Origin of the sequence: Pseudomonas sp. NPDC098740 (assembly GCF_044760065.1) — a bacterium.
Lineage (GTDB): Bacteria > Pseudomonadota > Gammaproteobacteria > Pseudomonadales > Pseudomonadaceae > Aquipseudomonas > Aquipseudomonas rossensis.
This window is the reverse complement of the sequence record NZ_JBIWAM010000002.1, coordinates 173,015-284,791: the sequence shown is the minus strand read 5'-3', so window position 1 is coordinate 284,791 and position 111,777 is coordinate 173,015. Positions and strand designations below refer to the sequence as shown.

Sequence of the window (111,777 nt, the reverse complement as noted above, 5' to 3'; positions counted from 1 at the left end):
CTTAAAAACCCTTTACAAACAAGTCTGGAGTGGAGAGCGACAAAAAATAAACAACACCCCAATCGTTAAAGTCAAACCATATCATGATTTAAAATAAAATTTCCGTGCAAAATATGCTGGAGCAGTGTGCATCTGAAAAACCCTACCCCGGTTCCAGATGAATACTGACTCCGCATATACATAACAATCTGATCCAGCACACTTCCATTCATACATCAACAACCCACCAGAGTCTCGAAGACTAGGCACTTTACGAAAATTAATGTCGTAAACGCTGCATGGAGCAGGTCGCGCAGGAGAACATCCACCTGAACTCGCTCATGTACGAGACGATATTGCATGTCGGATCAGCGCCTGTACCAAGAGGGATCGGCGTTAGCCTGAGACCGCGTAGGGTCGAAAGTAGCCGGGGATATCTTCACCAGCTGACCATACGCCCATCATGCTTGGGTATTAACGATAAAAACCCGGAACCCATAGAGCGAAAGGGTCCCAGGCTTTTTCATTCAGAATCGCAGGGCAGCTATTTGGCACCGGCGTAGATTGGCATACTGCTTGCCCCATTTTTGTCTCATGGCATAGGCCAGTCACCCGCCGCGTTCGGCCAGAAGCAGCCCCACACGGTCCCCTTACAAGCTGGTTATGACCCTTACTGAGATAGTGGCGCAACTACAAGTTTATGTTGCTGAGGATGTGTCCCCTGCACATGAGCCCGTAACTTTGTCACTTAAGGTCCCTACATTACAGTCGTCTTTTGCTTAATCCTCCAGTCGCTTGAACCAGTTGGCCTTGACCTTAGAATTTACCGCCAGCGCATTCGCCCCTGGCTCGGCATCAAAAATAACGGTCAATGCCTGCTGCATGGTCGGAATATCCAGCAGTAGATCACCATGACCACTCGCCCCATGCCCGCCATGACCAGCGCCGTGCACGTCCTTGAGCCCTTCCCACGGCTCTTCAACCAGCACCCATTGCTTATCGGCTTCGAACCACTGCACACCACCTAGTGTTTTCCGTGTGATGGCCCCAGGACGCGCTACCTCCTGAGCTCTGGACCAATCCTCAATACGGTCGTCGACCCAGCCATGGAGCCGCCAGAAGATAGGGTTCACATGAGAGGAGAATGTCTCGCCTAGAAAGTCGTATTCAGGCGATAGCCACTTGGGATCGAAGTCCAATGCCTGGCGCCCCTCGGGTATGGGTAAGCCGTGCCTGTCAGGATCTGGGTTAGGGTCGCGCGGCAAAGAAGCCCAACGCATATGCATCCAGTTATGGATGGTGAACTCGATGCGCGAGCCGAGTTCGGCGAGAGAGATCGACGCTAGATAGCGGGGATCGGTGTAGAGCGCTTCCCACGCGGCGAATTTGCTGTAAAGCGTCGATGTCTTGCGAACCTCCACAAGCCAATTCGTCTGATCAGGATCTCCAGGCACTATCCATGGATCTGCGAACGCGTTACCGTCCACGTTGCCGGAGGTGGAGGCTTTAGTCCCCGCTGCGAATGAAACGGGAAATTTCGGCGAAGGTACCGATGGCCAAGACCGTACCGACGGGTCAAGCCCCCGTACATGATGGACCATCCTTCGATGCATATAGAGAAAGTCCTCTCCCGAACCATTGGTGACTCGACCGACGCCAAGACTCGCCCGTTCTGCACCCAGCGGGCCGGGTTGCCAGCCCAATGCCTGGAGCGCCGCGCGCTTCTTCGCGCTTAAGAAAGCCCATTCGTCTCTAGATGCATGCCATAGAGCGTGATGATACCGATGCTCCGCCGATGCCATCAGGTCAATAACTGGTTTGGCGAGCGGGTGACTCAAGCGAGGCTCCCGGAAGTCCTTCTTGACGGCGTAGAAGGAAAAAACGGCCCCAGCTGGAGCATTATTACCATGCGCCACGGTACGGGTAACCGTGCCTGAAATTACCGCACGTGGACGAGTAGCATCTGCCCACTCAGGTGACAGATACCCGACATAGTCGTATATCCATCCCTCAAATGTGGAGCCGGGCTTGCCCTTGGCCCGCCAACTTACCCGACTGGGGTCGCCTTCCTGGACTCGTCCATCGATGGTGAGGTACGGCTCATTGCCTATTGCCTCCTCAGGGCGCTCGCCAAGAAAACCGTACAGACGACCATCATCTGCGAGCCCAAACGATAATTCAGCCTCCCAAACAGCGAGTTTGCGAAAGTCCCCTACCATGTCCGCAGAATTGAGAAAACTACGATAGATCCAAACACCATTCAGTATCGATACGTCCCTCATATCACCCTCCTTAGCACGGCAAATTTGCCGACTTGTAGATGTTATAGACGATCGACACAGTTGCTGCTGACAACAGGAAATCACCAGCAGCGAAAGCCTAACCCTCTATTCCGAATTGGAATAAACAAAAAAAGTTCTGCCTAGTGGCGAATTAGAGTCGTACTGTCTTCAGCTCTACATCCAAACTGACCAATAAACAGCAAAGATGTGCCTGGGCGAAAACAAACTAAAATCACTCCGCAACGAGATATAGAAAACCTGGTACGACTCATCATCTTGACTAAAGAAACATAAGTTCGATTTTACAAGTAGCACCATCGAGCGCACCCACTTGCTATGCGAGTAATGATTGAGATTCGCTTATTCAAGACTCCACTACGGCGCCAATTCAATCTGTATCCTCGTATCTTTTGGAGACCTGAGCCTCAACTGCCGGTCCAAGGGCTCCTTTGATCGCAGCAGTTTCAGCAGCGGCCTTGTCGAAGTCACCGGCGATGTTTCCGGCCTCAGTAACACTTACTGAGATTTGCAGATTTTTTCCTGAATAATGGGCCGGCATAAGTTCAGAGTCAGGCGGGGATTCCTTGACTAGAGGATTATTTCCGATGAGTGTACCATCGCCCCCTAGCTCCACCTCAGGAAATGAAACCACGCCCGTTGCAAACTGACGAGTTTGAGGCACTGAAGTCGCATCAGGCACTACCCCGAAAACTACAATAGCTACACTAATGCCAATGCTTCCATTTTTTTCCGAGTTGGTAGCTGCGCAGTTTTTTGTACACTTTGTCAACGCAATACTATTTTTTGCCCATGCAAACACTGGCCGTAAATAGATGACTTCGTCATCATCTTTTTCTTTATGAATTTTGACAATCACCAGTGAATCAAGCTCTTTCTTAAAGCTAGGCTCATCAGCAAAACGCCCAATCATCAGACAACGCCCCGGAAGAAAATTATCAGCATTGATTTTTAGCCTAGCGCTGTAGTTGCTGGAAGATTTTTTCTTAATTCTAGCTACGTAATCCGCCAGCCAATCCGCCCCCGCGTCGAACGCAAGTTTGGCAATTACTGGAGCCCATATTTCCACACCAAAAGCCCCTGCCGGCTTAGTAGGTCGATCTGGAGCGTCACGATAAGTACAAAGCTTCTCGGCCGCTGCAAGATATGACGAAGGAACTTTTGTCTTACTAATTTCGTAAGGACTAGACAAGTACTCAATGACACCCTTATCGCCGCTTACAGGCTGGATTTTCTTTGTCGCTGCAATCTTTATAGTTTGGCAGCCAGTTAGTAATACGACTGCAATTAGGGCGCAAGCTATTCGCATCATGTTCTCCTTGCTCAGTGAGCCTTTGATGGCAGACTAGTGTCAGCTTTTCAAACACGCAAATAGCTCATGCTGTCTAACACTAGCTTCGCTCCTCGATCACTCCTACATGATCCAGCGCCGATTGAGGATCAGGCTCCGCCGCTTCCTCAACCGGCCGTAGACTTAGCGGGGCGGCTCCAACAAAGCAACAGCCCTCCTCGGCACATGGAGGACTGAGTCCCTCCTTGCTAATTCCTAAACGTCACCTAGCATCAAGGGGCCACCACTTAGGAGCTAGAAAATGTCGAACGGAATATTTGAAGTCAACTTCAGATCAAACCGCCCCGATCATGGGGGAGGCCTCGTTGTGATCAAAGACGGCTCGGTTAATGGAGGAGATGCTAACTATTTGTATCAAGGTAAAGTCCCACCCACATCAGGGCAATTTTCAGGGCAGTTTCAGGTGTCTATGTGGCGCCCCGGAAATACCAATGTGGCCGGGATTGATAACTACGTCCTTGATGCCACTGGTGAGATCAACTACGAAAGCGGCTCAATCTCGTTAACTGGATCCGTTGTAAATACTCCCAGTGTTCGTATCACCCTCACAGGCAGAAAAATCGCCCCGGCGGTATAGTCACGGGCCTCTCCTGACTTAATACATTGCATTAAGCAGATAGCTTGTTTCTGCGGGTATAAGCTATCTGCCCCTCATCTCGGCGCCGAGACTTCTTTGGCGTAAGCCTGACAGGCCGCCAGTGCGATCAATCCCTGGTCGCCGGCATCGGTGACGCCGATAATTCGTTGAGCATGCGCTGGGTCAAGTTGGGCTCTTGTGGCGCCATGAACCACGCCGCCGGTTGGGGTGGCGGCTGACACTGTGCCGCTACTGGCGCCATCGGTGGCGTTGAGTAGGACTGACAGGCGCAGATCAGCAGTGGCAAGACGGTCACGCAAGCGACCTTGATCACGTTGGACATCGCTCAGGGCTCGGTAATGGGTTTGCTCACTGGCTGAAAGCCGCTGCTCCAAGACCAGACGTTTGGCCTGCTCGGCTTGTTGCTGCGCGGCCGCAGCCAGGGTCAGTTGATTGAGGGTGTCGGTGTGCAGCTTGGCCTGGCCTGCCAGTTGGCTACCGTAGCGCCAGTCCTGCACCTGCCAGGCCAAGGCGGCAGAACCTCCGGCCACGGCGACCAACAGCACACCGATGGCCTGCAGCCGATACGGTGCAGGGATCAAGTCGACGAGACGCATAGCACCGCCCTCGCCCGCTCCCACAATTGCAGCCGATCCGCCAGGCCATTAAGGCCGCCGTTAATCTTGCGGGTGATCGCCTCAAACTCATCCCGATCCGCCAGGGCGTTCAGCTCACGCACCCACCAGAACCACGCGGCCGACTCGGCAGCCCATTGCGGCAGCTCGAGCAGCTCCGGGGTGCGCAGCAATCGTTCGTCACCGAACAAGGCCAGGCTGCAGCGCAGGTAGTTGTTGCGGCCGGTCACCTGGATCAGTCCGCGACCGCGATAGCGCTGGCCATCACCGTCCGCTTCTGGACTGTTGCCCAGCTTCGCAGCCAGACTGCCGGTGTCGTACTTGCTCAGGTACTGGTCGCCGCCCAGTTCGCGGACGTACTGCAGTTGGCCAGACTCGTGCCCGACCTGAGCCAGGAATGCGGCCTGCCGCTTCGGCGTGTTGATTTGCCGGTGGGCCATGGCGGTGTTCAGGGCAGATACAAAGACGCCCGCTTGGCGGCGGGCGTTCGGCATGATGAGTTGCAGCTGCTTCTCGGTTAAGGACATACAAACTCCAGGCATAAAAAAACCGCACTCGGCGGCTATGGATTCGTTTTCGCGTTACTTCAGGGACACGACTTTGACCGGCTTCGCCTCCTTCTTCTTTTTCCTGCCCTTGGCTTTGGCCTTGCCGTTCTTGCCGCCGTTGCATTCGACGGTGGTCGACCAACCGGCTTGGGTGTAGACCTGCTCCACCGAATCAATCAGGTATTCGCCATCGAGCCCGACTTTAAAACCTTGGGCGTTGATCGACCGCTCGGCAAACAGGTCCGTGCGCCCGGGCATTTCAAAGCGAACATCCGCGCTCGAGCGGTTGAACGCCGCCAAGCGCGCCTTGGCCGCCGATTCCGCGGCGGTCTTGTTCGGGTGAATGTGCCGATCGGTATGCACCGCCGGCAGGCCGTCCGGCACGTCGTCATTGTCCAGGGAGACGACCGCGAGCTTTCCGGTCTTCTTGTCCTGGTACTTGGTGGCCACCGCCTTGTGCGCACTGCGATCGCCGAAGCGAAACTGCCAGCGACTGACGTCACTACGGGTCAGCGTGACCGCCCCGAACGCCTTGCCGCTAGCCGTCTGCCCACCTTGACGGGGCATCACCAACAGCTTCCCATCGCCGACCTTGGCGGTACAGTCGTATTGCTTGGCCAGGCGCGTGATGAAATTGAAGTCGGATTCGCTGAGCTGGTCCGCCCGGGCGACCTTCGTCGTGACCGGGCACACCGGCTGCCAGCCATTACGCGTGGCGACATCGCTGACGATCTTGGACAGCGGCACGTTCTCCCAGCTACCGCTGCGGATGGTCTTGCCGCTGCCGCGCATGTCGCTGGCCTTACCCTTGATCACGATCACATCCGGCGGACCGGAAACCGTAACCTCGTCCACCACATAACGCCCCAGGCGCGTCAGGGTCGTCTCGGCATAGCCCAGGTAGATCTCGATGCCGATGCCCTTACGGGGCAGCGTCACCAGCCCGTCGCGGTCATCGATGCGCAGTTCGAACTCGTCCGACTCCATGCCGGGCTTGTCCGTGGTGCTGAGCTGCAACAGCCGATCGTTGATCAGGCTCGTGATATCGGCACCATCCGCCACGATACGAAAGATGGGCGTCATGAATTTTTTCCAAAAAAATACCCGCACAAGGCGGGCAAGAAAGTAAGGAGCTTGAAGAAATGAACGACACGAGTGTAGACCGTCAATTCCATAGCGTTACCTGCTCCGTAGCGGGAGCCAGCAGATCCGGCAGGGTGATGACTACCCCGGCGCGATAGGGTTGAGGCTCGTCAGCCAACCCCTGATTGGCATCCAGCACCGCCTCGACACTGCCGACCAGATGGCCGTAGTAGTTGTGACAGATGGTGTCCAACAGATCCCCGTCAGACGTTCTGCATGTCGTCGCCATAGCGCACAAACTCCAGCGTGAACCCTTGTTTGCGCGGGATGCCACCCTGCATCAGCGCGCTCTGTTCTTCTTCAATGCTCTTGAGGCACCAGTTCCCCAGCACGTCGCCATAACCCGTCACCAGACTCAACGGTTCAAGCCTGGCGCCGATCGCGCGCAACGTGTCGAGCTGCTTCAGGCCGCCCTTGAACCCTGGAAAGATCGCGCCCTTGAGCGTGATCTTCTCGTCGCCCATGCCCACGGCTTGCTGCGCCGGCCGGCGCGACAGACGCTCCTGCGAGGCCCAGCGGAATTCAGTCGAGCGTCGCAGCTCGTCAAAGGCCGCCGTGTCGAGGTTGAAGAAATACGGCGGCGCCTTGGGGTCTTTGGGCTGGATGATCAGCAAGTGCGGGAACGGCTTCACCGCCTCCGGTGCCGGCGTCGAATCCGTGGCAAAGGCCCTGGTGGGCACGATGTTGGCCAGCGCCGGACTGGCCTTGCCGGCGATCTTGTTGATCGCCGTCGCCGCCTTGCCCGCCTGCTCTTTCAGCACTGCCATGCGTTCGTCAATCTGCGACAGCGCACGGGTGGCGGTGTTGTACGTGGCCACCACCTGCCCGACCTTGGCCTGGGCCGCATTCACCCCGCGCATGACGCGCTGAAGCTTGGCGCCGATCGCGGGGCCGACAAAGGGCAGCCCCTCCAGCTCGGACGTCGCGCCGGTGATTTCCCCGATCGCGCCGTTCACCGGCCCCAGCATGCCGTCCAGGCTGCGCCGGCCGGTTTCCCCGGCCGAGGCCAGGTACTTCAGCCCCGACTGTAATTGCCCCAATGCTTCCATGAGCCCTCCTGATTAAACGTGCGGCGCGTCAAAGAGCTGAGCGCTCCCCATTTGCTTGGCCATATCGCGATAGTGCTGATCGAGCAACGGCTTGAGCTGACCGTACAGCTGCGCCGCGTCCTTCACGTCACCGTTGACCACCAGCGAAAACGGCGCCTGAATGTCCACCTTGGATTCGATCTTGGCGGGCTCCGGCTTCACGGCCGGCGCCAGGACCTTGGCCAGCGGCCCTGCCCCGACATCGGCGCTGGCCGGCGGCAACATCATCGAGCGCGCGGCGTCACCAGGCTGCGTTTCGGCAGCGGTGGCAGCACGGGCGGGCACGGCGGCGGCCGGCATCACCGGCGCACCGCCACGGGCCATCACCAGCGCCCCCGCCACTGGCGCGGCGAACGACTTGGCAACGTCGTCCATCACCGGCGGGATGTCCTTGCCGGCATTGCTCATCATCAGCGGTCCGGCGGCCGGCATCCGCTTCAGCTCATCGGGCGTGCCAAACATCGACTTGCCGATCGCACCACCCAACGCGTCACCGCCCTGGCTGCCGAGATACCCCCCAATCAAACCGCCGACAAAGGTGCCAATCACCGGCAACACCGCCGTACCGATCGCCGCACCAGCGGCGGCACCGGTCAGCGTGCCCGCCAACCCACCCGCCGCCGCGCCGTAGCCCTCGGCTTTCTCGTCCCGCGTCTCGGCGTTCTGATAGGTGTCATAGGCCTTGTAACCGGCTTCAGCGACGGCGAGTACCGCCGCCCCTTTGACCACCGCACCGACACCACCCCCGCCACGCACGCCGCCGCCCTTGCCGCCCGCCCGGCCTTTCTTGCCCTTTTTGCCTTCGCCACCGGCATCGAGGTCGCCGCCATCCAGCCCGCCGGCACCACCAGCCGGCATGTTGGTGACGATCACCTTTTGCGGGATGTTGGGATTGCCCATCAGCGAGCCGCGCCCGAGGTTCATCAGGCCCTTGGCAATCTTGAAGCTGCTCATGGCGGTCTGAAGGCCGATCACGGCCGCGACGGCCGCACCGATGCCCGTCACCAGCCGGGGCGACTCATCGGACAGTTTGGCGAGGCCTTGCGTGACGGAGGTCACGCCGTCGACCACCGCGTCAGTCACCGGCCGAAAGGCATCGCCGATGCCACGCATGGCGTCGTCGATACCCTGGACCATTTCCGCCTGTTTCTGCGCGGACGACTGCCGGCGCTCCTCAAGGTTCTTATCCAGAATCCCCGTGGCGCTGGCCGACTCGCTTTTCAACTTCGCATACAGATCCTTGTTCTGCATGAACGCGGTCAAGGCGCCCTTGACCTGCATGTCGGCGAACAGATCGCCAGTACGCAAGGCTTGCTCCAGGGAGGCAATCATGGCCTTGGCTTTTTCCGGATCGGTCTCCTGGCTGATCTTTGCCGTAGCTTGCGCCATGGCGGCGGCCTTCTTCGGATCGGTCGCCGCGATGTATTTTTGCGCCAGTTCAAAGCTGGATTCCAGCGTGGACTTGCCATTCTGCAGGCCGGTGTTCATCGAGCCCTGATAGTCGATCCCGGCCTTTTTGTAGGCCTCGACCGTGTCACCCGAGCCGATCTTTTCCATCCAGTTCTTGAGGTTGTTCGCCGCCTCATCCGAACCGCTGGCGGTCTTCATTTGCACCTGAAGCATCGCGCCCAGTTGCGTGACCGAATCCATCCCGGTGATGCCCAGCTTGCCCATGCCGGCCAGCAGCTCAGGGAACCAGCGCGCCATGTCGGCCGCCTCGAAGCTGCCCGCCTGCCCTTGGTAGGCGATCGCTTCCAGCGCCTTCTGCATCACCGCCGGGTCGGAAATCTTGGCGTTCTGCCCCAGAGCGTTGATCATGCGCGCGGTTTCGCCGCCATCCGAGCCCTGGCCCACGGCGAACTTGGCCGCCGTCGGGGCATATTGCAGGGCCTTGTCCAGCTCCATGCCGGCCCCCACCAGCGCGTTGACCACCTCGGCCACCTGATTGCGCGCCATGCCCGTGTCGCGAGACGTGTCGATCACCGTCTGGGACAGCTTCGCTTCTTCGGGCTTGTTGGCAATGTTCGCCTTGATCGCAATGTCACGAATAATCGCGCCATAGTCCGCGCTGATCTTCGCCGGGAGCGCCAGCGCCGCCGTACCGGCGACCGCTTGGCCGACACTGCTTCTCAGGCGCTGCTTGCCCTCATCGATTTGCTGGTGACCCTTGGCTTTCAGCTCAGCCTTGGCAGCCATCTGCCCCATGGTGTTGTAGGCCTTGGCCAGATTGCGGACTTCAACGCCTTGCTTCTTCAGGCTGCTGAGATTGCTTTCCAGCTGTTTCAGCAGCGCGCCGGCGCCCTTCTCGCCCGCCATGTGTGCCTTGCGCCATTCATCGCGCAACCGCATGGTGTCGCCAATGGTCTTTTCCAGCACCCGGGCTTTTTTGCCCTCGGCCTCCAGGCGCTTGATACGACTGGTGACATCCTTGAACGCGGAACCCACGGTAGAGCTGACCGCCCCGCCAATGACCAGGCCGAGCGCGAGTTTGTTCGCCATGTACTTGCCCTATACGTCGGGTCGATCAAACAGCGGCTCAATCCGTGAGCCACCAAACCATCTCTGAAAAGGGCATGGCCGTAATCTCGGCGGCAGAGAACCCTGTCTCTTTCGCCAAGCGCTGGGCCGCCATTTTGAGGGTGGTCGCGTTAAACGTCGTCTTCTTCGACCAGGCGAAAATAGCCCGCCGATAGGCGCTGATAGTCCTTGTATTTCAGGCTCAACAGTTCCGCCTCGGTGAGCCCCAGCAAGCTGCTGAACAGCGACAACTCCTGTTTTTCATAGTCGCCATTGCCCGCCACCTTTGAGGCGCGCCAATCCATGACGCTGGGCGCACGCATCATCAGCTTGTCGGTCAGGACACCGCTGATCAGGGTTTTGTATTTGAGCGTTACGGTAACACCCTCATCGCTCAGCTTCAGCCAGCTCGGCAGGTCTTGGTCTTGGGTTACTTGAGTCATGTGCTTTTGTCCTTAGAGGCCGAGGGCCGAGCGTTCAGCGGCAGCTTGGTCGACACCGTCGACCACCATCACCATGTTGAGCGGGTCGATCTCGTACATGACCCGGCCGTCGATCTCCAGCTTGTAGTAGACCAGTTTGACCGCGTGCTTGATTTCAGCCTTGTCGGCCGGTTTCCAGTCGCCCATGTCGACCTCTTTGATGCCGCCGCGCATGGTCACAATCACCGGCGTAACCACACCCCGCAGGCCCTTGAAGGCACCGCGGAACACGAGATTGCAAGCGGTCTGATCGGCCAGCCCGAAGTACTTCAGCGCCTCGCGGCGCACGCCGTTGGTGGTAAACGCCGCTTCGAGCTTTTCCAGGCCCATGGCGATTTCGACCGGCGACAACATGCCGCCGCCCTGATAGTCGTCGGTCTTTTGGGTCAGCTTGGGCAGCGACAGGGTCGGCACGTCGCCGGCAAAGCTGACGCCGTCGACGAAGGCATTACAGTTGGAGAGAACTTGAGGAATCATCGAACGGCCCCCTTAGGCTGCTTCAAGAACTTCGGTCGCCCATTGATCGGTGACTTCGAAGAGGAAATTCGGGTTTTCCGCCGGCGGCACGTCGGTGAAACGGACGCGCCAGTAGACTTTGCCCTGCATGATTTGGCTGGCCGTGCTCATTTCGTCGTCCGCGTAGACTTCGAAATTGATCACCGCGCCCCGGTTTTTCTCGTCGCGCATGAACGCCTGAACCCCATCAGTCACGTCCTTGACGTAGGTCTTGGTGATCGAGCGGTCGACCGCCCACTTGTGCCCGGCCTGCACCGCATCCATGAGGATGTCGCAAGTCCGCACGCGGGTGACGAACGCCCATTTCGGATCGCTGGACAGCGTGCGGTTGCCCCACAGACGGAAGCCGCCGTCACGAATGATCGTGGTGATATTCGCGTTGTTCAGCAGGTTGGCCCGGCAGGTGGCGTCGCCGTCCAAGTACTCGATCGGGCGGCTCGTGCCGGTGATGCCGACAAATTCCTTGTTCGATGGCGACGCCCAGTAGCCGTACTCGGCATCGGTCCAGGCAAACAGACCCGCCGTCCACGCCGAGCCCGGTGCATCGACCGTCGCGCTCTCGATCGTGTCCCAGAACTGCACACCCGGATCGACCAGAAACAGGCGCTTGCTACCGAAGTTCAAGGCGTAGGCCATGGCCGCCTCATCGGTGGTATTCGGTCCGTCGATGATGGCGATCGCGCGCAACTTGCCGGCCAGAGCATCCATGGCGGTGGCCACGGCCTGCGTCGCCGAATGCCCCGGGGCAATCAACAGTTTGGGCTGGGCGTTGTGCTTGCTCTTGCCGTCCAGCAGCGCCTGAAGGCCGGTACGCTGACCATCGGCAAGCACGCCACCGATGATGGCGGATGTTTGCAGCGCGGCGTCTTCGAGCTTGGGCACGCCGACAGCGACGATTACCGCCTTGGCCCGCACATAGATCGCAGCCGCCGCCCTGGCGATGGCCGAACCCGCCCCGAACGCCGCGATGGCTTCGCGCTCGGAGGTGATCAGCTTCAGCTCGCCGGCCTTGGCCGTGCCGCCGCCGAGGATGCCTGGGGTGAAGGTGTCGCACAGACCGATGATCGACGACGACGGCAGCGAAATGGTCCGCGCCCCGGTGTCGAGCAGCGTGGTCGTAACGCCGTGAAAGAAACTCATAAGGCAATCTCCAGAAACGAGAAAGCCCCGCATAAGCGAGGCCGTGAGGGATGTTCGTGTTACGCGTAACGGAAAAGAAAACGCCCCGTCAGTGCGGGGCGTTTATTGGAGCTGACCAGCCAGCCAGAGAGGCGTCGTCGGCCGGTGTTCAATCAACGGAAACTCTCCCGCTTCCGGCCAGCTGCGAAGAGCGCGGCGGTACGCCTGAAGATCCGCGTACTGCGCGGGAGTCAATGTAGGCTCAACACTCTCCTCCAATTCGTCGCGATGGCGCGTCACGACACCATCCGTTTCAGAGAGGCACTGATCCCGCCAAACTCGCTCTACAGCCGCCAGTTCTTCATCACTTGGCAGTGGCGGATCCACCAGCACTGGGAAGCCGTCATCACCCCAAGTGATAACCCTGCCTTCCGATTTCCCAGCCAGCAGCTCAGCGTGCGTTTCAACAGAGATTTCAACCACGTCATCCGGCATTAAGGCGTGAATCGACGCATCGTAAAAACCTCGGGTGGACTTTGAAGCGAACATAAGATCCCCCTAATTAATACCCAATAATAAGTGCTTGCACGTTTGCCGTTGAAACAGCACCAGCCAAAGTGGCTCTAACTTTAGTTTCTGTAAGACGGGCTCCAGCATTATCAAGGACATCATCCCATGTAACGGCATAAGTGCCCGAGGTGCCGGCCACTGAGAGTAGAACTTTCAACTTTGCAATAGGGAATGCAATAGGGTGGGTTATTGTTGCGAGCCCATTAGCCGCTGTAGCGATTGTTGCCCATTGAATAATCAGGCCGCCCAACCAGGTCGGGAGAATGATGTAGCCATTGGATCCCTTGAGGATCTGGAAACCCCAGCGCATCTTTTTCGGTGTCACGATAGTGGCGTCATCGGCACCGGCATCGGTCAATGCCTGCGTCGCAATCTTGGCCGTCCCCAGTTTTATTTCCGTGGCTTGCGTCGCCAAAGCCTGAAGCGCCGCTATGTCGATGTTTCCCTGATTGATCGGCGCGTTCCAGGCCTTAATGCACCACATAACTGACAAGTTGCGCGGTCTAGCGGCACCACCGTGAGTGGTGCCTGGACCGACTGCGAGCGGGGAGGACCCGGACTGGGTTGCCGTATATTTAACGGTCGTACCTGCCGGTGAACCAGTAAAAACATCCCAACCGAGCCCAGCCTTGTCAGCCGAGTCATGGATATAGATTACTTCGTCGGCGAGATTGTTATCACCCGGAATATAACTGCCGATTTGTGCACTGCCGATTGCTCGACCAGCATCAACACCGCGTCCATGATCCCAACCACGCAGGAACTCGCCGCGCGATTCTGGCAGGCGGAAGTTGCCGGCACCCTCATCGCCCTTGTTAAAGGCCGTGCCGAGGAACGTCGCCAGATCCGGATAGGCCGTAATGCTTTTGACACTGCCATCCAGCTCCAGAAACCCGGGAGCGACCTTATCCAGTGGAAACGCCACGGTGGCGCCGACCGGCAACGCCGAGGCCTGCGCAATCATCGCCTCGATTTGGGCCTTGGTGTAGCTGTCCGTAATGCCCATCCCGGCCAGCGTGCTCGGGTTATCACCCGATACCACAATCCCACGATCGTTGGTCTTGACCCGGGTCCATTCGCCGGGCGTCTTGTTCTTCGGCAGCACTTCCAGAATGGCCGCGTCGACGTAGGCGCGCGAAGCCAGCACAATCGCCGGATCGATCTTGAGGGTGATGTTGCCGGCGCTGGTGACGATGAAGTTCATCCGCACGATTTGCGTACGGCCCGAGCCCTGCGACAGGATCGGCTTGAAGCTCGGCGCACAGTTGGCCACCGCCACCAGATCCGCGTCCGCGTCGTACAGACCGATTTCGCGAATCCACTTACCGCCCTCATCGGCCGGGATAATCTGCTCGGCGATCAGCACCGCCGGGTTGATCGGATCGATCTTGAGTTGGTTCAGCGGCCGGCGTCGCCATTCGTTGATCAGCGCGGTTTGCGCGGCATTGGGGGTCGGGTCGGTGTTGTTGGCATCGCCCACGCCCATTTCGGTGATCTTCCAGGGAATGCCGAGCGCGTCGGCGTTCGCCTGCTTGGCCATGCCCACGTTCGTGAGGATGGCGAAAAACTGCGAGTTCGCATCAATCATGGTAAACGTCCAGGGTGTCTATGGAGTGTTCGCGCCCCACCACGCCGAAGCGGCCCGTGACCTCGATGTCACGCATCATCGGCGGGTAAACGTCGATTTCGTCGCCTTCGTACAGGGCGACACTGATGTTCAGATTGCCTTGGGTTTCGAGGCTGATTGCCAGCCCGGTCAGGTGCCGGGACACTGGCTTGGCATCGTCGATCAGGCGCTCCAGCTCCTGATACATTTCCTCGGTGATCCCGGTATCCAGCACGCCGACCTTCAGGGCGAAAGTGCCCGGCACGCCCTTGGGCACCGTGTTGAACCACTCGACGATTTCGATCAGGTAGCCCAAGGGCTCGACCACCCGGCGCAACGCGCCGATGGTCCCCTTGTGAGCATGGATGTAGAACGAGGCCTTGATCGCGGCGCGCTTGGTCGCTTCAGGCCAACGGTAATCCCAGCGATCGACTGACCACGCCCATGCCAGATGGGGCAGCAGATGCACCGGGCAGGTATCGGCGTTGTAGAGCGTGCGCAGCGGGACAATCGTGCGCTCGTAAAACGTCGCCTCCAGGGCGCGCTCCAGTTGCGTGCTGTTGCTGGGCAGCAGACTCCTCATGTCGCCCCCGCCATCTTCACGTCATAGTCAAAGCACCAGGCCGCCTGCGCCTTGGTCGGAGCCAGGTCGACCCAGCCGGGCAGCTCAACCCGGGAAACGCCGGCAACGTGCAACTGAGCGTCAATCGCGGACCGCGCCACCTCAACCCCCAGCCGCTTGCGGGGATTGATCCAGGCCGCCAGTCGCTTGATGGCCTCGGCCAAACTGGCATCCCCTTCAGGGCCGGCGCTGCTCATGTGCAAAATGGCATCGATGCGGTAGCGGATAATCTCCGCGCTCTGCACCGTCACCCAGTCGGTCAGCGGCCGCACATCTTCATCATTCAGCGCCGTGTCCACGACAGCCAGCAGCTCAGGGCCGGCCTCGCCTTCCCCTTCCGAACTCAGCACCGTTACCGTAACGCAGCACGGCGCCGGGCTTTCCGCCGTGGCATCCGCCACCAGCCCCGACGCGTTACGCGAATGCAGGATGTAGCTGTTACGCGGGCCGGCCGTGGTCAACCCCTCAAAGGCCAACTGGATGCGCTCGCGAAACGGATCGTCCTTTTCCTTGATCTCCGGTACCGGCGGCACCGCTGTCAGATCCTCGGCCTGAATCACCAGGCGCTTCAGATTGTAATTGGCCCCCAACTGATCGAGGTCACTGCCAATGGCATGGGCCAGTAACAGCGCCTTGGCGCCGTCGTTGACCCGGGCGCGGTTCCCGACCTTGATGTAAGCCCCGACCTCAATCACCTTGGTGACCGGGTCGCTTTCCAGCGTCGCGGTCCAGTTGCTCCCCATGTAGCCGCGAAAGACGTCCAGTCCTTCCTCATAGGTCGCCTCAAAGTCCAAAGGCTCCAGAACATCTGGCGCCGGCAGGGCCGACAGATCCAGCAGGCTCATACGCTGACCTCCACAAGAAAGCTGTCACCGAGGTAGTCGCCGGCAATGCTCAGATTGATTTGCCCGCCTAGCACCGACAGCACGCGCACGCGCTCCAGTTTCAGCCGCGGCTCCCAGCGTTCCAGGGCACGGATGGCTTCCGCTTGCACAGAGCTTTTCCAGCCCTCATTGACGGGCAAGTCCACGTAGGAGCGGACCTTGCTGCCATATTCCGGCCGGTGTCGGCGGCTGCCCAGCGGCGTGCCCAGAACGTCCCCCATGGATTGGCGCAGATGCTCGATGCCGGAAATGGGCTGGCCGGTATGGCGATCCATTCCGATCATCTACATCACTCCTTCAGCGGCTCAAGCTCGGGATGGGCCTTCAGGTACGCGACGGCCTGCTCATCGGAAACCGACACCTCGACACGCCCCTTGGCCACCAATAGCGTGCGATCGCTGTCAGGGATGATCAGGGTGCGCGACGTGTACACCTTGTCGCGAAAGGTCAGCAGCAGATCTGCCGGCGACTGATCGGCGGCCGGCTGTTCGGTGATCTTGGCCATGTTTTCTCCAGGCATAAAAAACCCGCACTGGGCGGGCTGTTTGGAATTGGTAATTAGTGCGTGTGATGGTTATCGCTGGATCCTGCAGCGAGGATCGAGGCGCCACCGGTGATGTCTTGCGTTACGTGTAACGTGCCGTCGATTTCCACTGCCGCGACCAACTTGACCGCGGCCGATGTGACCGTCACCGAATCGGGCGTTAACGCGGCCTCGGTGCCGCCGACCTTCACCGTCACGGCGTTATCCATCACGGTGACCTCGGTGCTGCCGACCTTGATCGTCACCGTTCCGGTGGGTAGCGTGATGGTGTAGGTCTTGGCCTGCCAGTCGTAGATCAGCGAGCCCCCATCATCAAAGCGCCAGACCTCCACATGATCGCGGTTGTCCGGCTGGGGCCCGGCATTGCCGTACAGGCCCGGGATAAAGGTGCCCATGGCCGCCTGCCCACTGGGGTTGAACAACACGCCTTGCTCGCCCAGGCTCGGCGCGCGCCAGTGTCGCGCCTTGCCAGCGGCGAGGCTGTGCCAGCGTACCCAGGCGCTGGTCCATTCGCGATTGGACACCCGGACCATCGCCGCCGCCAGATCCACACCGACCACCACGCAAGGCATCAGCATGGCGGCAATCATGCGGTCGTGCTCAGCAGTGGCGTAGCTCACGACAGATCCTCCGGCGCTACAAAATCCTCTTTGGCATCGTCATTGATGCCAACCATCAGCGTACCCGGCGGTTCGTCCGGCCATGGCCATTCCTCAACACCCAAATAAATCTGGTGGGTCCACTCCACCAACCAGACCACGTAGCCGTCGAGCTCAGGCTTGGTCCAATCCTGTGTGGCCTGCACGAACTCGGCAGGCTCTACCGCCAAGCCCCAGGTTTGCAGGCGCAACAACACGGCCAGTTGCGCCGCCAGGTGCGCGGCCTGCTGGCAGTGCTTCGGGCGGATTGGATCAACGATGATCCGCGCTTCGAACCGGCAAATCAGGCTGGTCTCGCCGGTACCGATATCAACCCCCGGTTCCATTTCTGCCATTTCAATGAACACCACCGGCAATGCGATGCGGTCCTTGACGTTGGGCCACGCCGTGACCGCTTTGATGCCCGACAGATTGCTCGCCAGGTGCTGCTCGATCGTCTGATAAAGCTGGTCCAGGCTAAAAGTCTCGTCAGACATGGGCCGCCCCCTTCAGGTACTTTTGCAGCTCAAAGTTGAGCTCTTGTTGCAGTATCTCCAGCAGACGCGCATCGGCCCGTTTGACCCAGGTGTCGAAGTGCGGACGGGCTTGCTCCAGCGACACCTTGGCTTTGGCCAGCGGAAAGCGATCGCCGTGTTCCGCGACCCAACCCGAACTGGCACCACCGCCTCGCGACACTGTGCTGTCGGGATAGTCGTCCGCGTTGAAGTGCTTGCTCGCGGTGCGGATCCAGATGTCGGGTTTGTTACCATAGACCTTCTTGAGGAAGGCCCCTTGATACCGCCGCCCGGCCACCGACACGCCGCTGCCGGACTGCCGTGCTCGCCCGATCCGGCTGGACTCGATCGCGTTGAGACCGAACCACAACTTGCCGCTCGTGGCTCCACCGGACACCGGGTAACTGCGCAGACGCTGACGCACCGCCGCGACGGCGATGCGCTCTTGCCGGCTGACGGCGCGGGCAATGTGAGTGCGCAACCAACCCAGCGTCTTGTTGATGGCTCGCCGGTGCGCTGCAGCGGCTGCTTTCGGTACCAGCTTGGCGAAGTCCTGAAACGCTTTCAGGTCCGCAGCCGAAGACTGGATGGACAGCATCCCGCCCCCCGCCGACGGCTTGAAGTAGCTGCCGACACTCATGCGCGCATCCTCAGGATCAGGGCGACCAGACCGTCACCGCTGGGCTCCAGCTGCAGCAGGTCGTACTCGCCACCGCCGTCTAACTCAGGCAGTTCGATGGTGACCAGCAAACCTTGCTCCAGTCCGTGCGAGTCGCTGACGCGAATCTCGAAACGAGGTTCGCGCAGGCCGGTGTTGAGCTTGCCGATCTTCGGCTGCAGCCAGGGCGCCGAGAACATACCCAGCACTGGCTCGTTCCGGCCTTCGATCCGCGCGGTGTCGCCCAGGGTCTCGAACACCACCGCGTCGACCTCGGCAATCAGATCGCGAAAGCCCATGGTCAGAGCTCCAGCAGGATCTGCGCCAACGGTCGAGTGCACAGGTGCAGCGGGTTCGATTGAGCCTCGCCGGCCATGCCTTTGTTGAACGGCATCGGCTCGATCTTGCTGTAGTACGGCACGCCTTCGGTGTTGACCGTTTCCATGTAGTCCGCCGGGGCAAACACCGAGATGTACAGGTCCGGCACACCTTCGGGAATCAACAACGCCTTGTCGTCATGGATGAAGGTGACGCCCGCAATCTTGCCGCGATAGCGCTCCCAGACGATGCCGCCAAACTCGAAGCTTTCACGGGCGTCACCGCGCAATGCAGCCGCCTGCTGGCTGTTGAGGAACGTTTCCTTGACCGACTTGTGGACGATCAGCTTGTTCCAGAAGTTCTTGCCACACAGTGCCCGCGAACCGCTGCTGGTGACACTGCCCAGTGCGTCTTCCTGCAGATCCAGCGCTTCCCCGCATTTGACCCGCAGCTCGGTATCGGGGCTGTTGAGGCCCATGGACATTTTCTTGCGCGTCACGCCGAAGGTTTTGTAGATATCCAGCAGCACCGTTGACCCGTCGGCATCCAGGATCTGGCCATTGAGTGCACCCATGCGCTGGAACTCGTGCGTGGCATCGAGCTGTCGACGCGCTTTGGCCAGGCGTTTGTTGACCACGTCCTGCACCGCCTGCAACTCGGAACGCGTACCGAAAGCGCGAATCCCTTGAATCTCATCAGCCTTGATCGCAAAGCGCTGTGGCAGATGCACGGTGTTGAACGGGATCAGGTTGCGTTTGGTGCCGCTGACCACTAAACCAGACGTGCCGCGCTCACCCGCCGGGACCAGGGCCAGGGTGTCGCCGTCCTTTTCAATCTGCACCGTCAGGGTGGTGATGCCCTCTTCCTGAAACAGGCCGAGGCTGCTGATGCGGCCCGGCAGGTATTCCTGTTCGTTGATGGCGGCGGTCAGCGAAGAGACCGAAAACGCGTCATCGTTAAAGATTTCAATGTCAGCCATGAAGCTATCTCCAGAAAGCAAAAAACCCGCACTCGGCGGGTTCGGTAATCAGGGGGGTCGTCTTAGCGGACGATCAGGAAATGGGTGGCCAGCGCCTTTTCAGCGGCAGGATCCAGACCGGTGAGATGGGCTTCGCTGACTTCCGCCAAGCGCACCACGGCACGGCCGCGACGGACCACATCGGACTCGCCGAGCGGGCCGTAGAGAATGGCGATAGCGTTTTCACTGCCGTCTTCGGCGGTCGGGTTATAAGGCGCGAACTCACCGGTCAGGCTGACCAAACCGAGGATTTGCCCCGGCTCCAGTGCGGGCCCTGCTGCGACGTTGATGGCTTCGCGGGAAATGGTGCCGGCGGCCTCGGACAGCAGGAATTCACCTGCGTGCATCGGCTCTCGTTGAATCGTCATCGTCTTGCTCCTGTAGCAGATTGGGGGTTAGCGGTGCGTGCGGCTTGGCGCGCCGACCAGATAGAAGGTTGATCGATTTGCTTGGCCTGTACCTTTGGCGGTAGGTCTGCGTCCAGCGGCAGGCTGTTGTCGATTTCGAAGCCCTTGCCGCTGCCGACGATCTTGTCGAACAGACGCGCCCGAACTGCCGCCGCATCCAGACCGGCAGCGACGTATTCGGCACTGAACTCTGGCAAGCGCGCAGCCACACACAGGTCATTCACCGCTTTGGCCCGTGTCAGGCCGGCCTGGACGATCTCCTCGTTTTCGAGATTGGTCGAACTGAGCAGCGGCGCGACCAGGTTGCTGATGCCCGCCTCCGCGCAACGCTGGGTGATCATCAGCGCCAATTTGGCCGCATCAATCACCGGCGGCGTCGGAGCGGGGTCGACTGGCTCTAACTCCGGATCCGGCTCGGGTGGTTCGTCGAGCTGGGCCAGCAATTCGGCCGGCGCGTGCTGGTAACGCTGCAGCACACCACCTTGGCCGAGGCACGCCTTGACTTTGATCCCGTCCCCGACTTCATCGGCCAGACCCAGCGCCACGGCTTCGTTGGCCGTCAGCCAAGTCTCAGCGGCGACCAGCCGCCGTAATTCGACCTCATCAATCTCCGGCGCCTTCGCCTTGTAGGCCGCAATGATCGCCTCCATGGTTTGGTCGAGGACGTCGGCCACCTTGCGGAAGTCTTCGGCGTCCCCGGCCGCGTAGGTCCAGGGGTTGTGAATCATCAGCATGGCGTTGGCTGCGATCACAACTTTGTGCGCACCGCACACCGCGACGCTGGCGGCACTGGCGGCCAATGCATCGATTCGACCGGTGCAACGCTCGCCCAGACGCGACAGCGCGTTGTGCATGGCCAACCCGTCAAACAGGTCGCCGCCGATGCTGTTGAACGCGGCAATGACCGGCGAGACGCCATCGTCCATGGCGCGCAGATCCTGCACGAACTGATTGGCAGTAATGCCCCAGGCGCCGATCTCGCCGTAGACGAAGACTTCGATGACTCGCTCGGCGGCTTCGCCGCTGGCTTGCAGGGCATACCAGGTTTTGTCCTGTACCTGCACGCGTTTGCCAGCCCGGTTAAAAATGCGCGGTCGCGCTTTCTTGCTCATGGTTGCTCCTTGTCGTCGATGGGGACGAAAGCTTCGAGAGTGGTGTAATTGAGGCCTAGAGCTGTGGCCCGGGCCAGATCGGCGGCGTTTTCCGCATCGACCGTTTCCGCGTCGTAGCCGGTGCGCAGGACCATCTCGCTACGCGAGGCAAAGCCGGCTTGCACTTCCATCCGCCGGGCCTGTACGTCCTGCACCGGCTGGATGTAGGCCCAACCTTGTGGTACCCAACGCGTGCGCAGGTATTCGCGTCGACGCTGCGCGTAGTCGTCCAGCACCAGGGCACCCGACAAGACGGCCATGTCCATCCAAGCAGCCCGCACCGGGCGGCAGAGCTGATGGACGTAAACGCTGAATTGCAGTTGCTCCAGCCGGCGTCGGAACTCGTTGAGCACCACACGTAGCGCCCGATCATTGACCTCGCGCATGTCCCCCGTGAGGATCTCGTAAGGCGTGCCCGTCCCTGCTGCCGCAGCCATCAGCTGCTGTCGCATGAAGTCCGGGTAGTTGTTACCGGCGTCCGGTGGCTTGGAGAACTCGACCTCTTCACCTGGCCCCAGCTCCTGCATGGTGCCGGGCTCCAGCGCCACCATCGGGGTGAAGCCGTCACGATCCAGACTCAACGGCTGGCCGGTGACCGGATCCCGAGGTACCGGGCCAGAATCCTGCGGCGGTCGACTGATGAAGCCGGCAAACAGGTTGGCCACCTCCTGACGGAACAACACGGCATCGTCGTAGTTGTCGAGACTGCGCAGGCGCTTGAGCACCGGCGACAATCGCGGCACGCCGCGCAACTGACCCGGCTCGACCGGCTCGAAGATGTGCAGCACCTGGGCGGCCGGCACGCGCACCAATTGGTTGTGCCCGGCGTTCAGCGACGACGCATCACGCGGATGCGACAGGTACATCCAGTACGCCATGCGCTTGCCGCCCGGGGTGAACTCGATCCCGGCACGGATGATGTTGCCGTCTCGGGTGGTCTCGAACTTGTCGTGCGGAACAAACTCCGGCGCCAGCGCCTGGATCTGCAACGGCACCGCCAGGCCCTCGTCCAGACCGCGCGGCCGCAGGCGAACAAAACATTCGCCGGAGGTCTCGACTGTGCGAGCGATCAGGGCCTGCTGGCCGTAAAAGTCGGTGCGCTCATCGGCGTCCGACTCGTCGACCCAGTCCTCCCAGAGCTCTTGCAGCAACTTGCGCAGGGCTTCATCGTCAGTCTTAGGACGCGGCGTGATACCGGTGCCGATCAGGTTACTGACGCGCTTGTCGATCACGTTGTAGGCATACGGGTCGTTGCGAACCGCCGCCCGCGAGCGCGAACGCAAGTTACGCAGTGCCGGGGTGTTGATGCTGTTGATCCCGTTGTCGGGAGCATCCCAGCCAGTGGATCGGCGGCCCTCTCCGGCGCCTTCGTAACTGGCCTTGATGTTCGACGGCAGCAAGAATCCGTTACGGGTCAGCGTCGGATAGTGGCGGGCCATTAGACTCCTTTGCCTCCGTGGTACAGCCGAACCACACGCGAGCGCGGCCCGGCAGCGCTGATCAGCGACGTGCGGATTTCTTCGCGAGCCTTGAGCAGCTCATCGACCGTGCGGTACTCCACGGTGCGGTCGGTGTAGCGCACGGTTTTCTCACCGCGCGCGATGGCCGCCTCAACCGCGTCGAGGTGCTTCTGGGTAAATGACATATCAGCGTCTCTTCAGGTAACCGCTGCTGGAGCTGCGGCGTTGAGGTGGCGGTGCTGCGGGTCGCGATTGCACGACTGGAGCAGCGGGTTGCGATGCTGGTTGTCGTGCGGCAACGGAGGTTGTTGGCACCGGGTTACTGACGCGTTCGCCTTGCACAGGCTTGATGCCCAATGCTTCGTCGAACAGTCCTGATTGGGCCAAGGCCTGACGCACCCGCTCCCAGTCGTGTTCCTTGTAGCGGTTAAGACCCAGGTAGTGCGCCATGGCCAGGCAGTACACCATCAGGTCGAGCGCTTCGTTACGCTCAGCCTTACCCTTGACCCATTCAATGCGTTTGTGTCCGCGCACATAGCGAGCAACTTTGCGCTCGGCGACGCACTGGTCGAAGAAGTCATCCGGCAGGTCATTAGCAAAGTGCAGCGCGCCCGGACCGGCCTCGAACGGGTAGCGGTTGTAGATCCAGTCCTTGGCCGTGTCGGTACCGACGAACCACAGCTCGGCGCCATTGCGTTCGGTCTGGCCCTTCCAGGTCACGTCGACCATCGACGGCCGCTGAGCAATCACCGGCTTGCCGGGCTTGCTCGCACCCTTGATGGCGAACACGTTGCGCCAGCGACGAACGCGGCAGAACTGGTAAACCTCGTCGGTGTGATGACCACCGGAATCGACGGCCACCGCAAGAATGCCGAGGCCGACACCGCACGGGTGGCGGTATTTAGCCTTGAGCAGTTCATCCAGCGCGGCCCAAGTGCGCTCGTCGGCGGGATCACCCGAAACCACCTGGTAGTCGATGACCCAGCGCTCCATGCCAACGCCCCAGCCCATCGCCATGAACTCCAGGCGGTTGGCCTGAACGTCGACGGCACCGGTGATCATCAGCACGGCCGCCGGCAACGAGCCAAGACCGAAGCCTTCCAGCCGCGCCCGTTGTCTGAGCACATCGGCTTTGGTTTGCTCTTGGGCTGCGTCCCAGACCTTCGCCAGACGAGTGTTGTAGAACACCTGCATCGGCTCCAGATCGCCTTTGGCCTGGGCCTTCTTGGCCTTTTCGAATTGCTTGGCCAGTGACTTCCAGTCCATCCAGCCCAGTGGCGAGTACAGTGCATTGAGGTGGAAGCCCACCGTCTCGCCGTCACCATCGGCATGGGCACGCCACTCGCCGTTAGCGAGCATCTCGCCCTTGTGATATTCCTCGATCAGCACGTCGCAGTCAGGGCCTGCGCACTGGTAATGCACGACGCTGAAATCCTGCGAGTAGTGCAGCCGCTCCCACTCCAGGGTTTGCATGTGCCCACAGGTCGGGCATGGCACGTAGTAGTGACGCTGGTCGCTGCCGTCGAACAGGTCGGAGATCCGCGAGGCGCCCTTGATCGTCGGTGAGCTGGAGAAATAGAACTTCGCGTTGCGGCCGAAGGTGCTGCCCCGGGTTTCCGCCAGCTCGATGGGGTCGCCCTCCTCGCCGATGTCCACTTCCCAGCGGTCGATCTCGTCGCCGTACACGTAGCGCGCCGACAGCTCCGACAGATTGGCTGCCGAGCCGGCGGTGGTGACGTACAACGTCCCGCCCTCGAACTCCTTGGTGTCCATGGTGTTGCGCGAATCCCGCGAGCGGTTGGCCGCCACTCGCTCCCGCAGCACCGGTGTCGCCTTGATCGTTTTGCCAATCCGCGACGACACCCGCTTGGCCAGGCCGAGGCTTGGCAACAGCGCCAGGATATTCGACGGCGCCATGTGCATCAGGCCACCGATCCAGTTCAGGCCGATCTGGGTTTTCATCAGCTGCGACGCGACCATGGTGATCACGCGCTTGCAGGGGTGAGCCGGCGACAGACAACGCATCGGCTCGCGTGCATACGGCGTGCGCGAGGTGCGGTACTGGCCCGGCTCAGCGGCGCCGGTGTCACGCGGAATCCGCATGTACTCATCGGCCCACTGATCAATCCAGACATCCGGGTCGGGCCTTAGCCCACGGAAATACGCCTCGCGGTACACCTCTGCACCGTCAGGAATGTCCGTGGGCATGGGCTTAACTCGTGGTCAGTGCGTGTTCAAGGTCCGCTGAAGACATGCGTTCGGCGTCTTCCAGCGAGCGACGGATCGCCGCCGTGAGATGCTTTTCGATTTCCCAAGGGTCGGTCATGGAGGCCAGTTCGGGCGCCAGCTGCGGCGGCATGCCCAGCAGTTGATCGCGCAGCATGCGGCCGGCGTTGTAGGCGCCGGTCTGCACCGCCGACATCGCGACCAGCGAGCCTTTGGCCTTGTGCAGTTCGATCTCGGCGAGCTGAGCCAGGTTGTGCTCGCGCAGTGCGCGGGCCTTCTGGAAGTCGGGCAGCTGCCCCGCAGGGATGATCGCGGGCGGCGACACAGCCATTGAAGTCGGCTCGACCTGACTGGACAGCTGGCTGTACACATCACGCTGAAGCCGGTCTTGGTGGTGCCGGTCAGCGACGGCGGTCTTGCTGGGGTCAGCGGTATCGCGAATCAACGCTTCGCTGGCCAGCACATCCACCTGTTTGCCATCGGCGGTCAGCACCAGGCGGTCGTTGTTTTTCAACCAGGTGATGTAGCTGGGTGCCCTGCCGATCCGAGCCGCGAAAGCGCTCTTTGACAGGTACATTGGTTCTGTCATAAGCCCTCCTTTTCAACGGCTTTTCAATGGAAACCTTTCAATTTCAATGGATTGAATTTCAGTAAGCTGGCAACCCTGCCACTAACACTTTCCCGCGGGTTTCCGACCCCGTACCCCCCGGATAACCCCAGGGTCCCCGGCGATTTTCGGCGCCCCGGATCGGTGCATCACCCCTGTTCGCCACCGGCGGGCGGTACCTCGCTGACGCCCAGCCGCTTGGCGGCCCAGCGTTCGTAGAGGCCGATGGCAACATCGGCGCCGGCCATCGCGGTCAGGCAACCCAAGGCGCCCGCCGTCCAGATCGTCATGCCCGCCGCGATCATCAGCATCATCGCCGACACGCCGCAGACGATGCAGGCACCCGACCGCAGTGCCAGTCGCCGCAACAACGCCCAGCCTCGCGCCCCATCCTTATCGGCTCGCCACATCTCACCGGACACGCCACCGACCAGAGCCAGGACGATCACTAACCAGATCGGCATCTCTGCCAGCGCTTGTTGCTCGTTTGTCATCGCCTACCCCATAAACGCAAAAACCCGGCGCAATGGCCGGGTTTGGTGGTGTGGTGCCTGCCGCTCTCTGCGGTCGCACCTATCGAAGATGACTACTTTTTACAGGTGGATTCCGGTGGCAGCAACCCCACTTTAATGCCACCCGGTGAATATGTGGGTAACGCAGGGTGAACGCCTAGGCAATGTCGGTGAATACACCACCTCGGCTATCTGTTGTTTTCGCGCGGTCCCATTTGTCCCACCTTTCAGAATCGAAGTGGGACGCTTGAGAGCGCCTAAATTCGGGGCCTCGCCCCACTGTCCTACTTTTCTATCTTCTTTCTCGTGTAAAGGAAGAAATTGAATAACACGCGTGCGCGCCACGGGCGCGTGCTGGTGTCCGCAGCGCTCACATGGGCGGGGCGCTCCAGCAGGCGGGACGGTGGGACAGCCCAACAACGACGCGGCCCGCGCTTGTCCCACTACGTTAAAACGCAGTGGGACAAGGCGGGCCAGTGGGACAACGACAGCCGGAATCGTGCCTGGGGTCACGCAGCCTTCCCCATCAACATGCCAGCGATACACAAGTGCGCCTCATGCAGACGCTGGTAATAGGTCTCACGACTGCAACCGCAATGGGTGTATTTCTGCGACAAGAAGCTGTCGTGATTGCAGTAGTGCTCACGCACGACCACCGACAACTGCGGTGCCAGATGTTTATTCACGATCAACTCGATATCCGCCGATTCATCCAGCAGCACCCGACTGCCGCGAGTCCCGCGAATCAGCTCGCCCTTACACTCCATCAGCATGGCAATCATGTTGCCGCCACCCAGTTCCGACCCACCTTCGCTTTGGCTGTGCAGATCCTCTGCCCAGAGCTTGAGCATCTCGTCGATTCGCTTAATCAAAGCAAGGCTCCTCGAACGCTTCACGCTGCAATGTCGAGGCACGGCCCCAACCTGCCGGCTTCTTGTAGGCCCACGGACGCTGCCCACTCTTCACCAACGCCGGCATGCGGGTACGCCGCCAGCCCAGCCGGTGCATGATCGCCCCCACCCGCATCTGCTCGGGTTTACCCCAGTGCCCGGCGTCAAGCTTCAGCGGACCAGACAGCACCTCGCTGCCGGTGGTGGTTTCACCGATCTGCGACTCCTCTAACCAGGCCAGGATCGGCCCTTCCCACTCATCCACCACAAAGCGCTCGTCCTGTGCCTCAGCGAACATCGGGGCTTCATCCGGAGTCACCCACCAGATATCACCCGCCTCATAACAAAACACCGCCTCAGCCCAGAGCTGGTCGCGGATCTCGCGCAGTTTCTCCAGGTCGACCTTGGTGCAGGCCACCGGCCAATAACGCCGGTTGCCGGTGGCATCCTTGAGGTACTCGTCCTGGTTGGTCGTACCCACGAACACACACTGGCGTGGCACATCGTTTGTTCTGCGGCCGTAGCTTTCGCGGTAGGTGTCGGTGGACGCCGAGAAGAACTGTTTGGCCTTGGTGCTCTCAGCTTTGTTGAAACTGTCCAGCTCGCCCAACTCGACGATCCACTTGCCACGGATCGCCTGAAACCCATCCTTGTCGCCCAGGGCGAAAGGCGTGTCCATAAACCATTCGCCACCGAGGATGCTCATTGCTGTCGATTTACCAGCGCCCTGTGCGCCCTCAAGGATCATCACCGAATCAGCCTTGCAGCCAGGTTTCATCACCCGTCCCACCGCCGACAGCATCCAGCGCTTGCCGACCTTGGCCGAGTAGTCACTGGCCTGCACGCCCATCACATCGGTCAGCCAGCTTTCCAGCCGAGGCACCCGATCCCATTCAAGTTTGTTCAGGTACTCCCGCACTGGATGAAACGCATGGTCATGGGCGACGACGCTCACCGCCTCGATCACCTGGGTCGACTTCACCCGCAGGTTGTATTGCTGCGCGAGCCACTTCATCACCCGCACGTCGTCGATGTCGGCCCAGTCGCCCGTGCCACCGCCATAAGGCGCAGACCGTAGTTTGACGATCTTCGAACTGAAGGCGCTGTAGCTGATCACCCCGGCCCAGCGTTCGTCGTTGCCGAGGATCAGTTCGACGTTCTGCATATGCGCGATCAGTGCGCCGTTTTCAGTACGGGCTAATTGATCCTTCCAACCACCCGCTGCCGGAGGCTTGACTACCGCAAGGACCTGACGCCGGACCGCTTCCAGCCCCTCCGCGACATGCAGGTCATTGAAGTCGGTCCACTTGTCTTCCCGCTCACCAGAGAAGATCGGCGCAACCACCTGACCGCCGACGATCAATGCCGCGTTGTTCGCCTTTTCTTCACCGGGGTTCCAGGGCTCGCCATTAGGGCGCTTGGTCTTCCAGTCATCATCGCGGCAGACGATCAATGGGCAACCCGGAAAGCGCTCGCGCATGGCCTTGCAGACCACCAGCAAGTTGCCCGCATCGAAGGCGATGGCTACGGTCAGCGAGGTCGCCATGTGCAGGCTGGCGCCGGTGGCGTAGCCCTCACACACCAGCACCGGTTCGCCCGGTTCAGGGTGAGGTCCAACCAGGTGAAAGGCGCCCTCCTTCGACATGCCGTAAGGCCAGTAGGATTTATCCCGGCCGGTGTCTTCCTGCTTGGTGGGAAACACCACCTGCAGGCCGACGATCTGGTCCCGCACGTTGCACATAGGCACCAAAAACGCACCCGTGCGCGGCGCGTAGCGAACACCAAAACCGACAATTTGCTTGCGATCCAGATAATCGCTGCGGCCCTTCTCCGGCATACGCTTGAACAGCCCTGCGGCCCGGTTTGCCGCTCGACGTGCCGCGTTGGCCGCGATCTCGGCGGCGCGGCGTTTGGCGTCTTCCTGCCGAGCGCGCATGACCTCACGCTCTTCCGGCGACATCCGCCCCGCCTTGACCTTAATCTTTTGTGTTTCGCCCGAACGCCAGTCACCGAAACTGCCGAAGATCAGCGTTTCGTTTTTCTCGGTCCGATGTTCATGGACAACGTACCAACCGTTTTTTTCCTTCCCCTTGTCCTGCGAAGTCTTGCACCGGGTCAGCTTGCCGAAAATCAGCGGCTGCTCAGGCTCAAGGCCATAGTCTGCGAATTGCCCCAAAACCTCATCGAGCATGAACAGCCTCCCAGATCTCATCGATCTCTTGGCAACTCACGCACTGCGTGCAGCCTGGGACAGCAAGGCGCCGTCCTTCAGGGATAGGACTGTCACAGTTTTCGCAGAAGAGAAAAGAATGCGCCGCCAAAGCAGGCTTGACGGCGTTACGTGCAGCAAGAGCCTGATCAAGACGCTCCTGGACCAGGTCATTAGCAAAGTCGGCGATATCAGCCACGGTCGACACCCCGCGTCGTCTGATTGACATAGGTGGCGCGGTTGAACATCCCCAGCAGCCCCTGAATACCGCGAAACACCTGCAGGCGGATAGCGGCCAGTTCGTGGTCACTGACCACGCCGTCGCCAATGCTCTTGGCCCATGTATCAGCCAAGTCAGCTACTTGCCGAAAGTACTCAGCAATGCCGGTGGTCAAGGTTTCAGGCATGTCGTTGGTGTACGCCTCGGCCAACTCCTGCCAGGTCGTATCCCCCACCAACGCGTGCACCGCGTCTAGAATGCGGCGGTCCTTGGTCAGCTCCAGGATCTCGCCAAACTCCTGAATGTTCACCGTGTGACTTGGGTGCGTTGGGGAAAGCTTGTGCTGCAGCGTGGTGGCGTTTCTGCCGGTGGTGGCGGCAATGGCAGCGGCACCGCCGGGATAGTCCCGAGCAGCATGGTAAAGCGCTAAATCGAGCGGCAGGATTTCCCGCTGCGCCCGTTCTACAGAACTCAGAGCGATTCGGCTCATGGCATTAATCCTTACAGGTTGCCAGTGCCTCGCGACATGCAGTGGTGATACATTTGCCGCGTGGCTTGAAAGGGCCCAAACGCCGGCTAGATCTTCAGTATCGACACCGGCACCGTGCCGAGGCGAACAATCCGTTGTTCACCCCTGGCGCAACAGCTGCCCAATCTGTGGTGGAAAAGGCAGCAACACCAAGGCATCCGTGCCTTGGAAAGCGCGGTAAAGGGAGGTGGTTAGCATGTGGTGTGCCCGCCTATCCTTATCGCGACCCGACAGCGCTGTGGTGGTGCGTGCCGGGAGGAACTGGGCGGCCTTTGGGTCGCCTTTTTTCTGACAATGCTATGCAGCAACCTTCTGTGGCGCGGACGCATTCAGCAACCAGGCAGACTCAAACGGGTTGCCCTTCTGCTTTGCAGCTGTCGCCAAAAGCACTGCGTATTTGGTTTCACCGGTGTAGTCGGTTCGTGGCAGGCTGGACGCCAGGCGCCACTTGTTCAACGCCTGATAACTCCTGTCGCAAACCTTGGCGGCGGCCCCGATGCCGCCTACTGCTTCGAAAGCAAACGCTATGGCGTTCGGAAAATCTGCGGGGTCCAACATGGCAACCTCCATTTATCAACCCAGAGTTGATATTAAACATCAACTGACTATTGCGCAAGCTCCATGGCACTCTCAACCCATGGTTGATAAAAATGCATTACGCGCCGCTTTCAGCTCGCGCCTACACGAAGCCCTCGACAATGCCGGCGTACGCAGCCGGGGTCGTGGCGTGGACATCCATCGTCAGTTGAAGAGTTTGGGGGTTGATAAGACCACTCAGGCCGTCAGCAAATGGCTGAACGGCGAGGCCATAGCCGAAGCAGACAGCATGGTTGCGCTTTGCTCTTGGCTGAAGGTTCGCCGGGAGTGGCTAGAATATGGCGTACTGCCAAAAGAACAGACCGGTGAAAGCAATGTGCGTCAATTGGTTACCAACGATGAAAGCAACGTTAGCGAAGTTACGCAGCGCTTTGGCAAAGTACCACTGATCTCTTGGGTGCAGGCCGGAGCTTGGTGCGAGGCAATCTCGAATACTGAGGCCTATGATGCCGATTCATGGCTGTCCTGCCCCGTGCCGATTAGCCCGAATGGGTACGCGCTTAAAGTCCTTGGGGACTCAATGACTAACCCAGGACCTGGCCGCAGCTACCCAACAGGTTGCATTATCTTCGTAGACCCTGAGGCAGAAACTAAGACAGGTGACCGAGTTATCGCCAGAGTCCCACGAACAAATGAAGCAACGTTCAAGATTTTGGTAGCGGATGCTGGACGTCAGTTTTTAAGGCCGATCAATCCGCAATATCCAATCATTGACATTACGGAAGAAACACATATTTGCGGAAAGGTCGTAGGGTCATTCATCCCAGAATAGTAGCGTAATGCTCACTAACTACTTAGTGCTGACTCGCCTTCCTTCCGTTTTTTTCTCCAATCCACAATATACAGAACCGCATCATCGGCAAGCTTCAGCACCTTATTTCTCAGTAGAATTTTTTGAGTATCCGGAGACTGCTTTGACATCTCATCGAAGGCAATAAAGCATTGCTTTTCTTCACCATCATATATACCCAATATATTTGACACTGCGTCATTTTGGATATTTTTATACAGCACAGAGTCATGTATCAAGAACGGTAAACGGGTCAATTCAAGCAGGGCAATATCAAAAATAATAAGATTCGAATAAGCTGACCCAGTTCCAGTATCCTGCACAATTGAATAGCTGTAGCGACTTGGCGACAAGCTTATAACTGGCGACTTACGATGACTATCGTACACCCTATCTACAATATTCCGAACTTTGATATTAATTGCACTTTCGATCACAGCGAGAATTTGGTTCTTCTTTAAAACAATTTCTTTATTCAAAGCAACAATCTTTGCTGTCAATTCGGCTTCGGACTCAAAATAATAATTTTGTCGCTTCAACTTACTAAGCTCCAGTGAAATATCACATACAGCGTCAACTATGAAGCTTGGCTTATCAACAGAGCTCAATGCCTGCGTTATTTTTAGGTCAGCCTCAGCAATCTCAAGGTCGAGGATTTCAATTTGACTGAGAAGAGAGAGTTCTTTTCGATGAATTTCGTCTTTTAGGATTTTCGCCAATCCAGAATGAAACATTTCGATCTCAGCAAGCTTAGCAGTATTAATGCTAGGCAAAATCCTTTCCAAAGGTTCAAAATTTTTCTTTGTAACCTTTATACTAGCCTCGAGATTACCTCGAACCCTTAAAAGCTGACTTTCCAATTCCATCTTGGTCGATAGAAGACTATTTTTATCAGCCTTAGCCTCCAAAACAGCTTCATTTATAAGTTCATTCAGGCTTATAGCAAAGCGAGAAAGCTCTTCCTTAATGCTTTCAATTTGAGCATTTTTTGATTCAATTTTTAGACCATTTTCTTTATGCTGCGTCTTGTTTATTTTTTGAATAATATTATTATCAAAGGCTTTCTTTATTCCAGACCTTTCATTCTTTTTTTCGGTGACTTCATGAGTTAACTGATCAATCTTGTCGAACTCTCCAAATAACTTAATCAAGTACTCAACGCAGCTGGTAAAGTTTTGGGCCGAAAAAGCATGAAGCGGTCTTAAAGGTTCTAAATTGGTTTTTGGCCAGATCCTTGAGACCAAAGTAACAAGCTCTCTAAAGGACACGCCATAGATACTCTCAGTATATTTCCCCTTTAAAAACTCTCCATAAGTTTCTAGAGACCAGATCTTGACGATCTTTTGTCCATCACCCAACAAACAAACTTCATCAGGATTATTAGTTGTTCGTAAAAACTCATAATCCCGCTCAAAACGAAGTGTAAAATAATAGCCGTGGTGCCCGAGAACTTGTACAACATCCTCGCTGTATTTCAAAAGCGAGCTTCCGCCGAAAACAAAATCCACAACTTTTAGAAGAGTCGTTTTCCCAATAGAATTTGTAGCCTTGTCGTCGCCAAGCACGACGTTAAGACCAGCATGAAAGTAAATATCCTTCTCTCTGAAATTTTCACAACTGATCTTAATTAGCATTTCTTCACCAAGCCAGAGTCAAAATCAACCAAAATCTTATCATTCAAATAGAGTATTTCTATTGCATACATAAACTGATCAATTGAATCAAGATACTTTTTAGCAGAGTCGTACAGCTCGCCAATAAACATACTTTCTTCAAACAGATTGTACACTTTTTCAACTTTACTTAACGCAGACTCATTATAGGTGACAAATTTACTTGGAGATATCATCTGAATACCTCGCAATTTTGAACAAAAAAGGAAGCTAAGATCTCAGGAGCCTCCACCGACTTAGCTTTGGTTTTAGAGTTTATCCACTCAACAATATTCCTAAATATATCTTGCTGACAATCAGAACCCTGAGCTTGCCTATTATAAAACAACCTAATCTGAAGACTAATATTTTCTGCAGAAAGTGGCTTTTCCGCCTCCATCAAAGCTAACTTCTTACGAACAAACATAAAATAATTAGTAACACAATACTGAATTTTATTCTTAGTTAAATTCGTCATAGTATCATTTAGCTTATCTTCTAGCTTTTTAGGCTGCAAACTCAACTCACCTAAAGAGCTCATATCTTCACCAGCATAAAGGGCATCAATGATTTGCGATATATCTTCTTCAATGGCAAACTCACCGATTAAAGCTCGCTGCCTTTCAGCTTCAATAAAGTCTTTTTTCGTTTGCACCATGCGTCGATAATCATCCACCGTTCTTGGCTTATCAAATTTCGTATGACAAGTAACACAGAGTGGAATCAGATTATCTTCATGATCTACATCTTTGCTGAGACGTTCTTCAGACTGAAGTAATAAAAGTTCGGACCCAGTAGGATGCAGTGGATAAATATGAGCCAGCTCATAATTCTTATTCTTCCTGGAAGCTTTGGAATACATCAATTGCACATCACATCTAGGACAAACGCCCCCGACTTGTGTGACCAGCACAATATTCATGTTTTCACCAAAGGATTTCCTATTGGGCTTTGCGTTGGCCATGTGCCAGTCCTTGAGCTTCAATCATCGATTGCATCTATTGGGGAAGCATTCAAGACCGAATAATGGCTAAAAGCAACTATATGGTCCGAATTTTCATTTTTGGTCGAATAAATCCGTGTCGAATGCCGGCTGCGTCGCGCGCAAATTTTGCTCTCACAGATTATCAACCGTTGGTTGTTGACTTTTATAAACCGTAGGTTGATATTTGCTTCACTCTTCCACCACAGAGCGAGGCAACACTATGCACACCACAGCCACCCTGCACGTCCACCCGGCCGCTGCTGACCCTTCCCGCATCTTCGAGATTCGCCGTTTGGCTCGCGAATCCGGCTGCGCATTCATCCCCACAAAACCCAAGCAAAAAGCACGCACCGCCCCTGCTCCGTTCGATCCGAACGGCGGAGGGTTTGCAGCATGAGTAAATTCAAACTCGACAATCGCGCCCTGCAATTGCTCAACGCCCAGGTCAACCTAAGCGGCACCTTCAATCACGTACTCAGGTCAGCCGCCCCCAAGCGCGAAACCCTGGCGTTTCGCCTGAAGGTTGAACGCAATACTTCTGACACGCTCTTCGTCGTTGAGCCAGGCGGCGAGCGTCACACGCTGACCTTGCCGAATGAAAGGAAGATGCACCTCAAGCTGGCTGACTTCATTGAAGAGATCGTTAACGGCCCGCTCGATGCCAACAACACAGCCGACCTGCTGAACATCCCGCATGCCAGCCGCCAATACGCCCGCTTCGATATCGAGCACAAGCAACAGGTGTTCGAGCTTGTGCGCACTGGCGGTGTAGTGAGCCTCGACATGGGTTTTGAACTGCCCATCCACGTCGCCTTGCATCGCACTAAAAATCGCTCTGGTGTCACCACCATTATGAGCATCGGCGAGAAAAGGCCGCGCACCAAATGCTTCACTGTGTACGGCAGCGACATCGAGGTCTACGACAAAGTAGCCGAGTCCATCAACCACCTGGCTGCGGCAGCAACACCCGCCGCGCACGCCGCTTGAGGGGGTTGCCATGGAACGCACACTCGCCCAAGCCGCCACGCACCTGGGGCTCACGCGTCCCAAGTTGATCGATCTCATGCGCAAGAAAAGCCTGCTCAATGATCGAAACCTGCCCGCCTACCCGAACCGCGATCGCGAGTACATGAGGGTCAAGGACAGTCACTGGTTCCACCACCAGCTCGGCATGCAGTACAGCCAGTCAACCCGCGTCAAACAACCCGGCATCCGCTGGCTGGCCGATCAACTGGGGCTGAAACTCCCAGAAATCCCGGTAAACAACCGTGACGTGGCCTAGGGAGTACGCCCGCCAGATCGTCGCCATGCGCACACGCGAGGAGCGCAACGCCGCGCTCCTCGAAGTGCCGGAGCATCTGCGGGAGCTGACCAAACGCCACTGCCTGAACGCCTGGAATCACCCGGTAAGAACACAACGCAAGGAGGCCCAGCAAACTAATGAGTAACGCAAGCCAAACCCCACTGAGGCTAAGACCCGCGCCGGAATCAGCCACCGTCGAACTGCTCTACCGCACCTTCGGCGACGTGCTGATCCCGCTGGAAAAGGTCCGTGAGCAGTACTTCCGCAACCTCAACGAGCAGTCGTTTGTGGCCGAGATCAACAGCGGCAGGATCCAGCTACCCATCACCACGCTGGACACCAGCCGAAAGGCGCCGAAGTACGCGCACATCCGGCACGTCGCCTCACTGATCGATATCCGCGCCTACAAGGCGGATGAAGAGATGTTGCGCCCGCAGGACGAATCCCCCGAGTAACACCAACAACCCGAACGGCTGCCACCACCAGCCAACGACAACACTAGGAGCACACCACATGACCGCAATTCAAATCTGCACATTGATAGGCCTCATCATCGGCGCTGCCCTCCTCTACTGGACCGGCTACCGAGGCGGCCTGAACGATGGCCGCATCGAGGGAAACGACGAAGGCAAGGCCATCCAACCATCCGACAACTCGGAAGCCATCCGCAACCTAGAGCACTCGCTACTTCAAGTCCGTGCTGACCGCCTGCAACTATACGGTCATTACGAGCGAGCACTGGCGGCCTCAAAACTGGGGGAGCAGGAGCGTCAAACCCTACTAGCCATTGCTGAAAAACTCCGGATCGCCGCCGAGACGTTCAGCGCCTTTCGCACCGGCAAAAAACTCGAACGCGATTCACTCGCCCTCCGCGATCAAGCGCTCACCATGGCCGCCCTGCTAGAGCCGTCAGCGCAGGAGGAAGCAGCATGAATCGAATTGCCCCCAAGTTGCGCCTAATTCCACAGGCCGCTGGCGAGCTACAGCAGCAATGCACCAAGGTGACCACTGAGTTGCAAGCACTGGTGCGCTTTCGCAAAGAGTTCGACCGGCAACTGACCGCACTGACCGGCAACGAAGCCCTGCGCAAACTGAACAAAGACACCAAAAACGCCCTGCTGCTGGCGGACTTGGTCAAGGAGGTTGCATGAGCCCAGGTTCCCATCAGCATCGCAACCCGGCTCACGCTACACCAGCGCCTGAGGCACCAACTCGCTATCGAACACCGGAGGAAAGCGGCACCACGACGGAACAGCACACCACCCAGAAATCGACCGCATTGCTCCGCAGCGCCAATGGCGTCGACACGCTAGAAACAAACAGTCTCTGCTGCGCAGCAGCAGGCATTATTGCCCCTCTCAGCGCCACTGCCGAGGTACTTATACCCCACGAAAAGCTGCGCGAGGCAGCCACACCCGATGCAACGCTAATCGCTCAGAATCGCCCGCTCGCGCAGCCTGTTGTGGGGTATAAGCCACTTCCGCGCACCACGTTTTCAGCAGCTGAAATGACCAGTGCCGACTTGGTTGGAGCTGATGCATGACCTCCCTCAATCTCACCCCAGTTACCACAGCAATAACGACCCAGTTTGGCCTGAACCTGGCCGGCGGAATCCGCGTCGACCTGTTTGCCGGCGGCGGAGGCGCGACCATGGGCCAAGAGATGGCCACCGATATCCCGGTTGATATCGCCATCAACCACAATCCTGACGCCATCAGTATGCACAAGCGCAACCACCCGAGCGCCGAGCACTACATCACCGACGTCTACGATGTGTGCCCAAGCAAGGCGACCCGTGGGCGTCCGGTCAGCCACCTACATGCCAGCCCGGAATGCACGCACCACAGCCTCGCAGCCGGTGGCCAGGCGCGCAGCACCACCAGTCGCTCTCAGTCATGGGTCATCATTAAATGGGCTGGCCAGGTCGGCCCGGACATGATCACCATGGAAAACGTGATACAGATTCTGCAATGGGGTCCACTGATCGCCAAGCGCTGTCCGAAAACAGGCCGGGTAATTCGCCGGGACCTCACTGTCGCCGCGATCGGCGAGCGTGTCCCCGTACAAGACCAGTACCTGGTGCCCGATCCGAAACGTAAAGGTCGCACCTGGCGCCGCTTTGAAAGCCTTTTGCGAGCAATGGGTTATGACTTGATGCACGGAAAGCTCAAGGCCTGTGATTTTGGCGCGGCCACCACTCGCGAGCGGCTCTTCATGATCGCCCGCCGTGATGGCAAGCCACTGAGCTGGCCAGAGCCGACCCATTTCAAAAACCCAGGTAAGGGGCAGCTTCCCTACCGCACCGCTGCCAGCTGTATCGATTGGTCGATCCCGTGCCCGAGCATCTTCCTCAGCAAAGAGGAAGGTCGCGCGACCGGAGTCAAACGACCGTTGGTGAACAACACCATGGAGCGTCTGCGCAAGGGTGCCAAGCGTTACGTTCTAGAACACAAAAACCCATTCATTGTCAGCGTTAACCACAGCGGCAACGACCTGTCTCGACGCCACTCAGTGGACGATCCAGCGAAAACCATCACAGGAGCACATGGTTTCGCACTGGTCACACCGCAACTGGCGCCCTTCATCACCGAACACGCGAACGGCAGCAGCCAGCGCAACATGCCCGGCGACGATCCACTGCGCACCATTTGCAGCGGCGTCAAAGGCGGGCACTTCGCTGTCGCCGTGGCCTACGTCGCACAGCACAATGGCGGCTACAACCAAACGCCAGGTCATCACCCAACACAGCCACTAACTGCCATTACGACCACTGGCAGCCAACAGCAGATCGTCACAGCGCACCTATCCACCCTTCGCCGAAACTGCGTCGGTCGCGGAATGGATGAGCTAGTACCAACCATCACTGCCGGTGCCGAACATCACGCGCTGGTCGAGTACACGCTCGCCCCCGAGGTGAAGGCCGGGGCCTTGCGAGTGGCGTCGTTTCTGATGGGTTACTACGGCAGCGACAACGTTTACGACCTGCGAGATCCTGTCGCCACCATCACCACACGAGACCGCCTGGCACTGGTCACCGTCACGATCAAAGGTACGCCCTATGTGATCGTCGACATCGGCATGCGCATGCTCACCCCGCGCGAGCTGTACCGCGCTCAGGGTTTCCCCGACAACTACGTCATCGACAGGGGACACGATGGCCGGAAGTTCAGCAACAAAACTCAAGTGATGATGGTTGGAAACTCTGTTTCACCTTGGCCGATGATGGCCTTAGTAAAAGCAAACACGGATCAGGACATTGATGTACTGGAGGCGGCAGCATGAACACCCTATTTCTTTTGATGGCCCAATACGATGGCCAAGCGGTAATTCCTCTGGATCGAGTGTGTGCCGACTACATGAACCTGACGGTCGAGAAGTTCAAGCGCAAACGCCTGGATGGAGAAATCGACGTGCCGGTTGTGCGACTGGGTGCCGATAGCCAGAAAGCAGGCCTTGGAATACACATCAGGGACCTTGCCGATTACATCGACAAGCAGCGAGAGAAGGCTTTAAAAGAACAAAATCAGTTAATGGGTAGAGCCGCCTAAATTGGCAAAAAATGTCCTAGTGTGCAGGCAAATCACTAGGACGTTTTACTTAAACCTTTTCTGTCGGGAGACTCTCTAGGTTGTCCCTTTCGGTGCCATTGGCTACCGTACGCAAGAAGTCATTTTCGTAAACCTCGATCTTTGCGCCCGACACCCATTTCCCACCACGTTCGAAATACGTATTGAACGGAACGCCTTGCCTAATCAACTGAGTCACGAACCCTATCGGAACCCAACTCGCCTTACCCCCTTCGCCTTTCCCAAATGCCGCGACAGCAACGATATTGCCACTGCTCTTATCTACCCTAATCTTGTAAATAAAGAATTGCATCATAGTTTCCTTACGTATTAGTTTTCCCTGCAGCAACCATTTGGTGGCGACCATTCCTCATTTCAATAGCAATAGACTAAAGTAGCAGGCACTTTGCTATATCCAATTAGCTGCCCCCCAAGATTGATGCTAACCACTTCACATTCTGATACCGGTCACCTCTTCCGCGAAGGTGCGTGTATCTTCTCAGCGAATTCCAATCCCTATGTCCCGAAACGCTCGATACCCGGGGAATATCCCAGTCCATTTCAAACAGCCGGCTCACGCCCTCATGCCGAAGGTCATGAAAATGCAGATCCTCAATACCCAATAACGGACAGGCCCGCGTAAAAGATGCGGACACCGATTTGGCGTTGTAAGGAAAGATCTCCCTCTCGACCTTGGGCATGCTGCACAGAATCGCCCAAGCCTCATCAGGCACATGACACCACACGTCATTGCCGATTTTCTGCCCCGGGTTTTTCATGTCGCGCACCAGGACAGCCTGTCGGGTGCAGTCGAGATTGTCCCAGCGTATTCGCGTGATTTCTTCCTGCCGACGCGTCGAGAAGATCGCAAAGGCGATCAGCTTCGGCATGTCGATCTGGGCTTTGCGGCGCGTCTGCATCTCAAAGTAATGCACCATGAGCTTGCCCAGTTCTTCCAGTGTCGGCCGACGGTTGCGCTCTTTGCTTTTGCTCACCATACCGAGCTTGCGCAACACCTTACGGGCGTCCGGCATGGCCAGCGGATCGACCTCATAGCCCCAGGCCGGCCGCGCGACAGACAGCACTGCGCCCAGGTGCGAGAGATCGTTGCCGACCGTCTGTGCCTGAACGCCGCCCCCCTCCTTGCTCATCCGCCATTGCGCAAACTCCACCAGTTTCTGGCTGTTCAGCGCCGAGTCGTCAAGCTCGCCCAACCAGGTGTCCTTGATCGCTTTCAGCGTGGCGTTTTTGGTCTTCCCCAGCGGACGGATCTTTTCGTACTCGTCCAGGTACTGCTCAATCATCTTCTTGATCGTTACGCCTTTTCGGTTAGCGCGCTCGATCCCACCAGGTTCCGCCAGCTCCGTCTCGCGGCGCTTGATCCAGGCCTGGGCGACCTGCTTGCGGTCGAAGGTTTGGCTTTCCTGATAAACTGTCTTCCCGTCCCGATTGATCCGTATCTGCGCCGTGTAGGCCGTCGAGTTGTCCTTGCGCTTACGTGATGTGATCGTGCCCATTTCCAGTTGCTACATTGCTGAGTTCGGTTGCTACATTGTAGCAACCCACTTCGAAAAACAAGGAAAAATGGGTAAAAACCACTGTATAAAAGATCAGTACCAATGAATTTCGAAAAACCTGAAGCGCCAGTAAACACTAGCCAGTCCCGTTCCGAGCCGTCTCGCCGCTTTAGCGTTGCGCCGATGATGGATTGGACAGATCGCCATTGCCGTTTTTTCCTGCGCCTGCTCTCCAAGCACGCTCTCCTCTACACAGAAATGGTCACCACCGGCGCGCTCCTCAACGGCGATCACGACCGCTTCCTGCGTCACAACGAAGCCGAGCACCCGCTCGCCCTGCAACTCGGCGGCAGTGTCCCGCTGGACTTGGCGATGTGCGCGCGCATGGCGCAGGAGCACGGTTACGACGAGGTGAATCTGAATGTTGGCTGCCCGAGTGATCGGGTGCAGAACAATATGATCGGTGCGTGCCTGATGGGGCATCCGCAGTTGGTGGCTGATTGTGTGAAGGCGATGCGGGATGCGGTGTCGATTCCGGTGACGGTGAAGCACCGCATCGGGATTAATGGCCGGGACAGTTACGAGGAGTTGTGTGATTTCGTCGGCACGGTTCGGGATGCCGGGTGCACGAGTTTTACGGTGCATGCGCGGATTGCGATTCTGGAGGGGTTGTCGCCGAAGGAGAACCGCGACATTCCGCCCCTGCGCTATGACGTGGCGGCGCGGTTGAAGACGGATTTTCCGGAGTTGGAGATTATTCTCAACGGCGGGATCAAGACACTGGAAGCCTGTCACGAGCATTTGCAGACGTTCGACGGTGTGATGTTGGGCCGTGAGGCGTATCACAATCCTTATGTGATGGCCGAGGTGGATCAGCAACTGTTCAGTAGCACGGCGCCGGTGATCAGCCGGGCCGAGGCTCTGGCGCAGTTGCGGCCTTATATAGCCGCGCATATCGATGCGGGCGGCTCGATGCACCACATCACTCGGCATGTGCTGGGGCTGGGCACCGGGTTTCCGGGGGCGCGCAAGTTTCGGCAGTTGTTGTCGGTGGATATTCACAAGGCAAAAGAGCCTTTGGTGTTGCTGGACCAGGCGGCGGAGCTGCTTGAGGGGCGTTAACGGTCGCTTGGGTTGAACCTGTGGTCTGATTTGGCATCGTATTTACCGATACCGCGCCCCGCCTTTCAAACAGCCGTTTTCCGGATGTTGCCGCTGGGGCCCTCGATACGTACACGCACCCTTGAGTGGCTGTCAGCGCTCGGGTAATGTCATTAGACCCATAGGACAGAGCACGCCCATGACTTCCAAGCTGGAACAACTCAAACAAATGACCACCGTGGTTGCCGATACCGGCGACTTCGAAGCTATCGCTCGCGTTAAACCCGTGGACGCTACCACCAACCCTTCCCTGCTGCTCAAAGCGGCGGCCATTCCCGGTTATGCCGAGTTGCTGAACGCATGCGTCAGCGACTGCAAGGGCGATGTTGGCCTGGCCAGCGACCGTTTTGGCGTCGCGGTAGGGCAAGAAATTCTGAAAGTGATCCCTGGCCGTATTTCCACCGAAGTGGATGCGCGCCTGTCGTTCGACACTGACGCCGTATTGAAGCGTGCGCACCGTCTGATCGACCTGTACGACAAGGCCGGCATTGGCCGTGACCGCGTGCTGATCAAGATCGCTTCCACCTGGGAAGGTATCCGCGCTGCCGAAATTCTGGAAAAAGAAGGCATCCAGACCAACCTGACGCTGCTGTTCTCGTTCGCTCAGGCAGCGGCTTGTGCTGACGCCGGAGTATTCCTGATTTCGCCGTTCGTAGGTCGCATCTACGACTGGTACAAGAAGGCCAACGGCAACGACTACACCGGCGCGGATGATCCGGGCGTGCAGTCGGTGACGCGCATCTACAACTACTACAAGGCCAATGACTACAAGACTGTGGTCATGGGCGCGAGCTTCCGTAACCTGAATCAGATCGAGCAACTGGCCGGTTGCGACCGCCTGACCATCAGCCCGGATCTGATTGATAAGCTGGCGGCGGATACTGGCAAGCTGGAGCGCAAATTGGCCCCGGGTCATGCCGGTGAAGCTCGCTTGAACTTGAATGAAGCGCAGTTCCGTTGGTTCTCCAACGAGGACGCGATGGCGACCGAGAAACTGGCTGAAGGTATTCGTCAGTTCGCTCGCGACCAGGAAAAGCTTGAGGCGCTGTTGCAAGCCAAGCTGTGATCTAGTTCAAGGCAATGCAAAAAGGGCGAACCTTAATGGGTTCGCCCTTTTTTATGCGTTGAATTTGGGTATTGGATGGGCTTCGCACTGAAGGATGTGGTGCTTGTTATGGCGCCATCGCGGGCAAGCCCGCTCCCACAGGGGATTTGTGTTGGATCGCGATAGTGTTTACGACTGAGGTTATGTGGGAGCTGGCTTGCCTGCGATAGGGCCTGTAAGGCCCACATCACTTTCAGGTGATCAGTGACGCTCGAGCGCATTCACCAGATCATGAAACGCTTCACGATTGGAGTCGTTCAACCCCATGAGGATCTTGTGCGCTTCGAGCACTTTGATCCGCACCACTTCTTCGGACTGATCCTGGTCTGGCAGGTCGGTCAGGCACTCAGGGCACGGGATCGGGCGGTCAACGATGTTGAACACTTGCTCGAAGCCCATGGACTGCAGCAGACGGGTGATGTCTTCGTGGGTGGTGACGACGGTCGGCAGCAAGCCGACCTTTTGCCGCGACAGGATCGACAGCTTGGCCAAAAGGCCAAGGGTGGTGCTGTCGATGCTGCGGGTTTCGGTCAGGTCGATCACGATCGCGTTGAAGTTCAACGCCGTGAAGATCCGCTCAATAGTCGCATCCAACGCCGAACACAGGGTCAGGCGAACTTCACCGACGAACTTCAGGACGAAGGTGCCATCCTGCTCGGCGAACTGGATTCTACCGGTACTCATTAAAGATTCCTGCTCAACACCAACAGGGCGATATCATCCGGCATCTCCCCTAGCGTGGCCAATCCAAAAACCTGCCGCAGACCATCCAGGCTGCCGCCCGCTGCCTTGACCCGTTGGGGCAAAGCCGCTTCTTTTTCTTTGAGTGTAGGTTCTGGCAAAAGGTCCAGAATGCCATCGGACATCAGCGTCAGGCTGAACGTCGGCGGCAGCTCCAGTACGTGGTCTTCGTAGGTGGCTTCATTGAAGAGGCCCACCGGCAGACCACGCCCTTCCAGATAACAAACACTGTCTGGCGTGTACAACACTGGCAACGGCAAATGACCGCCGATGCTATAGGTCAACAAACCTGTCTCCTCGTCGATGACTCCACCGACCATTGTGACGTGTTTACCCAGCTTACAACTGATCAGGCCTCGGTTGATATGACCAAGGACCTCTGAAGGCTTGAATTCCGGCAATGTACCGCTGCGCTTGGACTCGAACAGCAAGCGCGTGGTCATGAACTTCAGCAACACGGTAACGAAGGCTGAAGAGGCGCCATGACCGGAAACGTCCGCCAGGTAGAAGGCTACCCGACGCTCGTCGACCCGAAAGTAGTCGACGAAATCACCCGACAGGTACAGCGACGGAATGATCTGGTGAGCAAACTGGAACTCGTTGATGGTCCAGGGACTGACCGGCAGCATGTTCATCTGCACCTGGCGACCGGCGTTCTGGTCTTCCTGGAGCAGGTTCAGGCTGGCGGCGAGCTCGCGGTTGGCCTTTTCCAGCTTCTCGCGGTAGCGCTGGTTTTCCAGCAGCAGGCGGGCACGATCCAGGGCCCGGCGCACAGAGTGCTCGAGCACAGCCAGATCTTCGAGGGGCTTGATCAGGTAGTCCGCTGCGCCCAGGCGCAGGGCCTCGACCGCGTCGTTCATCACGCCGGCGCCCGAAACCACGATCACCGGGGTTTGTGGCGACAGCTCGGTGACCTGGCGAATGAGTTCGAGTCCGCCCATCTGCGGCATGCGCAGATCGCAGATGACCAAGTCGGGCTTGTCTTGCTCGAATACCTGAAGACCCTGCTGGCCATTGCTGGCCTGCAGGACACTGAAACCACTGTCTTCCAAGTAGGCCGCGAGGCTCGCGCGCACTACTTCGTCATCATCGATTATCAGCAGCGTGGCACTGGTTTTTGGCATGTGGGCAAACGGCGCCAGAATTAGGTTGGCGTAGCAGGCAGGGGCTTTGTCCCGGCTCACACTACTGGATTCGCTTTCTAGCCTCTCTACTGCACTGTTTTCGAGCATTTGCCCTACACACAGGTACACCAGAAGTGCCCTTCTAAGGCGCAGACGGTACTCCCATCCGCGGGGCGTTTCAAGCTCACGCCGATGGTCGCTTGACGACTTTCGATTTCAAATCACCTGGAGTTATAAGAACAGGCAAAACCGTAACGTAATGGAAGGTTCAAACCCATGAGCCAAACCGGTCCCGGAAGCCAAACGAAAGAAGGCGGCCCACTGGCCGCCTTCTTCGTTTACCGGTCGAGATCAAAAATCGTCTTCGACCTGGCCGTCTTTGACTTTGAATTCGCGGTTCTGCAAGTACGCATTGCGGATGAAGACGTACTTGTCGCCGCTGATCAGCTTCTCGCTCGACAGTAGACTGGCGCGGGTGTCGATGATGTTCAGGCCGAAGATCGAGTTACGCACAGGCACGTCGTGGATGTACCGGTACGGACCGGTGTAGCCGTCGACATACTTGGACGGCGCGTCACGCAAGGTGCTTGGGCCCAGAAGCGGCAGCATCACGTACGGGCCGCTGCCTACGCCCCAGTAGCCGAGGGTCTGGCCGAAGTCTTCGTCATTGCGTTGCAGGCCCATTTTGGTGCCGACGTCGATAAAGCCCAGCAGGCCGAACGTGGTGTTGAAGATCAAGCGCGCGGTGTCGACGCCAGCGGCGGCCGGTTTGGCCTGCAAGATATCGTTGGCAAGGTTGGTGACATCACCGACGTTGCGGAACATGTTGTGGATGCCGTCTTCAAGGAACTGCGGCGTAACGAACTGATAGCCCTGGGCCAAAGGCTTCAGCGCATAGGTGTCGAGCACATCGTTGAATTTGTAGATCGGGCGGTTGATGCTTTCCCAAGGGTCGTCTTCCGAGGCTGCCTGGGCAACGAACGGAACCAGCAATACGCTGGTAAACACACAAAGCTGAGCGAGATGATTGCTCCAGCGCATAGAAAAACTCCTTGGATTGTACTGGCGCGGGCGCTGGGCCCAAGCGTTAAGCGGGCTAGTATAAGACGGAAAAGCCGCTTAAGGCAGCACCGTGCGAGGCAGCCTACGGATCATTCGTGATGATTGTGAGCGATTCACATCAGTGTCACTCAACTGTCACCGTCGCCCCCTAGCCTTGAGGCTATTTCAGGGACGTTGATATGTCGCACGCCGAAACCTTGCCCCACATTGCGCCCAGCCTGACCGCCGTCCTGTTCGGCCTCAGTGGTTGCCTGGTGGATTTCGGTGCCCGCACGCGCGCGCACGGCATCCCCTCTGCCGTGCACGCCGAGGCCACGCCCGGCGCGCTGGATAGCCTGCGCAGCTTGCAACATCAGCAGATCCCCTGTGCCTGGCTCGATGAACTCCCCCCTGCCCTCAGCCATTCCCTGGCCGCTGCCTTGCCTTCATGGATCAAATCCTCGCAACACCCCGAAACAAACAATCCATGGCCGGCACCGCATGCCTGTTGGCAAGCCCTAATGACGTTGAATGTCGACCGATTGGAGGGTTGTGTGCTGGTCAGCGGCGAGCCACGATTGCTGCAAGCGGGGCTCAATGCCGGATTGTGGACGATTGGGCTGGCGTCCTGCGGCTCACTCTGCGGCCTGGCGCCCAACGACTGGCAGGCGCTGACTCAGCAGGAACGGGAATTCAAACGCGGCAAGGCAACGGTGCAACTGTTCGGTCTGGGTGTGCATTCGGTGATCGATCACCTCGGTGAACTCGACACCTGCCTGGCCGACATCAGCCTGCGCCGGCTCAAGGGCGAAAAGCCCTGATCGAGATCATGCAGGTTGCGCGCGAGTGGATTAATCTAAAGGTCAAGCCATAGACCTTTGGCGTGCTGCTGCGGTCTATGCCAGTGCCTATCGATAAAAGGAAGAACGCCATGCCTGCCCGCGAACTGCAACAACAACTCAATACTCTGCGCGAGCAATTGGAACAGAATCCACCGCTGACCGAAGCCGAGCGCGAAGACCTTCACGCGCTGATGCAACAGATCGAGCTGGAACTTGAGCTCGAAACCAAAACCAAGGACTCCAGTCTCTCCGACAATGTGAACCTGGCCGTCGAGCGCTTCGAAATCGAACACCCGACCCTTGCTGGCACCTTGCGTAACATCGTGCAAGCCCTGGCCAATATGGGAATCTGAACCCGCCAGATACAAAAAAGCCCCGCTAGTGATAGCGGGGCTTTTTCATATCCGGGATGTGCAACAACCCCTGTGGGAGCGAGCTTGCTCGCGATGGCGGAGTGTCAGCCAACATCACTATTGGATGTGCCGGCCTCATCGCGAGCAAGCTCGCTCCCACAGGGGATTGTTATTGGCGGACCAGCCGATGATTCGGCAACTGCACGGTTTCAGTACTGCGATACGGGTTGATGTCCAACCCACCGCGCCGCACATACCGCGCATACACCGTCAATTTCTCCGGCTTCAACAACCGTTGCAGGTCGAGAAAAATCCGCTCCACGCACTGTTCATGAAAGTCCGAGTGCTGACGGAAGCTCACGATGTATTCCAGCAAACTCGCGTGATCCAGCGCCGCACCACGGTATTCCACCGCCACGCTGCCCCAGTCCGGCTGACTGGTGACCGGGCAGTTGGATTTGAGCAAATGACTGTGCACGCTCTCCTCCACGATGCGTGATTGATCGCAACGCAGCAGTTCCGGACGCGGATGCTCATAGTTGCTGACGCTGATATCCAGATCATCAATGCACACACCCGGCAACGCCACGACGCCTTCGGCCTCGACGTCCTTCAGGCTGCGAATCCGCACGCCAACAGGTTTACCGGCAGCGGCCGACAGGTCTTTGGCCAACGTCGCTTCAAGGCTCGCGGTGTCGGCAAACGGTGTCTGGTTCAGGGAGTTTAGATACAGCTTGAACGACTTCGATTCGATGATATTCGGCGAATCCGCCGGGATACTGAATTCGCCAATCGCCACCACTGGCTTGCCGGACGGCAACAGCCACGACAGCTCGAAGCAGTTCCAGAAGTCCACGCCCTTGTATGGCAGGGTTTCAGCCGTCAGGCCCAGCTCGGCCCATTTCGCGGTGCGCGGGATCGGGAACAGCAAGGACGGCGTGTAGGTGGCGATGTATTCGCTGGATTTGCCCAGCGGCGAGTGTTCGGCTGCGGGATGCATGGCGGAAACCTGACTGAAGAATCAGCGGATTCTACCAGCCTTTGCTCCCGCCTTTGAGTGCTTACTGACTGACAGTCAACTTGCCGACCATACCGGCCTGGTAATGACCGGGGATGTTGCAGGCAAATTCCAGATTGGTGGCCTTGGTGAAGGTCCAGGTCAGCTCGGCGGTTTTGCCCGGTTCTACGAGCACACTGTTGGGGTCATCGTGTTTCATGCCCTGCCCTTGAGATGAGTGTTCCATTCCGGCCATTAAGCCGTGGTCCATATCCTTCATGCCTGTAGGCATCAGCATGCCGCTCTGCTGCATCTTCATCATTTCCTGCTGATGCTTGGCATGCATCGCCGCATCACCGAGGTTGAATTCGTGCAGCAACTGGCCTTTATTCACCAGTACAAAGCGAACCGTCTCACCGGCCTTGATATCAATCGCCTTGGGGGTGAACGACATGTCGCCCATGACGAATTCAACGCAGCGAGTCGCCTTGGCCGCCGGGGCCGGTTGACCGAAGTCGTAGGTATGCGCCGGGGCAGCCCACGCCGGCGAGCTCAGCGCCAGCAAACACGCGACGCGCACCAGTGATTTGCGCAAAAACATAGTCGTACTCCAACAAGATAAGGTTCAGCCTGTGGAAAACTCTAAACTGCGGCGACTGCCCGCAACCTGACATCCAGATTACAACTTTGTCAGGTTGACCTGTATTAACGCCACCCACGGTATAAAGCGTTCGTTCCATTTGCCTAGAGTCGCCCATGAAACTGCTGATCGTCGAAGACCAACCGAAAACTGGCCATTACCTGCGCCAGGGCCTGACCGAGGCCGGTTTCAATACTGAACTGGTGGCGGACGGCAGCACCGGCCAGCAATTGGCGCTGACCGGCGATTACGCGCTGTTGATTCTCGATGTGATGCTGCCCGGTCGCGATGGCTGGCAGATTCTGCAAGCGGTGCGCGGTGCCGGCCTCGACACGCCTGTACTGTTTCTGACAGCACGAGACGCGGTGGAGGACAGGGTTCATGGCCTGGAACTGGGCGCCGACGATTACTTGGTCAAACCGTTCGCCTTCTCCGAACTGCTGGCCCGGGTCCGGAGCCTGTTGCGCCGTGGTAACGCCACACCTCAGGAAACCAGCCTGCAATTGGCAGACTTGCGCCTTGACCTGATCCGCCGTCGGGTCGAACGCAGCGGTCAGCGCATCGACCTGACGGCCAAGGAATTCGCCCTGCTGGAAATGCTCCTGCGCAGGCAAGGCGAAGTCCTGCCCAAGTCGTTGATCGCTTCCCAGGTCTGGGACATGAACTTCGACAGCGACACGAACGTCATCGAAGTGGCGATCCGTCGTTTGCGCCTGAAGATCGACGATGAATTCCCCAACAAGTTGATTCACACCGTGCGTGGCATGGGTTACGTCCTTGAAGAGCGCCCCGCCTGATGCGTCGACTGTCGTTAAGCAGTCGCTTGGCGCTGCTGTTTGCGGCGTGCACCGCCGTGGTGTCGCTGTTTGCCGGGGTGTTGTTCAGCCGGGCCAGTGAAGCGCATTTCGTTGAACTCGATCAACAGTTGCTGGACGGCAAGTTGATTGGTTTACGTCGGGCACTTCATGACATTCAGTCGAGTGAAAGCGAAGTCAAACTGGCCGATGAATTGAGCCGACAGGCCGATCTGTCGCTGCGGATCACCGGTAGCGACGGCAAGCGCTGGTATGACAGCTCAACGCACCTGCCCCAGGCATTGCCTTCCCAAGCGGGTTTGTCCACGGTGAGCAGCGAAGGTACCGACTACCGCGTCCTCAACGCTCCGTTGTACCTCGACAAGCCTGACTCGCCGAAGTTGACCTTGCTGCTGGACATCACCCATCACCAGCACTTTCTGCAACGCATGCAGCACCTGATCTGGTTGACAGTCGGTTTGTCGGCACTGGCCACCGCCCTGCTCGGCGCCTGGGCCGCGCGGAGTGGGTTGCGGCCGTTACGGCGCATGAGCGCGGTCGCCAGCGGCGTTTCAGCGCAATCGCTCAATGCACGCTTGCCCGAAGAAAACATGCCGCCAGAACTCGCGGAAATGGCCCACAACTTCAATGCCATGTTCGGACGCCTTGACGACTCTTTTCAGCGGCTCTCGGCCTTCTCCGCCGACATCGCCCATGAATTGCGCACGCCGTTGTCGAACCTGTTGACCCACACCCAGGTCACTCTCACCCGCCCACGCCCCATTGAGGATTACCGAGAAGCACTGCACAGCAATCTCGAAGAACTGCAGTGGATGGCGCAACTGGTCAACGACATGTTGTACCTGGCCAAGGCTGACCACGGGTTGTTGATGCCCAAGCGCGAACCGCTGGAGCTGGCGGAAGAAGCGGATCTATTGCTGGAGTTTTTTGCGCCGTTGGCGGAGGACGCTCAGGTCAGGTTGAGTCGTGAAGGCAGTGCGCGCATGGAAGGCGATCGCAGCATGTTGCGGCGGGCGCTTTCCAATTTGCTGGACAACGCGTTGCGGTTTACGCCGGTCGAAGGTGAGGTTCGGGTGCGAATTGTTGATCAGCCTAAGTGCTTGAGCCTGACCGTCGAGAACAGCGGCGACGGAATTGACGGGGCATTGCTGCCGCGTTTATTTGATCGCTTCTACCGGGCTGATCCGGCGCGCCAGGAAGGCAGTAGTGAACATGCGGGATTGGGGTTGGCGATCACTCAGTCAATCATCCGCGCCCATGGCGGGCAGATTCGTTGCGAATCGGATAACGGGTGGACGCGGTTTGTGATCGAATTGCCGCGAACCTGATCGTTCCCACGCTCTGCGTGGGGACGATCATAAGTGGCTTACGAATACCGCAACGCGGTAGCCGGCTCGACTTTCGCCGCACGCCATGCAGGGTAAACGGTGGCGAGGAAGCTCAGAATGAACCCGGCGGAGCAGATCAACACCACGTCCGCCCCCTGCAGTTCGGACGGCAAGTTACTGACGAAGTACACGTCGGAACTGAAGATGTGCTGCCCGCTGACCCGCTCCATCCAGCCCACCAGCTCACTGACGTTCAGCGCCGCAATCACGCCGAGCACACCACCAATCAACGTACCGACAACCCCGATCACGGTGCCCTGCACCATGAAGATCGCCATGATCTGCCGCGGCGTGGCGCCGATGGTGCGCAGAATCGCGATGTCCGCACCCTTGTCGTTCACCACCATGATCAGGGTTGCGATGATGTTGAACGCCGCCACGGCGACGATCATCAACAACAGCAGACCGATCATGGTTTTTTCCATCTTCATCGCACTGAACAGACTGCCCTGCGTGTGGGTCCAGTCATCAGCCTTGTAAGCGGTGCCCAGCCCGCCAGCAATATCACTGGAAACCTTCGGCGCAGCGTACAAATCCTTCACCGCCAGGCGCACGCTTTGCACCTGATTCGGCGCCCAGTGCTGCATCTGCGCGGCATCGGCCACGTGGATCAGCGCCATGGAACCGTCCAGTTCGGCGCCGACCTTGAACACGCCGACCACGTTCAACCGCTGCATGCGCGGGGTGATGCCGCCCGGTGCAGTGCTGACTTCCGGCACGATCAGGGTGATCTTGTCGCCAACGTTCAAGCGGAAGCGTCGAGCCGTGATCTCGCCGATCACCACACCAAACTCTCCCGGCTTCAAGGCATCGAGACGACCCTGAACGATGTGCTGGGCAACGATCGACACCTTGCCTTCCAGCGCCGGATCGACACCGCTGACCTGGATCGGCTGCATTGTCCCCTTGTAGGACAGCATGCCTTCCATCTCGGTGAACGGCACGGCGGCCGTCACTTCAGGATTCTTCATGGCCGCCGCGGCGACGGGTTGCCAATCGTCGATCGGATTGACGCCGACGATAGTCGCGTGAGGCACCATGCCAAGGATGCGCGAGCTCATTTCACGCTGGAAACCGTTCATGACCGACAACACCACGATCATCGCCAGCACGCCCAGGGCGAGGCCGATCATCGAGGTCATCGAGATGAAGGAAACAAAGCGATTGCGGCGCTTGGCGCGGGTATAGCGCGCGCCGATAAAGATCGATAACGGTCTGAACATTCGCTGGGCACCGTATAAAAATAAAAGACCCGACGTACTGTTCAGTACGCCGGGTTTCGGCCAATCAGATGGGCGTCAGGTAACCTTCCTGCAAATGCAGGACGCGATCCATCTGGCGAGCCAGGTTCATGTCGTGAGTCACCACCAGGAACGCCGTGCGCATCGAGGTGCTGAGTTCCAGCATCAAATCCTGAATGCCCTGGGCGGTGTGGGAATCGAGGTTGCCGGTCGGCTCGTCGAGCATCACCAGGCCTGGTTTGTTCACCAGAGCGCGGGCGATGGCCACACGCTGACGTTCACCACCGGACAGTTCCGACGGTTTGTGTTCCAGACGATGGCCCAGCCCTACCCGCTCCAGCAATGCCGTCGCACGCTGACGCGCTTCCGGGATAGCCGTCTTGCCGATCAGCAGCGGCATGCAGACGTTTTCCAGCGCGCTGAACTCAGGCAGCAAGTGGTGGAACTGGTAAACGAAACCCAGCGACCGATTGCGCAGCAAACCGCGAGCTTTTTCGTTCAGCGCCGACAGCTCTTCACCGGCCAGCCAGACACTGCCCTTGGTCGGTGTATCGAGGCCGCCCAGCAGGTTGAGCAAGGTACTTTTGCCCGAGCCCGACGTACCGACAATCGCCACGCGCTCACCCGGATGCAGCTCCAGTTGCAGACCGGCCAGAACCTCTACCGACTCAGGGCCTTCCTCGTAGGATTTGCCCAGGTTGCGGCAGCTCAAGATTGCTTTATCACTCATGCCCAACTCACTCATAACGTAGCGCCTCCGCAGGCTGGGTGCGCGCGGCACGCCAGGCTGGATACAGGGTGGCGAGGAAACTCAGGACCAACGCGGCGGCGCAGACCATCAACACATCCTGGCTCTGCACTTGCGACGGCAGGTAATCGATGAAGTACACGTCGGCATTGAGGAATTTGTGCCCGATCAGCCCTTCGAGGGCCGAGATCGCGGCGCTGACGTTCAGCGCGGCGAAGATCCCGACCACAGCGCCAATCAGCGTCCCGACCACACCAATGACTGTGCCCTGCACCATGAAGATCGCCATGATCGACCCCGGCGTGGCGCCAAGGGTACGCAGAATCGCGATGTCGCCCTTCTTGTCGTTCACCACCATCACCAGCGTGGAAATGATATTGAACGCGGCAACGGCGACGATCAGCAGCAACAGCAAACCGATCATGGCTTTTTCCATGCGGATCGCCTGATACAGATTGCCGTGGGTGCGCGTCCAGTCGCGGGCATAGAAATGGTCTTCGCCAAGTTGCTGGGCGAGGGTCCACGCGACGCGTGGCGCCTGGAACAGGTCGTCGAACTTCAGGCGGATGCCCTGGACCTGATCCGGTTTCCAGCGATGCAGCTTGGCCAGATCCTGCAGATTGGTGATGCCCAGATAGCCGTCCAGCTCACCGGCGCCGACATGGAAGATGCCGACCACGGTAAAGCGTTTCATGCGCGGGAACATCCCGGCCGGGGTCACGGTGACTTCCGGCGCCACAAACGTCAGTTTGTCGCCGATCGCCGCCCCCAACTTGGCCGCGGCCTTGTCACCGATGACGATGCCGAAACTGCCCGGCGCCAGGTCGTCGAGTTTGCCCTGCTGCATGAAGTTATCAATGATCGAGACCTGCCGTTCCAGCGCAGGATCGATGGCATTGAGCAGGACTTTGGAAACCTTGCCGTTGTTGGTCAGCAACCCCTGCATCTGGGTAAACGGCGCAACGGCCATCACCTGCGGGTTCTGCTTGACCTTGGCGGCCAGGCTTTTCCAGTCGCTGATCGGTTCACCGGACTCGATGGTCGCGTGGGGCACCATGCCCAGCACGCGGGTGCGCATCTCATGATCGAAGCCATTCATGACCGAAAGCACCACGATCATCACGACCACGCCAAGGGCGAGTCCGATCATCGAGGTCAGGGAAATGAATGACACAAAATGATTGCGACGCTTTGCACGGGTATAACGCGTGCCAATAAATACGAAGAGAGGTCTGAACATGTCGGGGCTTGTTCGGAGGGAAAAGGAACGTCCTTGTGGCGGGGGTCGATATCCAGCTTTACACTCAGACCACCGCCGCTACCATGGGGTCGCAATGTCGACATTAGATGAAGAAGATCGCCGCGAATACTACCGTATCGAGGACACGATCGCACTGGAAATTCGGCCCCTGTCCGCTCCCGAAGCCGCAGGCCAGGAAGTGTTGCAGGATGCTTCCCCTCTGTTCAACTTGCTCAGCGAACTGCACCTGAGCGAATTCGAGTCACAGCACCTGTTGCGCCAGATCAGTGAGCGCGACCGGAATCTCGCGGCGTTCCTGAAATCCCAGAATAAACGCATCGATTTGCTGAGCCAGGTGATTGCAATCACCGTGCTCGGGCAGATCGGCGAGCCGCAGCCGGTGATCATTTCCGAAGGCGGGATCGAGTTTCAGCATCCGACACCCATTGCCGAGGACGCACACCTGTCGGTCAAACTGGTGCTGATGCCGCAAGCCCTCGGCCTGTTGCTCCGAGCCAGGGTTACCCATTGCGATCGCAAAGGCGACGGCTACGACGTCGGCACCGAGTTCGAATACCCGACCGATGCCCAGCGCCAATTGCTGGCCCGCTACATTTTGCAGAAGCAGGCTCAGGAACGACGTCTGGCCCGCGAACAAAACGAATCAGGCATTTAATTTAAGGAAGAACCGTGACTCTCATCTACGGCCATCGCGGCGCCAAGGGCGAAGCACCGGAAAATACGCTGACCAGTTTTCAGCAATGCCTCAAGCACGGCGTGCGGCGTTGCGAACTGGACCTGCACCTGTCCATGGACGGTGAGTTGATGGTCATCCACGACCCGACGCTCAAGCGCACCACCGACCGTCGCGGCAAAGTCGTCGAGCACAGGGCGGCCGAGCTGGTGACCTACGATGCGCGCACTGGCGGACCGGGCTGGATTAAACCGTGCCCGATTCCAACACTGGAAGAACTGTTCGAGAAATGTGATTTCGAGCACTGGCAACTGGAAGTCAAAAGCGCTTCACGCACCCGCGCTGCGACTACCGTGCTGGCGATTCGCGAAATGGCTCAGCGTTTCGGCCTGCTCGACAAGGTCACGATCACCTCGAGTTCGCGGGAAGTATTGAAAGCCGCGCTGGACTTCGTGCCAGATGTGTCTCGCGGATTGGTGGCCGAATACGCCTGGCTCGATCCGTTGAAGGTCGCGCAAAGCTATGGCTGTGAGATTCTGGCGCTGAACTGGACCCTGTGTACGCCGGAACGCCTGCAGAAGGCGCAGCGTCAGGGGCTGCATGTGTCGGTATGGACAGTCAACGAGCCCGCGCTAATGCGCAGACTCGCCGACTTCGGCGTTGACAGCCTGATTACAGACTTTCCCGGTTTGGCCAGCGCCACGCTCGAGAATTGCTGAAATCGGTCTCCCCGGCCGGCTCAGGCCACCGGCCGGAGCCACTCAAAAAAGCCGGTTGAGGCCATCGTACGCCGCTACCCGATAGGCTTCGGCCATGGTCGGGTAATTGAACGTCGTGTTGACGAAGTACTTCAGCGTGTTCAGTTCGCCCGGCTGGTTCATGATCGCCTGACCAATGTGAACGATCTCCGACGCCTGATAACCGAAGCAGTGAACGCCCAGCACTTCCAGGGTTTCGCGGTGGAACAGAATCTTCAGCATGCCCTGAGGCTCGCCGGCGATCTGTGCACGCGCCATGCTCTTGAAGAACGCCTTGCCCACTTCGTACGGCACCTTGGCCTGAGTCAGCTCCTGCTCGTTCTTGCCGATCGAGCTGATCTCCGGAATGGTGTAGATGCCGGTTGGCACGTCGTTGACGAAACGCCAGCTATGGTTGTCAACGATGCTACCAGCGGCCGAACGACCCTGGTCGTGAGCAGCACTGGCCAGGCTCGGCCAACCAATCACGTCACCGGCGCCGTAGATGTTCGGCTTGCAGGTACGGTAGGCCTCGTCGACTTCGATCTGGCCACGGCTGTTGACCTTCACGCCGATGTTTTCCAGACCCAGCTGATCGGTGTTGCCGGTACGGCCGTTGCACCAGAGCAAGGCGTCGGCCTTGATCTTCTTGCCGGACTTGAGGTGCAGGATCACGCCGTTGTCCACGCCTTCGACGCGGTCGTAGTCTTCGTTGTGGCGAACCGTGATGTTGTTGTTGCTGAAGTGATAGCTCAGGGCCTGGGAAATTTCCGAGTCGAGGAAGCTCAGCAACTGACCGCGGTTGTCCACCAGCTCAACCAATACACCCAGACCGCTGAAGATCGAAGCGTACTCACAACCGATCACGCCAGCGCCGTAAACGATGAGTTTGCGCGGGGTGTGGCCGAGGCTGAGGATGGTGTCGCTATCGTAGATACGCGGGTGATGGAAATCGATGTCCGCCGGACGATACGGGCGCGAGCCGGTGGCGATGATGATGTGCTTGGCCACCAGTTTTTCGACCACGCCGTTGGCGCAGACCACTTCGATGGTTTGCTCGTCGGCGAAGCTGCCGGTGCCGAAGAACACGTCGACGCGGTTACGGGCGTAGTAGCCGGTGCGCGATGCGACTTGTTTGGAGATGACTTTTTCAGCGCTTTTCAACACGTCCGGGAACGAGAACCAGCGTGGCTCACCAATGGCCCGGAACATCGGGTTGGTGTTGAACTGCATGATCTGCCGGACCGAGTGACGCAGTGCCTTGGACGGGATGGTGCCCAGGTGGGTGCAGTTGCCGCCGACCTGGCGACGGCTATCGACCATCGCCACCTTGCGCCCTGCTTTGGCGGCGTTCATTGCCGCGCCTTCTCCCGCCGGGCCGGAACCCAGCACCACCACGTCGTAGTTGTAGACAGCCATGCATACTCCTCAGAACAGGCCGCGGCGCCCTCGGCACCTGCGGCTAAATCACGCCGATCTGCGGCGTGAAGGAACAATTTGGGGCCAGTGCAGAACCCGGACACAGTCTATATAAGCGTCAACGCCGCGCACATTAACCCTTGGTCGCGTCGTAGGCTAGTTTTGCCTGCACTACAGCGCCAGTCTTTGCTGCTTGAATCGCCGTGATCACTCGGTTTTTCCGCCACTCAGGCGTTCAAAAGCCTGCGTGGTTCGTGTGACGAATCCTGTATCGGCACGAATCACAAAGAATGCACCGATGTCATGCGTTTCGGCATAGTCCCAACCCCTTTCAGGACCCAGAATCAGCAACAGCGTCGATAAGCCATCGGCCATCAACGCTGAAGGATGAATCACCGTGACTGACGCCAGAGTGTGTAAGACCGGCGTCCCGGTGCGGGCATCGAAGGTGTGGGAATAACGCCGACCATCCTGCTCGAAATAGTTGCGGTAGTCGCCGGAAGTGGAAACGCCGTAGCCGTCGACGGCGATGATGCGCTCGGCCACTTGCTGGTCGTCGCGGGGTTCTTCCAGAGCGACGCGCCACGGTGAGCCGTCGAGTTTTTTGCCGGCAGCCTTGAGTTCGCCGGTGGCTTCGGCGAGGTAGTTGTGAATGCCCATTGCTTCGAGTTTTGCGGCAATTGTATCGACCGCGTAACCGGCGGCGATGCTGTTGAAGTCGACCTCGACCGCGGCGTCCTTGCACAGCTGATCGCCGTCGATACGAAGGTGCTGGTAACCGACTCGCTGCCGCTCTTCGGCCAGCGCCTGGGCCGCAGGAGTTTTTTCTTCGCGAGCCTGTGGGCCGAAGCCCCAGAGGTTAAGCAGCGGTTCCACCGTCAGGTCGAAGGAACCTTCGCTTTGTTCCGACAGACGCTCACCGACGCGCACCAGTTTGAGGATCGGCGCGGGCATTTTCTGACAGCGGTTGGCGGGTAGATCGTTGAAGCGTTCGATGTCGGAGTCGCTGCGGTAAGTCGACATTTGTTGATCGACTTCAGCAAGGATCTTTTCGACATGAACACGGACCTCGGCCGGGGCGGGAAGTCCGGCATGGCGCAGGTACTTGATCGAATACGTGCTGCCCATGGTCGGGCCGCCGAAGCTTTCCATGGAATCACTGTTTCCGCAGCCGGACAGAGCGCCCATCAGGACCACAAAACCGCACAGCCGCCATTTCAACAATCCTGCATCCCCTGGAGAGTCCCATGACACAACGCCAAGGCTCGCCATTATGCGGTAGAAGTGTGGGAGCGGACACCGCACAAACAAAAACGCCCCGACCAAAGTCGGGGCGTTTTCATGTGCAGCTAATGCTCAACGCGGGAATGCAGGCGGGTTTACACCGGCCATGTCTTCCATCACGCGAACCACCTGGCAGCTGTAACCGAATTCGTTGTCGTACCAAACGTACAGAACAACGCGGTTGTCTTGGCTGATGGTTGCTTCAGCGTCCACCACGCCTGCGTGGCGCGAGCCAACGAAGTCGGTGGACACCACTTCCTGCGAATTGACGTAATCGATTTGCTTATGCAGATCGGAGTGCAGCGCCATGTAGCGCAGGTACTCGTTCATCTCTTCACGGGTGGCGGCTTTCTCAAGGTTCAGGTTGAGAATGGCCATCGACACGTTAGGCGTCGGAACGCGGATCGCGTTACCGGTCAGCTTGCCGGCCAGCTCAGGCAGCGCCTTGGCGGCAGCGGTGGCAGCACCGGTCTCGGTGATCACCATGTTCAACGCGGCGCTACGGCCACGGCGATCGCCTTTATGGAAGTTGTCGATCAGGTTCTGGTCGTTGGTGTACGAGTGAACCGTTTCGACGTGACCATTGATGATGCCGAACTTGTCGTTGACAGCTTTGAGCACCGGCACGATGGCGTTGGTGGTGCAGGAAGCCGCGGAAACGATTTTGTCATCAGCGGTGATTTCACCGTGGTTGATGCCGTGAACGATGTTCTTCAGCTTGCCTTTACCAGGTGCGGTCAGAACAACGCGGTCGATACCCGGGCAAGCCAAGTGCTGGCCCAGGCCGTCGGCGTCACGCCATACACCGGTGTTGTCCACCAGTAGCGCGTCTTTGATCCCGTACTGGGTGTAGTCCACTTCAGTCGGGTTTTTCGCGTAGATAACCTGGATCAGGTTGCCGTTGGCGGTGATGGTGTTGTTGGCTTCATCAATGGTGATGGTGCCATCGAACGGACCATGGACCGAGTCACGACGCAGCAGGCTGGCACGTTTGACCAGATCGTTCTCGGCGCCCTTGCGGACAACGATGGCGCGCAGACGCAGGCCGTCGCCACCACCGGTTTTCTCGATCAGGATGCGCGCCAGCAGACGGCCGATACGACCAAAGCCGTACAGAACAACGTCGGTGCCTTTGCGGGCGGAAACATTTTGCTGACCAACGACGTCAGCCAGTTCTTCACGGACGAACTGCTCGGCGCTGCGGCCATTGCCTTCAGCCTTGAACTTGACTGCAAGCTTGCCCAGGTCTACCGAGGCGGCGCCGAGCTTGAGCTCGCTCATTGCCTTGAGCAGCGGGAATGTTTCGTGGACGGACAATTCGCTGTCATCGGACTGACGATGACGAGCAAAGCGGTGAGCTTTGAGAATCGCAATGACTGAACGATTGATCAGGCTGCGGCCATAGATCGAGCTCACCACGTTGTTATTGCGGTAGAGCTGACCGATAAGCGGAATCATCGCTTCTGCGAGTGCTTCACGGTCGATCCATTCACCAAGACACTGGTCGGGCTTCTGAGTCACGGGAACCTTCCACATGTAGGGGCAGAAAAAAGGGGCTACATTATGCCGCCGAGTGCCTCCCGTAGCAATGCGCGCCTGTCGCGCGGCCAGTAACAAAATCCTCATCAAAAAAACAACACACCGCTAAAGCCCATTAAAACCGGGGCCTCCAGCGTCGTCAATTTTTTGGGGGCAGCGCTGCCTTATCCGTAACCATCCGTAACACCTGTTCGTTTTGCCACTACATAATCGGTAGTTTTCACTAAAAAACGGCCGGATTTTGTCTTTACCACTACATTTCGCCCAACCCGCGTAATAGACATATATGCAACTGACAGCCGGCACCTGAGACCGCTACAATTACCGACTTTGTCGCAACGCTTGGAGCTCAACCTTCCGTGCCCGTTCTGCGTCTACCGCTTCTCCCTGCCGCGGCAGGTAAACAGCACTGGGGCAACCTGCCCGGTGCCGCCCTGAGCCTGGCCATTGCCGAGGCCGCCAGCGCTGCCAAGCGCTTCACCCTGCTGCTGACCGCCGACAGCCAAAGTGCCGAACGGCTGGAACAGGAGCTGAGTTTCTTCGCCCCGGATTTGCCGGTGCTGCATTTCCCGGACTGGGAAACCCTGCCTTACGATCTGTTTTCGCCGCACCAGGACATTATTTCCCAACGAATCTCCGCGTTGTATCGGTTGCCGGAGCTGAGTCATGGCGTTTTGGTCGTGCCGATCACCACAGCCCTGCATCGCCTGGCGCCGACCAAATTCCTGCTCGGCAGCAGCCTGGTGCTGGACGTCGGCCAGAAGCTCGACGTCGAGCAAATGCGCACCCGGCTTGAGGCCAGCGGCTATCGCTACGTTGATACCGTCTACGAGCATGGCGAATTTACCGTGCGCGGCTCGTTGATCGACCTGTTCCCGATGGGCAGCAAACTGCCTTTCCGAATTGACCTGTTCGACGACGAAATCGAGACCCTTCGTACATTCGATCCGGAAAACCAGCGCTCCATCGACAAGGTTGAAACGGTTCGCCTCCTGCCAGCGAGAGAGTTCCCGCTGCAAAAGGATGCGGTCACCCGCTTCAAGGCGCGCTTCCGTGAGCGTTTCGATGTCGACTTCCGTCGCTGTCCGATCTTCCAGGACTTGAGCAGCGGGATTACACCGGCCGGTATCGAGTACTACCTGCCGCTGTTCTTCGATGAAACCTCCACGCTGTTCGATTACCTGCCGCAGGACACGCAAGTGTTTTCCTTGCCGGGCATCGAGCAGGCGGCGGAAAACTTCTGGAACGACGTGCGCAATCGTTATGAAGAGCGCCGCGTCGATCCGGCCCGTCCTTTGTTGCCGCCGGCTGAACTGTTCCTGCCAGTGGAAGATTGCTTCGCTCGATTGAAGAACTGGCCGCGCGTGGTCGCCAGTCAACAGGCCGTGGAAACCGGCGTCGGTCGCGAACGCTTCCCCGCTCGTGAGCTGCCGAACCTGGCCATCGAAGCCAAGGCCACCCAACCGTTGGCGACGCTGGCGGGTTTCCTCGACGAGTTCCCCGGTCGCGTGCTGTTTACCGCCGAGTCCGCAGGCCGTCGTGAAGTGTTGCTGGAATTGCTGGAACGCTTGAAGCTGCGACCGAAAACCGTCGACAGCTGGCCGGACTTCGTCGCGAGCAAGGAGCGCCTGGCGATCACCATCGCCCCGCTCGATGAAGGTCTGGTGCTGGACGATCCGGCGTTAGCGCTGGTTGCCGAAAGCCCATTGTTCGGCCAGCGAGTGATGCAGCGCCGTCGCCGCGAGAAACGCGCCGATGCCAACAACGATGCCGTGATCAAAAACCTTACCGAGCTGCGCGAAGGCGCGCCGGTGGTACACATCGATCACGGTGTCGGTCGCTATCTCGGGCTGACGATCCTGGAAATCGATAGTCAGGCCGCCGAATTCCTGACCCTCGAATACGCCGAAAACGCCAAGCTTTACGTGCCGGTGGCCAACCTGCATCTGATCGCCCGTTACACCGGCAGTGACGATGCCCTGGCCCCGCTGCACCGTCTCGGCTCCGAGACCTGGCAGAAAGCCAAACGCAAAGCCGCCGAACAGGTGCGCGACGTGGCGGCCGAGTTGCTCGACATCTATGCCCGTCGCGCCGCTCGCGAAGGTTATGCGTTCGCCGACCCGAAAGCCGATTACGCGACCTTCAGCGCCGGCTTCCCGTTCGAAGAAACACCGGACCAGCAAACCACCATCGAAGCCGTGCGCACCGACATGCTCGCGCCGAAACCGATGGACCGCCTGGTCTGCGGCGACGTCGGTTTCGGCAAGACCGAAGTGGCGATGCGCGCCGCGTTCATCGCGGTACACGGCGGTCGTCAGGTGGCGATTCTGGTGCCGACCACCCTGCTCGCGCAGCAGCACTACAACAGCTTCCGCGATCGCTTCGCCGACTGGCCGGTGAGCGTTGAAGTGATGAGCCGATTCAAGTCGACCAAAGAAATAAATGCTGCGGTCGCGGATCTGGCCGAAGGCAAGATCGACATCGTCATCGGCACCCACAAATTGCTATCCGACGATGTGAAAATCAAAAACCTGGGGCTGGTGATCATCGACGAAGAGCACCGTTTCGGTGTCCGTCAGAAGGAACAGCTCAAGGCGCTGCGCAGTGAAGTCGACATCCTCACCCTGACCGCCACGCCGATTCCGCGCACGCTGAACATGGCGGTGTCGGGCATGCGCGACCTGTCGATCATCGCCACGCCGCCGGCCCGTCGCCTGTCGGTACGGACTTTCGTCATGGAGCAGAACAAGAGCACGGTCAAAGAGGCCTTGCTCCGTGAGCTGTTGCGTGGCGGTCAGGTCTACTACCTGCACAACGATGTGAAGACCATCGAGAAATGCGCCGCCGACCTCGCCGAACTGGTGCCGGAAGCACGGATCGGCATCGGCCACGGGCAGATGCGCGAACGCGATCTCGAACAAGTGATGAGCGACTTCTACCACAAGCGCTTCAACGTGCTGATCGCCTCGACCATCATCGAGACCGGCATTGACGTGCCGAGCGCCAACACCATCATCATCGAGCGTGCCGACAAGTTCGGCTTGGCGCAGCTGCACCAATTGCGCGGCCGGGTCGGTCGCAGTCACCACCAGGCTTACGCTTATTTGCTGACGCCGCCGCGTCAGCAAATCACGCCTGACGCCGAAAAACGTCTGGAAGCGATCGCCAATACACAGGACCTCGGCGCGGGCTTCGTGCTCGCCACCAACGACCTGGAAATCCGTGGCGCCGGCGAATTGCTCGGCGACGGGCAGAGCGGGCAGATCCAGGCCGTCGGTTTCACGCTGTACATGGAAATGCTCGAGCGCGCGGTGAAGTCGATCCGCAAGGGCGAACAACCGAACCTCGATCAGCCGCTCGGCGGTGGCCCGGAAGTCAATCTGCGAGTACCGGCGTTGATTCCCGAGGACTATCTGCCGGACGTACATGCCCGACTGATTCTCTACAAACGCATCGCCTCGGCCACCGACGAGGAAGGCCTCAAGGACTTGCAGGTGGAGATGATCGATCGTTTCGGCCTGTTGCCGGAGCCGACCAAGAACCTGATGCGCATTACCGCGCTGAAATTGCAGGCCGAGCTACTGGGCATCAAGAAAGTCGACGGCGGCCCGCAAGGTGGCCGAATCGAGTTCGCGACGCAAACCCCGGTCGACCCGCTGACGCTGATCAAGCTGATCCAGAGCCAGCCCAAACGCTACAAATTCGAAGGCGCCACGATGTTTAAATTCCAGGTGCCGATGGAGCGCCCGGAAGAGCGCTTTAATACTGTAGAGGCGCTGTTTGAGCACCTCATTCCGAAAACTGCTTGAAGGACGCCGCATGCGCCTGTTTCGCTTACTGACCTTGTTGACAATGTTAATAACAGCGCTGGTCGCCCCTACGGCATTTGCCGATGACTTGTATCAGATTGAAATGATTCTGGTCCGCCAAAACGCCGTGCCCGCTATCGTCAGCCGCGCCGCGCCGGAAGACTGGGCTGCCGGAGCTCAGCCCATCAACCCCGACAGCCTGCGCACACCGAGCCTCAATGCTGAAGTGGAAAAACTCACCGCCAGCAATGAATACACAGTGTTGCTGCACAAGGCCTGGCAACAGAACCTTGGCGAAGAAGCCAGCAAAGTTGCAATCAGCGAGGGCAAAGAACAGTTCGGCCAGTTCCCGATCGAGGGCACGTTGAGCCTGAAACTGGGACGTTTCACTGATGTGGACGCGGATTTCTGGGTTAACCAGATCGACGCCAACGGCATGGTCACCGCCAGCGAACGTATGAAGCAGGAAAGCCACACCAAGAACGGCCAGCTGAACTTCCTCGACAACGGCCATCTCGGCCTGCTGATCAAGATCACCTCGCTGACTGCCCCTGCGCCTCGGCCAGTCCCCGATGAAATTCCGGACTGATTGAGTCCTTATGTCAGCGACCCTGAGCAAACCCCTGGCACCTTCCTGGGTCAGCCGATTCAAGGAACAGAGCCTGGAGCGTGGCCGTCGCTACGCTTTGGAGAACCGCGTCAGGATCGTCGAGGCCGGCGACGCCACGATCATTGCCGCCTGCGAGGGCTCTGGCGGCAACGTTTACCGTCAGACCATTCGCCTGCGCGAGTCAGCCAAAGCCACGTTGCTGATGATCGATGCCACCTGCACCTGCCCGGTCCACAGCAACTGCAAACACTGCGCAGCGGTGTTACTGAAAGTGCAGGAAACCTTGGCCTACCCAGCCGCCGCGCAAGACGCCGAGCTACTCGAGAAACTTCAAGCCGTATTGGAAAACCGTAGCCCAAAAGCGCCGCCGCAAGTGCTGGTGGATAACGTGCAACCGGTGCCGCGCTTGTGGCTGGCGAGCATCGAGTTCAGCGCCTTCGAACCGCGCAACGGCAAGATGCAGCGTTATATTCAACATCGAGCAGCGTTGTCTTTCAGCTATCTGGATGAATACGTTTCCGGGCAGAAGAACGCCGACATCCTAATTCGTCAGGAGACGCAAACGTTACGGATAAAACGCCACCCGGAAATCGAACAGGCCTACAGGGAGCAGCTACGAATCCTCGGTTTCAAGGTCGCCACCCGGCAAAGCAAAGCCTTGCCGGAAAGTGCCGGCGAGCTTTTCGAGATGGTCAACGACAGCGCCTGGCTGACCTTCACCCTCAATGAACTGCCGAAGCTGCGTACCCAGGGTTGGGAGTTGCAGATCGACGAAGACTTCGGTTTCGACCTGACTGCCGTGGACGATTGGTACGCCACCGTAGAACAGGCACCGGAGCGTGACTGGTTCGATCTGGAACTGGGAATCATCGTCAACGGCGAACGGCTGAGTCTGCTGCCGATCCTGCTGAACCTGATGCGCTCTCACACCGAGATCCTCAACCCGGAACGCCTTGCACGACGTCGCGACGACGAGTTGATCCTGGTGAACATTCCCAATCGCCCGAACTCCGAGTACGGCCCGTTGCAAGTCGCCCTGCCCTTCGGCCGATTGAAACCGGTGCTGGCGACCCTCGGCGAGTTCTACCTGCAAGGGCTCGGTGAAACGACGCTGCGCCTGAGCAAAGCCGATGCCACGCGGCTGAATCCGCTGGAAGACCTGCCGTTGCTCTGGGAGGGTGGCGAGCAAATTCGCACCTTTGCCCAGCGGCTGCGGGACATCAAGGACTTCACCGCGACCGCACCGGAAGGTCTGAACGCGACCTTGCGCCCCTATCAGCTGGAAGGCTTGAGCTGGATGCAGTCGTTGCGACAACTGGAAGTCGGCGGGATTCTCGCGGACGACATGGGTCTGGGCAAAACCCTACAGACCCTGGCGCACATTCTCAGTGAGAAGAACGCCGGACGCCTCGATCGGCCGTGCATGGTAGTGATGCCCACCAGCCTGATCCCCAACTGGCTGGATGAAGCGGCGCACTTCACGCCGCAACTCAAAGTGCTGGCGCTGTACGGTGCCAGTCGCAAAAAGCATTTCGACACGCTGGCCGATTACGATCTGATTCTGACCACCTATGCGCTGCTGCCCAAGGACGTCGAACGTCTCGCCGCGCAGCCTTTGCACGTGTTGGTTCTGGACGAGGCGCAATACATCAAGAACCCCAACAGCAAGGCCGCCCATGCTGCCCGCGAATTGAATGCCCGTCAGCGTCTTTGCCTGAGCGGCACGCCGCTGGAAAACCACCTGGGTGAACTGTGGTCGCTGTTTCACTTCCTGCTGCCCGGCTGGCTGGGTGACGTGAAAAGCTTCAACCGCGATTACCGCGTGCCGATCGAAAAACGCGCCAGCGAAGTACGACTTCAGCACCTCAATGGCCGGATAAAACCGTTCCTCCTGCGTCGAACCAAGGAACAAGTGGCGACCGAGTTGCCGCCGAAAACCGAAATCATCCACTGGGTCGAGCTCAACGAAGCCCAGCGCGACGTGTACGAAACCATGCGCCTGGCGATGGACAAGAAAGTCCGCGACGAGATCACCCGCAAGGGCGTGGCGCGCAGTCAGATCATCATTCTTGAGGCGCTGCTGAAACTGCGTCAGGTCTGCTGCGATTTGCGTCTGGTCAACGATGCCGCCCTGCCCACTCGCGGCAGCACGTCGGGCAAGCTCGACAGCCTGATGGAAATGCTTGAGGAATTGTTCGATGAAGGTCGGCGGATTCTGTTGTTCTCGCAGTTCACCTCAATGCTGTCGTTGATTGAAGATGAGCTGAAAAAGCGCGGAGTCGATTATGCGCTGCTGACCGGGCAGACCCGCGACCGGCGCGCCCCGGTAAAAGACTTCCAGAGCGGCAAGCGTCAGATCTTTCTGATCAGCCTGAAGGCGGGTGGCGTCGGCCTGAACCTGACCGAAGCCGACACGGTGATTCACTATGATCCGTGGTGGAATCCGGCGACGGAAAATCAGGCCACTGATCGGGCGTATCGCATTGGTCAAGAGAAACCGGTGTTCGTCTACAAGATGATTGCCCGGGGCACGGTGGAAGAGAAGATTCAGCATCTGCAGAAGGAAAAATCCGACTTGGCGGCTGGCGTGCTGGATGGGCGCAAGACCGGGGACTGGAAGTTGCAGAGTGATGATATTGAAGCGTTGTTTGCGCCGCTGCCGGACAAGTTGGAAAAATAGCGGCGATTATTAAATCGTCATTGCGAGCAAGCTCCCTCCCACAGGGTTATCGCTGTACCTGTGGGAGCGAGCTTGCTCGCGATGGCGTCAACTCGGACTCACTGCAGTCACGCTTTATCAGGATTTTGGATCAGGCAACGGCGCAAACAGTGCTTCAATGTCACTCTGCTCAAGCTTCCACCCTCCGGTCGTCCCACCTTCAAGCACAGCCCCGGCCAACGCCGCCTTCTCCTGTTGCAGCGCCTGTATTTTCTCCTCCACCGTGCCCCGGGCAATCATCTTGTAAACGAAGACCGGTTTGTCCTGACCGATCCTGTAAGCACGATCGGTGGCCTGATTTTCAACAGCAGGATTCCACCACGGATCGAAGTGAATCACCGTGTCGGCCGCTGTCAGATTAAGCCCCGTGCCACCCGCCTTCAGACTGATCAGGAACAACGGCACCTTGCCGCTCTGGAAGTCTTTGACTGGCGTGCGCCGATCAGTCGTTTCGCCAGTCAATAACGCATAGCCAACACCACGATGCAGCAATTCTTCCTCAATCAATGCAAGCATCGAGGTGAACTGCGAAAACAGCAAAATCTTGCGTCCTTCACTGAGTAACTCCTCCAGCATCTCCATCAAGCCAATCAGCTTGCCGCTGCCCGCTCGAAGTGCTTTCGCCGTCAGAGACATTTTGACCAGCCGCAGATCGCAGCACACCTGACGCAACTTCAGCAAGGCGTCGAGGATAATGATCTGGCTACGCGCAACGCCGCTGCGGGCAATTTCGTCACGCACCTTCTTGTCCATCGCCACGCGCACGGTTTCATAAACATCCCGCTGCCCATCGCTGAGTTCGATCCAATGCACGATCTCGGTTTTTGGCGGCAACTCGGTGGCGACCTGTTCTTTCTTGCGGCGTAGCAGAAAGGGCTTTATGCGGGCTGTCAGGTGCTGCATCCGTTCGCTATTGCCGTGTTTCTCGATCGGGGTGCGGTAGTCGCGATTGAAGGTTTTACTGTCGCCTAGCCAGCCGGGCAACAGGAAGTGAAACAGTGACCATAGCTCGCCGAGATGATTTTCCAACGGTGTACCGGACAGGCACAAACGCTGCCGGGCCTCCAGATCACGGGCAGCCTGAGCGGCTTTGCTGAGCGGATTTTTGATGTTCTGCGCTTCATCGAGAATCAGCACGCTCCAGACCTGTGGCTGCAAAACCTCAAGATCACGCGGCAACAACGCATACGTGGTCAGCACCAGATCGTATTCGGCAAGGTTGATGAAGTCCTTTTGCCGAGTGGCGCCATGCAGCGCCAAGACTTTCAGCTGCGGGGTGAAGCGTGCCGCTTCGTCGAGCCAGTTGGGAATGAGGCTGGTCGGCATCACCGCGAGTGCCGGAAGATCGAGTCGACCTGCCTGCTTTTCCACTAGTAAATGAGCCAGGGTTTGCAGGGTCTTGCCCAGGCCCATGTCGTCGCCAAGGATACCGCCGACCTCAAGCTCACGAAGGGTCTGCATCCAGTTCAGACCTTCATGCTGATAAGGCCGCAATGTGGCGTTGAGGCCTTCCGGAACAGCAATGCTCTTATGAGTCGACTCACGCAAGCGTTTCGCGAAACTGCGCAAGCGCTCACCGCCCTGCCAGACCAGAGGCAACCCCTCCAACTCACTCAATCGCGCTGCATCAGGGGCGCTCAAGCGTAATGAGGCACTGCTGCTCACACCCAAATACAATTCGCCGAGCGTTGCCATTAATGGCTTGATCCGACCCAGGGACAGCGCAATTTTTATGCCTGGCTTGGCACCCAACTGCCCACTATTGAGATCGATCAGCACGTGATCGTCATCATCACGCAAGGCCAGTTCTGCCGGCCTCAACAGTTGCGGTTGCCTGCGCAACAATTGCAGCAGGATGGGCAGCAAACTGTGGCGCTCGCCATTGACCACGATACCCAACTGCAGATCGAACCACTCGCGTCCCGGAGATTCCTCGACATCGGCATACCATTCATCTATAGGCTGCAAATTGAAATGAAAGCCCTCGTTGATACGGATCTGCCAGTTTGCCTCTCTGAGCGCCGGGACCCCGGATTGCACAAAAGCCAGCCAAGCCGAGTCGTCCGGCAAATCGAACATTTCGCCTGCACTATCGGGTAACGCATCACTTTTACGGGTGGCCTTTTTGAAGCCATATTTTTGCAAGGCTTGGCGCAAGGCTTTTTCAGCCACGGGTTTGCGTTGAATGCGCTGGGTTTCGGTGCCGGACAGTATCAGTACTTCTGAGGATTTTTTGTCCGCCGCCATGTGGCCGTTGTAGGTGAACGCCAATGCCGCGCGATGCTCGGGTTCGTACTTCCAGTTCCTGTAACGGTTGGTGCTTGCAAGCGTCAGGAAGGCTTGGGGTTCGACGTCGTCGACGATCCGCTCGGTCAATGCATGCGGTGGAGGCACGACTCGAGTCACAGCACTCATCCGATGGCTGAACTGCATGGCCTGACGTGCGGGAATGTCAGGGGCCAATGACAAATGGCAGGCCAGCTTTTCGTCTAGCTCGCTTAGCAGCGGCCCAACCTCCATCCGTTCGCGGTCCAGGTAGTACAAAGGTTCCAGCGCCAGAATCGTTTCTTCTGGCGCCTCGTCACTACGCCACTGAGGACGGAAGCTGCCGCTGGCTTGCTCGGTCCAGTCAAACTGCGCAGACCTGCTCTTTCCAGGTACCAGCGGCTGCAATTGTTCGAAGTCGAGATACAGGCGTGATGTTTTCAATGCCAATTGAAGAACTTCGGCACCACTGCTGCGTTGCAGGGGATAACCGCTGTAAAACGAATGATGGGAGTGGACGGCGACCAGCAATCTTGCGATTCGCAGATCGAGCTCCGACAGATAGCCAGGCTCTCGCATCAGTGCGTCTGACGGCGAGAACACAGACTTGATGTCCTGCAAGCGGCCATCCTTGAGCTGACGAGCCTTGTAAATTTCCAGCAACCACTTGCCTGTAGTGGACGTTGCTTTGAGTTTATATACCCAGCACGTGCCGGTGCTCTGCGCAGTCCCATCGCGATCCAGAGCGTCGCGAGGAATATCATTGAGCCAGCGCTCCAAGTCACGATTCAGTTGGACCGAGGCAGTACTTTTGAACGAGTCCACGGGGTGCTCTTGCAGGTTAAAAAGCACGGTTGCGCAGTGTTTGCAATTGATCACCACTGGACACGAACAAGAGCAAACCAGCTCAAAATCACCATTAGGGTCTTCAATGAGTTCAATGGCTTGTTCGTAGATATTCCCTTGGGAACCTTTGCAAATTGCGAGAACGAGAGCGTCCTCGATTTCGCGGATTTGTACCCGGCTTTCTACAGCGTATCTGCGAGCCTTATCCAGAGCACGATGACTGAACTCCTCCGCCCACGGCAGCTCATGAAGTTGCTCAATAATTGCCAGCATAAAATCAACGCTTCTGAAAGTGACTGTAGTTTGCAGGCATCAAGACTCAGCCTTTGAGTACCCGGGCCAACGTCGACTTCACCTTGCCCATTCCGTCATGCAGCGCTTGCTCGATCTCGGCCATGCTGATCACTGCCGTCGACTTGCCCGCTGCCGGGTTTACTACCAGCGCCAGACAGGCGTAATCCAGTTCCAGCTCGCGAGCCAATGCCGCCTCCGGCATCCCGGTCATGCCGACGATGTCGCATCCGTCGCGCTCCAGCCTGGCGATTTCAGCGACAGTTTCCAGCCGTGGCCCTTGAGTGCAGGCGTACACGCCATGACTGCTGTAGCCGACACCTTCGGCCGCCAGCGCCGCGATCAACTGCTGACGCAGTGGCTCGCTGTAGGGATAGCTGAAGTCGATGTGTGTGACCTGCTGCAGATCATCGGCGAAATAGGTGTGTTCGCGATCGCTGGTGTAGTCAATCAGTTGATGCGGCACGCAGAAATGTCCGGTACCCATCGCGGAATGAATCCCACCCACGGCGTTGACCGCGAAAATCGCTTCGGCACCAGCCTGTTTCAGCGCCCAGAGGTTGGCGCGGTAGTTCACCTGATGCGGCGGGAAACGGTGAGGTTGACCGTGGCGCGCGAGGAACAGCACTTCCTTGCCGGCGTACTCGCCAATCTGCACTTCAGCCGAAGGCGCACCGTACGGCGTGTCCACCGCCAGTGACTGACGAATGCTCAGGCCTTCGAGTTGAGTCAGGCCGGTGCCACCGATAAACGCGTAAACCGTCATAACGAAAAGTCCTCAATCTATCAGTTGAGCTTCTTTGAGCGCCCCGACCGCTGCGAGCCAGCGCGGGTTCTGACGGTATTCAATGTTGGCGTACGACTGGCCGCGCATCCGCGCGATGCGCTCGGACGGCTTGACCTTCAGACGCTGGGCGGCGCTCAGGGCCAATTCAGCGGCCGCGCGATCGTTGCACACCAGGCCCATGTCACAACCGGCCGTCAGCGCCGCTTCGATACGGCTGGCAGCATCGCCGACCACGTGGGCGCCGGCCATGGACAGGTCATCGCTGAAGATCACGCCGTCGAATTGCAGCTCGCCACGCAGGATGTCCTGCAACCAGCGGCGGGAGAAGCCGGCGGGTTGGGAATCGACTTGCGGATAGATAACGTGGGCCGGCATGACCGCAGCCAATTGCTTGCTCAGTCGGGCGAACGGCACCAGGTCATTGGCGCGGATTTCGTCGAGACGGCGCTCATCAACAGGGATCGCAACGTGGGAATCGGCCTCGGCCCAGCCGTGACCGGGAAAGTGCTTGCCGGTGGCGGCCATGCCGGCGCTGTTCATGCCGCGAATGAAGGCACCCGCCAGCAACGCTGCACGCTCGGGATCACCTTCAAATGAACGGGTGCCGACTACAGCGCTGCGCTGGAAGTCGAGGTCCAGCACCGGAGCGAAACTCAGATCGAGGCCGACGGCCAGCACTTCAGTCGCCATGATCCAGCCGCACTGTTCGGCGAGGTATTCGGCATTCGGGTTGTCAGCGATGGCGCGCATGGCTGGCAGTCGTACGAAGCCCTGACGCAAACGCTGAACCCGGCCGCCCTCCTGGTCGACTGCCAACAGCAGATCGGGGCGAATGGCGCGGATTGAGGCGCTCAACTCGCGCACCTGGCGCGGGTGTTCGATATTGCGGGCGAAAATAATCAGGCCACCCACTTCGGGTTGGCGCAACAGGTGGCGATCTTCAGCCGTCAGCCAGGTACCGGCGACGTCCACCATCAACGAGCCTTGCAGGCCAGCAGTCATAGAGATTCCTTGATAACGATAAACCCAGCTCGCACGCAATCGCCGCCATGGGCAATGCCCGGCAGGTCGGCGATACAAATGGGGAGCGGGTTCAGAACGAGAGTCGGCATGGGCGGCTAGCTTAGCGGATGTCAGCTGCCGCGCCCACCCGTGCGCGGTTAAACCTTGGCGGCAACCGGGGTCGATTTGCTGCGCGGACGCAACTGCGCAGTGGCCATGGCCGCGTCGGTCACGCCGGTTTCGGCGCGCATGCCCGCCGCCAGGAACGGCACCATCAGACGCATTACTTGCTCAATGGAGGTATTGACGCCGAAGTCGGTCTCGGCAATTGCGCGCAGGGCCTTGATACCGGACATGCTGAACGCGGCGGCGCCGAGCATGAAGTGCACACGCCAGAACAGCTCAATTGGCGGAATACGCGGTGCAGCTTCGTTGACCAACATCATGTAGCGGCGGAACACCTTGCCGTACATGTCCTCCAGATAACGCCGCAAGTGCCCTTGGCTCTGACTGAAAGCCAGACCCAGCAAACGCATGAAAATCGACAGATCGTTGCCACTGCGTGGTTGCACCACCAGGGCTTGCTCGACGAGGATTTCCAGCAGATCTTCAAGTGTCGGCTTGTTCTCCGGCTTGGTCTGACGCCGCTCCAGCTCTTTATCAAGGCTTAAGCAGAACGGCCCGAGAAAGCGCGAGAAAACGGCCTGGATCAGCGCCTTCTTCGAACCAAAGTGATAGTTAACCGCCGCCAGATTGACACCGGCCTTGCTGGTGATCAGACGCAATGAGGTTTCAGCAAAACCTTTTTCCGCGAACAATTGCTCGGCAGCATCAAGAATGCGTTCAACGGTTTCCGACTGGGCCATGGCTACTCCGCCTGACAAACACTTGTTTGAAACATACGTTTCAGCCTGTGTCTTGTCAAGCCTGGCCGTTCGTTTCGGGAATGGTCGGTCACCTATTTAACCATACAACCCTCAAGCTTGAATCAGCAGGCTCATGGACCGTCTGGCGGTCGGCAAAAAAAGGGGCATTGCCAAGACCGTTCCACTGTATATAATCCCAGTCACTGTATAAAAAGACAGAGCGATCAATATGCTAAAGCTGACGCCACGCCAAGCAGAGATTCTGGCCTTCATCAAACGCTGCCTCGAAGACAACGGCTACCCGCCCACCCGCGCGGAAATCGCTCAGGAACTGGGTTTCAAGTCGCCCAATGCGGCGGAAGAACACCTCAAGGCGCTGGCCCGCAAGGGTGCGATCGAGATGACGCCCGGTGCTTCCCGTGGTATTCGCATCCCCGGCTTCGAAGCCAAGGCCGACGATTCCACCCTGCCGATCATTGGCCGAGTGGCTGCCGGTGCTCCGATCCTCGCCCAGCAGCACATAGAAGAGTCTTGCAACATCAACCCGTCGTTCTTCCATCCTCGCGCCGACTATCTACTTCGGGTTCATGGCATGAGCATGAAGGATGTGGGCATTTTCGACGGTGACCTGCTGGCAGTGCACACCACCCGCGAAGCACGCAACGGCCAGATCGTAGTAGCGCGGATCGGCGACGAAGTGACCGTCAAGCGTTTCAAGCGCGATGGTAGCAAGGTCTGGTTGATTGCCGAAAACCCTGAATTCGCCCCTATCGAAGTGAACCTGAAAGATCAGGAACTGGTGATCGAAGGCTTGAGTGTCGGCGTCATTCGCCGCTAAAGGAGGCTTTATGCAGTTCCCACACACATCACAGCAAGCCCAACTGCCGTTGTTCGAGGCTTTCATGGTGCAGCCATTGGCGCCGATCCTGAAAGACGTGGTCGAGTCACCCTGGAGCGCCGAGCCCGAAGTCTTCAGTGAGCTGTCGCTGCGTGGTGCAGCCGGGAACTGCCTGAACCTTCTTGCGCCGATTCTCAGGGAGCTGAGTCAGGACCAGGACGCGCGCTGGCTGACGTTGATCGCTCCGCCCGCCAGCCTGACCCAGACCTGGTTGCGGGACGCCGGCCTTAACCGTGAACGCATCCTCCTGCTGCAACCGCGCGGCACTCAGAGCGCTCAGCAGTTGACCTGCGAGGCCTTACGCCTGGGCCGCAGCCACACGGTGGTCAGCTGGCTCAACCCATTGAGCACAACTTCACGGCAACAGTTGATCAGCGCCGCCCGGATCGGGGACGCACAAAGCCTGAATATTCGATTGGGTTAACTGACAAACAATGCGCGCGTTGAACAGCGCGGGGCTTCTCCAAGGATAGAGAAGCCAACCTGTAGCGATATCAGCAAAAAACCGACGGGCGGGATCAATGAAGAACCCGAGACCCCTCGTCCGTATTGAAATCGCCTTCAACCAAGCGTCCGGCCATCTGAACGCCGACGCTCAACATCGCCTTGGCGACTTCCACGTGCTGGCCCTGCAGGAACGCCTTGGCATCCTCGGAGAAATCCAAAGTAACCAGAGAACCCTCGTCCTCAGCCCTGCGCAGCTCGATACGGCCGTCTGGTAACTCGACAATTTCTAGAAAGGACGTTGGCATAAAGGTCTGTTCTCCACGAAAGGCGGGGATTATATAGGCATCGGCCAGGCTTCGCTCGGGATCTTGACCAGATGTCATTGCGAAGAAATATCTGCTAGCACTCATCCCTGAGTGGACAACCCATCGGGTCATCCTTCCCTCAGCACTCGTTCAGGCCTTCGCGAAACCGAATCGCCAGCCCCTTGAGGTTCTGACGCCAGCTCTCCAGCTCTTCCCGGCTCAGCTCTTGTGGAGCCTCTTCTTCATCCAGGTTAACGGCCAGGATCAGCGGCTGCGTCACGTCACCCTTAGGCTTGTGCGGCGCCCGTGGCGGCTGGAACAGTGCAGCATGGGCTGCCAGCAGTTTGGCCAGCCAGGTTTCCGAATTATTGGCCAACTCGACCATCTCGGCCATTTCCGGAATCGCGATAGCTTCAAGCACTTCGCGAGTCAGCAGCAACTCGGCCCGAGGCGCATTGGCTTGAGGCAAGCGATAGAAACCCGCGATTTCATGGCACAGCCCCAGCAACGCACCGTAGAGGTGAAACAACGCCGATTCGCGTCCGGCCTGGATCAGCGCCAGAGAGTTCATCGCCCGCCCCTCTTCAGCTCTGGCGAGCGCTTCCAGCGACAGGCCGGCGAAGTAAATCTTCTGGTTGGTACGGGTATAGAGTTCGTGGGCCATGACGGCAGCCTCCACAACGAAATAATTGTTTCACGCAGGTCAGACAGTGTCGGGGATCACCCGAGCTCACCGCAAGCACAAAACAAAAAGGCCGCATGAAAACCAGAAGGTTGTCATGCGGCCTTTTCAGTACAGCACCTGTTAAGCCTTAGCGGTCTTCGCCGGGCGCTTGTCTTCAACCGTCCACTTGCCGCCGTCGTAGTACGCCTTCCAGCCAGTCGGCTTACCGTCGACTTCAGTCTGTACGTACTGCTCTTTGGTTTTACGGCTGTAACGGATCACAGCAGGCAGGCCGTCCGGGTCTTTCTTCGGCGCCTCGCAGAGGAAGTGGTACTTCGGATCGATCTCATCCTTGTGCGGCACAATTTCCATGACCAGCGGAGCACGCGTCTCGCGGTTTTTCGGGAATTGACTGGCCGCCAGGAACAGGCCGGAAGCACCGTCGCGCAGGATGTAGGTGTCGTTGACCTTTTCGCATTTCAGCTCAGGCATCTTCACCGGATCCATCTTCGGAGGTGCTGCATCACCGCTTTTCAGCAGCTTGCGGGTGTTCTTGCACGTCGCATTGGTGCAGCCGAAGAACTTGCCGAAACGGCCGGTCTTGAGCTGCATCTCGCTGCCGCACTTGTCGCATTCCAGGCTCGGACCTTCGTAGCCTTTGATGCGATAAGTGCCCTCTTCGATTTCGTACCCTGAGCAATCCGGGTTGTTACCGCAGATGTGCAGCTTGCGCTTCTCATCCAGCAGGTAAGCGTCCATCGCCGTGCTGCAGATCGGGCAGCGGTGCTTGCCACGCAGCACCAGCGATTCCGATTCACCCTCGTCGTCCGCCGCGATTTCGTCGCCCGGTACCAGGTTGACCGTGGCCTTGCAGCGCTCTTTCGGCGGCAGGCTGTAGCCCGAGCAGCCTAGGAACACGCCAGTCGATGCGGTACGAATCTGCATCGGACGACCGCACAACACGCACGGAATATCAGTCATTACCGGCTGGTTGGCGCGCATGCCGCCTTCGGCGCTTTCGGCTACTTCGAGCTTCTTCTTGAAGTCGCCGTAGAACTCGTCGAGTACGTTCTTCCAGTCGCGTTCACCCTGGGCCACGTCATCGAGGTTCTCTTCCATGCCGGCGGTGAAGCCGTAGTCCATGAGATTGGAGAAGCTCTCGGCCAGACGTTCGGTAACGATGTCGCCCATCTTTTCCGAGTAGAAACGACGGTTGTGCAGCGCAACGTAGCCTCGATCCTGGATGGTCGAAATGATCGCTGCGTAGGTCGAAGGACGACCGATGCCGCGTTTTTCCATTTCTTTAACCAGGCTCGCTTCCGAGTAACGCGCCGGCGGCTTGGTGAAGTGCTGGGTCGGATCAAGCTTGATCAGCTTCATCGCGTCGCCCTGAGCCATGTCCGGCAACACGTCGTCATCGCCAGGCTTGGCAATTTGCGGCATGACGCGGGTGTAGCCGTCGAACTTCAGGATGCGGCCTTTGGCGCGCAACTCGAAGTCACCGGCACCGACGGTGACAGTGGTCGACAGGTATTGGGCCGGCAGCATCTGGCAAGCGAGGAACTGGCGCCAGATCAGCTCGTAGAGCCGCTCAGCATCACGCTCCATGCCCGACAACTTGCTTGGCTCGGTATTGGCATCGGACGGACGAATCGCTTCGTGAGCCTCTTGTGCGCCTTCCTTGCTGCTGTAGACATTCGGGTTTTCCGGCAGGTACTTCTTGCCGAACTCGCCTTCAATATAAGTACGCGCCATCGTCACGGCATCGACCGAGAGGTTGGTGGAATCGGTACGCATGTAAGTGATGTAGCCGGCTTCGTACAGACGCTGGGCCATCATCATGGTTTTCTTCACGCCGAAGCCCAGGCGGTTACTGGCAGCCTGTTGCAGAGTGGACGTGATGAAAGGTGCCGACGGCTTGCTGCTAGTCGGTTTGTCTTCGCGTTTGACGATGCTGTAGCTGGAAGCCTTGAGCTTCTCCAGCGCGGCCATGGCCTGGGCTTCGTTGAGCGGCTTGAAGGCTTCGCCTTTCTCGCGAGCCACGTCAAAGCGCACAGTTGCGCCTTTGGCGGTGCCGAGGTCGGCGTGAACTTCCCAGTACTCTTCCGGGTTGAACGCGCGGATTTCACGCTCACGCTCAACCACCAGCTTCACGGCTACCGACTGCACGCGACCGGCGGACAGGCCACGAGCGACCTTGGCCCACAGCAGTGGCGAAACCATGTAACCCACCACGCGGTCGAGGAAACGACGCGCTTGTTGTGCGTTTACACGATCGATGTCCAGCTCGCCCGGTTTGGAGAAGGCTTCCTGGATCGCTTTCTTGGTGATTTCGTTGAACACCACGCGCTTGTAGCGGCTGTCGTCACCACCGATGGCTTCGCGCAGGTGCCAGGCAATGGCTTCCCCCTCGCGATCCAAGTCGGTTGCGAGATAGATGGTGTCAGCATCTTTGGCGAGCCGGCGCAGCTCTTCGATGACCTTTTCCTTACCCGGGAGGATCTCGTACTTGGCTTTCCAGCCATGATCGGGATCGACGCCCATGCGCGAGACCAGCTGCTTGCGCGCTTTCTCTTTCGGCGTGAGCACCGGACCTTCACCCGCAGCGGCCTTGCCGCGCTTGGCGGCTGGCTCTTTGCTGGCGCTAGCCGAACCGCTGGTGGGCAGGTCTCGGATATGGCCGATACTCGACTTCACCACGTATTGGTTACCCAGATACTTGTTGATGGTCATGGCCTTAGCCGGGGATTCCACAATGACCAGCGATTTGCCCATGGATCAGAAAATTCCTGAATTCTAGAAGTGAAAGGCGGTTGGCGCCTGACGCGGCACCGCTATATATAGTGGCTACAAGGTGAGGTCAAGCGCAGGGTCTTGCGCGCACTCAGCTTATGGCTTGGAAAAAAGGCTCGGTTCGGCTTGCACCAAAGCAAAGCGTGGCACCTGTTCGCCGTCAACCTCGACCGACTCCAGGAACATGCTCAAGGGACGCACCCAAAAGCCGTAATCGCCATACAGGGCTTGGTAGAAGACCACTTCTTCTTCGGTTTCCGAATGCCGCGCAATACTGAATACACGGTACTGCGGACCTTTGTAATGTTGGTAGAGCCCAGGTTGTATCGGCATGGTTTGGCCCTCGCTCAAATCTTTTAAAAATAAAAACAAAAAATAAATTCAGAAAAACAAAAACCGGGGCACTTGGCCCCGGCTTCCGTCAACGGAACGCTTAAACGCGTTCGAAGACGGTAGAGATGCCTTGGCCGAGACCAATGCACATGGTGGCTACCCCGAAGGTGCCGCCATTTTGCTTCATCACGTTCAGCAGAGTGCCGGAGATACGTGCACCGGAGCAACCGAATGGGTGACCCAGGGCAATCGCGCCGCCGTGCAGGTTAACCTTCTCGTTCATCTTGTCGAGTACTTTCAAATCTTTCAGCACTGGCAGGGCCTGTGCGGCGAAAGCTTCGTTGAGCTCGAAGAAGTCGATATCGTTAATGCCAAGACCCGCGCGCTTCAGTGCTTTTTGTGTGGCCGGTACTGGACCATAGCCCATGATTGCCGGGTCTACACCTGCCACCGCCATCGAACGAATCACCGCCATAGGCTGAATGCCCAGGTCCTGTGCACGCTGCGCCGACATCACGATCATGCACGAAGCGCCATCGGTGATTTGCGACGAAGTACCGGCTGTCACGGTACCGCCCTTAGGGTTGAACGCTGGCTTCAGAGCCGCCAGGCTTTCCAGGGTTGTTTCCGGACGAATGGTTTCGTCGTAGTCGAACAATTTCAGGAAACCGTTCTCGTCGTAGCCCTGCATCGGGATGATTTCGTCTTTGAACTTGCCTTCCAGCGTCGCTTTATGAGCGAGCTGGTGGGAGCGCACGCCGAAAGCGTCCTGTTGTTCGCGAGTAATGCCGTGCATTTTACCCAGCATTTCAGCGGTCAAACCCATCATGCCCGAGGCTTTCGCCGCGTACAGGGACATGTGCGGGTTCGGATCGACACCGTGCATCATGCTCACGTGGCCCATATGCTCGACGCCGCCAACCACGAACACGTCACCGTTGCCGGTCATGATCGCTTGCGCAGCAGTGTGCAGAGCACTCATCGACGAACCACACAGACGGCTGACGGTCTGACCGGCAGCGGTGTGCGGGATCTGAGTCATCAGGGACGCCATGCGGGCGATGTTCCAGCCCTGCTCCAGGGTCTGGTTCACACAGCCCCAGATCACGTCTTCGACTTCACTCGGATCAACCTTGACGTTGCGTTCCAGCAACTTGCTGATCAGGTGCGCCGACATGTCTTCAGCGCGGGTGTTGCGGTGCATGCCGCCCTTGGAGCGGCCCATCGGAGTACGACCGAAGTCGACAATCACGACGTCTCTAGGATTCAAGCTCATATATTCACTCTCACTCTAGTTGGGGGCGCTTAACCGAAGAACCGCTGGCCGGTTTTGGCCATTTCGCGCAGTTTTGCGGTCGGGTGGTACAGCGCGCCCAAATCAGCGTACTGGTCAGCCAGGGCAACGAACTCTGCAACACCGATCGAATCGATGTAGCGCAGCGCACCGCCACGGAATGGAGGGAAACCAATACCGTAGACCAGACCCATGTCGGCTTCGGCAGCGGTTTCGACAATGCCGTCTTCCAGGCAACGCACGGTTTCCAGGCACAGCGGGATCATCATCCAGTTGATGATGTCTTCGTCGGTGACTTCACGCTGTTCGAAGACGATCGGCTTGAGCACTTCCAGTACCGAAGGATCGGCGACTTTCTTCTGCTTGCCGCGCTTGTCGGTCTCGTAGGCGTAGAAGCCCTTGCCGTTCTTCTGGCCCAGGCGCTTGGCTTCGTAGAGCACGTCGATGGCCGAACGACGGTCGTCTTTCATGCGGTCCGGGAAGCCTTCAGCCATCACGTCGCGACCGTGGTGGCCGGTGTCGATGCCGACCACGTCCATCAGGTACGCCGGGCCCATTGGCCAGCCGAATTTTTCCATGATCTTGTCGATACGGACGAAGTCCACACCGGCGCTGACCAGTTTGGCGAAACCGCCGAAGTACGGGAACAACACGCGGTTGACCAGGAAGCCCGGGCAGTCGTTGACGACGATCGGGTTCTTGCCCATTTTCTTGGCGTAGGCAACGGTGGTGGCAACCGCCAGCTCGCTGGACTTCTCGCCACGGATCACTTCTACCAGCGGCATCATGTGCACCGGGTTGAAGAAGTGCATGCCGACGAAGTTTTCCGGACGCTTGAGGGCTTTGGCCAGCAAGGTGATGGAAATGGTCGAGGTGTTGGACGCGAGGATGGTGTCCTCTTTGACCTTGTCTTCGACTTCGGCCAGAACGGCTTGCTTGACCTTGGGGTTCTCGACAACGGCTTCGACGACCAGGTCGACGTGACCGAAATCACCGTAGGACAGGGTCGGACGAATGCCATTGAGCACTTCGGCCATTTTCGCCGGGGTCATGCGACCTTTATCAACGCGGCCCACCAGCAATTTGGCAGCTTCGGCCAGACCTTGCTCGATGCCGTGCTCGTTGATGTCCTTCATCAGGATCGGCGTACCTTTGGAGGCCGACTGATAAGCGATACCGCCACCCATGATGCCAGCGCCCAATACGGCAGCCTGCTTCACGTCTTTGGCGATTTCGTCGTAGGCCTTGGCCTTTTTCTTCAGCTCCTGATCGTTCAGGAACAGACCGATCAAGCTCTGCGCGGCAGAGGTCTTGGCCAGTTTGACGAAACCGTTGGCTTCGACTTCCAGCGCCTTGTCGCGACCGAAGTTCGCGGCTTTCTGGATAGTTTTGATCGCTTCGACCGGTGCCGGGTAGTTCGGGCCCGCTTGACCGGCCACGAAACCTTTGGCGGTTTCGAACGACATCATTTGTTCGATGGCGTTGAGCTTGAGCTTTTCGAGCTTCGGCTGACGCTTGGCCTTGTAGTCGAACTCGCCGGAGATGGCGCGTTTGATCAGCTCCAGAGCAGCTTCCTGCAGTTTCTCAGGGGCAACCACTGCGTCGACTGCGCCGACTTTCAGCGCGTCTTCAGGACGGTTTTCCTTGCCGGCGGCAATCCATTCGATGGCGTTGTCGGCACCGATGATGCGCGGCAGGCGCACGGTACCGCCGAAGCCCGGGTAGATGCCCAGTTTCACTTCCGGCAGACCGATCTTGGCCTTGGTGGACATGACGCGGTAGTCCGCCGCCAGGCACATTTCCAGACCGCCACCCAAGGCGATGCCGTTGATCGCGGCGACAGTCGGGACGTTGAGGTCTTCGAAATCGCTGAAAATCTTGTTGGCTTCCAGGTTGCCAGCAACAAGCTCTGCATCAGGCAGCTTGAAGTTCTCGACAAATTCGGTGATGTCGGCGCCGACGATGAACACGTCCTTGCCACTGCTGACGATCACACCCTTGATCGAAGCATCTGCCTTGATGGTGTCTACGGCCTGACGCAGTTCGTTCAGGGTTAGACGGTTGAACTTGTTGACGGACTCACCCTTGAGGTCGAATTTCAATTCGACGATGCCACTTTCAAGAGCCTTAACCGTGATGGCTTTACCTTCGTAAATCATCAACTGATCTCCACGATATGGAAGCTGAACAGTACACGTCGGACGCAGGCGAATGGCTCGGCAGGGACGTTTAACGTCAATGCTACGCCCATCCACCCGGCACACCCGCCAACGCGATAGTCGGGATTCTGTAGGAGCGGTCTGTAATACAAACGCTCAATTCATACGCCCGTTTGATTTGGGTACGTCACCTTCACGGAATTTCCGACAATTGTCAATCGCCCAAAATACTGGTTGAAACGCGACTTTCCGGTCATTTCCGTAACACGAAGACCTGCAACACGCGGCTGCATGTGAGGCCATTCATAGGATCAATAGTTAGAAAAGTCGCCCTAATTCGCTGCAGCCTTTGTTTAACAAGCTACGCTGGCGGGACCTTGAGGAAAAAACATGAACGCTTTTGGCGAATGCGCAGCGTAAGATCAGCGCCACACCGAATTACCGGCCTGCCTGGCCAACTCCAGCCCGATGATGATGTCGGGCTTTTTATTGCCTGTCTGCCGGACGTTTCGCGCCATTGCAGCGCGAAATTTCCGCGCTTTATGCCAGCGCCTTCAGCACCGCATCAATATCCTGCAAAACCGTCGCTTCGCCCTTCTCGCCCCAATACAACGTGATCATCTGCTTGTCTGCTTCGACCTTGTAAACGTTGTCTGGCAACTTTTCGAAATGAATCAGCAACGCCGGTTCCTCGCAGACCTCCTGCCACTGATTGACCCACACACCCGGTGCTTTTTGCCAATAACTCCAACACGCCGGCCGATTGCCACGCCGCGGCCGATGGTACTGGGCGCAAGGGCTCGGTGGCTCCTGGCTCAGCCAGTGCGGCCAGTCCTGAGGCGCCAGTTGCATCGCCAATCCGATGCGTCGCGCCTCCATGCGCAGGGCCATACGGCCGCTCTGGTGGCGCGACGGTCGCAACCATGCCAGCGGACTCAGTACCACCAACAGGATTGACACCACTATCCAGACCGTCATATCTGTACTCCCGATTCTTGATGAGCGCATTGAGTCACTTTGAAAACAATGCGCTTGAAACCAGCCATACTTACCAATATTGCAACCCTCAGGAGGAGCACCTCATGCCCTACAACCACATTCTTGTCGCTGTAGATCTAACCGAAGAGTGCGATCCTGTAATCCACCGCGCTCGCGAACTGTCGGTGAGCAACGGGGCGAAGCTGTCCCTGGTGCACATTGTCGAGCCAATGGCCATGGCCTTTGGCGGCGACGTGCCCATGGATCTGTCACAACTGCAACAACAGCAGTTCGATCAGGCCAAGGAACGCCTGGACCGGCTGATCGTGAAGTATCCGGAACTCTCCAAGGAATACAGCCACCTGACCTACGGCCAGCCACGCCAGGAGATCCACCACCTGGCCAAGGAACAAACCTGCGACCTGATCGTGGTGGGCAGCCATGGCCGACACGGCCTGGCATTGCTGCTGGGTTCGACCGCCAATGACGTGCTGCACGGTGCACCCTGTGATGTGCTCGCGGTGCGCCTGATCAAAAGCTAAACCACAGCGCCTACGAAAAGCCCGGCGCTCATCACTGAACGCCGGGCTTTTTTATAGCAGGATCAATCAGGCATCCAGCTCGGCCCAGCGCTCGACCATTACGTCGTGCTCAGCCTGCAACTGCTCCAACTGAGCGATCACCGCAGCGGTCTCGGCAGCAGGACGCTGATAGAAACCGGCATCGGCCATTTGCGCCTCAACGGTAACGATCTGCTGTTCCATGGCTTCGATCTGGCCCGGCAACATTTCCAGCTCACGCTGCAACTTGTAGCTGAGCTTCTTCTTCGCCACCGGCGCTTCGACAGCAGCGACTGGCGCAGCTTCAGCCGTCACGACAGCGGAGGTCAGGTCGGCTTTGCCGGACTTGCTCTCGGTCACGCCCAACAGGCGCGGCGAGCCGCCCTGACGCAGCCAGTCCTGATAACCACCGACGTATTCGCGAACCTTGCCTTCACCTTCGAAGACCAGGGTGCTGGTGACCACGTTGTCGAGGAATGCCCGGTCGTGGCTGACCATCAGGACGGTGCCGTTGAAGGTCAGCAAGACCTCTTCCAGCAACTCGAGGGTTTCGACGTCGAGGTCGTTGGTCGGTTCGTCGAGGACCAGCAGGTTCGCCGGTTTGCTGAACAGTTTCGCCAGCAACAGACGCGCACGTTCACCACCCGACAGCGCCTTCACCGGCGTGCGGGCACGCTGCGGGCTGAACAGGAAATCGCCGAGGTAGCTCAGCACGTGACGGCTCTGACCATCGATATCGATGAAGTCGCGACCTTCTGCAACGTTGTCAATTACGGTCTTTTCCAGGTCCAGCTGATGGCGCAACTGGTCGAAGTAGGCCACGTCGATGCGCGTCCCCTCTTCCACTGTGCCGCTGGTTGGCTGCAGACCGCTGAGCATCAGCTTCAGCAGTGTGGTTTTGCCGGTACCGTTGGCGCCCAGCAGACCGATACGGTCGCCGCGCGTCAGGACCATCGAGAAATCCTTGATCAGGAACGGGCCGCCCGGGTGAGCGAAGCTCACGTTATCGAGGACCATTACCTGCTTGCCGGACTTGTCAGCGGTATCCAGCTGGATGTTGGCCTTGCCGGTGCGCTCACGACGCTCGCTACGCTCGTTGCGCAGGGCTTTGAGGGCGCGGACTCGGCCTTCGTTACGGGTGCGGCGAGCCTTGATGCCCTGGCGGATCCAGACTTCTTCCTGGGCCAGTTTTTTGTCGAACAACGCGTTGGCGGTGTCTTCAGCGGCCAGCGAGGCTTCTTTGTGCACGAGGAAGCTGGCGTAGTCGCCGTTCCAGTCGATCAAGCCACCGCGATCCAGTTCGAGAATACGGGTCGCGAGGTTCTGCAGGAATGAACGGTCGTGCGTGATGAACAGCACGGCGCCCTGGAAATCCTTCAGCGCTTCTTCGAGCCAGGCAATTGCACCGATGTCCAGGTGGTTGGTCGGTTCGTCGAGCAGCAGCAGATCGGGTTCGGAAACCAGAGCCTGAGCCAGCAGGACGCGACGACGCCAGCCGCCGGACAATTCGGCGAGGGTCTTGTCGGCCGGCAACTGCAGACGGCTCAACGTGCTGTCGACCAGTTGCTGCAAACGCCAGCCGTCACGGGCTTCGAGGTCGTGCTGGACGTGCATCAGTTTGTCCAGGTCGGCGTCGGTGACGATGTTCTGGCTGAGGTGGTGATACTGCGCGAGCAGCTCGCCGACACCGTCCAGGCCTTCGGCCACCACGTCGAACACGGTCCGCTCGTCGGCTACCGGCAATTCTTGCGGCAATTCGCCAATCTTGAGGCCAGGTGCGCGCCAAACGGAGCCTTCATCAGGCTTCTGGTCGCCCTTGACGAGCTTCATCATGCTGGACTTGCCAGTGCCATTGCGGCCGATGATGCACACCCGCTCACCACGGGCGATCTGCCAGGACACCTTGTCCAACAACGGCATAGCGCCGAAAGCAAGGGACACATCGCTGAATTTGAGCAGGGTCATGAGCTTCTCCAAAAACCGGGCGCGCATTCTACCTGACTTGAGGCTTCAGAAGGCCGGCAATTTCACCTTCGCGACACTCTGCATGACAAATGTTGCGAACTGATGCTGACAGGCCGGCAAAGCTTTCGCCCGCTGCTGGCAAAAGGCTAAGCTACAGATAATTCAGCGCGGGCATTGCCCGCGCTTGTCATGATTTCTCTGCCCGGACGTCTCATGCGCAGTCGCCTTTTCAGTCTTTTATCCTGTTTTCTTCTTTCTGCCACTGCCGTTCAAACCGCCCAGGCGGTGGACCTGTCCACCCAGCGCCAGTATTACGATGAAGCCAAGCGTGCCCTCGCCAAGGGGGATACCGGTCCTTATTTCCGTTACAGCCAGGCCCTCAGCGATTACCCGCTGGAGCCGTACCTGGCGTATGACGAACTGACCGCTCGCCTTAAAACCGCGAGCAATGCCGAAATCGAGAAATTCCTCGCCGAGCACGGTGACCTGCCCCAGGCCAACTGGATGAAATTGCGCTGGCTGCGTTGGCTGGCCGAACGCGGCGACTGGGCGACCTTCGTAAAGTACTACGACCCGAAGCTCAATTTCACCGAACTGGACTGCCTGAACGCGCAGTATCAGATCGGGCATAACCAGAAAGCCGAAGGTTACGCCAACGCCAATAAACTCTGGCTGACCGGCAAATCCCAACCCGCCGCATGCGATGCGCTGTTTGGTATTTGGGCCGCCGAAGGTCAACTGACCGAGCAGAAACGCTGGGAGCGCGCCAAGCTTGCCGCCCAGGCACGCAACTATCCGTTGGCCAACAGCTTGGTCAACGGACTGACCACCCTCGCCCCTCGCGGTCGTTTGCTGGTGGAGGTGGCGCAGAAACCCGAACTGCTCAACGCTCCTTCACGGTTCATTCCGGCCGACGAGCCGATGTCCGACGTGGTCAGCCTTGGCCTGCGCCGTCTGGCGCGGCAGGATCCTGACCGGGCGATGCAGATGCTCGATAGTTATGCCAGCAGCATGCACTTCTCCCGTGACGAAAAAGTGGCGATCGCCCGGGAAATCGGCCTGTCCCTGGCTAAACGGTTCGACAGCCGCGCGCTGGACATGATGACTAAATACGACCCGGAACTGCGTGACAACACGGTGTCCGAATGGCGCTTGCGTCTGCTGCTGCGCCTGGCCCGCTGGGACGATGCCTATCAGTTGACTCGCCGCCTGCCGCCGGACCTGGCGACCACCAACCGCTGGCGTTATTGGCAGGCCCGCAGCCTGGAACTGGCGCAGCCGCAGAACCCGGAAGCGCAGACGCTTTATAAGGGCCTCGCCCGCGAGCGTGATTTCTATGGCTTCCTCGCGGCGGATCGCTCGCAGTTGCCCTACTCGCTGAACAACAAACCGCTGGTGCTCAGCCAAGCGCTGATCAACAAGGTCCGCAATACCCCAGGCGTGCGTCGGGCGCTTGAGTTTCACGCTCGCGGACAGATCGTCGATGGTCGCCGCGAGTGGTACCACGTCAGCCGCCACTTCAGCCGCGACGAAATGGTTGCCCAGGCGAAACTGGCTTACGACCTGAAATGGTATTTCCCGGCAATCCGCACCATCAGTCAGGCGAAGTACTGGGACGACCTGGACATCCGTTTCCCGATGGCCCACCGCGAAACCCTGGTGCGCGAAGCCAAGGTTCGTGGCCTGCATTCGAGCTGGGTGTTCGCCATCACTCGCCAGGAAAGTGCCTTCATGGCCGACGCCCGCTCCGGCGTCGGCGCCAGCGGCCTGATGCAACTGATGCCCGGCACTGCCAAGGAAACCGCGCGAAAGTTCAGCATTCCACTGGCCTCGCCGCAGCAAGTGTTCGATCCGGACAAGAACATCCAGCTCGGCGCCGCTTACCTGAGCCAGGTCCACAGCCAGTTCAACGGCAACCGCGTCCTCGCCTCCGCCGCCTATAACGCCGGCCCGGGTCGCGTGCGTCAGTGGCTGCGCGGGGCGGACCACCTGAGCTTCGACGTCTGGGTGGAAAGCATCCCGTTCGACGAAACCCGCCAGTACGTGCAAAACGTGCTGTCGTACTCGGTGATCTACGGCCAGAAGCTCAACTCACCGCAGCCGCTGGTGGATTGGCATGAACGCTACTTTGACGATCAATGAACCTGCTTTGAAGCACTGACAAAAATGCCCGCATCGATAGATGCGGGCATTTTTTATTCGCGTCCAGAACGTCTACGCCGACTTGAGCCGTGCAGCAATCCGCTTTCCATGCTGGGTCAGACGATATTTTTGAGCCGGGCTGCTTGGCGACTCGGGATTGGTCATTTCAATCAAATTGGCAGCCAATGCGGGCCTGAGGTAGTTAGCCCGAAAGGTCGCCTTGTGAGCCAAACCGACCTCGGTCATTAAGTCGCTGATTTTAAGCGGTCCGTTAACATGGAGCGCTGAAAGCAATTTCCCTACTGGGTCGCTTACCAGGTCGGTTAATGGGTCGGTTACTGATTCACTAAGGGCCGCTTCCTCAAGCGCGAGACTCAATGCTTGCAGCATGAACTCGACAAAAGGCGTCGACTCAGCCAACTGATCGGCCGCCGACAATGCCGCGTAATAAGCGTCCTGCTGCTCTCGAATTACCGCTTCGACAGGCAAATAGGCCAACACCGGGCGCCATTGACTGAGTATCAACGTCTGCCAAAGACGGCCCATACGCCCATTACCGTCAGCGAAGGGATGGATGAACTCGAATTCGTAATGGAAGACGCAGCTGATGATCAGCGGATGCCAATCAGAATCGCCAAGCCACGCCAACAAGTCTTCAATCAATTGCGCAACGCGACTCGGCGGCGGGGCCATATGGACCAATTTATCGCCACGGTAAATGCCCACACCGGCTCGACGAAACTGACCGCAGTCGTCAATCAGTCCACCCATCAGCAACTCATGGGCTCGAAGCAAGTCGGCTCGATTACTCGGATGCCCCTCCGGCATGGCTTCATAAGCCGCAAAAGCGTTGCGCACTTCCTGGATTTCTCGCGGTAGACCAAGCACCTGCTGCCCTGCCAGAACAGCGGTGACCTGCTCAATGCTGAGCGTGTTGTTCTCAATAGCCAAAGAAGCCTGAATCGTACGAATCCGATTGCCCCGACGCAGTTGAGGCGTTTGCAGGCGTTCATTCGTAGCCGCCATCTGACCGATTTTTTCGCTAATCCCGGCGACCAATGCCAGTATTCTGGTGGTCAGGGTCAACGGTGGTGGATAACGGCTCATATCCTTTTCCAGGTTCGCAACTGAGGCCGACATAATGCCCGAACCCGGCAGCATTCAGCAGCTCTCATTCATGCAGCTTCATGCCCATCGTTAAACTGCAACGCCGCCAACCGCGCATACAGCGCGTTGCTCGCAATCAATTCCTGATGCGTCCCCACCGCCACCAGTTTCCCTTGGTCCATCACCGCGATCCGGTCAGCGTTTTTCACCGTAGCCAGCCGGTGGGCGATGACCAGCGTGGTGCGGTTTTTCATCAGGCTCGGCAGGGCTTGCTGGATCAGGTGTTCGCTCTGGGCGTCAAGGGCGCTGGTGGCTTCGTCCAGTAGCAGAATCGGCGCGTCCACCAGCAATGCCCGGGCGATGGCCAGGCGTTGGCGCTGACCGCCGGACAAACCGAGGCCACCGTCGCCAAGATGGGTCTGGTAGCCGCTGGGCATTTGTTCGATGAAGTCGTGGGCGTAAGCGATTTTCGCCGCTTCCTGAACCTGGGCCAGGGTTGCCGTCGGGTTGCCGTAGCGGATGTTCTCTTCGATGCTGCCAAAGAACAGCGCCGGGGATTGCGAGACCAGGGCGAAGCAGCGGCGCAGGTCCAACGGATCGAGCTGAGTCAGCGGCACGCCATCGAGCAGGATGCGTCCTTCGGCCGGGTCGTAAAAGCGCAGCAGCAGATCATAAACCGTCGACTTGCCGGCACCGGAGGGGCCTACCAATGCGACTGTTTCGCCAGCAGTGATCGTCAGATTCAAACCATCGACCGCATAGCTGTCGGGACGCGACGGGTAGGAAAAACGCACGTCTTGCAACACCAGGTCACCCTTCACCCGTTCAGGCAAGGTCACCAGGTCAGTGGTCGGTGGCCGGATGATGTTCTCCGAACGCAGCAATTCGGCTATCCGCTCGGCGGCGCCAGCGGCACGCTGCAGTTCGCCGATCACTTCGCTCAGCGTGCCGAATGCGCTGCCAACAATCAGGCTGTAAAACACAAACGCCGCCAGCTCGCCCGCGGAAATCCGCCCGGCGATGACATCCATTCCACCGACCCAGAGCATCACCCCGACCGCGCCAAGCACCAGTACGATCACCAGGGTAATTAGCCAGGCCCGCTGAAAAATCCGCTTGCGAGCAGTGTTGAAAGCCTCCTCCACCGTTACGGCGAAGCGCTGCTCATCCTGGATCTGATGGTTGTAGGCCTGCACGGTTTTGATCTGGCCCAGGGTTTCGGAAACATAGCTGCCGATATCGGCAATCCGGTCCTGACTCAGGCGCGACAGGCTACGCACCCGACGGCCGAAGATCAGGATCGGCGCGATCACCAACGGTAACGCGACCACCACGATGCTGGTGAGCTTGGGGTTGGTGATAAACAGCAAGACAATCCCGCCGATCACCATCAACAGATTGCGCAGGAACAGCGACAGCGAAGAGCCGATCACCGATTGCAGCAGCGTGGTATCAGCGGTCAACCGCGACTGGATTTCGGAGCTGCGGTTGTCTTCGTAGAATCCCGGGTGCAGGTAAATCAGATGATTGAACACCTGACGACGGATGTCCGCGACAACGCGCTCACCGATCCATGAGACCAGGTAAAAACGCGCGAAGGTGCCAAGCGCCAGCCCGACCACGAGCAACATAAACAAGCCGATGGACTGGTTGAGCAAATGCGGCGATTGGGTCATGAAACCCTGATCCACCAGCAGGCGAATCCCCTGCCCCATGGACAAGGTAATACCCGCCGTGACAATCAATGCGAGCAAGGCACCGACGGCCGGCCAGCGATAAGGCGCAATGAAACGCAGGGCCAGGCGCATGGCGCGCCGTTGACGGGATGAGAGGATGGAGATCATTCGATGGCGCAACCAGTAGGGTTTGACGCGATCAAGCCTACACCGGTCGATGGGATTGAACGCTGTAAATCATAATGAGTCCGGTTAAATATGACCGCAAAGACTAGGTCCTAGACGGTATTGGTCTAAAGTCCGGGTGGCAACGCCGCGGTATTTCTGGTGGACTGATGTTGCCGCTCTGGAAAGATCGCAGGGAGTTGTCACAGCCCGGTCACGTGGCGGTTCTACAGTAAGCACACAACCTGATGAGGAGACAGGCCATGTCCTTGCAAAACAGCAGCGAAGACAAGATTGAAGTGATCCGCACACAGCCAGACCAGTCTCTGGGTTGCTCAATTATCGATAAGGATGGGCGCGAAGTACCGATCACTGAAGGCATGATCCAGGACGCTTGCCGCGAACTGGAAAAGCGATTGGTCAAGCCTGCCGAACAAAAGTGATATAGCCACCGTCTTCTTGACCCGGCCTCTGATGGCCGGGTTTTTTATGGATGCTGCTCCAGAATGGAGGTGCGGCCATTCGACTTGCTCGCGAAAGGGCCGACGCGGTCTCTAGACAGCCGTTGCGCCCAACGCCGCCACAATCCTCTGCAACTCAGGCGAATCCCCCTCGATCCGCATCTGCAACCCATCAATCTCACGCCGCAGCGGATAATGCTTGCGCAGTGAATCGAACGCTGCACGCTGCTCATTCACATTGCCTACAAGGCTGCGACGGAAATCCGCATCGTCGCGGCGCGGGTCGTACACGCCACGGCACAACATGGCCAGCGACCAGGCCGGATCGCTGCCAGCGTTCAAGGTCACTTGCGACAACCAGGGTGCGGGCAGCAAATCGCTCAAGCTGATCTGGGCCGGTTGCCCGAGAAAATCGCAATACGCCTGATAAATCTGCGCGGTGCCACGCTGTCTGCCGTCGAGGCTGTAACCGGCAATGTGCGGCGTCGCCAGCACGCAGAGTTCGGCCAGTGCCACATCGACCTCGGGCTCACCTTCCCAGACATCCAGCACTGCTTGCAGGTCTTCGCGTTGCAGCAGCGCCTGGCGCAGCGCGGCGTTGTCCACCACCGGGCCACGACTGGCGTTGATCAGCCAGGTGCCGGGTTTGAGCTGGTTCAAACGGTGTTTATCGAACAGATGCCAGGTCGACTGGGCGCCGTGTTTCTTCAGCGGCGTGTGCAGACTGATGACATCGCACTGCTCGATGATCTGTTCGAGACTGACGTAATCGCCACCTTCTGCGGCTTGTCTTGGCGGATCGCAGACCAGCACGTTCCAGCCCAGACCTTGCAGAACCTTGACCAACCGGCCGCCCACTTCACCGGCACCGACAATGCCGTAGGTGCGTTGAGTCAGGTCGGCGCCTTCGATTTCGGCCAGGGTCAGCAGACTGCCGAGCACGTAATCGACCACGCCCCGGGCGTTGCAGCCGGGTGCGCTGGACCAGGTGATGCCGGCCCGCTGAAAGTAATCCAGATCCAGGTGATCCGTGCCGATGGTGCAGGTGCCGACAAAGCGTACCTTGCTGCCTTCGAGCAACGCGCGGTTAACGTTGGTCACCGAGCGCACCAGCAGCACATCAGCCTGTTCGACGGTGGCGCGGTCAATGGAACGTCCCGGCACCCGGCGGATTTCACCGAAACCTTCGAAGAAGGCATCGAGCAGCGGGATATTTTCGTCGGCAACAATCAGCATGGCAGGCTCCTTTGGCGGATCGGCAGTGTAGGCGGAGAGGGAGGTGATGGGCCACTGGGGATGCAGAAACATTCAAAATCCGATTACAAATCCCTAACACAGGACTTTTCCTGACCACTGCGTCAGGGCGTAGAATGCGCCGCCTTGCGCATCAATATCTTTGGACGTTTCGCCCTTGAATTCCGTGACTGACCGCCCCGCCGCTATTTCCCTCACCCGTCCGGCCCGGGTTCGCCTGGAGCTGAAAAACCTGCTCGGCCTGGCCTTGCCGATCATGATCGCGCAACTGGCGACCACCGCCATGGGCTTCGTCGATGCGGTGATGGCGGGCCGGGTCGGGCCACGGGATCTGGCGGCGGTGGCGCTGGGCAACTCGATCTGGGTGCCGGTGTTTCTGTTGATGACCGGCACGCTGCTGGCCACTACCCCGAAAGTCGCCCAGCGTTTCGGCGCCGGCACCCACAGCGAGATCGGCCCGATCGTGCGCCAGGCACTGTGGCTGGCGCTGGTGGTGGGGTTGATGGCGACCGGCATGTTGTTCAGCGCCGAACCGATTCTGCACATCATGAAGGTCGATCCCGAACTGATCGGCCCGTGCATGCAATACCTGCATGGCATCGCCAGCGGTTTGCCCGCCGTCGCGCTCTACCATGTGCTGCGCTGCTTCAGTGACGGCCTGGGGCGCACGCGTCCGGCCATGGTGTTGGGTCTGTGCGGGCTCGCGCTGAACATTCCGCTGAACTACGTCTTCATCTATGGCCACTTTGGTGTGCCGGCCATGGGCGGTGTCGGTTGCGGCTGGGCCACGGCGATCGTGATGTGGGTGATGGCCCTGGGCATGGCCGGGTGGGAGCGCTGGGCGCCGGCGTATCAGTCGAGTGAGTTGTTCAGCCGCTTCGACTGGCCGCAGTGGTCGGTGATCAAACGCCTGCTGGGCATCGGCCTGCCGATCGGCATCGCGGTGTTCGCCGAGTCGAGCATCTTCGCGGTGATTGCGCTGCTGATCGGCAGCCTCGGCGCAACGGTGGTGGCCGGGCACCAGATCGCGCTGAACTTCAGCTCGCTGGTGTTCATGATTCCTTACTCCCTTGGCATGGCCGTGACCGTGCGCGTTGGCCAGGCGCTCGGCCGTCAGGAACCGCGCGAGGCCCGCTTCGCCGCCGGTGTCGGCATGGGCACGGCGCTGGCCTATGCGTGCATTTCCGCGAGCATGATGCTGTTGCTGCGTGAACACATCGCAACGATCTACACGGCTGATCCGACGGTGATTCAGGTCGCGGCGATGCTGATTGTGTATTCGGCGCTGTTCCAGTTTTCCGATGCGATCCAGGTGACGGCTGCCGGCGCGTTGCGCGGCTATCAGGACACTCGGGTGACGATGATCCTGACGCTGTTCGCTTACTGGGGGATTGGTTTGCCGGTGGGTTACGCGTTGGGCCTGACCGATTGGTTCGGCGCACCGAGCGGCCCGAGCGGGCTATGGCAAGGTTTGATCGTGGGCTTGAGTTGCGCGGCGCTGATGCTGTCGATCCGCCTGACGCGCAGTGCACGCAAGCGGATTCGCATCAGTCAGTCGGCGGGTTAAGCGAGTTTCTTGCGGATCCAGTAGAGGTAGGTGCCTGCCTCTTCGTGCTGCGCCACCAGTTCGTGGTCGAGAAACACGCAGAACTTGGGAATGTCGCGACGGGTCGACGGGTCGGTGGCGATCACCTTGAGCAGGCCGCCGGGCACCAGGTCACGGATGTGCTGGTGCAGCATCATCACCGGTTCCGGGCAGTTGAGGCCGGTGGCGTCGAGGGTGCCGTCAACCGGCGTATCAATCATTTCACTCATGATTCACTCCTGAAACTTGCCGGCATTGTCGCGCATTGCCGGGTGTTCGGTCATCTGTGGCATAACGCGGTCCTTGTGGGGGCTGGCTTGCCTGCGATGGCATCAACTCGGTTCGACGTCAAACCGAGTCGCCTGCATCGCGGGCAAGCCCGGCTCCCACAGGGATATCAGCGCTTCAGCGGGACTTGGGTTTCTTTACGTCGAGCCGGCGCAAATGGCAGGTCACTTCTTCACGGTCGTGGTACAGCTGCTTGCAGCCGATCTCGACCCGAATACCGCGTTCTTTGAACCCGTCGGCAATGCGCTCCAGCAAACGCTTCACTTCGGCGTAACGCTGTTTCATCGGCAGTTTGAGGTTGACCACCGCTTCGCGGCAATGCCCCTCGCCAATCCACTCTTCCAGCATCGCGGCATTGCGCGCCGGTTTCTCGACGATGTCGCAGACCATCCAGTCCACCGGTTGCTTGGGCTTGAAGGTGAAACCGTCAGCCATCAAGTGTTGCACCAGACCGGTGTCCATCAGGCTTTCGGCCATCGGGCCGTTGTCGATCGCGGTCACCAGCATGCCGCGGTTGACCAGCTGCCAGGTCCAGCCGCCGGGAGCAGCGCCAAGGTCGACGCCGGTCATGTCGCTGTGCAGACGCTCGTCCCACTGATCACGCGGGATGAAATGGTGCCACGCCTCTTCCAGCTTCAGCGTCGAACGACTCGGCGCTTCACGCGGAAACTTCAGCCGCGGAATGCCCATCGGCCACATCGCCGAGTTGTTCGACTCGGCCAGCCCCATGAACACTTCGCGGCCACTTTTGAAGGTCAGCAGCAGACGCGGTTTGTGGGCATCTTCAACCAGTTTGCCAGCCGCCATCAGCGCCTTGCGCAGGTGGCCTTCGAACTTCTTGCAGAAGTTCGACAGCTCCTTGCCATCATTGGTGTCGACCATTTCCAGCCACAGGCTGCCGCACAGCGGGAAGTCCGCCATGTGCGCGAGGATCACGCTGATGCGGTCGGTTTCCGGCAGATCGATGAAGATCCCGCGAGCCCACTGGCGCGGGAAGATCAGATCGGCGAAACGCTGACCACGCATCAGGCGCTCGGCGCCGTCTTCTTCGGTGCAGATGAATTCGGCGCAGGCGCTGGCGGTCTTGGCCTTGGCATAACCGGCCACGTTCAGCCGCGCGGCGTGTTCGGAAATCTCGGAACAGACTTCGCTTTCGAAGCCCGGCCGGCAATGCATAAAGAGGGTGTTCATTCTTACTCCTGGGCAGATGGCGAGAAATTCAACCACTGCGCGATGCCCAGACTTGCTTTGAAGCAAAGCCTGTCACGAAAACGGGCGCATGATAGCCGAGTTCGGAACCTCGGACTTGTCGATAGAGTCCAGTTATTAGCCAGCTACTTAAAACAGGGCTAGTTTTAATGCTCTGTCCGTCCCCTCAGTCCGTAGCCGTGCGGACTCAAAGGAGTGATCGTAATGCCGTCCCTCGATAGCCTGAAAACCCTTAAAACCTTAAAAGTTGACGACAAGACCTATCACTATTTCAGCTTGCCGGATGCCGCCAAAAGCCTGGGCGACCTGGACAAGCTGCCAATGTCGTTGAAAGTGCTGCTGGAAAACCTGCTGCGCTGGGAAGATGAAAAAACCGTTACCGGCGCCGACCTCAGAGCGATTGCCGCCTGGCTCAAGGAGCGTCGCTCCGACCGTGAAATTCAATACCGTCCCGCGCGGGTATTAATGCAGGACTTTACCGGTGTTCCCGCCGTGGTCGATCTGGCCGCCATGCGTGCCGCGATGGCGAAGGCTGGCGGTGACCCGCAGCGAATCAATCCGCTCTCCCCCGTGGATCTGGTCATCGACCACTCGGTGATGGTCGACAAATTCGCCAGCCCCAGCGCCTTCGAACAGAACGTCGACATCGAAATGCAGCGCAATGGTGAACGTTATGCGTTCCTGCGCTGGGGCCAAAGCGCCTTCGATAACTTCAGCGTGGTGCCGCCGGGCACCGGCATCTGTCACCAGGTGAATCTGGAATACCTGGGGCGCACGGTCTGGACCAAGGACGAGGACGGGCGCACGTATGCCTTCCCCGACACCCTGGTCGGCACCGACTCCCACACCACTATGATCAACGGCCTCGGCGTGCTCGGCTGGGGCGTCGGCGGGATCGAAGCGGAAGCGGCGATGCTGGGCCAACCGGTGTCGATGCTGATCCCGGAAGTGATCGGCTTCAAACTCACCGGCAAGCTCAAGGAAGGCATCACCGCCACCGACCTTGTGCTGACTGTCACCCAGATGCTGCGCAAGAAAGGCGTGGTCGGCAAATTCGTCGAATTCTACGGCGACGGCCTCGCCGATCTGCCGCTGGCCGACCGTGCGACCATCGCCAACATGGCCCCGGAGTACGGCGCCACCTGCGGCTTCTTCCCGGTGGACGACATCACCCTGGACTACCTGCGTTTATCCGGTCGCCCCAGCGAAACCGTGAAACTGGTCGAGGCCTACAGCAAAGCCCAGGGTCTGTGGCGCCTGCCGGGCCAGGAACCGGCGTTCACCGACAACCTGGCGCTGGACATGGGCAGCGTCGAAGCCAGCCTGGCCGGGCCGAAACGCCCCCAGGACCGGGTTTCGCTGCCGAATGTCGCACAAGCGTTCAGTGACTTCGTCGACCTGCAATTCAAACCCACCAGCAAGGAAGTCGGTCGTCTCGAAAGTGAAGGCGGCGGTGGCGTCGCGGTGGGCAATGCCGATCTGGCCGGTGAAGCAGACTACGAATACGACGGTCAGATTTATCGATTGAAAAACGGCGCGGTGGTGATTGCCGCGATCACCTCCTGCACCAACACCTCCAACCCGAGCGTGATGATGGCCGCCGGCCTGGTGGCGAAGAAAGCCGTAGAAAAAGGCCTCAAGCGCAAACCGTGGGTCAAGAGCTCGCTGGCCCCAGGCTCGAAAGTGGTCACCGACTACTACAAGGCTGCCGGCCTGACTCAATACCTTGATGAACTGGGTTTTGCTCTGGTCGGTTACGGCTGCACCACGTGCATTGGCAACTCCGGGCCATTGGCGGAGCCGATCGAAAAAGCCATTCAGGCCGCCGACCTGACCGTCGCCTCGGTGCTGTCGGGCAACCGCAACTTCGAAGGTCGCGTGCATCCTCTGGTGAAAACCAACTGGCTGGCCTCCCCACCGCTGGTCGTCGCTTATGCGCTGGCCGGGACGGTGCGCATCGACATCAGCAGTGAACCTTTGGGTACCGACAAAGAGGGCAATCTGGTTTATCTGCGGGATATCTGGCCGAGCACCAAAGAAATCGCCGACGCGGTGAACCAGGTCAACACCGCCATGTTCCACAAGGAATACGCCGAAGTGTTTGCCGGCGATGAGCAATGGCAGGCGATTGAAGTGCCGCAAGCGGCGACCTATGTCTGGCAGGACGATTCGACGTACATCCAGCATCCACCGTTCTTCGATGACATCGGCGGGCCGCCGCCGGTGGTCAAGGACGTCGCCGGTGCCAGAGTCCTGGCGCTGCTGGGTGATTCGGTGACCACCGATCACATCTCCCCGGCCGGCAACATCAAGGCTGACAGTCCGGCAGGCCACTACCTGCGCGAGAAAGGCGTGGAGCCACGGGACTTCAACTCTTACGGCTCCCGTCGCGGCAACCACGAAGTGATGATGCGCGGCACCTTTGCCAACATCCGCATTCGTAACGAAATGCTCGGCGGCGAGGAAGGCGGCAATACGATTTACATCCCCACCGGGGAGAGGATGCCGATCTACGACGCGGCAATGCGTTATCAAGCGTCGGGCACGCCGCTGGTGGTGATTGCCGGGCAAGAATACGGCACCGGCTCGAGTCGTGACTGGGCAGCCAAGGGCACCAATCTGCTGGGGGTCAAAGCGGTCATTGCGGAAAGTTTCGAACGGATTCACCGCTCCAACCTGGTGGGCATGGGCGTGTTGCCGTTGCAGTTCAAGCTGGATCAAAACCGCAAGAGCCTGAACCTGACCGGCAAGGAGACACTGGATATTCTCGGTTTGACCGGCGTCGAGCTGATGCCGCGGATGAACCTGACACTGGTGATCACCCGTGAAGACGGCAGCCGCGAGAAAGTCGAGGTGTTGTGCCGGATCGATACCCTGAATGAGGTGGAGTACTTCAAGTCGGGGGGGATTTTGCATTACGTGTTGCGGCAGTTGATTGCCTCGTAACAGCCTGCTGACACAGACACCGCCTTCGGGCGGTGTTTTTGTTTGGGCCGCGAGCGTCCCTATAATCCCGCACTTCTATGTAGCAGCTGCCGAAGGCTGCGTTCGGCTGCGTAGCAGTCGTAAACCCTGAATCTACGATGAATCTGAAAAACCGCGGTGCCTGATTTGCGACTGCTACGCAGCCGAACGCAGCCTTCGGCAGCTGCTACAGATTATCGGCTGACCAAAAAACCAAGGACTTCACATGATGGCCCTGCCATGGATCTACCTGGCCCTTCTTTCTATCGGCTATGGCCTGGCCCTGACCTTTGGACATCTCGGCTGGCTCGCCGGGATTTCCGTCGCGTTGCTGCTGATCGCAGGCTTCGCCGTGCACCAACAAAAGATCCGAATCGCCCCGTTTCTCGGTCATGGCTTGTTCATTTTTATGGCCCTCGCGTTGGCGATGCACTGGCTTCCCGGTTTCTTCAACGGTCGCGCCATCGACCCTCAGCGATTCACCGACGATGCCGTGCCGTTTTCCATGTACCTGAATTTGGACAAACCACTAATAGGCTTTTGGCTGTTACTGGTCTGCCCGTGGATTGTCGGCCGGCGCTCGCTGCGCCTTTCCATTTATGCCACTGCTATGGCGCTGTCCCTCAGTGCCGTGCTGGCCTTGGGTGGCGCGCTGTTGCTGGGCGTGATCAGTTGGGCACCGAAGTGGCCGGATCAAGCCTGGTTGTGGCTACTGAACAATCTGCTGTTGGTGACCCTGGTCGAGGAAGCACTCTTTCGCGGCTACATCCAGGGCGGTCTGACCCGGCGCTTCAAAAACCTGCCCTACGGTGAAAACCTCGCCCTGCTCCTCGCCTCGCTGCTGTTCGGCCTGGTGCATGTGGGTGCCGGCTGGCAATGGATGTTGCTGGCGAGCCTGGCAGGTGTCGGCTATGGTCTGGCCTACCGTTTTGGTGGCTTGGGTGCGGCCATCGCCACCCATTTCGGCCTGAACCTGCTGCACTTCGGCCTGTTCACTTATCCGATGCTTGCCGGCTGACGCAAGGGTCGTTTTGCGACGCGCCACTGACTACTGAAAAATAATCTCAATAAATGGCTGACGATGCCGACAACCCGTCAAAGCCTTGCGGATTGAAAAAGCCATGCGTAACAACCAGCCTAATACACAACGCGAACGGACCTTCCCGGCTCAGCAACGGTTGATTTCCACCACCGATGCCAAGGGCGTGATCACCTACTGCAACGACGCCTTCGTCGAGATCAGCGGGTTCTCTCGTGAAGAGCTGATCCGTGCGCCGCATAACCTGGTCCGTCACCCTGACGTCCCGGCCGCGGTGTTCGCGCACATGTGGGGCACATTGAAACAAGGCTTGCCATGGATGGGCATTGTCAAGAATCGCTGTAAGACCGGTGATCACTACTGGGTTAACGCCTATGTCACGCCGGTTTTCGAAGGCAATCAGGTGGTCGGTTACGAATCGGTGCGGGTCAAACCCACCGCCGAGCAGATCCGCCGTGCCGAAGCGCTCTACCAACGCATCAACCAGGGCAAGTCGGCGATTCCTTCAACGGACAAATGGCTGCCAGTGCTGCAGGACTGGCTGCCGTTCATCCTCGTCAGCCAGCTGAGCTTCATGATCGGCGCGTCGCTCAATTCCCAATGGGGTTTTGCGTTGGCCGCCGGCCTGTCGGTGCCATTGGGTCTGTTGGGGTTGAGCTGGCAACAGCGCGGCCTCAAGCGTCTGCTGCACCTGGCCGGGCAGACCACCTCCGACCCGCTGATCGCGCAGATGTACACCGACAGTCGCGGCGCTCAAGCACGCCTGGAGATGTCGATCCTCAGCCAGGAGGCCCGCCTGAAAACCTGCCTGACCCGTCTGCAGGACACCGCCGAGCACCTGAGCGACCAAGCGAAACAGTCCGACACCCTGGCGCATAACAGCTCCAACGGTCTGGAACGCCAACGCGTCGAAACCGAGCAAGTGGCCACCGCCGTCAACCAGATGGCCGCCACCACGCAGGAAGTCGCCAGCCACGTACAGCGCACGGCCGATGCGACTCAGGAAGCCAATCGCCTGACCGGTCGCGGCCGCGACATCGCCGGGGAAACCCGCGAAGCCATCCAGCGCCTGTCGGTGGTGGTCGGTGAAACCGGCCTGACCGTGACCCAACTGGCCAAGGACAGCGACGAAATCGGTGGCGTGGTCGATGTGATCAAAGGCATCGCCGACCAGACCAACCTGCTGGCGTTGAACGCCGCCATCGAAGCGGCCCGTGCCGGTGAGATGGGTCGTGGCTTTGCGGTGGTGGCTGACGAAGTCCGTCAACTGGCGCAACGCACCAGCGAATCCACCGGGCAGATCCACGCCTTGATCGCCAAGCTGCAACAGACCGCCAGCACCGCGGTGCAAACCATGGAAGCCGGGCATCGCCAGGCCGAAGAAGGTGTTGCGCGGGTATTGGAAGCGGATCAGGCACTGGTGGGGATCAGCGAAGCGGTGGCCAACATCACCGACATGACCACCCAGATCGCTGCGGCTACCGAAGAGCAAAGTGCAGTGGCCGAAGAAATCAGCCGCAACATCAGCAACATCTCGCACCTGGCGGATCAGACCTCGGAACAGGCGCAACACTCGGCGTTGTTGAGTGAAGAGCTGACAAAGACTGCGAATACCCAGTATTCGTTGGTGGAGCGGTTTAACCGCTGACAGCTGCTGGTAAATATAAAACCCGGAAGGTGATGCTTTCCGGGTTTTTTATTGCTTGGCGTAAGAGGATGAGTCCCCGAGACAAATACGGATTGCAAGCCCGGACCACGCTTTGAGCTCCATGTCTAGCTGTTACTTCTGACAGTAGACGCACCTGAGCGAGCAGGATATTCAGTACGAGTCGTTACGGCAGTCGGCGTGATTCAACCCTGCTTAACTAGAGATAAGGAGTTCACTATGAGTAGCCGCGATATGTTTATCCCGCAAAAGAAAAAGATTCAGGCAGAGGGGAATCAATTCCTCTGGCACTTCAATGACCCGAACACGGTGGCCGAAAGTACATCTTTTCACAAAGGTTACTTTCCGCCCACAGGCGAATACAGTTGGGGTTTTTCCGGGTCTACAGGATCTGGTGATGAAGAGAATTTTTTTAGCTTTCTGATTATGGTGCCGTACCTTGGCGAGGACGTGCTGGAATACACCTACAAACTCGGAGACGGGAAGGATCTGCATTTTTCCCATACCCACTCGATTCCCGCCCCTCCCGGCTTCACCGGCTTCAGGGTTGTCGATGCAGATGATGCCGAACTGAGTATCCGACTCGACCCGATCAAGGGAACCGTACAAGGTGATTTTAATGCCACGTTTAAAACCTATCGTTTGAATCCGAATGGCACGTTCAAATTAAAAAGAGACGACCAGTAAATCCGGTAAACCACGGACAGTGTGCTGTCAGTCAGACCGCCATCGCGAGCAGGCTCGCTCCCACAGGGGGCACGCGATCCACTGTGGGAGGGAGCCTGCTCGCGATGAGGCAATGTGCAGCACCACAGATATCACTGCAGGAATGAGGCAACCTTCTGCGCCGCAGCCGCCAAATGCTGTTCATGCGTAAACCCGGAAGCCTTCAACGGCTTCAAATCATGATCCCCCGCCACCAGCCAGAACACCTCGATCCCTGACGCCAACGTGTAAGCCTCAACGGCCTCACGATTGCCCAACGCATCCCGCTCGCCCTGCACGATCAGCGTCGGCGTCTTAAGCGCGGCCAAATGCTCAACCCGAGGCTTCTCCGGTTTCCCCACCGCATAAAACGGATACCCGAGGCACACCAGCGTATCCGCCCCCAATTCATCCGCCAACAAACTCGCCATCCGCCCGCCCATGGACTTGCCCCCCACGGCCAGACGCCCAGCGACATGGCGTCGCACCACCGCATAGACCTCACGCCAACACTCGAGCAGTTTCGGTGCCGGGTTCGGTGGACGCTTACCCCCATCAACACGCCGTTGCGCCATGTACGGAAACTCGAAGCGCAGCACGTTGATCCCAGATGCAGCAAGGCGCGCAGCCATGTCGTTCATCCAGGCGCTGTCCATTGGCGCACCGGCGCCATGGGCGAGGATCAACGTCGCCGATGCCGGCGCTGAGGCCTCATTCCACAACCATCCATGATCCTGCACACACTGCGCCCATTGATCCCCGTCAATACTGGCCTTGTGCTCTTTGTCCATGCTTGCCTCGCTTTTAGTCTGCCTATAACTCCAGACGAAGGACGCGCTGCTCGCGCTCACTTCGGCTGAACCGTGGATGGGGAACCATGAACACTTCTATCAGTACCGCCTACAACTACAAGGTGGTCCGCCAATTCGCCATTATGACGGTGGTGTGGGGCATCGTCGGCATGGGGCTCGGGGTTTTTCTCGCGGCTCAATTGGTCTGGCCTGAACTCAACTTCAATCTGCCGTGGACCAGCTTCGGGCGTTTGCGCCCGTTGCACACCAACGCAGTGATCTTCGCTTTCGGCGGTTGCGCCCTGTTCGCCAGTTCGTTCTATTCGGTGCAACGCACCTGCCAGACACAACTGTTTGCGCCAAAAATCGCCGCGTTCTGCTTCTGGGGCTGGCAAGTGGTGATTCTGCTGGCGGCCATCAGCCTGCCGCTGGGTTACACCAGCTCCAAAGAATACGCCGAGCTGGAATGGCCGATCGACATTCTGATCACCATCGTCTGGGTCGCCTACGCCGTGGTGTTCTTCGGCACACTGGCCAAGCGCAAGACCAAGCACATCTACGTCGGCAACTGGTTCTTCGGTGCGTTCATCATCACCGTGGCGATTCTGCACATCGTCAACAACCTTGAGCTGCCGGTGAGTTTCACCAAGTCCTACTCGGTGTACGCGGGTGCGACCGATGCCATGGTTCAGTGGTGGTACGGGCACAACGCCGTAGGCTTTTTCCTCACCGCCGGTTTCCTCGGGATGATGTACTACTTCGTGCCGAAACAGGCCGAGCGTCCGGTGTATTCCTATCGCTTGTCGATCGTGCACTTCTGGGCGCTGATCACCCTGTACATCTGGGCCGGTCCGCACCACTTGCACTACACCGCGCTGCCGGACTGGGCACAGTCGCTGGGCATGGTGATGTCGCTGATCCTGCTGGCGCCGAGCTGGGGCGGGATGATCAACGGGATGATGACACTTTCGGGCGCCTGGCATAAGTTGCGCAGCGACCCGATCCTGCGCTTCCTGGTGGTGTCCCTGGCGTTCTACGGCATGTCGACCTTCGAAGGGCCGATGATGGCCATCAAAACAGTCAACGCCCTCTCCCACTACACCGACTGGACCATCGGCCACGTTCACGCCGGCGCCCTCGGTTGGGTCGCGATGATCTCGATCGGCGCGCTGTACCACATGATCCCGAAAATCTTTGGCCGCACGCAGATGCACAGCATCGGCCTGATCAACGCGCACTTCTGGCTCGCCACCATCGGCACCGTGCTCTACATCGCTTCGATGTGGGTCAACGGCATCGCCCAGGGCCTCATGTGGCGCGCCGTCAACGAAGACGGCACGCTGACCTACTCCTTCGTCGAAACCCTGGTGGCCAGCCACCCAGGCTTCGTCGTGCGATTGGTGGGCGGTGCGATCTTCTTCAGCGGCATGCTGCTGATGGCCTACAACACCTGGCGCACCGTGCGGGCCTCGCAGCCTGCCGAAGTTGCCGCTGCCGCGCAGATCGCCTGAGGAGGCCGCCATGAAACACGAAACAATCGAGAAAAACGTCGGCCTGCTGATGTTGCTGATGGTGTTGGCCGTGAGCATCGGCGGTCTGACCCAAATCGTCCCGCTGTTCTTCCAGGACGTGACCAATAAACCGGTGGAAGGCATGAAGCCCTACACCGCGCTGCAACTGGAAGGTCGCGACATCTACATCCGTGAAGGCTGCGTCGGCTGCCATTCGCAGATGATCCGCCCGTTTCGCGCCGAGACCGAACGCTACGGCCACTACTCGGTAGCCGGTGAAAGCGTCTGGGATCACCCGTTCCTGTGGGGCTCGAAACGCACCGGTCCGGACCTGGCCCGGGTCGGCGGTCGCTACTCCGAAGACTGGCACCGCGCGCACTTGTACAACCCGCGCAACGTGGTGCCGGAATCGAAAATGCCCGGCTATCCATGGCTGGTGGCCAATCAACTCGACAGCAGCCACACCGAAAGCAAGATCAAGGCGATGCGCACCCTCGGCGTCCCGTACACCGACGACGACATCGCAGGCTCAGTTGCCTCGCTCAAGGGCAAGACCGAAATGGACGCGCTGGTCGCTTACCTGCAAGTGCTCGGCACATCCATCAAGAGCAAGAGGTGAGCCATGGCCATGCCCTTTGAAATAATAAGCGAAATGAGCAGTGGAATGATCCGCGGCCTGGGCACGGTCGTGGTGTTCGTGGCCTTCGTCGGCCTGACGCTGTGGGTGTTCAACGGCAAGCGCAATCCGGAATTCGCCGAAGCGCGTTTGCTGCCGTTCGCCGATGAACCGCTACCCGATGACGCCACCCAAGAACCTGAAACAAGGAGTACCCGGCCATGACCACCTTCTGGAGTACGTGGATTTGCGTACTGACCATCGGCAGCCTGATCGGCCTGACCTGGCTGCTGATCGGCACCCGCAAGGGCGAAACCAAGGGCAGCGTCGACCAGACCATGGGCCACAGCTTCGACGGCATCGAGGAGTACGACAATCCGCTGCCGCAATGGTGGTTCATGCTGTTCGCCGGCACGCTGGTATTTGCCGTGGGCTATCTGGTGCTTTACCCCGGCCTGGGCAACTGGAAAGGCATTCTGCCGGGTTACGAGGACGGCTGGACCGGCGTCCACGAGTGGGAAAAGGAGATGAACAAGGCCGATGCGAAGTTCGGACCGATCTTCGCCAAATTCGCGGCGATGCCCGTCGAAGAAGTGGCCACAGACCCGCTAGCGTTGAAAATGGGCGGTCGCCTGTTTGCCTCCAATTGCGCGGTCTGCCACGGCTCGGATGCCAAGGGTGCTTTTGGCTTTCCAAACCTGGCGGACACCAGCTGGCGCTGGGGCGGCAACGCTGACACCATCAAAACCACGATCATGGGTGGTCGCATGGCCGCGATGCCGGCCTGGGGTGAAATCCTTGGTGATGCCGGCGTGAAGAACGTCGCGGCTTATGTGCGCCATGACCTGGCCGGCCTGCCGTTGCCGGCCGACAACGGTGCCGACCTGCATGCCGGACAGCAAGCGTTCAGCACCATGTGCGTAGCCTGTCATGGTGCAAACGGCCAGGGCTCTGAAGCCATGGGCGCGCCGAATCTGTCGCAACCGGCCGGTTTTATCTACGGAACAAGCCTGGCGCAACTGCAACAGACGATTCGTCATGGTCGCCAAGGCCATATGCCGGCGCAGAACGAACTGCTCGGCAACGACAAGGTGCAACTGCTGGCCGCTTACGTTTACAGCTTGTCTCAGGGGCTGAGCACCGAGCGTTTACAGGCTGAAGGCAAACACGAATAAATCTCGACCGTTCTGCTGCCGCATTCTCCCGGATGCGGCAGTTCCCTGCCCCTTTGCGACCAAGTGTCGCACCCCTCCGTTGGTCCTCCTTTCGGTTCCCCGGATTCGGGTCTAAGCTTCCCCCGATGCGGACTGGCATGAGCCGGTTCCAGGTCGACCCAACCCGATGTGTTCGACGAATCTGCTCGGTGACAAGCCGCAAAGGCTGGTAGATACCGGCTGTCGTGCCAATTGCCATCTGTTACCCGATCGTTATGTTTGAACACACCCCGTTACATCCGACCTGACCCTCTCACCATTTTCGTCTGCTGCGACATTTTGTCCTTGGGCAATTTTGTCCTTACGCGGCGCATGGAAAGGCCGCAGAATCAGCTTTTGAAAGCATTGACCCAGGTCATGGCGCGTTGCAATGACCCCCCGCTTTCTCCATACTTGCGGCCGATTTTTACTCCTAATAAAACACCCAAACCGTGGAACCTTAGAATGAGCACAGCAATCAGTCCGACTGCTTATAACTATAAGGTAGTCCGCCAGTTCGCCATCATGACGGTGGTCTGGGGGATCCTTGGCATGGGGCTAGGTGTCTTCATCGCCTCACAGCTTGTATGGCCGGAATTGAACTTCGGTCTGCCGTGGACGACTTTTGGACGCTTACGCCCGTTGCACACCAACCTGGTGATTTTCGCCTTCGGTGGTTGTGCACTGTTTGCCACTTCTTATTACGTCGTGCAGCGAACCTGCCAAACGCGACTGATTTCCGACCGCCTCGCCGCCTTCACCTTCTGGGGTTGGCAAGCGGTGATCGTCGGCGCGATCGTTACCTTGCCGCTGGGTTACACCACCACCAAGGAATACGCGGAACTGGAATGGCCCCTGGCTATTCTGCTGGCCATCGTCTGGGTTACTTACGGTCTGGTGTTCTTCGGCACCATCACCAAGCGCAAAACCAAGCACATCTATGTGGGTAACTGGTTCTACGGTGCCTTCATCGTTGTGACCGCGATGCTGCACATCGTCAACCACGCCTCCCTGCCGGTCAGCTTGTTCAAGTCCTACTCGGCCTACGCCGGTGCGACTGACGCGATGATCCAGTGGTGGTACGGCCACAACGCGGTCGGTTTCTTCCTGACCACCGGCTTCCTGGGGATGATGTATTACTTCGTTCCGAAGCAGGCCGAGCGTCCGATCTACTCCTATCGCCTGTCGATCGTGCACTTCTGGGCGCTGATCACCCTGTACATCTGGGCCGGTCCGCACCACCTGCACTACACTGCGCTGCCGGACTGGGCTCAGTCGCTGGGCATGGCGATGTCGATCATCCTGCTGGCACCAAGCTGGGGCGGCATGATCAACGGCATGATGACCCTGTCGGGCGCCTGGCATAAGCTGCGCACCGACCCGATCCTGCGCTTCCTCGTTGTGTCGCTGGCCTTCTACGGCATGTCGACCTTCGAAGGCCCGATGATGGCCATCAAGACCGTCAACTCGCTGTCTCACTACACTGACTGGACCATCGGCCACGTACACGCCGGTGCTTTGGGCTGGGTAGCGATGATCTCGATCGGCGCCATCTACCACATGATCCCGAAACTGTTCGGTCGTGTGCAGATGCACAGCATCGGCCTGATCAATACGCACTTCTGGCTCGCGACCATCGGTACCGTTCTGTACATCGCTTCGATGTGGGTCAACGGCATTACCCAGGGTCTGATGTGGCGTGCAATCAACGACGACGGCACCCTCACCTACTCGTTCGTCGAAGCGCTGCAAGCCAGCCATCCTGGTTTCATCGTTCGCGCCCTGGGCGGTGCGTTCTTCGCCAGCGGCATGCTGTTCATGGCCTACAACGTATGGCGTACCGTACGTGCCTCGAACCCGGCTGAAGCCAAAGCTGCTGAACAGATTGCTGTAGTTGGAGCTCACTGATGAAGCATGAAGCAGTCGAGAAGAATATTGGCCTGCTGGCCTTCTTCATGGTTATCGCCGTCAGCATCGGCGGCCTGACCCAGATCGTTCCGCTGTTTTTCCAGGACGTCACCAACAAACCGGTCGAGGGCATGAAGCCTCGCACCGCCCTTGAAGTTGAAGGACGCGACGTCTATATCGCCAACGGTTGTGTCGGCTGCCACTCGCAGATGATCCGCCCGTTCCGTGCTGAAACCGAACGTTACGGCCACTACTCGGTCGCCGGTGAAAGCGTCTGGGACCACCCGTTCCTGTGGGGCTCCAAGCGTACCGGTCCAGACCTGGCCCGTGTCGGTGGTCGTTACTCCGATGACTGGCAGCGTGCGCACTTGTACAACCCGCGCAACGTAGTGCCTGAGTCGAAAATGCCCGCCTACCCGTTCCTCGTGGAAAACAAGCTCGACGGCAAAGACACCGCCAAGAAACTGGAAGTCTTGCGCACGCTCGGCGTCCCTTACACCGACGAAGACATCGCCGGCGCCAAGGATGCTGTGAAGGGCAAAACCGAAATGGACGCGCTGGTGGCCTATCTGCAAGGCCTGGGCACCATCATCAAAAGCAAACGGTGATTTAGATGGATATCGGGATGATTCGTGGCCTGGGCACCGTTGTTGTGATGGTGGCCTTCATCGGTCTGGCGTTGTGGGTATTCAGCCCCAAGCGCAAGTCGGAGTTTGAAGACGCGACCTTGCTGCCTTTCGCGGATGATCCCGAAGCCATCAAGCACGTCGAGCAAGCTTCTAGGAGTAACAAAGAATGACTACGTTCTGGAGTCTGTACGTCACAGTCCTCAGTCTCGGCACGATCTTCGCCCTGACCTGGCTGCTGCTGTCCACCCGCAAGGGCCAGCGCAGCGAAGCCACCGAAGAAACGGTTGGCCACTCCTTCGACGGGATCGAGGAGTACGACAACCCACTGCCGAAATGGTGGTTCATGCTGTTCGTGGGCACCATCATCTTCGCCCTGGGCTACCTGGTGCTGTACCCGGGCCTGGGTAATTGGAAAGGCCTGTTGCCGGGTTACAACTACCTCGATAACGACAAGCAGACCGCGTTCGCCAACGGCCAGACCGGCTGGACCGGCGTTCACGAGTGGGAAAAGGAAATGGCCAAGTCGGACGCCAAGTTCGGCCCGATCTTCGCCAAGTTCGCTTCCATGCCGATTGAAGAAGTCGCCAAGGACCCGCAAGCCCTGAAGATGGGTGGTCGCCTGTTCGCCTCCAACTGCTCGGTCTGCCACGGTTCTGACGCTAAAGGCGCTTATGGCTTCCCTAACCTGACCGACGCCGACTGGCGCTGGGGCGGCGAAGCGGAAACCATCAAGACCACCATCATGGGCGGTCGTCACGCGGTCATGCCGGCGTGGGCTGAAGTGATCGGCGAGCAAGGCGTTGCGAACGTTGCCGCGTTCGTACTGACCAACCTCGATGGCCGCAAACTGCCGGAAGGCACCAAGGCTGACCCGGTAGCCGGCCAGAAGCTGTTCGCTGCCAACTGCGCGGTGTGCCATGGTCCGGAAGGCAAAGGCACGCCAGCAATGGGCGCACCTAACCTGACCCACCCGGCAGCGTTTATCTACGGTTCGAGCTTCGCTCAACTGCAGCAGACCATCCGTTACGGCCGTCAGGGCCAGATGCCTGCGCAAGAACAGCTGCAAGGCAACGACAAGGTTCACCTGCTGGCCGCTTACGTCTACAGCCTGTCTCACGGTGAGAAAGCGCCCGTGGCGGACGCCCAGTAAGGCAAACGCTTGACCGCAACACAAACGGCCCCGCCAGTGAGAATTGGCGGGGCCGTTTTGGTTTCAGGATCTGTGCGACTTAGCGCTGAACCGCAATGGTCGACTCAAGCTTGCGACTCGGCCAGTTATTGCCCGTCACGCGGTAGACCATCAACTTGTCCCTTTCCCTGGAGAAGCTCGCAATCAGATACGTCTGTTGCGAAGCCGCCCCACTCAGGAACAATGGCACGCCACCAAACTCGCTGGAGGCGCTTTTGTATTGGCCACTAAACCAGTGATAGTGCCCGGCAAACACCGCGGTCACCTTGTAATCTTTGATCATCTTACTGAAGCGACTCAACTGCTGGTCACTGCCATCCCACTTGGGCTTATGCATATTCAAAATAATGATCTGGCCTCTTTCCCGAGCGGCCTTCAGATCCTGCTCCAGCCAGTCAAGTGCGTCCGTCAGGTGATAGCTCTTCGGCACAAGCCAGTCATAAGCGGTGAAGCTAACCGAGTAAGTAGGCTCATTATTTAGCTGCACCATATGAACATCTCCAAAATTCTTGGAGTAAGCCAGACTGCCAGACACCCTTTTCTTTACGGCACCCTCCTCCGTCAGTTGAACATCAATGCTGTCGGCCCTGCCATTTTTACCGGTATAGCGTGCCAGAAAGTCCTCAACACTCCCTGCGGCACAATTATTAAAAAGGCAATCATCGACATTATTCTCATAGTCGTGATTACCCAGACCATAGTCATACAGGCCGAGCAGTTTACTGTCTAGAATCGACTTGACCACCGAGCGCTGCCAGCCATGGCCAAAGGCAGTGATATCGCCGTTGATCATCACCGGCACCCGCGCGGCGCCGCCGAAGTTCTGCCTGAAATTGGCAATATCATCATATTGGGTTTCGATCAGCCACTTAGAGCGCGAATCCCGATACGAGTCGGTCTGGGTTTCACCGGCATCGGTTTTCTCAGTCCACGGATATTGCGGATCGGAGGTAAACACCATATCCATCGGAGATACAGTTGTTGGTGCCGAATGCGCAAAAGGCGTCATGACAGCAAAGGCCAGACACGCCAGCAAACTGCCAGAGTTTGATAAGTTCATAGAATTCCATTTCCATCTAACATTAATAATAGAGCGACAGGCAACTTGCCTGAACACGAACATATAACAGACCTCGAACACACACAAACATCCAACACGCGACAATTAAATAACTATATTTCCAACCAACAATTAACGCATCTACAGAACCACCCGCAACCCCCCTTATATAAGCACTCCAACAATAATAATACGAAGATTAAAACAACAGACTCATAACAGTCATTGAATCGCCAGCATGCCCTCAGGCTCGCCGAAACAGGCGGATAGTGTGTGGAAGGCAGGACGCGAAAAACCGTCCATACTGAACAAGTCAATTGATCTGCATCACGACTTGTTACATTTGCTACACCATCCACGAATTTTCCCCAACGCGACCAAAGGTCGCACCCTTGACCTAGAGCGACAGGCGTATCATTGCGCCACTGCAACACCTCTTTTTGACCGCGGTCGGCACGTACTGACCGGGGCATTTTTCCACTGCCGTGGGATGCAATGATGAGCAACCAGATTCCGGTACACGACGTCACCCCTGCCAAGAACGCGAACAACAGCGTCGACCTCTATGCCTCTCGAGAAAAAATCTACACCCGCGCCTTCACCGGCCTGTTCCGCAACCTGCGGATGATGGGTGGTGCCGGGCTGTTTCTGCTGTATTTCGGTACGGTCTGGCTGAGCTGGGGTGGCCATCAGGCCGTCTGGTGGAACCTGCCGGAACGCAAATTCTTCATCTTTGGCGCAACCTTCTGGCCTCAGGACTTCATCCTGCTCTCGGGGATCCTGATCGTCAGCGCCTTCGGCCTGTTCTTCATTACCGTGTACGCCGGGCGGGTCTGGTGCGGCTATACCTGCCCGCAAAGTGTCTGGACCTGGATTTTCATGTGGTGCGAGAAGGTCACCGAAGGCGACCGCAACCAGCGCATCAAGCTCGACAAAGCGCCCATGAGCGCCAACAAATTCCTGCGCAAATTCAGCAAACACACGATGTGGCTGTTGATCGGCTTCGTGACCGGCATGACCTTCGTGGGTTACTTCTCGCCGATCCGCGAACTGACCATCGACTTCTTCACCGGCGAAGCCGACGGCTGGTCGTATTTCTGGGTCGGTTTCTTCACCCTCGCCACCTACGGCAATGCCGGCTGGTTGCGCGAGCAGGTGTGCATTTACATGTGCCCGTACGCGCGCTTCCAGAGCGTGATGTTCGATAAAGACACCCTGATCGTTTCCTACGACCCGCGTCGTGGTGAAGGCCGCGGGCCGCGCAAGAAAGGTGTCGACTACAAGGCCATGGGCCTGGGCGACTGCATCGACTGCACCATGTGCGTCCAGGTCTGCCCGACCGGTATCGACATCCGCGATGGCCTGCAAGTCGAATGCATCGGCTGTGCGGCCTGCATCGATGCCTGCGACAGCATCATGGACAAGATGGACTACCCGCGCGGCCTGATCAGCTACACCACCGAGCACAACCTGTCCGGGCAAAAAACCAATAAACTGCGTCCGCGCCTGATCGGCTATGCCACGGTCCTGCTGGCGATGATCGCTTTGCTGATGACCGCGTTCTTCATGCGTTCGCTGGTCGGTTTCGACGTCAGCAAAGACCGCGTGTTGTATCGCGAAAATGCCGAAGGCCGGATCGAAAACGTCTACAGCCTGAAGATCATGAACAA

At 58.5% G+C, this 111,777-nt stretch carries 111 protein-coding genes (2 of these 111 only partly in view); 42 read left to right on the top strand and 69 right to left on the bottom strand.

Translation table 11 applies throughout. The features are described from left to right. Positions 1 to 97 carry the end of a matrixin family metalloprotease gene (locus ACIQU2_RS03870; protein ID WP_403138733.1) on the top strand. Its footprint begins 704 nt before the window's first position, so the window shows 97 of its 801 coding nt (coding positions 705-801); the start codon falls outside the window, past its left edge; it ends in the stop codon at positions 95 to 97. A 661-nt stretch (positions 98 to 758) separates the two neighbouring features. On the opposite strand, the gene ACIQU2_RS03865 is transcribed toward ACIQU2_RS03870, so the two are convergent. After that, positions 759 to 2,261 carry a PvdJ/PvdD/PvdP-like protein gene (locus ACIQU2_RS03865; protein WP_403138731.1) on the bottom strand — a complete coding sequence of 501 codons (1,503 nt, stop codon included), beginning with the start codon at positions 2,259 to 2,261 and terminating at the stop codon, positions 759 to 761. 388 nt (positions 2,262 to 2,649) lie between these two features. Continuing rightward, the gene (locus ACIQU2_RS03860; protein WP_403138727.1) at positions 2,650 to 3,591 is read right to left on the bottom strand and encodes a hypothetical protein; all 942 of its coding nucleotides are present in this window, start codon (positions 3,589 to 3,591) and stop codon (positions 2,650 to 2,652) included. A gap of 280 nt (positions 3,592 to 3,871) precedes the next feature. On the opposite strand from ACIQU2_RS03860, the gene ACIQU2_RS03855 reads away from it, so the two are divergent. After that, on the top strand, positions 3,872 to 4,207 hold the full coding sequence (locus ACIQU2_RS03855) for a GrlR family regulatory protein (protein ID WP_403138725.1): 336 nt from the start codon (positions 3,872 to 3,874) through the stop codon (positions 4,205 to 4,207). 74 nt (positions 4,208 to 4,281) lie between these two features. Here the strand turns inward: ACIQU2_RS03855 and ACIQU2_RS03850 are convergent, their stop codons facing one another. The 32 genes from ACIQU2_RS03850 to ACIQU2_RS03695 form a co-directional block, all read right to left on the bottom strand. Then, on the bottom strand, positions 4,282 to 4,824 hold the full coding sequence (locus tag ACIQU2_RS03850; protein WP_403138724.1) for a lysis protein: 543 nt from the start codon (positions 4,822 to 4,824) through the stop codon (positions 4,282 to 4,284). Beyond that, complete coding sequence (locus ACIQU2_RS03845; RefSeq protein ID WP_403138721.1) at positions 4,806 to 5,369, bottom strand: glycoside hydrolase family 19 protein; 564 nt, start codon at positions 5,367 to 5,369, stop codon at positions 4,806 to 4,808. Before ACIQU2_RS03845 ends, ACIQU2_RS03850 begins: the two co-directional genes overlap by 19 nt. Before the next feature lie 54 nt (positions 5,370 to 5,423). Next, positions 5,424 to 6,473 carry a phage late control D family protein gene (locus ACIQU2_RS03840; protein WP_403138719.1) on the bottom strand — a complete coding sequence of 350 codons (1,050 nt, stop codon included), beginning with the start codon at positions 6,471 to 6,473 and terminating at the stop codon, positions 5,424 to 5,426. 82 nt (positions 6,474 to 6,555) lie between these two features. After that, positions 6,556 to 6,762, bottom strand: coding sequence for a tail protein X (locus tag ACIQU2_RS03835; RefSeq protein ID WP_403138717.1), 207 nt, complete (start codon positions 6,760 to 6,762; stop codon positions 6,556 to 6,558). Beyond that, complete coding sequence (locus ACIQU2_RS03830; RefSeq protein ID WP_403138716.1) at positions 6,737 to 7,582, bottom strand: phage tail protein; 846 nt, start codon at positions 7,580 to 7,582, stop codon at positions 6,737 to 6,739. The genes ACIQU2_RS03835 and ACIQU2_RS03830 overlap by 26 nt, the downstream gene beginning before the upstream one ends. Before the next feature lie 12 nt (positions 7,583 to 7,594). After that, positions 7,595 to 10,120: a phage tail tape measure protein gene (locus tag ACIQU2_RS03825; protein ID WP_403138714.1), complete on the bottom strand. Its 2,526-nt coding sequence runs from the start codon at positions 10,118 to 10,120 to the stop codon at positions 7,595 to 7,597. A gap of 149 nt (positions 10,121 to 10,269) precedes the next feature. Next, positions 10,270 to 10,581, bottom strand: a complete 312-nt coding sequence (locus ACIQU2_RS03820; RefSeq protein ID WP_403138711.1) for a phage tail assembly protein — start codon at positions 10,579 to 10,581, stop codon at positions 10,270 to 10,272. 12 nt (positions 10,582 to 10,593) lie between these two features. Continuing rightward, positions 10,594 to 11,097 carry a phage major tail tube protein gene (locus ACIQU2_RS03815; protein WP_201059377.1) on the bottom strand — a complete coding sequence of 168 codons (504 nt, stop codon included), beginning with the start codon at positions 11,095 to 11,097 and terminating at the stop codon, positions 10,594 to 10,596. Between the two features lie 12 nt (positions 11,098 to 11,109). Next, entirely contained in the window at positions 11,110 to 12,276 is a 1,167-nt protein-coding gene (locus ACIQU2_RS03810) for a phage tail sheath subtilisin-like domain-containing protein (RefSeq protein WP_403138709.1), read from the bottom strand. Between the two features lie 102 nt (positions 12,277 to 12,378). After that, positions 12,379 to 12,804, bottom strand: a complete 426-nt coding sequence (locus ACIQU2_RS03805) for a phage tail protein (protein WP_403138707.1) — start codon at positions 12,802 to 12,804, stop codon at positions 12,379 to 12,381. A 13-nt stretch (positions 12,805 to 12,817) separates the two neighbouring features. Further along, on the bottom strand, positions 12,818 to 14,413 hold the full coding sequence (locus ACIQU2_RS03800; protein ID WP_403138704.1) for a phage tail protein: 1,596 nt from the start codon (positions 14,411 to 14,413) through the stop codon (positions 12,818 to 12,820). Beyond that, a complete protein-coding gene (locus ACIQU2_RS03795; protein WP_403138702.1) occupies positions 14,406 to 15,014 on the bottom strand; it encodes a phage tail protein I in 609 nt (202 codons plus the stop codon). The genes ACIQU2_RS03800 and ACIQU2_RS03795 overlap by 8 nt, the downstream gene beginning before the upstream one ends. Continuing rightward, positions 15,011 to 15,898: a baseplate J/gp47 family protein gene (locus ACIQU2_RS03790; RefSeq protein WP_403138699.1), complete on the bottom strand. Its 888-nt coding sequence runs from the start codon at positions 15,896 to 15,898 to the stop codon at positions 15,011 to 15,013. The genes ACIQU2_RS03795 and ACIQU2_RS03790 overlap by 4 nt, the downstream gene beginning before the upstream one ends. Then, positions 15,895 to 16,221 carry a GPW/gp25 family protein gene (locus tag ACIQU2_RS03785; protein WP_403138697.1) on the bottom strand — a complete coding sequence of 109 codons (327 nt, stop codon included), beginning with the start codon at positions 16,219 to 16,221 and terminating at the stop codon, positions 15,895 to 15,897. The genes ACIQU2_RS03790 and ACIQU2_RS03785 overlap by 4 nt, the downstream gene beginning before the upstream one ends. Positions 16,222 to 16,226: 5 nt before the next feature. After that, positions 16,227 to 16,442, bottom strand: coding sequence for a hypothetical protein (locus ACIQU2_RS03780; protein ID WP_403138694.1), 216 nt, complete (start codon positions 16,440 to 16,442; stop codon positions 16,227 to 16,229). A gap of 53 nt (positions 16,443 to 16,495) precedes the next feature. Next, a complete protein-coding gene (locus ACIQU2_RS03775; RefSeq protein ID WP_403138692.1) occupies positions 16,496 to 17,101 on the bottom strand; it encodes a phage baseplate assembly protein V in 606 nt (201 codons plus the stop codon). Beyond that, a complete protein-coding gene (locus ACIQU2_RS03770) occupies positions 17,098 to 17,616 on the bottom strand; it encodes a hypothetical protein (RefSeq protein ID WP_403138690.1) in 519 nt (172 codons plus the stop codon). Before ACIQU2_RS03770 ends, ACIQU2_RS03775 begins: the two co-directional genes overlap by 4 nt. Beyond that, positions 17,609 to 18,274, bottom strand: coding sequence for a hypothetical protein (locus ACIQU2_RS03765; RefSeq protein WP_403138687.1), 666 nt, complete (start codon positions 18,272 to 18,274; stop codon positions 17,609 to 17,611). The genes ACIQU2_RS03770 and ACIQU2_RS03765 overlap by 8 nt, the downstream gene beginning before the upstream one ends. Next, entirely contained in the window at positions 18,271 to 18,591 is a 321-nt protein-coding gene (locus tag ACIQU2_RS03760; protein WP_403138684.1) for a hypothetical protein, read from the bottom strand. Before ACIQU2_RS03760 ends, ACIQU2_RS03765 begins: the two co-directional genes overlap by 4 nt. Positions 18,592 to 18,593: 2 nt before the next feature. Then, a complete protein-coding gene (locus tag ACIQU2_RS03755) occupies positions 18,594 to 19,589 on the bottom strand; it encodes a major capsid protein (RefSeq protein WP_403138681.1) in 996 nt (331 codons plus the stop codon). A gap of 62 nt (positions 19,590 to 19,651) precedes the next feature. Further along, on the bottom strand, positions 19,652 to 19,996 hold the full coding sequence (locus ACIQU2_RS03750) for a head decoration protein (RefSeq protein WP_034156291.1): 345 nt from the start codon (positions 19,994 to 19,996) through the stop codon (positions 19,652 to 19,654). Beyond that, positions 19,993 to 21,147: a head maturation protease, ClpP-related gene (locus ACIQU2_RS03745; RefSeq protein ID WP_403138678.1), complete on the bottom strand. Its 1,155-nt coding sequence runs from the start codon at positions 21,145 to 21,147 to the stop codon at positions 19,993 to 19,995. The genes ACIQU2_RS03750 and ACIQU2_RS03745 overlap by 4 nt, the downstream gene beginning before the upstream one ends. Continuing rightward, positions 21,144 to 22,625, bottom strand: a complete 1,482-nt coding sequence (locus tag ACIQU2_RS03740; protein WP_403138676.1) for a phage portal protein — start codon at positions 22,623 to 22,625, stop codon at positions 21,144 to 21,146. The genes ACIQU2_RS03745 and ACIQU2_RS03740 overlap by 4 nt, the downstream gene beginning before the upstream one ends. After that, the gene (locus ACIQU2_RS03735) at positions 22,625 to 22,831 is read right to left on the bottom strand and encodes a phage head-tail joining protein (RefSeq protein ID WP_201059406.1); all 207 of its coding nucleotides are present in this window, start codon (positions 22,829 to 22,831) and stop codon (positions 22,625 to 22,627) included. Before ACIQU2_RS03735 ends, ACIQU2_RS03740 begins: the two co-directional genes overlap by 1 nt. Position 22,832: 1 nt before the next feature. Continuing rightward, positions 22,833 to 24,854: a phage terminase large subunit family protein gene (locus ACIQU2_RS03730; protein WP_403138673.1), complete on the bottom strand. Its 2,022-nt coding sequence runs from the start codon at positions 24,852 to 24,854 to the stop codon at positions 22,833 to 22,835. Between the two features lie 4 nt (positions 24,855 to 24,858). Continuing rightward, positions 24,859 to 25,461 carry a terminase small subunit gene (locus tag ACIQU2_RS03725; RefSeq protein ID WP_403138670.1) on the bottom strand — a complete coding sequence of 201 codons (603 nt, stop codon included), beginning with the start codon at positions 25,459 to 25,461 and terminating at the stop codon, positions 24,859 to 24,861. A 167-nt stretch (positions 25,462 to 25,628) separates the two neighbouring features. Continuing rightward, positions 25,629 to 25,973: a phage holin family protein gene (locus tag ACIQU2_RS03720; protein WP_136494171.1), complete on the bottom strand. Its 345-nt coding sequence runs from the start codon at positions 25,971 to 25,973 to the stop codon at positions 25,629 to 25,631. A gap of 527 nt (positions 25,974 to 26,500) precedes the next feature. Then, a complete protein-coding gene (locus ACIQU2_RS03715; protein WP_403138668.1) occupies positions 26,501 to 26,863 on the bottom strand; it encodes a hypothetical protein in 363 nt (120 codons plus the stop codon). Then, complete coding sequence (locus tag ACIQU2_RS03710) at positions 26,856 to 29,072, bottom strand: VapE domain-containing protein (protein ID WP_403138666.1); 2,217 nt, start codon at positions 29,070 to 29,072, stop codon at positions 26,856 to 26,858. Before ACIQU2_RS03710 ends, ACIQU2_RS03715 begins: the two co-directional genes overlap by 8 nt. Then, positions 29,062 to 29,289, bottom strand: a complete 228-nt coding sequence (locus ACIQU2_RS03705; RefSeq protein WP_403138664.1) for a TraR/DksA family transcriptional regulator — start codon at positions 29,287 to 29,289, stop codon at positions 29,062 to 29,064. Before ACIQU2_RS03705 ends, ACIQU2_RS03710 begins: the two co-directional genes overlap by 11 nt. Then, positions 29,282 to 29,800 carry a phage regulatory CII family protein gene (locus ACIQU2_RS03700; RefSeq protein WP_310396121.1) on the bottom strand — a complete coding sequence of 173 codons (519 nt, stop codon included), beginning with the start codon at positions 29,798 to 29,800 and terminating at the stop codon, positions 29,282 to 29,284. Before ACIQU2_RS03700 ends, ACIQU2_RS03705 begins: the two co-directional genes overlap by 8 nt. 336 nt (positions 29,801 to 30,136) lie before the next feature. Next, a complete protein-coding gene (locus ACIQU2_RS03695; RefSeq protein WP_403138661.1) occupies positions 30,137 to 30,397 on the bottom strand; it encodes a hypothetical protein in 261 nt (86 codons plus the stop codon). 79 nt (positions 30,398 to 30,476) lie between these two features. Here ACIQU2_RS03695 and ACIQU2_RS03690 point away from each other — a divergent pair, with 79 nt between their 5' ends. Then, positions 30,477 to 31,208, top strand: a complete 732-nt coding sequence (locus ACIQU2_RS03690) for a LexA family protein (protein ID WP_403138895.1) — start codon at positions 30,477 to 30,479, stop codon at positions 31,206 to 31,208. 14 nt (positions 31,209 to 31,222) lie between these two features. Here ACIQU2_RS03690 and ACIQU2_RS03685 read toward each other — a convergent pair whose 3' ends face one another. From ACIQU2_RS03685 to ACIQU2_RS03675, 3 genes are read right to left on the bottom strand one after another with little or no spacing between them, the layout of a single operon-like run. Next, positions 31,223 to 32,860, bottom strand: coding sequence for a DUF2326 domain-containing protein (locus ACIQU2_RS03685; protein ID WP_403138659.1), 1,638 nt, complete (start codon positions 32,858 to 32,860; stop codon positions 31,223 to 31,225). Next, positions 32,854 to 33,075 (bottom strand): ABC-three component system middle component 7, encoded by a 222-nt coding sequence (locus tag ACIQU2_RS03680; RefSeq protein ID WP_403138656.1) that lies wholly within the window; start codon positions 33,073 to 33,075, stop codon positions 32,854 to 32,856. Before ACIQU2_RS03680 ends, ACIQU2_RS03685 begins: the two co-directional genes overlap by 7 nt. Then, the gene (locus ACIQU2_RS03675; protein ID WP_403138653.1) at positions 33,072 to 33,842 is read right to left on the bottom strand and encodes an ABC-three component system protein; all 771 of its coding nucleotides are present in this window, start codon (positions 33,840 to 33,842) and stop codon (positions 33,072 to 33,074) included. The genes ACIQU2_RS03680 and ACIQU2_RS03675 overlap by 4 nt, the downstream gene beginning before the upstream one ends. A 414-nt stretch (positions 33,843 to 34,256) precedes the next feature. On the opposite strand from ACIQU2_RS03675, the gene ACIQU2_RS03670 reads away from it, so the two are divergent. Genes ACIQU2_RS03670 through ACIQU2_RS03630 form a run of 9 tightly spaced genes read left to right on the top strand, consistent with a single transcriptional unit; the run spans position 34,257 to position 38,714 of the window. Next, entirely contained in the window at positions 34,257 to 34,850 is a 594-nt protein-coding gene (locus ACIQU2_RS03670) for a hypothetical protein (RefSeq protein ID WP_403138651.1), read from the top strand. Between the two features lie 10 nt (positions 34,851 to 34,860). Further along, positions 34,861 to 35,145 (top strand): phage antirepressor KilAC domain-containing protein, encoded by a 285-nt coding sequence (locus ACIQU2_RS03665; protein ID WP_403138649.1) that lies wholly within the window; start codon positions 34,861 to 34,863, stop codon positions 35,143 to 35,145. Then, positions 35,132 to 35,311 carry a hypothetical protein gene (locus ACIQU2_RS03660; RefSeq protein ID WP_403138647.1) on the top strand — a complete coding sequence of 60 codons (180 nt, stop codon included), beginning with the start codon at positions 35,132 to 35,134 and terminating at the stop codon, positions 35,309 to 35,311. Before ACIQU2_RS03665 ends, ACIQU2_RS03660 begins: the two co-directional genes overlap by 14 nt. Next, positions 35,304 to 35,621: a pyocin activator PrtN family protein gene (locus ACIQU2_RS03655; RefSeq protein ID WP_403138645.1), complete on the top strand. Its 318-nt coding sequence runs from the start codon at positions 35,304 to 35,306 to the stop codon at positions 35,619 to 35,621. Before ACIQU2_RS03660 ends, ACIQU2_RS03655 begins: the two co-directional genes overlap by 8 nt. A gap of 58 nt (positions 35,622 to 35,679) precedes the next feature. Beyond that, on the top strand, positions 35,680 to 36,099 hold the full coding sequence (locus tag ACIQU2_RS03650) for a hypothetical protein (protein WP_403138643.1): 420 nt from the start codon (positions 35,680 to 35,682) through the stop codon (positions 36,097 to 36,099). After that, a complete protein-coding gene (locus tag ACIQU2_RS03645) occupies positions 36,096 to 36,317 on the top strand; it encodes a hypothetical protein (protein ID WP_403138641.1) in 222 nt (73 codons plus the stop codon). The genes ACIQU2_RS03650 and ACIQU2_RS03645 overlap by 4 nt, the downstream gene beginning before the upstream one ends. Then, the gene (locus ACIQU2_RS03640) at positions 36,314 to 36,709 is read left to right on the top strand and encodes a hypothetical protein (protein ID WP_403138639.1); all 396 of its coding nucleotides are present in this window, start codon (positions 36,314 to 36,316) and stop codon (positions 36,707 to 36,709) included. The genes ACIQU2_RS03645 and ACIQU2_RS03640 overlap by 4 nt, the downstream gene beginning before the upstream one ends. Continuing rightward, entirely contained in the window at positions 36,706 to 38,448 is a 1,743-nt protein-coding gene (locus ACIQU2_RS03635; protein ID WP_403138636.1) for a DNA cytosine methyltransferase, read from the top strand. Before ACIQU2_RS03640 ends, ACIQU2_RS03635 begins: the two co-directional genes overlap by 4 nt. Beyond that, positions 38,445 to 38,714 (top strand): pyocin activator PrtN family protein, encoded by a 270-nt coding sequence (locus ACIQU2_RS03630; RefSeq protein WP_403138634.1) that lies wholly within the window; start codon positions 38,445 to 38,447, stop codon positions 38,712 to 38,714. The genes ACIQU2_RS03635 and ACIQU2_RS03630 overlap by 4 nt, the downstream gene beginning before the upstream one ends. A 49-nt stretch (positions 38,715 to 38,763) precedes the next feature. Here the strand turns inward: ACIQU2_RS03630 and ACIQU2_RS03625 are convergent, their stop codons facing one another. Both ACIQU2_RS03625 and ACIQU2_RS03620 read right to left on the bottom strand, forming a co-directional pair. Beyond that, positions 38,764 to 39,099 (bottom strand): DUF3892 domain-containing protein, encoded by a 336-nt coding sequence (locus tag ACIQU2_RS03625; RefSeq protein ID WP_403138631.1) that lies wholly within the window; start codon positions 39,097 to 39,099, stop codon positions 38,764 to 38,766. A 52-nt stretch (positions 39,100 to 39,151) separates the two neighbouring features. After that, entirely contained in the window at positions 39,152 to 40,249 is a 1,098-nt protein-coding gene (locus tag ACIQU2_RS03620) for a tyrosine-type recombinase/integrase (RefSeq protein WP_403138629.1), read from the bottom strand. 102 nt (positions 40,250 to 40,351) lie between these two features. Between ACIQU2_RS03620 and dusA the strand changes: the two genes are divergently transcribed. Continuing rightward, positions 40,352 to 41,371 (top strand): tRNA dihydrouridine(20/20a) synthase DusA, encoded by a 1,020-nt coding sequence (dusA, locus tag ACIQU2_RS03615; protein ID WP_403138627.1) that lies wholly within the window; start codon positions 40,352 to 40,354, stop codon positions 41,369 to 41,371. A gap of 178 nt (positions 41,372 to 41,549) precedes the next feature. Continuing rightward, complete coding sequence (tal, locus tag ACIQU2_RS03610) at positions 41,550 to 42,476, top strand: transaldolase (protein WP_403138625.1); 927 nt, start codon at positions 41,550 to 41,552, stop codon at positions 42,474 to 42,476. A 240-nt stretch (positions 42,477 to 42,716) separates the two neighbouring features. On the opposite strand, the gene rssC is transcribed toward tal, so the two are convergent. From rssC to ACIQU2_RS03595, 3 genes are all read right to left on the bottom strand, one after another. Further along, entirely contained in the window at positions 42,717 to 43,199 is a 483-nt protein-coding gene (gene rssC, locus ACIQU2_RS03605; RefSeq protein WP_007935262.1) for an anti-sigma factor antagonist RssC, read from the bottom strand. Then, entirely contained in the window at positions 43,199 to 44,380 is a 1,182-nt protein-coding gene (gene rssB, locus ACIQU2_RS03600) for a two-component system response regulator RssB (RefSeq protein ID WP_129442946.1), read from the bottom strand. Before rssB ends, rssC begins: the two co-directional genes overlap by 1 nt. A gap of 351 nt (positions 44,381 to 44,731) precedes the next feature. Then, entirely contained in the window at positions 44,732 to 45,421 is a 690-nt protein-coding gene (locus ACIQU2_RS03595; protein WP_403138623.1) for a VacJ family lipoprotein, read from the bottom strand. Positions 45,422 to 45,621: 200 nt separating this feature from the next. Here ACIQU2_RS03595 and ACIQU2_RS03590 point away from each other — a divergent pair, with 200 nt between their 5' ends. Both ACIQU2_RS03590 and ACIQU2_RS03585 read left to right on the top strand, forming a co-directional pair. After that, positions 45,622 to 46,242 (top strand): HAD family phosphatase, encoded by a 621-nt coding sequence (locus tag ACIQU2_RS03590; RefSeq protein WP_403138622.1) that lies wholly within the window; start codon positions 45,622 to 45,624, stop codon positions 46,240 to 46,242. A 110-nt stretch (positions 46,243 to 46,352) separates the two neighbouring features. Next, positions 46,353 to 46,616, top strand: a complete 264-nt coding sequence (locus tag ACIQU2_RS03585; protein ID WP_283183804.1) for a DUF4404 family protein — start codon at positions 46,353 to 46,355, stop codon at positions 46,614 to 46,616. Between the two features lie 169 nt (positions 46,617 to 46,785). Here ACIQU2_RS03585 and queF read toward each other — a convergent pair whose 3' ends face one another. Together queF and ACIQU2_RS03575 are read right to left on the bottom strand one after the other, a co-directional pair. Then, the gene (queF, locus tag ACIQU2_RS03580) at positions 46,786 to 47,616 is read right to left on the bottom strand and encodes an NADPH-dependent 7-cyano-7-deazaguanine reductase QueF (RefSeq protein WP_403138621.1); all 831 of its coding nucleotides are present in this window, start codon (positions 47,614 to 47,616) and stop codon (positions 46,786 to 46,788) included. Positions 47,617 to 47,677: 61 nt separating this feature from the next. Continuing rightward, positions 47,678 to 48,214, bottom strand: a complete 537-nt coding sequence (locus tag ACIQU2_RS03575; RefSeq protein WP_403138619.1) for a plastocyanin/azurin family copper-binding protein — start codon at positions 48,212 to 48,214, stop codon at positions 47,678 to 47,680. 155 nt (positions 48,215 to 48,369) lie between these two features. Here ACIQU2_RS03575 and ACIQU2_RS03570 point away from each other — a divergent pair, with 155 nt between their 5' ends. Both ACIQU2_RS03570 and ACIQU2_RS03565 read left to right on the top strand, forming a co-directional pair. Then, complete coding sequence (locus ACIQU2_RS03570; RefSeq protein WP_008151374.1) at positions 48,370 to 49,050, top strand: heavy metal response regulator transcription factor; 681 nt, start codon at positions 48,370 to 48,372, stop codon at positions 49,048 to 49,050. Then, complete coding sequence (locus ACIQU2_RS03565; RefSeq protein WP_347804291.1) at positions 49,050 to 50,396, top strand: heavy metal sensor histidine kinase; 1,347 nt, start codon at positions 49,050 to 49,052, stop codon at positions 50,394 to 50,396. The genes ACIQU2_RS03570 and ACIQU2_RS03565 overlap by 1 nt, the downstream gene beginning before the upstream one ends. Before the next feature lie 38 nt (positions 50,397 to 50,434). On the opposite strand, the gene ACIQU2_RS03560 is transcribed toward ACIQU2_RS03565, so the two are convergent. The 3 genes from ACIQU2_RS03560 to ACIQU2_RS03550 all read right to left on the bottom strand — a co-directional run bounded on the left by ACIQU2_RS03560 (position 50,435) and on the right by ACIQU2_RS03550 (position 53,685). Then, positions 50,435 to 51,679 carry a lipoprotein-releasing ABC transporter permease subunit gene (locus ACIQU2_RS03560; RefSeq protein WP_095128737.1) on the bottom strand — a complete coding sequence of 415 codons (1,245 nt, stop codon included), beginning with the start codon at positions 51,677 to 51,679 and terminating at the stop codon, positions 50,435 to 50,437. A gap of 64 nt (positions 51,680 to 51,743) precedes the next feature. Then, positions 51,744 to 52,427 (bottom strand): lipoprotein-releasing ABC transporter ATP-binding protein LolD, encoded by a 684-nt coding sequence (gene lolD / locus ACIQU2_RS03555; protein ID WP_403138615.1) that lies wholly within the window; start codon positions 52,425 to 52,427, stop codon positions 51,744 to 51,746. Between the two features lie 7 nt (positions 52,428 to 52,434). Continuing rightward, the gene (locus ACIQU2_RS03550; RefSeq protein ID WP_347804294.1) at positions 52,435 to 53,685 is read right to left on the bottom strand and encodes a lipoprotein-releasing ABC transporter permease subunit; all 1,251 of its coding nucleotides are present in this window, start codon (positions 53,683 to 53,685) and stop codon (positions 52,435 to 52,437) included. 94 nt (positions 53,686 to 53,779) lie between these two features. On the opposite strand from ACIQU2_RS03550, the gene ACIQU2_RS03545 reads away from it, so the two are divergent. Then, entirely contained in the window at positions 53,780 to 54,361 is a 582-nt protein-coding gene (locus ACIQU2_RS03545; RefSeq protein ID WP_223431976.1) for a PilZ domain-containing protein, read from the top strand. 14 nt (positions 54,362 to 54,375) lie between these two features. After that, positions 54,376 to 55,098, top strand: a complete 723-nt coding sequence (locus ACIQU2_RS03540; RefSeq protein WP_347804295.1) for a glycerophosphodiester phosphodiesterase — start codon at positions 54,376 to 54,378, stop codon at positions 55,096 to 55,098. 42 nt (positions 55,099 to 55,140) lie between these two features. On the opposite strand, the gene sthA is transcribed toward ACIQU2_RS03540, so the two are convergent. The 3 genes from sthA to ACIQU2_RS03525 form a co-directional block, all read right to left on the bottom strand. Continuing rightward, positions 55,141 to 56,535, bottom strand: coding sequence for a Si-specific NAD(P)(+) transhydrogenase (gene sthA / locus ACIQU2_RS03535; protein ID WP_347804296.1), 1,395 nt, complete (start codon positions 56,533 to 56,535; stop codon positions 55,141 to 55,143). Positions 56,536 to 56,742: 207 nt separating this feature from the next. After that, positions 56,743 to 57,723: an FAD:protein FMN transferase gene (locus tag ACIQU2_RS03530; protein ID WP_403138893.1), complete on the bottom strand. Its 981-nt coding sequence runs from the start codon at positions 57,721 to 57,723 to the stop codon at positions 56,743 to 56,745. 168 nt (positions 57,724 to 57,891) lie between these two features. Beyond that, positions 57,892 to 59,355 (bottom strand): glyceraldehyde-3-phosphate dehydrogenase, encoded by a 1,464-nt coding sequence (locus tag ACIQU2_RS03525; RefSeq protein ID WP_403138609.1) that lies wholly within the window; start codon positions 59,353 to 59,355, stop codon positions 57,892 to 57,894. Between the two features lie 362 nt (positions 59,356 to 59,717). On the opposite strand from ACIQU2_RS03525, the gene mfd reads away from it, so the two are divergent. Genes mfd through ACIQU2_RS03510 form a run of 3 tightly spaced genes read left to right on the top strand, consistent with a single transcriptional unit; the run spans position 59,718 to position 66,457 of the window. Continuing rightward, a complete protein-coding gene (gene mfd / locus ACIQU2_RS03520; RefSeq protein WP_403138608.1) occupies positions 59,718 to 63,167 on the top strand; it encodes a transcription-repair coupling factor in 3,450 nt (1,149 codons plus the stop codon). A gap of 10 nt (positions 63,168 to 63,177) precedes the next feature. Continuing rightward, positions 63,178 to 63,756: a CsiV family protein gene (locus ACIQU2_RS03515; RefSeq protein WP_403138606.1), complete on the top strand. Its 579-nt coding sequence runs from the start codon at positions 63,178 to 63,180 to the stop codon at positions 63,754 to 63,756. Between the two features lie 10 nt (positions 63,757 to 63,766). Further along, positions 63,767 to 66,457: a DEAD/DEAH box helicase gene (locus ACIQU2_RS03510; protein ID WP_403138605.1), complete on the top strand. Its 2,691-nt coding sequence runs from the start codon at positions 63,767 to 63,769 to the stop codon at positions 66,455 to 66,457. A 117-nt stretch (positions 66,458 to 66,574) separates the two neighbouring features. On the opposite strand, the gene ACIQU2_RS03505 is transcribed toward ACIQU2_RS03510, so the two are convergent. From ACIQU2_RS03505 to ACIQU2_RS03490, 4 genes are all read right to left on the bottom strand, one after another. Then, positions 66,575 to 69,880, bottom strand: a complete 3,306-nt coding sequence (locus ACIQU2_RS03505; RefSeq protein WP_403138603.1) for an SNF2-related protein — start codon at positions 69,878 to 69,880, stop codon at positions 66,575 to 66,577. A 46-nt stretch (positions 69,881 to 69,926) separates the two neighbouring features. Continuing rightward, complete coding sequence (locus tag ACIQU2_RS03500) at positions 69,927 to 70,664, bottom strand: S-methyl-5'-thioinosine phosphorylase (RefSeq protein WP_403138602.1); 738 nt, start codon at positions 70,662 to 70,664, stop codon at positions 69,927 to 69,929. Positions 70,665 to 70,676: 12 nt separating this feature from the next. After that, entirely contained in the window at positions 70,677 to 71,675 is a 999-nt protein-coding gene (nagZ, locus tag ACIQU2_RS03495; RefSeq protein WP_403138891.1) for a beta-N-acetylhexosaminidase, read from the bottom strand. A 170-nt stretch (positions 71,676 to 71,845) separates the two neighbouring features. After that, entirely contained in the window at positions 71,846 to 72,553 is a 708-nt protein-coding gene (locus tag ACIQU2_RS03490) for a TetR family transcriptional regulator (protein ID WP_347804302.1), read from the bottom strand. Positions 72,554 to 72,782: 229 nt separating this feature from the next. Between ACIQU2_RS03490 and lexA the strand changes: the two genes are divergently transcribed. Further along, positions 72,783 to 73,391, top strand: a complete 609-nt coding sequence (gene lexA / locus ACIQU2_RS03485; protein WP_026286346.1) for a transcriptional repressor LexA — start codon at positions 72,783 to 72,785, stop codon at positions 73,389 to 73,391. Between the two features lie 10 nt (positions 73,392 to 73,401). Next, a complete protein-coding gene (sulA, locus tag ACIQU2_RS03480) occupies positions 73,402 to 73,875 on the top strand; it encodes an SOS-induced cell division inhibitor SulA (RefSeq protein ID WP_046055276.1) in 474 nt (157 codons plus the stop codon). Between the two features lie 94 nt (positions 73,876 to 73,969). Here sulA and ACIQU2_RS03475 read toward each other — a convergent pair whose 3' ends face one another. The 7 genes from ACIQU2_RS03475 to ACIQU2_RS03445 all read right to left on the bottom strand — a co-directional run bounded on the left by ACIQU2_RS03475 (position 73,970) and on the right by ACIQU2_RS03445 (position 82,424). Further along, a complete protein-coding gene (locus tag ACIQU2_RS03475) occupies positions 73,970 to 74,203 on the bottom strand; it encodes a hypothetical protein (RefSeq protein WP_046048057.1) in 234 nt (77 codons plus the stop codon). A 139-nt stretch (positions 74,204 to 74,342) separates the two neighbouring features. Then, entirely contained in the window at positions 74,343 to 74,867 is a 525-nt protein-coding gene (locus ACIQU2_RS03470; RefSeq protein ID WP_046047843.1) for a DUF6586 family protein, read from the bottom strand. Between the two features lie 141 nt (positions 74,868 to 75,008). Continuing rightward, a complete protein-coding gene (topA, locus tag ACIQU2_RS03465; RefSeq protein ID WP_403138598.1) occupies positions 75,009 to 77,642 on the bottom strand; it encodes a type I DNA topoisomerase in 2,634 nt (877 codons plus the stop codon). Positions 77,643 to 77,756: 114 nt separating this feature from the next. Continuing rightward, the gene (locus ACIQU2_RS03460; RefSeq protein ID WP_046047845.1) at positions 77,757 to 77,993 is read right to left on the bottom strand and encodes a DUF1653 domain-containing protein; all 237 of its coding nucleotides are present in this window, start codon (positions 77,991 to 77,993) and stop codon (positions 77,757 to 77,759) included. Between the two features lie 100 nt (positions 77,994 to 78,093). Next, positions 78,094 to 79,269, bottom strand: coding sequence for an acetyl-CoA C-acyltransferase FadA (gene fadA, locus ACIQU2_RS03455; RefSeq protein WP_008007076.1), 1,176 nt, complete (start codon positions 79,267 to 79,269; stop codon positions 78,094 to 78,096). A 29-nt stretch (positions 79,270 to 79,298) separates the two neighbouring features. Then, positions 79,299 to 81,446 (bottom strand): fatty acid oxidation complex subunit alpha FadB, encoded by a 2,148-nt coding sequence (gene fadB, locus ACIQU2_RS03450; RefSeq protein WP_347804304.1) that lies wholly within the window; start codon positions 81,444 to 81,446, stop codon positions 79,299 to 79,301. Positions 81,447 to 81,986: 540 nt separating this feature from the next. Then, positions 81,987 to 82,424, bottom strand: coding sequence for a hypothetical protein (locus ACIQU2_RS03445; protein WP_282482087.1), 438 nt, complete (start codon positions 82,422 to 82,424; stop codon positions 81,987 to 81,989). A 104-nt stretch (positions 82,425 to 82,528) separates the two neighbouring features. Here ACIQU2_RS03445 and ACIQU2_RS03440 point away from each other — a divergent pair, with 104 nt between their 5' ends. After that, a complete protein-coding gene (locus tag ACIQU2_RS03440; RefSeq protein WP_008151425.1) occupies positions 82,529 to 82,966 on the top strand; it encodes a universal stress protein in 438 nt (145 codons plus the stop codon). Between the two features lie 66 nt (positions 82,967 to 83,032). Here ACIQU2_RS03440 and ACIQU2_RS03435 read toward each other — a convergent pair whose 3' ends face one another. Next, entirely contained in the window at positions 83,033 to 84,949 is a 1,917-nt protein-coding gene (locus ACIQU2_RS03435; protein WP_403138595.1) for an ATP-binding cassette domain-containing protein, read from the bottom strand. A gap of 213 nt (positions 84,950 to 85,162) precedes the next feature. Here ACIQU2_RS03435 and ACIQU2_RS03430 point away from each other — a divergent pair, with 213 nt between their 5' ends. Next, positions 85,163 to 87,091 carry a transglycosylase SLT domain-containing protein gene (locus ACIQU2_RS03430; protein ID WP_347802974.1) on the top strand — a complete coding sequence of 643 codons (1,929 nt, stop codon included), beginning with the start codon at positions 85,163 to 85,165 and terminating at the stop codon, positions 87,089 to 87,091. A gap of 72 nt (positions 87,092 to 87,163) precedes the next feature. Here ACIQU2_RS03430 and ACIQU2_RS03425 read toward each other — a convergent pair whose 3' ends face one another. Both ACIQU2_RS03425 and ACIQU2_RS03420 read right to left on the bottom strand, forming a co-directional pair. Further along, on the bottom strand, positions 87,164 to 88,198 hold the full coding sequence (locus tag ACIQU2_RS03425; RefSeq protein WP_403138888.1) for a Fic family protein: 1,035 nt from the start codon (positions 88,196 to 88,198) through the stop codon (positions 87,164 to 87,166). Between the two features lie 68 nt (positions 88,199 to 88,266). Next, positions 88,267 to 90,042: an ABC transporter transmembrane domain-containing protein gene (locus ACIQU2_RS03420; RefSeq protein WP_403138594.1), complete on the bottom strand. Its 1,776-nt coding sequence runs from the start codon at positions 90,040 to 90,042 to the stop codon at positions 88,267 to 88,269. A gap of 260 nt (positions 90,043 to 90,302) precedes the next feature. On the opposite strand from ACIQU2_RS03420, the gene ACIQU2_RS03415 reads away from it, so the two are divergent. After that, positions 90,303 to 90,482, top strand: coding sequence for a PA1571 family protein (locus ACIQU2_RS03415; protein ID WP_033061931.1), 180 nt, complete (start codon positions 90,303 to 90,305; stop codon positions 90,480 to 90,482). A 111-nt stretch (positions 90,483 to 90,593) separates the two neighbouring features. Here the strand turns inward: ACIQU2_RS03415 and pdxB are convergent, their stop codons facing one another. Then, positions 90,594 to 91,736, bottom strand: a complete 1,143-nt coding sequence (gene pdxB / locus ACIQU2_RS03410) for a 4-phosphoerythronate dehydrogenase PdxB (protein ID WP_403138592.1) — start codon at positions 91,734 to 91,736, stop codon at positions 90,594 to 90,596. Between the two features lie 175 nt (positions 91,737 to 91,911). Here pdxB and ACIQU2_RS03405 point away from each other — a divergent pair, with 175 nt between their 5' ends. Next, the gene (locus ACIQU2_RS03405) at positions 91,912 to 93,321 is read left to right on the top strand and encodes an MATE family efflux transporter (RefSeq protein ID WP_403138589.1); all 1,410 of its coding nucleotides are present in this window, start codon (positions 91,912 to 91,914) and stop codon (positions 93,319 to 93,321) included. Here ACIQU2_RS03405 and tusA read toward each other — a convergent pair. Next, positions 93,318 to 93,569: a sulfurtransferase TusA gene (tusA, locus tag ACIQU2_RS03400; protein ID WP_007907805.1), complete on the bottom strand. Its 252-nt coding sequence runs from the start codon at positions 93,567 to 93,569 to the stop codon at positions 93,318 to 93,320. The two genes, ACIQU2_RS03405 and tusA, sit on opposite strands and share 4 nt — an antisense overlap. Before the next feature lie 175 nt (positions 93,570 to 93,744). Continuing rightward, entirely contained in the window at positions 93,745 to 94,818 is a 1,074-nt protein-coding gene (gene rlmM / locus ACIQU2_RS03395; RefSeq protein ID WP_129442892.1) for a 23S rRNA (cytidine(2498)-2'-O)-methyltransferase RlmM, read from the bottom strand. A gap of 222 nt (positions 94,819 to 95,040) precedes the next feature. On the opposite strand from rlmM, the gene acnA reads away from it, so the two are divergent. The 4 genes from acnA (at position 95,041) to ACIQU2_RS03375 (ending at position 101,192) form a co-directional block, all read left to right on the top strand. After that, a complete protein-coding gene (gene acnA / locus ACIQU2_RS03390; protein ID WP_403138586.1) occupies positions 95,041 to 97,782 on the top strand; it encodes an aconitate hydratase AcnA in 2,742 nt (913 codons plus the stop codon). A gap of 244 nt (positions 97,783 to 98,026) precedes the next feature. Then, complete coding sequence (locus tag ACIQU2_RS03385) at positions 98,027 to 98,818, top strand: lysostaphin resistance A-like protein (RefSeq protein WP_403138584.1); 792 nt, start codon at positions 98,027 to 98,029, stop codon at positions 98,816 to 98,818. A gap of 103 nt (positions 98,819 to 98,921) precedes the next feature. After that, the gene (locus tag ACIQU2_RS03380; protein WP_403138581.1) at positions 98,922 to 100,487 is read left to right on the top strand and encodes a methyl-accepting chemotaxis protein; all 1,566 of its coding nucleotides are present in this window, start codon (positions 98,922 to 98,924) and stop codon (positions 100,485 to 100,487) included. Between the two features lie 237 nt (positions 100,488 to 100,724). Next, a complete protein-coding gene (locus tag ACIQU2_RS03375; protein ID WP_403138578.1) occupies positions 100,725 to 101,192 on the top strand; it encodes a hypothetical protein in 468 nt (155 codons plus the stop codon). Between the two features lie 131 nt (positions 101,193 to 101,323). Here ACIQU2_RS03375 and ACIQU2_RS03370 read toward each other — a convergent pair whose 3' ends face one another. Then, positions 101,324 to 102,001, bottom strand: coding sequence for an alpha/beta family hydrolase (locus ACIQU2_RS03370; RefSeq protein ID WP_403138576.1), 678 nt, complete (start codon positions 101,999 to 102,001; stop codon positions 101,324 to 101,326). Between the two features lie 86 nt (positions 102,002 to 102,087). Between ACIQU2_RS03370 and ccoN (ACIQU2_RS03365) the strand changes: the two genes are divergently transcribed. The 8 genes from ccoN (ACIQU2_RS03365) (at position 102,088) to ccoP (ACIQU2_RS03330) (ending at position 109,008) form a co-directional block, all read left to right on the top strand. Further along, entirely contained in the window at positions 102,088 to 103,512 is a 1,425-nt protein-coding gene (gene ccoN, locus ACIQU2_RS03365) for a cytochrome-c oxidase, cbb3-type subunit I (protein WP_403138573.1), read from the top strand. A gap of 10 nt (positions 103,513 to 103,522) precedes the next feature. Continuing rightward, a complete protein-coding gene (gene ccoO, locus ACIQU2_RS03360) occupies positions 103,523 to 104,131 on the top strand; it encodes a cytochrome-c oxidase, cbb3-type subunit II (RefSeq protein ID WP_403138571.1) in 609 nt (202 codons plus the stop codon). Between the two features lie 21 nt (positions 104,132 to 104,152). Further along, positions 104,153 to 104,353 carry a CcoQ/FixQ family Cbb3-type cytochrome c oxidase assembly chaperone gene (locus tag ACIQU2_RS03355; protein WP_311132817.1) on the top strand — a complete coding sequence of 67 codons (201 nt, stop codon included), beginning with the start codon at positions 104,153 to 104,155 and terminating at the stop codon, positions 104,351 to 104,353. After that, positions 104,350 to 105,303: a cytochrome-c oxidase, cbb3-type subunit III gene (gene ccoP, locus ACIQU2_RS03350; protein WP_403138568.1), complete on the top strand. Its 954-nt coding sequence runs from the start codon at positions 104,350 to 104,352 to the stop codon at positions 105,301 to 105,303. Before ACIQU2_RS03355 ends, ccoP (ACIQU2_RS03350) begins: the two co-directional genes overlap by 4 nt. Positions 105,304 to 105,786: 483 nt before the next feature. Next, the gene (ccoN, locus tag ACIQU2_RS03345) at positions 105,787 to 107,229 is read left to right on the top strand and encodes a cytochrome-c oxidase, cbb3-type subunit I (RefSeq protein ID WP_347802987.1); all 1,443 of its coding nucleotides are present in this window, start codon (positions 105,787 to 105,789) and stop codon (positions 107,227 to 107,229) included. Then, positions 107,229 to 107,837 (top strand): cytochrome-c oxidase, cbb3-type subunit II, encoded by a 609-nt coding sequence (gene ccoO, locus ACIQU2_RS03340; RefSeq protein ID WP_131059970.1) that lies wholly within the window; start codon positions 107,229 to 107,231, stop codon positions 107,835 to 107,837. The genes ccoN (ACIQU2_RS03345) and ccoO (ACIQU2_RS03340) overlap by 1 nt, the downstream gene beginning before the upstream one ends. Before the next feature lie 5 nt (positions 107,838 to 107,842). Then, on the top strand, positions 107,843 to 108,028 hold the full coding sequence (locus tag ACIQU2_RS03335) for a CcoQ/FixQ family Cbb3-type cytochrome c oxidase assembly chaperone (RefSeq protein WP_003175465.1): 186 nt from the start codon (positions 107,843 to 107,845) through the stop codon (positions 108,026 to 108,028). Beyond that, positions 108,025 to 109,008 carry a cytochrome-c oxidase, cbb3-type subunit III gene (ccoP, locus tag ACIQU2_RS03330; protein WP_403138565.1) on the top strand — a complete coding sequence of 328 codons (984 nt, stop codon included), beginning with the start codon at positions 108,025 to 108,027 and terminating at the stop codon, positions 109,006 to 109,008. The genes ACIQU2_RS03335 and ccoP (ACIQU2_RS03330) overlap by 4 nt, the downstream gene beginning before the upstream one ends. Before the next feature lie 79 nt (positions 109,009 to 109,087). On the opposite strand, the gene ACIQU2_RS03325 is transcribed toward ccoP (ACIQU2_RS03330), so the two are convergent. Then, positions 109,088 to 110,107 (bottom strand): metallophosphoesterase family protein, encoded by a 1,020-nt coding sequence (locus ACIQU2_RS03325; protein WP_403138564.1) that lies wholly within the window; start codon positions 110,105 to 110,107, stop codon positions 109,088 to 109,090. Positions 110,108 to 110,605: 498 nt separating this feature from the next. Between ACIQU2_RS03325 and ccoG the strand changes: the two genes are divergently transcribed. Beyond that, positions 110,606 to 111,777, top strand: partial view of a cytochrome c oxidase accessory protein CcoG gene (gene ccoG / locus ACIQU2_RS03320; RefSeq protein ID WP_403138562.1) — the 5' portion only. The gene runs 241 nt beyond the window's last position; 1,172 of the gene's 1,413 nt are visible here — the first part of the coding sequence; the start codon lies at positions 110,606 to 110,608; its stop codon lies beyond the right edge, outside the window.

What these genes read in the sequence shown, in the direction of transcription:
- ACIQU2_RS03865 (WP_403138731.1), bottom strand. Translation starts at nt 2,261, where the DNA reads ATGAGGGACGTATCGATACTGAATGGTGTTTGGATCTATCGTAGTTTT.
- ACIQU2_RS03860 (WP_403138727.1), bottom strand. Translation starts at nt 3,591, where the DNA reads ATGATGCGAATAGCTTGCGCCCTAATTGCAGTCGTATTACTAACTGGC.
- ACIQU2_RS03855 (WP_403138725.1), top strand. Translation starts at nt 3,872, where the DNA reads ATGTCGAACGGAATATTTGAAGTCAACTTCAGATCAAACCGCCCCGAT.
- ACIQU2_RS03850 (WP_403138724.1), bottom strand. Translation starts at nt 4,824, where the DNA reads ATGCGTCTCGTCGACTTGATCCCTGCACCGTATCGGCTGCAGGCCATC.
- ACIQU2_RS03845 (WP_403138721.1), bottom strand. Translation starts at nt 5,369, where the DNA reads ATGTCCTTAACCGAGAAGCAGCTGCAACTCATCATGCCGAACGCCCGC.
- ACIQU2_RS03840 (WP_403138719.1), bottom strand. Translation starts at nt 6,473, where the DNA reads ATGACGCCCATCTTTCGTATCGTGGCGGATGGTGCCGATATCACGAGC.
- ACIQU2_RS03835 (WP_403138717.1), bottom strand. Translation starts at nt 6,762, where the DNA reads ATGGCGACGACATGCAGAACGTCTGACGGGGATCTGTTGGACACCATC.
- ACIQU2_RS03830 (WP_403138716.1), bottom strand. Translation starts at nt 7,582, where the DNA reads ATGGAAGCATTGGGGCAATTACAGTCGGGGCTGAAGTACCTGGCCTCG.
- ACIQU2_RS03825 (WP_403138714.1), bottom strand. Translation starts at nt 10,120, where the DNA reads ATGGCGAACAAACTCGCGCTCGGCCTGGTCATTGGCGGGGCGGTCAGC.
- ACIQU2_RS03820 (WP_403138711.1), bottom strand. Translation starts at nt 10,581, where the DNA reads ATGACTCAAGTAACCCAAGACCAAGACCTGCCGAGCTGGCTGAAGCTG.
- ACIQU2_RS03815 (WP_201059377.1), bottom strand. Translation starts at nt 11,097, where the DNA reads ATGATTCCTCAAGTTCTCTCCAACTGTAATGCCTTCGTCGACGGCGTC.
- ACIQU2_RS03810 (WP_403138709.1), bottom strand. Translation starts at nt 12,276, where the DNA reads ATGAGTTTCTTTCACGGCGTTACGACCACGCTGCTCGACACCGGGGCG.
- ACIQU2_RS03805 (WP_403138707.1), bottom strand. Translation starts at nt 12,804, where the DNA reads ATGTTCGCTTCAAAGTCCACCCGAGGTTTTTACGATGCGTCGATTCAC.
- ACIQU2_RS03800 (WP_403138704.1), bottom strand. Translation starts at nt 14,413, where the DNA reads ATGATTGATGCGAACTCGCAGTTTTTCGCCATCCTCACGAACGTGGGC.
- ACIQU2_RS03795 (WP_403138702.1), bottom strand. Translation starts at nt 15,014, where the DNA reads ATGAGGAGTCTGCTGCCCAGCAACAGCACGCAACTGGAGCGCGCCCTG.
- ACIQU2_RS03790 (WP_403138699.1), bottom strand. Translation starts at nt 15,898, where the DNA reads ATGAGCCTGCTGGATCTGTCGGCCCTGCCGGCGCCAGATGTTCTGGAG.
- ACIQU2_RS03785 (WP_403138697.1), bottom strand. Translation starts at nt 16,221, where the DNA reads ATGATCGGAATGGATCGCCATACCGGCCAGCCCATTTCCGGCATCGAG.
- ACIQU2_RS03780 (WP_403138694.1), bottom strand. Translation starts at nt 16,442, where the DNA reads ATGGCCAAGATCACCGAACAGCCGGCCGCCGATCAGTCGCCGGCAGAT.
- ACIQU2_RS03770 (WP_403138690.1), bottom strand. Translation starts at nt 17,616, where the DNA reads ATGTCTGACGAGACTTTTAGCCTGGACCAGCTTTATCAGACGATCGAG.
- ACIQU2_RS03765 (WP_403138687.1), bottom strand. Translation starts at nt 18,274, where the DNA reads ATGAGTGTCGGCAGCTACTTCAAGCCGTCGGCGGGGGGCGGGATGCTG.
- ACIQU2_RS03760 (WP_403138684.1), bottom strand. Translation starts at nt 18,591, where the DNA reads ATGGGCTTTCGCGATCTGATTGCCGAGGTCGACGCGGTGGTGTTCGAG.
- ACIQU2_RS03755 (WP_403138681.1), bottom strand. Translation starts at nt 19,589, where the DNA reads ATGGCTGACATTGAAATCTTTAACGATGACGCGTTTTCGGTCTCTTCG.
- ACIQU2_RS03750 (WP_034156291.1), bottom strand. Translation starts at nt 19,996, where the DNA reads ATGACGATTCAACGAGAGCCGATGCACGCAGGTGAATTCCTGCTGTCC.
- ACIQU2_RS03745 (WP_403138678.1), bottom strand. Translation starts at nt 21,147, where the DNA reads ATGAGCAAGAAAGCGCGACCGCGCATTTTTAACCGGGCTGGCAAACGC.
- ACIQU2_RS03740 (WP_403138676.1), bottom strand. Translation starts at nt 22,625, where the DNA reads ATGGCCCGCCACTATCCGACGCTGACCCGTAACGGATTCTTGCTGCCG.
- ACIQU2_RS03735 (WP_201059406.1), bottom strand. Translation starts at nt 22,831, where the DNA reads ATGTCATTTACCCAGAAGCACCTCGACGCGGTTGAGGCGGCCATCGCG.
- ACIQU2_RS03730 (WP_403138673.1), bottom strand. Translation starts at nt 24,854, where the DNA reads ATGCCCACGGACATTCCTGACGGTGCAGAGGTGTACCGCGAGGCGTAT.
- ACIQU2_RS03725 (WP_403138670.1), bottom strand. Translation starts at nt 25,461, where the DNA reads ATGACAGAACCAATGTACCTGTCAAAGAGCGCTTTCGCGGCTCGGATC.
- ACIQU2_RS03720 (WP_136494171.1), bottom strand. Translation starts at nt 25,973, where the DNA reads ATGACAAACGAGCAACAAGCGCTGGCAGAGATGCCGATCTGGTTAGTG.
- ACIQU2_RS03710 (WP_403138666.1), bottom strand. Translation starts at nt 29,072, where the DNA reads ATGCTCGATGAGGTTTTGGGGCAATTCGCAGACTATGGCCTTGAGCCT.
- ACIQU2_RS03700 (WP_310396121.1), bottom strand. Translation starts at nt 29,800, where the DNA reads ATGAGCCGAATCGCTCTGAGTTCTGTAGAACGGGCGCAGCGGGAAATC.
- ACIQU2_RS03695 (WP_403138661.1), bottom strand. Translation starts at nt 30,397, where the DNA reads ATGTTGGACCCCGCAGATTTTCCGAACGCCATAGCGTTTGCTTTCGAA.
- ACIQU2_RS03690 (WP_403138895.1), top strand. Translation starts at nt 30,477, where the DNA reads ATGGTTGATAAAAATGCATTACGCGCCGCTTTCAGCTCGCGCCTACAC.
- ACIQU2_RS03685 (WP_403138659.1), bottom strand. Translation starts at nt 32,860, where the DNA reads ATGCTAATTAAGATCAGTTGTGAAAATTTCAGAGAGAAGGATATTTAC.
- ACIQU2_RS03680 (WP_403138656.1), bottom strand. Translation starts at nt 33,075, where the DNA reads ATGATATCTCCAAGTAAATTTGTCACCTATAATGAGTCTGCGTTAAGT.
- ACIQU2_RS03675 (WP_403138653.1), bottom strand. Translation starts at nt 33,842, where the DNA reads ATGGCCAACGCAAAGCCCAATAGGAAATCCTTTGGTGAAAACATGAAT.
- ACIQU2_RS03670 (WP_403138651.1), top strand. Translation starts at nt 34,257, where the DNA reads ATGAGTAAATTCAAACTCGACAATCGCGCCCTGCAATTGCTCAACGCC.
- ACIQU2_RS03665 (WP_403138649.1), top strand. Translation starts at nt 34,861, where the DNA reads ATGGAACGCACACTCGCCCAAGCCGCCACGCACCTGGGGCTCACGCGT.
- ACIQU2_RS03655 (WP_403138645.1), top strand. Translation starts at nt 35,304, where the DNA reads ATGAGTAACGCAAGCCAAACCCCACTGAGGCTAAGACCCGCGCCGGAA.
- ACIQU2_RS03650 (WP_403138643.1), top strand. Translation starts at nt 35,680, where the DNA reads ATGACCGCAATTCAAATCTGCACATTGATAGGCCTCATCATCGGCGCT.
- ACIQU2_RS03645 (WP_403138641.1), top strand. Translation starts at nt 36,096, where the DNA reads ATGAATCGAATTGCCCCCAAGTTGCGCCTAATTCCACAGGCCGCTGGC.
- ACIQU2_RS03640 (WP_403138639.1), top strand. Translation starts at nt 36,314, where the DNA reads ATGAGCCCAGGTTCCCATCAGCATCGCAACCCGGCTCACGCTACACCA.
- ACIQU2_RS03635 (WP_403138636.1), top strand. Translation starts at nt 36,706, where the DNA reads ATGACCTCCCTCAATCTCACCCCAGTTACCACAGCAATAACGACCCAG.
- ACIQU2_RS03630 (WP_403138634.1), top strand. Translation starts at nt 38,445, where the DNA reads ATGAACACCCTATTTCTTTTGATGGCCCAATACGATGGCCAAGCGGTA.
- ACIQU2_RS03625 (WP_403138631.1), bottom strand. Translation starts at nt 39,099, where the DNA reads ATGGTCGCCACCAAATGGTTGCTGCAGGGAAAACTAATACGTAAGGAA.
- ACIQU2_RS03620 (WP_403138629.1), bottom strand. Translation starts at nt 40,249, where the DNA reads ATGGGCACGATCACATCACGTAAGCGCAAGGACAACTCGACGGCCTAC.
- dusA (WP_403138627.1), top strand. Translation starts at nt 40,352, where the DNA reads ATGAATTTCGAAAAACCTGAAGCGCCAGTAAACACTAGCCAGTCCCGT.
- tal (WP_403138625.1), top strand. Translation starts at nt 41,550, where the DNA reads ATGACTTCCAAGCTGGAACAACTCAAACAAATGACCACCGTGGTTGCC.
- rssC (WP_007935262.1), bottom strand. Translation starts at nt 43,199, where the DNA reads ATGAGTACCGGTAGAATCCAGTTCGCCGAGCAGGATGGCACCTTCGTC.
- rssB (WP_129442946.1), bottom strand. Translation starts at nt 44,380, where the DNA reads ATGCCAAAAACCAGTGCCACGCTGCTGATAATCGATGATGACGAAGTA.
- ACIQU2_RS03595 (WP_403138623.1), bottom strand. Translation starts at nt 45,421, where the DNA reads ATGCGCTGGAGCAATCATCTCGCTCAGCTTTGTGTGTTTACCAGCGTA.
- ACIQU2_RS03590 (WP_403138622.1), top strand. Translation starts at nt 45,622, where the DNA reads ATGTCGCACGCCGAAACCTTGCCCCACATTGCGCCCAGCCTGACCGCC.
- ACIQU2_RS03585 (WP_283183804.1), top strand. Translation starts at nt 46,353, where the DNA reads ATGCCTGCCCGCGAACTGCAACAACAACTCAATACTCTGCGCGAGCAA.
- queF (WP_403138621.1), bottom strand. Translation starts at nt 47,616, where the DNA reads ATGCATCCCGCAGCCGAACACTCGCCGCTGGGCAAATCCAGCGAATAC.
- ACIQU2_RS03575 (WP_403138619.1), bottom strand. Translation starts at nt 48,214, where the DNA reads ATGTTTTTGCGCAAATCACTGGTGCGCGTCGCGTGTTTGCTGGCGCTG.
- ACIQU2_RS03570 (WP_008151374.1), top strand. Translation starts at nt 48,370, where the DNA reads ATGAAACTGCTGATCGTCGAAGACCAACCGAAAACTGGCCATTACCTG.
- ACIQU2_RS03565 (WP_347804291.1), top strand. Translation starts at nt 49,050, where the DNA reads ATGCGTCGACTGTCGTTAAGCAGTCGCTTGGCGCTGCTGTTTGCGGCG.
- ACIQU2_RS03560 (WP_095128737.1), bottom strand. Translation starts at nt 51,679, where the DNA reads ATGTTCAGACCGTTATCGATCTTTATCGGCGCGCGCTATACCCGCGCC.
- lolD (WP_403138615.1), bottom strand. Translation starts at nt 52,427, where the DNA reads ATGAGTGATAAAGCAATCTTGAGCTGCCGCAACCTGGGCAAATCCTAC.
- ACIQU2_RS03550 (WP_347804294.1), bottom strand. Translation starts at nt 53,685, where the DNA reads ATGTTCAGACCTCTCTTCGTATTTATTGGCACGCGTTATACCCGTGCA.
- ACIQU2_RS03545 (WP_223431976.1), top strand. Translation starts at nt 53,780, where the DNA reads ATGTCGACATTAGATGAAGAAGATCGCCGCGAATACTACCGTATCGAG.
- sthA (WP_347804296.1), bottom strand. Translation starts at nt 56,535, where the DNA reads ATGGCTGTCTACAACTACGACGTGGTGGTGCTGGGTTCCGGCCCGGCG.
- ACIQU2_RS03530 (WP_403138893.1), bottom strand. Translation starts at nt 57,723, where the DNA reads ATGGGCGCTCTGTCCGGCTGCGGAAACAGTGATTCCATGGAAAGCTTC.
- ACIQU2_RS03525 (WP_403138609.1), bottom strand. Translation starts at nt 59,355, where the DNA reads ATGTGGAAGGTTCCCGTGACTCAGAAGCCCGACCAGTGTCTTGGTGAA.
- ACIQU2_RS03515 (WP_403138606.1), top strand. Translation starts at nt 63,178, where the DNA reads ATGCGCCTGTTTCGCTTACTGACCTTGTTGACAATGTTAATAACAGCG.
- ACIQU2_RS03510 (WP_403138605.1), top strand. Translation starts at nt 63,767, where the DNA reads ATGTCAGCGACCCTGAGCAAACCCCTGGCACCTTCCTGGGTCAGCCGA.
- ACIQU2_RS03505 (WP_403138603.1), bottom strand. Translation starts at nt 69,880, where the DNA reads ATGCTGGCAATTATTGAGCAACTTCATGAGCTGCCGTGGGCGGAGGAG.
- ACIQU2_RS03500 (WP_403138602.1), bottom strand. Translation starts at nt 70,664, where the DNA reads ATGACGGTTTACGCGTTTATCGGTGGCACCGGCCTGACTCAACTCGAA.
- ACIQU2_RS03490 (WP_347804302.1), bottom strand. Translation starts at nt 72,553, where the DNA reads ATGGCCCAGTCGGAAACCGTTGAACGCATTCTTGATGCTGCCGAGCAA.
- lexA (WP_026286346.1), top strand. Translation starts at nt 72,783, where the DNA reads ATGCTAAAGCTGACGCCACGCCAAGCAGAGATTCTGGCCTTCATCAAA.
- sulA (WP_046055276.1), top strand. Translation starts at nt 73,402, where the DNA reads ATGCAGTTCCCACACACATCACAGCAAGCCCAACTGCCGTTGTTCGAG.
- ACIQU2_RS03475 (WP_046048057.1), bottom strand. Translation starts at nt 74,203, where the DNA reads ATGCCAACGTCCTTTCTAGAAATTGTCGAGTTACCAGACGGCCGTATC.
- ACIQU2_RS03470 (WP_046047843.1), bottom strand. Translation starts at nt 74,867, where the DNA reads ATGGCCCACGAACTCTATACCCGTACCAACCAGAAGATTTACTTCGCC.
- topA (WP_403138598.1), bottom strand. Translation starts at nt 77,642, where the DNA reads ATGGGCAAATCGCTGGTCATTGTGGAATCCCCGGCTAAGGCCATGACC.
- ACIQU2_RS03460 (WP_046047845.1), bottom strand. Translation starts at nt 77,993, where the DNA reads ATGCCGATACAACCTGGGCTCTACCAACATTACAAAGGTCCGCAGTAC.
- fadA (WP_008007076.1), bottom strand. Translation starts at nt 79,269, where the DNA reads ATGAGCTTGAATCCTAGAGACGTCGTGATTGTCGACTTCGGTCGTACT.
- fadB (WP_347804304.1), bottom strand. Translation starts at nt 81,446, where the DNA reads ATGATTTACGAAGGTAAAGCCATCACGGTTAAGGCTCTTGAAAGTGGC.
- ACIQU2_RS03445 (WP_282482087.1), bottom strand. Translation starts at nt 82,424, where the DNA reads ATGACGGTCTGGATAGTGGTGTCAATCCTGTTGGTGGTACTGAGTCCG.
- ACIQU2_RS03440 (WP_008151425.1), top strand. Translation starts at nt 82,529, where the DNA reads ATGCCCTACAACCACATTCTTGTCGCTGTAGATCTAACCGAAGAGTGC.
- ACIQU2_RS03435 (WP_403138595.1), bottom strand. Translation starts at nt 84,949, where the DNA reads ATGACCCTGCTCAAATTCAGCGATGTGTCCCTTGCTTTCGGCGCTATG.
- ACIQU2_RS03430 (WP_347802974.1), top strand. Translation starts at nt 85,163, where the DNA reads ATGCGCAGTCGCCTTTTCAGTCTTTTATCCTGTTTTCTTCTTTCTGCC.
- ACIQU2_RS03425 (WP_403138888.1), bottom strand. Translation starts at nt 88,198, where the DNA reads ATGAGCCGTTATCCACCACCGTTGACCCTGACCACCAGAATACTGGCA.
- ACIQU2_RS03420 (WP_403138594.1), bottom strand. Translation starts at nt 90,042, where the DNA reads ATGATCTCCATCCTCTCATCCCGTCAACGGCGCGCCATGCGCCTGGCC.
- ACIQU2_RS03415 (WP_033061931.1), top strand. Translation starts at nt 90,303, where the DNA reads ATGTCCTTGCAAAACAGCAGCGAAGACAAGATTGAAGTGATCCGCACA.
- pdxB (WP_403138592.1), bottom strand. Translation starts at nt 91,736, where the DNA reads ATGCTGATTGTTGCCGACGAAAATATCCCGCTGCTCGATGCCTTCTTC.
- tusA (WP_007907805.1), bottom strand. Translation starts at nt 93,569, where the DNA reads ATGAGTGAAATGATTGATACGCCGGTTGACGGCACCCTCGACGCCACC.
- rlmM (WP_129442892.1), bottom strand. Translation starts at nt 94,818, where the DNA reads ATGAACACCCTCTTTATGCATTGCCGGCCGGGCTTCGAAAGCGAAGTC.
- acnA (WP_403138586.1), top strand. Translation starts at nt 95,041, where the DNA reads ATGCCGTCCCTCGATAGCCTGAAAACCCTTAAAACCTTAAAAGTTGAC.
- ACIQU2_RS03385 (WP_403138584.1), top strand. Translation starts at nt 98,027, where the DNA reads ATGATGGCCCTGCCATGGATCTACCTGGCCCTTCTTTCTATCGGCTAT.
- ACIQU2_RS03380 (WP_403138581.1), top strand. Translation starts at nt 98,922, where the DNA reads ATGCGTAACAACCAGCCTAATACACAACGCGAACGGACCTTCCCGGCT.
- ACIQU2_RS03375 (WP_403138578.1), top strand. Translation starts at nt 100,725, where the DNA reads ATGAGTAGCCGCGATATGTTTATCCCGCAAAAGAAAAAGATTCAGGCA.
- ACIQU2_RS03370 (WP_403138576.1), bottom strand. Translation starts at nt 102,001, where the DNA reads ATGGACAAAGAGCACAAGGCCAGTATTGACGGGGATCAATGGGCGCAG.
- ccoN (WP_403138573.1), top strand. Translation starts at nt 102,088, where the DNA reads ATGAACACTTCTATCAGTACCGCCTACAACTACAAGGTGGTCCGCCAA.
- ccoO (WP_403138571.1), top strand. Translation starts at nt 103,523, where the DNA reads ATGAAACACGAAACAATCGAGAAAAACGTCGGCCTGCTGATGTTGCTG.
- ccoP (WP_403138568.1), top strand. Translation starts at nt 104,350, where the DNA reads ATGACCACCTTCTGGAGTACGTGGATTTGCGTACTGACCATCGGCAGC.
- ccoN (WP_347802987.1), top strand. Translation starts at nt 105,787, where the DNA reads ATGAGCACAGCAATCAGTCCGACTGCTTATAACTATAAGGTAGTCCGC.
- ccoO (WP_131059970.1), top strand. Translation starts at nt 107,229, where the DNA reads ATGAAGCATGAAGCAGTCGAGAAGAATATTGGCCTGCTGGCCTTCTTC.
- ACIQU2_RS03335 (WP_003175465.1), top strand. Translation starts at nt 107,843, where the DNA reads ATGGATATCGGGATGATTCGTGGCCTGGGCACCGTTGTTGTGATGGTG.
- ccoP (WP_403138565.1), top strand. Translation starts at nt 108,025, where the DNA reads ATGACTACGTTCTGGAGTCTGTACGTCACAGTCCTCAGTCTCGGCACG.
- ACIQU2_RS03325 (WP_403138564.1), bottom strand. Translation starts at nt 110,107, where the DNA reads ATGAACTTATCAAACTCTGGCAGTTTGCTGGCGTGTCTGGCCTTTGCT.